Source organism: Parapedobacter tibetensis (genome assembly GCF_024704835.1).
GTDB classification, from domain to species: Bacteria; Bacteroidota; Bacteroidia; order Sphingobacteriales; family Sphingobacteriaceae; genus Parapedobacter; species Parapedobacter tibetensis.
Window position 1 is genome coordinate 403,700 of sequence record NZ_JAMXBE010000002.1, and the last position, 115,343, is coordinate 519,042.

General features: G+C 44.3%; 120 protein-coding genes (2 of these 120 running past the window's edge). 80 read left to right on the forward strand and 40 right to left on the reverse strand.

All coding sequences use genetic code 11. The annotated features are described in order from the left end of the window. The 5 genes from NF543_RS04215 to NF543_RS04235 all read left to right on the forward strand — a co-directional run. Window positions 1-898: the 3' portion of a solute:sodium symporter family transporter gene (locus NF543_RS04215; RefSeq protein ID WP_257666858.1), read on the forward strand. The gene continues 701 nt to the left of window position 1, outside the view; only the last 898 of its 1,599 coding nucleotides appear in the window; its start codon lies beyond the left edge, outside the window; the stop codon is at window positions 896-898. A gap of 12 nt (window positions 899-910) precedes the next feature. Further along, window positions 911-2,386 carry a CoA-acylating methylmalonate-semialdehyde dehydrogenase gene (locus NF543_RS04220; RefSeq protein ID WP_257666859.1) on the forward strand — a complete coding sequence of 492 codons (1,476 nt, stop codon included), beginning with the start codon at window positions 911-913 and terminating at the stop codon, window positions 2,384-2,386. Between the two features lie 3 nt (window positions 2,387-2,389). Beyond that, a complete protein-coding gene (locus NF543_RS04225) occupies window positions 2,390-3,295 on the forward strand; it encodes a TIM barrel protein (RefSeq protein ID WP_257666860.1) in 906 nt (301 codons plus the stop codon). 54 nt (window positions 3,296-3,349) lie between these two features. Then, a complete protein-coding gene (gene iolG / locus NF543_RS04230) occupies window positions 3,350-4,342 on the forward strand; it encodes an inositol 2-dehydrogenase (RefSeq protein ID WP_257666861.1) in 993 nt (330 codons plus the stop codon). A gap of 149 nt (window positions 4,343-4,491) precedes the next feature. Then, window positions 4,492-5,754 carry a glycoside hydrolase family 88 protein gene (locus NF543_RS04235; RefSeq protein WP_257666862.1) on the forward strand — a complete coding sequence of 421 codons (1,263 nt, stop codon included), beginning with the start codon at window positions 4,492-4,494 and terminating at the stop codon, window positions 5,752-5,754. Window positions 5,755-5,794: 40 nt separating this feature from the next. Here the strand turns inward: NF543_RS04235 and NF543_RS04240 are convergent, their stop codons facing one another. The 11 genes from NF543_RS04240 to NF543_RS04290 form a co-directional block, all read right to left on the reverse strand. Next, window positions 5,795-6,889, reverse strand: coding sequence for a transporter substrate-binding domain-containing protein (locus NF543_RS04240; protein ID WP_257666863.1), 1,095 nt, complete (start codon window positions 6,887-6,889; stop codon window positions 5,795-5,797). A 43-nt stretch (window positions 6,890-6,932) separates the two neighbouring features. Next, complete coding sequence (locus NF543_RS04245) at window positions 6,933-7,550, reverse strand: class I SAM-dependent methyltransferase (RefSeq protein WP_257666864.1); 618 nt, start codon at window positions 7,548-7,550, stop codon at window positions 6,933-6,935. A gap of 100 nt (window positions 7,551-7,650) precedes the next feature. Continuing rightward, on the reverse strand, window positions 7,651-8,808 hold the full coding sequence (locus NF543_RS04250; protein ID WP_257666865.1) for an ABC transporter permease: 1,158 nt from the start codon (window positions 8,806-8,808) through the stop codon (window positions 7,651-7,653). 2 nt (window positions 8,809-8,810) lie between these two features. Further along, a complete protein-coding gene (locus NF543_RS04255; protein ID WP_257666866.1) occupies window positions 8,811-9,983 on the reverse strand; it encodes an ABC transporter permease in 1,173 nt (390 codons plus the stop codon). Then, complete coding sequence (locus NF543_RS04260; protein WP_257666867.1) at window positions 9,980-10,975, reverse strand: HlyD family secretion protein; 996 nt, start codon at window positions 10,973-10,975, stop codon at window positions 9,980-9,982. Before NF543_RS04260 ends, NF543_RS04255 begins: the two co-directional genes overlap by 4 nt. A 42-nt stretch (window positions 10,976-11,017) precedes the next feature. After that, on the reverse strand, window positions 11,018-12,367 hold the full coding sequence (locus tag NF543_RS04265; RefSeq protein ID WP_505560194.1) for a TolC family protein: 1,350 nt from the start codon (window positions 12,365-12,367) through the stop codon (window positions 11,018-11,020). Window positions 12,368-12,461: 94 nt separating this feature from the next. Further along, window positions 12,462-13,655, reverse strand: a complete 1,194-nt coding sequence (locus tag NF543_RS04270; protein WP_257666869.1) for a porin — start codon at window positions 13,653-13,655, stop codon at window positions 12,462-12,464. A 56-nt stretch (window positions 13,656-13,711) separates the two neighbouring features. Next, the gene (locus NF543_RS04275; RefSeq protein WP_257666870.1) at window positions 13,712-14,761 is read right to left on the reverse strand and encodes a type II asparaginase; all 1,050 of its coding nucleotides are present in this window, start codon (window positions 14,759-14,761) and stop codon (window positions 13,712-13,714) included. A 38-nt stretch (window positions 14,762-14,799) separates the two neighbouring features. Further along, the gene (gene aspD / locus NF543_RS04280; RefSeq protein ID WP_257666871.1) at window positions 14,800-16,446 is read right to left on the reverse strand and encodes an aspartate 4-decarboxylase; all 1,647 of its coding nucleotides are present in this window, start codon (window positions 16,444-16,446) and stop codon (window positions 14,800-14,802) included. 39 nt (window positions 16,447-16,485) lie between these two features. Further along, entirely contained in the window at window positions 16,486-18,180 is a 1,695-nt protein-coding gene (aspT, locus tag NF543_RS04285; RefSeq protein ID WP_257666872.1) for an aspartate-alanine antiporter, read from the reverse strand. Window positions 18,181-18,417: 237 nt separating this feature from the next. Continuing rightward, complete coding sequence (locus NF543_RS04290) at window positions 18,418-18,936, reverse strand: hypothetical protein (RefSeq protein WP_257666873.1); 519 nt, start codon at window positions 18,934-18,936, stop codon at window positions 18,418-18,420. Between the two features lie 355 nt (window positions 18,937-19,291). On the opposite strand from NF543_RS04290, the gene NF543_RS04295 reads away from it, so the two are divergent. From NF543_RS04295 to NF543_RS04315, 5 genes are read left to right on the forward strand one after another with little or no spacing between them, the layout of a single operon-like run. Further along, complete coding sequence (locus tag NF543_RS04295; RefSeq protein ID WP_257957431.1) at window positions 19,292-19,969, forward strand: DUF5672 family protein; 678 nt, start codon at window positions 19,292-19,294, stop codon at window positions 19,967-19,969. A 26-nt stretch (window positions 19,970-19,995) separates the two neighbouring features. After that, on the forward strand, window positions 19,996-20,946 hold the full coding sequence (locus tag NF543_RS04300; protein ID WP_257666875.1) for a nucleotide-diphospho-sugar transferase: 951 nt from the start codon (window positions 19,996-19,998) through the stop codon (window positions 20,944-20,946). Window positions 20,947-20,983: 37 nt separating this feature from the next. Beyond that, window positions 20,984-22,000: a glycosyltransferase gene (locus tag NF543_RS04305; protein ID WP_257666876.1), complete on the forward strand. Its 1,017-nt coding sequence runs from the start codon at window positions 20,984-20,986 to the stop codon at window positions 21,998-22,000. Between the two features lie 10 nt (window positions 22,001-22,010). Next, window positions 22,011-23,015, forward strand: coding sequence for a glycosyltransferase (locus NF543_RS04310; RefSeq protein WP_257666877.1), 1,005 nt, complete (start codon window positions 22,011-22,013; stop codon window positions 23,013-23,015). Window positions 23,016-23,052: 37 nt separating this feature from the next. Further along, window positions 23,053-23,715, forward strand: coding sequence for a glycosyltransferase family protein (locus tag NF543_RS04315; protein WP_257666878.1), 663 nt, complete (start codon window positions 23,053-23,055; stop codon window positions 23,713-23,715). A gap of 56 nt (window positions 23,716-23,771) precedes the next feature. Here the strand turns inward: NF543_RS04315 and NF543_RS04320 are convergent, their stop codons facing one another. From NF543_RS04320 to NF543_RS04335, 4 genes are read right to left on the reverse strand one after another with little or no spacing between them, the layout of a single operon-like run. Then, the gene (locus NF543_RS04320; RefSeq protein ID WP_257666879.1) at window positions 23,772-24,500 is read right to left on the reverse strand and encodes a glycosyltransferase; all 729 of its coding nucleotides are present in this window, start codon (window positions 24,498-24,500) and stop codon (window positions 23,772-23,774) included. 14 nt (window positions 24,501-24,514) lie between these two features. Then, window positions 24,515-25,480 carry a glycosyltransferase gene (locus NF543_RS04325; RefSeq protein ID WP_257666880.1) on the reverse strand — a complete coding sequence of 322 codons (966 nt, stop codon included), beginning with the start codon at window positions 25,478-25,480 and terminating at the stop codon, window positions 24,515-24,517. Continuing rightward, window positions 25,481-26,521 (reverse strand): glycosyltransferase family A protein, encoded by a 1,041-nt coding sequence (locus tag NF543_RS04330; RefSeq protein ID WP_257666881.1) that lies wholly within the window; start codon window positions 26,519-26,521, stop codon window positions 25,481-25,483. A 31-nt stretch (window positions 26,522-26,552) separates the two neighbouring features. Beyond that, window positions 26,553-27,371, reverse strand: a complete 819-nt coding sequence (locus NF543_RS04335) for a glycosyltransferase family 2 protein (RefSeq protein WP_257666882.1) — start codon at window positions 27,369-27,371, stop codon at window positions 26,553-26,555. Window positions 27,372-27,614: 243 nt separating this feature from the next. On the opposite strand from NF543_RS04335, the gene NF543_RS04340 reads away from it, so the two are divergent. From NF543_RS04340 to NF543_RS04355, 4 genes are all read left to right on the forward strand, one after another. Next, window positions 27,615-28,214 carry a Crp/Fnr family transcriptional regulator gene (locus NF543_RS04340; protein WP_257666883.1) on the forward strand — a complete coding sequence of 200 codons (600 nt, stop codon included), beginning with the start codon at window positions 27,615-27,617 and terminating at the stop codon, window positions 28,212-28,214. Between the two features lie 85 nt (window positions 28,215-28,299). Beyond that, window positions 28,300-28,929 (forward strand): NAD(P)H-dependent oxidoreductase, encoded by a 630-nt coding sequence (locus NF543_RS04345; RefSeq protein WP_257666884.1) that lies wholly within the window; start codon window positions 28,300-28,302, stop codon window positions 28,927-28,929. 1 nt (window position 28,930) lies between these two features. Continuing rightward, window positions 28,931-29,380, forward strand: coding sequence for a DMT family transporter (locus tag NF543_RS04350; protein ID WP_257666885.1), 450 nt, complete (start codon window positions 28,931-28,933; stop codon window positions 29,378-29,380). Then, complete coding sequence (locus NF543_RS04355) at window positions 29,377-30,099, forward strand: GNAT family N-acetyltransferase (RefSeq protein WP_257666886.1); 723 nt, start codon at window positions 29,377-29,379, stop codon at window positions 30,097-30,099. Before NF543_RS04350 ends, NF543_RS04355 begins: the two co-directional genes overlap by 4 nt. A 66-nt stretch (window positions 30,100-30,165) precedes the next feature. Here NF543_RS04355 and NF543_RS04360 read toward each other — a convergent pair whose 3' ends face one another. Continuing rightward, window positions 30,166-32,910, reverse strand: coding sequence for an outer membrane beta-barrel protein (locus NF543_RS04360; protein WP_257666887.1), 2,745 nt, complete (start codon window positions 32,908-32,910; stop codon window positions 30,166-30,168). A gap of 508 nt (window positions 32,911-33,418) precedes the next feature. Between NF543_RS04360 and NF543_RS04365 the strand changes: the two genes are divergently transcribed. The 41 genes from NF543_RS04365 to NF543_RS04565 all read left to right on the forward strand — a co-directional run bounded on the left by NF543_RS04365 (window position 33,419) and on the right by NF543_RS04565 (window position 62,492). Next, window positions 33,419-33,649 (forward strand): hypothetical protein, encoded by a 231-nt coding sequence (locus tag NF543_RS04365; protein WP_257666888.1) that lies wholly within the window; start codon window positions 33,419-33,421, stop codon window positions 33,647-33,649. A 197-nt stretch (window positions 33,650-33,846) separates the two neighbouring features. Next, window positions 33,847-35,856 carry a glycoside hydrolase family 97 protein gene (locus tag NF543_RS04370; RefSeq protein WP_257666889.1) on the forward strand — a complete coding sequence of 670 codons (2,010 nt, stop codon included), beginning with the start codon at window positions 33,847-33,849 and terminating at the stop codon, window positions 35,854-35,856. 133 nt (window positions 35,857-35,989) lie between these two features. Continuing rightward, complete coding sequence (locus tag NF543_RS04375; RefSeq protein ID WP_257666890.1) at window positions 35,990-37,477, forward strand: NUMOD1 domain-containing DNA-binding protein; 1,488 nt, start codon at window positions 35,990-35,992, stop codon at window positions 37,475-37,477. A 100-nt stretch (window positions 37,478-37,577) separates the two neighbouring features. Next, window positions 37,578-38,093: a hypothetical protein gene (locus NF543_RS04380; protein WP_257957432.1), complete on the forward strand. Its 516-nt coding sequence runs from the start codon at window positions 37,578-37,580 to the stop codon at window positions 38,091-38,093. Window positions 38,094-38,980: 887 nt separating this feature from the next. Then, window positions 38,981-40,285 (forward strand): spondin domain-containing protein, encoded by a 1,305-nt coding sequence (locus tag NF543_RS04385; protein ID WP_257666891.1) that lies wholly within the window; start codon window positions 38,981-38,983, stop codon window positions 40,283-40,285. A 209-nt stretch (window positions 40,286-40,494) separates the two neighbouring features. Continuing rightward, window positions 40,495-41,355: a helix-turn-helix domain-containing protein gene (locus NF543_RS04390; protein WP_257666892.1), complete on the forward strand. Its 861-nt coding sequence runs from the start codon at window positions 40,495-40,497 to the stop codon at window positions 41,353-41,355. 242 nt (window positions 41,356-41,597) lie between these two features. Beyond that, window positions 41,598-42,215: a 50S ribosomal protein L3 gene (rplC, locus tag NF543_RS04395; protein ID WP_257666893.1), complete on the forward strand. Its 618-nt coding sequence runs from the start codon at window positions 41,598-41,600 to the stop codon at window positions 42,213-42,215. Between the two features lie 4 nt (window positions 42,216-42,219). After that, window positions 42,220-42,849, forward strand: coding sequence for a 50S ribosomal protein L4 (gene rplD, locus NF543_RS04400; protein ID WP_257666894.1), 630 nt, complete (start codon window positions 42,220-42,222; stop codon window positions 42,847-42,849). A gap of 1 nt (window position 42,850) precedes the next feature. After that, window positions 42,851-43,141, forward strand: a complete 291-nt coding sequence (gene rplW / locus NF543_RS04405) for a 50S ribosomal protein L23 (protein WP_257666895.1) — start codon at window positions 42,851-42,853, stop codon at window positions 43,139-43,141. A gap of 6 nt (window positions 43,142-43,147) precedes the next feature. Further along, window positions 43,148-43,972 (forward strand): 50S ribosomal protein L2, encoded by an 825-nt coding sequence (gene rplB, locus NF543_RS04410; protein ID WP_257666896.1) that lies wholly within the window; start codon window positions 43,148-43,150, stop codon window positions 43,970-43,972. Next, complete coding sequence (gene rpsS, locus NF543_RS04415) at window positions 43,972-44,238, forward strand: 30S ribosomal protein S19 (RefSeq protein ID WP_257666897.1); 267 nt, start codon at window positions 43,972-43,974, stop codon at window positions 44,236-44,238. The genes rplB and rpsS overlap by 1 nt, the downstream gene beginning before the upstream one ends. 6 nt (window positions 44,239-44,244) lie before the next feature. Next, window positions 44,245-44,679: a 50S ribosomal protein L22 gene (gene rplV, locus NF543_RS04420; protein WP_257666898.1), complete on the forward strand. Its 435-nt coding sequence runs from the start codon at window positions 44,245-44,247 to the stop codon at window positions 44,677-44,679. A 12-nt stretch (window positions 44,680-44,691) separates the two neighbouring features. Then, a complete protein-coding gene (gene rpsC / locus NF543_RS04425; protein WP_257666899.1) occupies window positions 44,692-45,504 on the forward strand; it encodes a 30S ribosomal protein S3 in 813 nt (270 codons plus the stop codon). A gap of 61 nt (window positions 45,505-45,565) precedes the next feature. Beyond that, window positions 45,566-45,982 carry a 50S ribosomal protein L16 gene (rplP, locus tag NF543_RS04430; protein WP_257666900.1) on the forward strand — a complete coding sequence of 139 codons (417 nt, stop codon included), beginning with the start codon at window positions 45,566-45,568 and terminating at the stop codon, window positions 45,980-45,982. Between the two features lie 180 nt (window positions 45,983-46,162). Then, window positions 46,163-46,396 carry a 50S ribosomal protein L29 gene (gene rpmC / locus NF543_RS04435; RefSeq protein WP_257666901.1) on the forward strand — a complete coding sequence of 78 codons (234 nt, stop codon included), beginning with the start codon at window positions 46,163-46,165 and terminating at the stop codon, window positions 46,394-46,396. Window positions 46,397-46,412: 16 nt separating this feature from the next. After that, a complete protein-coding gene (rpsQ, locus tag NF543_RS04440) occupies window positions 46,413-46,667 on the forward strand; it encodes a 30S ribosomal protein S17 (RefSeq protein ID WP_257666902.1) in 255 nt (84 codons plus the stop codon). Window position 46,668: 1 nt separating this feature from the next. Then, complete coding sequence (gene rplN, locus NF543_RS04445; protein ID WP_257666903.1) at window positions 46,669-47,037, forward strand: 50S ribosomal protein L14; 369 nt, start codon at window positions 46,669-46,671, stop codon at window positions 47,035-47,037. Window positions 47,038-47,039: 2 nt separating this feature from the next. Next, window positions 47,040-47,390 carry a 50S ribosomal protein L24 gene (gene rplX, locus NF543_RS04450; RefSeq protein ID WP_258171686.1) on the forward strand — a complete coding sequence of 117 codons (351 nt, stop codon included), beginning with the start codon at window positions 47,040-47,042 and terminating at the stop codon, window positions 47,388-47,390. Next, entirely contained in the window at window positions 47,390-47,959 is a 570-nt protein-coding gene (gene rplE / locus NF543_RS04455) for a 50S ribosomal protein L5 (RefSeq protein WP_257666904.1), read from the forward strand. The genes rplX and rplE overlap by 1 nt, the downstream gene beginning before the upstream one ends. Further along, window positions 47,952-48,221: a 30S ribosomal protein S14 gene (gene rpsN / locus NF543_RS04460; protein ID WP_257666905.1), complete on the forward strand. Its 270-nt coding sequence runs from the start codon at window positions 47,952-47,954 to the stop codon at window positions 48,219-48,221. Before rplE ends, rpsN begins: the two co-directional genes overlap by 8 nt. 109 nt (window positions 48,222-48,330) lie before the next feature. Beyond that, entirely contained in the window at window positions 48,331-48,729 is a 399-nt protein-coding gene (rpsH, locus tag NF543_RS04465; RefSeq protein WP_257666906.1) for a 30S ribosomal protein S8, read from the forward strand. Between the two features lie 18 nt (window positions 48,730-48,747). After that, complete coding sequence (gene rplF, locus NF543_RS04470) at window positions 48,748-49,305, forward strand: 50S ribosomal protein L6 (RefSeq protein WP_257666907.1); 558 nt, start codon at window positions 48,748-48,750, stop codon at window positions 49,303-49,305. 8 nt (window positions 49,306-49,313) lie between these two features. Next, complete coding sequence (rplR, locus tag NF543_RS04475; RefSeq protein WP_257666908.1) at window positions 49,314-49,667, forward strand: 50S ribosomal protein L18; 354 nt, start codon at window positions 49,314-49,316, stop codon at window positions 49,665-49,667. A gap of 11 nt (window positions 49,668-49,678) precedes the next feature. Further along, window positions 49,679-50,197, forward strand: coding sequence for a 30S ribosomal protein S5 (gene rpsE, locus NF543_RS04480; protein ID WP_257666909.1), 519 nt, complete (start codon window positions 49,679-49,681; stop codon window positions 50,195-50,197). Between the two features lie 11 nt (window positions 50,198-50,208). Next, window positions 50,209-50,388, forward strand: a complete 180-nt coding sequence (gene rpmD, locus NF543_RS04485; RefSeq protein ID WP_257666910.1) for a 50S ribosomal protein L30 — start codon at window positions 50,209-50,211, stop codon at window positions 50,386-50,388. A gap of 100 nt (window positions 50,389-50,488) precedes the next feature. Then, the gene (gene rplO, locus NF543_RS04490; protein WP_257666911.1) at window positions 50,489-50,935 is read left to right on the forward strand and encodes a 50S ribosomal protein L15; all 447 of its coding nucleotides are present in this window, start codon (window positions 50,489-50,491) and stop codon (window positions 50,933-50,935) included. A gap of 3 nt (window positions 50,936-50,938) precedes the next feature. After that, window positions 50,939-52,276 carry a preprotein translocase subunit SecY gene (gene secY / locus NF543_RS04495; RefSeq protein WP_257666912.1) on the forward strand — a complete coding sequence of 446 codons (1,338 nt, stop codon included), beginning with the start codon at window positions 50,939-50,941 and terminating at the stop codon, window positions 52,274-52,276. 8 nt (window positions 52,277-52,284) lie between these two features. Then, complete coding sequence (gene map / locus NF543_RS04500) at window positions 52,285-53,070, forward strand: type I methionyl aminopeptidase (protein ID WP_257666913.1); 786 nt, start codon at window positions 52,285-52,287, stop codon at window positions 53,068-53,070. Between the two features lie 72 nt (window positions 53,071-53,142). Further along, the gene (gene infA / locus NF543_RS04505) at window positions 53,143-53,361 is read left to right on the forward strand and encodes a translation initiation factor IF-1 (protein ID WP_257666914.1); all 219 of its coding nucleotides are present in this window, start codon (window positions 53,143-53,145) and stop codon (window positions 53,359-53,361) included. Window positions 53,362-53,418: 57 nt separating this feature from the next. Then, window positions 53,419-53,535 (forward strand): type B 50S ribosomal protein L36, encoded by a 117-nt coding sequence (gene ykgO / locus NF543_RS04510; protein ID WP_013665024.1) that lies wholly within the window; start codon window positions 53,419-53,421, stop codon window positions 53,533-53,535. A 95-nt stretch (window positions 53,536-53,630) separates the two neighbouring features. Further along, complete coding sequence (gene rpsM / locus NF543_RS04515; RefSeq protein ID WP_257666915.1) at window positions 53,631-54,008, forward strand: 30S ribosomal protein S13; 378 nt, start codon at window positions 53,631-53,633, stop codon at window positions 54,006-54,008. A gap of 16 nt (window positions 54,009-54,024) precedes the next feature. Further along, on the forward strand, window positions 54,025-54,414 hold the full coding sequence (gene rpsK / locus NF543_RS04520; protein WP_257666916.1) for a 30S ribosomal protein S11: 390 nt from the start codon (window positions 54,025-54,027) through the stop codon (window positions 54,412-54,414). 65 nt (window positions 54,415-54,479) lie between these two features. Continuing rightward, window positions 54,480-55,088, forward strand: a complete 609-nt coding sequence (rpsD, locus tag NF543_RS04525; RefSeq protein WP_257666917.1) for a 30S ribosomal protein S4 — start codon at window positions 54,480-54,482, stop codon at window positions 55,086-55,088. A gap of 86 nt (window positions 55,089-55,174) precedes the next feature. Next, window positions 55,175-56,167: a DNA-directed RNA polymerase subunit alpha gene (locus NF543_RS04530; RefSeq protein ID WP_257666918.1), complete on the forward strand. Its 993-nt coding sequence runs from the start codon at window positions 55,175-55,177 to the stop codon at window positions 56,165-56,167. Window positions 56,168-56,266: 99 nt separating this feature from the next. Next, window positions 56,267-56,893, forward strand: coding sequence for a 50S ribosomal protein L17 (gene rplQ / locus NF543_RS04535; protein WP_257666919.1), 627 nt, complete (start codon window positions 56,267-56,269; stop codon window positions 56,891-56,893). Window positions 56,894-57,020: 127 nt separating this feature from the next. Beyond that, entirely contained in the window at window positions 57,021-58,157 is a 1,137-nt protein-coding gene (locus NF543_RS04540; protein WP_257666920.1) for an aspartate aminotransferase family protein, read from the forward strand. A gap of 68 nt (window positions 58,158-58,225) precedes the next feature. Beyond that, the gene (locus NF543_RS04545; protein WP_257666921.1) at window positions 58,226-59,188 is read left to right on the forward strand and encodes a Rossmann-fold NAD(P)-binding domain-containing protein; all 963 of its coding nucleotides are present in this window, start codon (window positions 58,226-58,228) and stop codon (window positions 59,186-59,188) included. Between the two features lie 10 nt (window positions 59,189-59,198). Further along, the gene (locus NF543_RS04550; RefSeq protein ID WP_257666922.1) at window positions 59,199-59,798 is read left to right on the forward strand and encodes a GNAT family N-acetyltransferase; all 600 of its coding nucleotides are present in this window, start codon (window positions 59,199-59,201) and stop codon (window positions 59,796-59,798) included. A 1-nt stretch (window position 59,799) separates the two neighbouring features. Further along, a complete protein-coding gene (argB, locus tag NF543_RS04555) occupies window positions 59,800-60,594 on the forward strand; it encodes an acetylglutamate kinase (protein WP_257666923.1) in 795 nt (264 codons plus the stop codon). A gap of 37 nt (window positions 60,595-60,631) precedes the next feature. Then, window positions 60,632-61,435, forward strand: a complete 804-nt coding sequence (gene proC / locus NF543_RS04560; RefSeq protein ID WP_257666924.1) for a pyrroline-5-carboxylate reductase — start codon at window positions 60,632-60,634, stop codon at window positions 61,433-61,435. Next, on the forward strand, window positions 61,428-62,492 hold the full coding sequence (locus tag NF543_RS04565) for a M20 family metallo-hydrolase (RefSeq protein ID WP_257666925.1): 1,065 nt from the start codon (window positions 61,428-61,430) through the stop codon (window positions 62,490-62,492). The genes proC and NF543_RS04565 overlap by 8 nt, the downstream gene beginning before the upstream one ends. 73 nt (window positions 62,493-62,565) lie before the next feature. Here NF543_RS04565 and NF543_RS04570 read toward each other — a convergent pair whose 3' ends face one another. Next, window positions 62,566-63,423 carry a sugar phosphate isomerase/epimerase family protein gene (locus NF543_RS04570; protein ID WP_257666926.1) on the reverse strand — a complete coding sequence of 286 codons (858 nt, stop codon included), beginning with the start codon at window positions 63,421-63,423 and terminating at the stop codon, window positions 62,566-62,568. A 235-nt stretch (window positions 63,424-63,658) separates the two neighbouring features. Here NF543_RS04570 and hflK point away from each other — a divergent pair, with 235 nt between their 5' ends. Both hflK and hflC read left to right on the forward strand, forming a co-directional pair. Further along, window positions 63,659-64,654 carry an FtsH protease activity modulator HflK gene (gene hflK, locus NF543_RS04575; RefSeq protein WP_257666927.1) on the forward strand — a complete coding sequence of 332 codons (996 nt, stop codon included), beginning with the start codon at window positions 63,659-63,661 and terminating at the stop codon, window positions 64,652-64,654. Continuing rightward, window positions 64,651-65,589: a protease modulator HflC gene (gene hflC / locus NF543_RS04580; RefSeq protein ID WP_257666928.1), complete on the forward strand. Its 939-nt coding sequence runs from the start codon at window positions 64,651-64,653 to the stop codon at window positions 65,587-65,589. Before hflK ends, hflC begins: the two co-directional genes overlap by 4 nt. A gap of 113 nt (window positions 65,590-65,702) precedes the next feature. Here the strand turns inward: hflC and recA are convergent, their stop codons facing one another. From recA to NF543_RS04595, 3 genes are all read right to left on the reverse strand, one after another. Further along, window positions 65,703-66,710: a recombinase RecA gene (recA, locus tag NF543_RS04585; protein ID WP_257666929.1), complete on the reverse strand. Its 1,008-nt coding sequence runs from the start codon at window positions 66,708-66,710 to the stop codon at window positions 65,703-65,705. A 93-nt stretch (window positions 66,711-66,803) separates the two neighbouring features. Then, window positions 66,804-67,496: an endonuclease III gene (gene nth / locus NF543_RS04590; RefSeq protein ID WP_257666930.1), complete on the reverse strand. Its 693-nt coding sequence runs from the start codon at window positions 67,494-67,496 to the stop codon at window positions 66,804-66,806. Window positions 67,497-67,840: 344 nt separating this feature from the next. After that, complete coding sequence (locus tag NF543_RS04595; RefSeq protein ID WP_257666931.1) at window positions 67,841-69,472, reverse strand: S8 family peptidase; 1,632 nt, start codon at window positions 69,470-69,472, stop codon at window positions 67,841-67,843. Window positions 69,473-69,613: 141 nt separating this feature from the next. On the opposite strand from NF543_RS04595, the gene NF543_RS04600 reads away from it, so the two are divergent. After that, window positions 69,614-71,770: a S9 family peptidase gene (locus tag NF543_RS04600; protein ID WP_257666932.1), complete on the forward strand. Its 2,157-nt coding sequence runs from the start codon at window positions 69,614-69,616 to the stop codon at window positions 71,768-71,770. Window positions 71,771-71,793: 23 nt separating this feature from the next. Here the strand turns inward: NF543_RS04600 and NF543_RS04605 are convergent, their stop codons facing one another. Then, window positions 71,794-72,012 carry a hypothetical protein gene (locus NF543_RS04605; protein WP_257666933.1) on the reverse strand — a complete coding sequence of 73 codons (219 nt, stop codon included), beginning with the start codon at window positions 72,010-72,012 and terminating at the stop codon, window positions 71,794-71,796. A gap of 473 nt (window positions 72,013-72,485) precedes the next feature. Here NF543_RS04605 and NF543_RS04610 point away from each other — a divergent pair, with 473 nt between their 5' ends. From NF543_RS04610 to argC, 3 genes are all read left to right on the forward strand, one after another. After that, on the forward strand, window positions 72,486-73,193 hold the full coding sequence (locus NF543_RS04610) for a GNAT family N-acetyltransferase (RefSeq protein WP_257666934.1): 708 nt from the start codon (window positions 72,486-72,488) through the stop codon (window positions 73,191-73,193). A gap of 67 nt (window positions 73,194-73,260) precedes the next feature. After that, window positions 73,261-74,445 (forward strand): argininosuccinate synthase, encoded by a 1,185-nt coding sequence (gene argG, locus NF543_RS04615; protein WP_257666935.1) that lies wholly within the window; start codon window positions 73,261-73,263, stop codon window positions 74,443-74,445. Window positions 74,446-74,490: 45 nt separating this feature from the next. Then, entirely contained in the window at window positions 74,491-75,510 is a 1,020-nt protein-coding gene (gene argC, locus NF543_RS04620) for an N-acetyl-gamma-glutamyl-phosphate reductase (protein ID WP_257666936.1), read from the forward strand. A 16-nt stretch (window positions 75,511-75,526) separates the two neighbouring features. On the opposite strand, the gene hemL is transcribed toward argC, so the two are convergent. From hemL to hemA, 4 genes are all read right to left on the reverse strand, one after another. Beyond that, window positions 75,527-76,846, reverse strand: coding sequence for a glutamate-1-semialdehyde 2,1-aminomutase (hemL, locus tag NF543_RS04625; RefSeq protein ID WP_257666937.1), 1,320 nt, complete (start codon window positions 76,844-76,846; stop codon window positions 75,527-75,529). Window positions 76,847-76,879: 33 nt separating this feature from the next. Beyond that, on the reverse strand, window positions 76,880-77,851 hold the full coding sequence (gene hemB / locus NF543_RS04630) for a porphobilinogen synthase (RefSeq protein WP_257666938.1): 972 nt from the start codon (window positions 77,849-77,851) through the stop codon (window positions 76,880-76,882). Window positions 77,852-77,923: 72 nt separating this feature from the next. Further along, window positions 77,924-79,510 carry a hydroxymethylbilane synthase gene (hemC, locus tag NF543_RS04635; RefSeq protein WP_257666990.1) on the reverse strand — a complete coding sequence of 529 codons (1,587 nt, stop codon included), beginning with the start codon at window positions 79,508-79,510 and terminating at the stop codon, window positions 77,924-77,926. 194 nt (window positions 79,511-79,704) lie between these two features. Continuing rightward, window positions 79,705-80,946: a glutamyl-tRNA reductase gene (hemA, locus tag NF543_RS04640; protein WP_257666939.1), complete on the reverse strand. Its 1,242-nt coding sequence runs from the start codon at window positions 80,944-80,946 to the stop codon at window positions 79,705-79,707. 409 nt (window positions 80,947-81,355) lie between these two features. Here hemA and NF543_RS04645 point away from each other — a divergent pair, with 409 nt between their 5' ends. The 3 genes from NF543_RS04645 to NF543_RS04655 all read left to right on the forward strand — a co-directional run bounded on the left by NF543_RS04645 (window position 81,356) and on the right by NF543_RS04655 (window position 84,790). Next, complete coding sequence (locus tag NF543_RS04645) at window positions 81,356-83,818, forward strand: TonB-dependent receptor (protein ID WP_257666940.1); 2,463 nt, start codon at window positions 81,356-81,358, stop codon at window positions 83,816-83,818. Window positions 83,819-83,938: 120 nt separating this feature from the next. Beyond that, window positions 83,939-84,397: a D-aminoacyl-tRNA deacylase gene (dtd, locus tag NF543_RS04650; protein WP_257666941.1), complete on the forward strand. Its 459-nt coding sequence runs from the start codon at window positions 83,939-83,941 to the stop codon at window positions 84,395-84,397. A gap of 66 nt (window positions 84,398-84,463) precedes the next feature. Then, window positions 84,464-84,790 (forward strand): nucleotide pyrophosphohydrolase, encoded by a 327-nt coding sequence (locus NF543_RS04655; RefSeq protein WP_257666942.1) that lies wholly within the window; start codon window positions 84,464-84,466, stop codon window positions 84,788-84,790. A 15-nt stretch (window positions 84,791-84,805) separates the two neighbouring features. Here NF543_RS04655 and NF543_RS04660 read toward each other — a convergent pair whose 3' ends face one another. The 8 genes from NF543_RS04660 to miaB all read right to left on the reverse strand — a co-directional run bounded on the left by NF543_RS04660 (window position 84,806) and on the right by miaB (window position 94,316). Next, window positions 84,806-87,052, reverse strand: a complete 2,247-nt coding sequence (locus NF543_RS04660; protein WP_257666943.1) for an inorganic phosphate transporter — start codon at window positions 87,050-87,052, stop codon at window positions 84,806-84,808. 207 nt (window positions 87,053-87,259) lie between these two features. Then, window positions 87,260-88,897 (reverse strand): chaperonin GroEL, encoded by a 1,638-nt coding sequence (gene groL, locus NF543_RS04665; RefSeq protein ID WP_257666944.1) that lies wholly within the window; start codon window positions 88,895-88,897, stop codon window positions 87,260-87,262. Between the two features lie 113 nt (window positions 88,898-89,010). Next, window positions 89,011-89,286, reverse strand: coding sequence for a co-chaperone GroES (locus tag NF543_RS04670; RefSeq protein WP_257666945.1), 276 nt, complete (start codon window positions 89,284-89,286; stop codon window positions 89,011-89,013). 251 nt (window positions 89,287-89,537) lie between these two features. Next, window positions 89,538-89,882 (reverse strand): preprotein translocase subunit SecG, encoded by a 345-nt coding sequence (gene secG, locus NF543_RS04675; RefSeq protein WP_257666946.1) that lies wholly within the window; start codon window positions 89,880-89,882, stop codon window positions 89,538-89,540. A gap of 13 nt (window positions 89,883-89,895) precedes the next feature. Further along, the gene (locus NF543_RS04680) at window positions 89,896-91,053 is read right to left on the reverse strand and encodes a DUF8458 domain-containing protein (RefSeq protein ID WP_257666947.1); all 1,158 of its coding nucleotides are present in this window, start codon (window positions 91,051-91,053) and stop codon (window positions 89,896-89,898) included. Window positions 91,054-91,073: 20 nt separating this feature from the next. Next, window positions 91,074-91,595 carry an LptE family protein gene (locus tag NF543_RS04685; RefSeq protein WP_257666948.1) on the reverse strand — a complete coding sequence of 174 codons (522 nt, stop codon included), beginning with the start codon at window positions 91,593-91,595 and terminating at the stop codon, window positions 91,074-91,076. Between the two features lie 14 nt (window positions 91,596-91,609). Further along, a complete protein-coding gene (locus NF543_RS04690) occupies window positions 91,610-92,860 on the reverse strand; it encodes a sigma 54-interacting transcriptional regulator (RefSeq protein WP_257666949.1) in 1,251 nt (416 codons plus the stop codon). Window positions 92,861-92,885: 25 nt separating this feature from the next. Next, complete coding sequence (gene miaB / locus NF543_RS04695) at window positions 92,886-94,316, reverse strand: tRNA (N6-isopentenyl adenosine(37)-C2)-methylthiotransferase MiaB (RefSeq protein ID WP_257666950.1); 1,431 nt, start codon at window positions 94,314-94,316, stop codon at window positions 92,886-92,888. Between the two features lie 100 nt (window positions 94,317-94,416). Between miaB and mutY the strand changes: the two genes are divergently transcribed. The 10 genes from mutY (at window position 94,417) to hemW (ending at window position 102,965) form a co-directional block, all read left to right on the forward strand. Next, window positions 94,417-95,478 carry an A/G-specific adenine glycosylase gene (gene mutY, locus NF543_RS04700; protein ID WP_257666951.1) on the forward strand — a complete coding sequence of 354 codons (1,062 nt, stop codon included), beginning with the start codon at window positions 94,417-94,419 and terminating at the stop codon, window positions 95,476-95,478. 6 nt (window positions 95,479-95,484) lie between these two features. Further along, the gene (locus NF543_RS04705; RefSeq protein WP_257666952.1) at window positions 95,485-95,934 is read left to right on the forward strand and encodes a single-stranded DNA-binding protein; all 450 of its coding nucleotides are present in this window, start codon (window positions 95,485-95,487) and stop codon (window positions 95,932-95,934) included. A gap of 134 nt (window positions 95,935-96,068) precedes the next feature. Beyond that, a complete protein-coding gene (pheS, locus tag NF543_RS04710) occupies window positions 96,069-97,106 on the forward strand; it encodes a phenylalanine--tRNA ligase subunit alpha (protein WP_257666953.1) in 1,038 nt (345 codons plus the stop codon). 24 nt (window positions 97,107-97,130) lie between these two features. Then, window positions 97,131-97,520 carry a hypothetical protein gene (locus tag NF543_RS04715; RefSeq protein ID WP_257666954.1) on the forward strand — a complete coding sequence of 130 codons (390 nt, stop codon included), beginning with the start codon at window positions 97,131-97,133 and terminating at the stop codon, window positions 97,518-97,520. Next, window positions 97,520-98,095 (forward strand): TetR/AcrR family transcriptional regulator, encoded by a 576-nt coding sequence (locus tag NF543_RS04720; RefSeq protein WP_257666955.1) that lies wholly within the window; start codon window positions 97,520-97,522, stop codon window positions 98,093-98,095. Before NF543_RS04715 ends, NF543_RS04720 begins: the two co-directional genes overlap by 1 nt. An 89-nt stretch (window positions 98,096-98,184) precedes the next feature. Continuing rightward, complete coding sequence (gene rlmD, locus NF543_RS04725) at window positions 98,185-99,597, forward strand: 23S rRNA (uracil(1939)-C(5))-methyltransferase RlmD (protein WP_257666956.1); 1,413 nt, start codon at window positions 98,185-98,187, stop codon at window positions 99,595-99,597. A gap of 7 nt (window positions 99,598-99,604) precedes the next feature. Further along, window positions 99,605-100,000 carry a hypothetical protein gene (locus tag NF543_RS04730; RefSeq protein WP_257666957.1) on the forward strand — a complete coding sequence of 132 codons (396 nt, stop codon included), beginning with the start codon at window positions 99,605-99,607 and terminating at the stop codon, window positions 99,998-100,000. Window positions 100,001-100,158: 158 nt separating this feature from the next. Then, the gene (locus tag NF543_RS04735) at window positions 100,159-100,908 is read left to right on the forward strand and encodes a carboxypeptidase-like regulatory domain-containing protein (RefSeq protein ID WP_257666958.1); all 750 of its coding nucleotides are present in this window, start codon (window positions 100,159-100,161) and stop codon (window positions 100,906-100,908) included. A 69-nt stretch (window positions 100,909-100,977) separates the two neighbouring features. Then, entirely contained in the window at window positions 100,978-101,664 is a 687-nt protein-coding gene (locus tag NF543_RS04740; protein ID WP_257666959.1) for a YiaD family glycine zipper/OmpA-like lipoprotein, read from the forward strand. 122 nt (window positions 101,665-101,786) lie between these two features. Next, window positions 101,787-102,965 carry a radical SAM family heme chaperone HemW gene (gene hemW / locus NF543_RS04745; RefSeq protein ID WP_257666960.1) on the forward strand — a complete coding sequence of 393 codons (1,179 nt, stop codon included), beginning with the start codon at window positions 101,787-101,789 and terminating at the stop codon, window positions 102,963-102,965. Here the strand turns inward: hemW and NF543_RS04750 are convergent. Then, a complete protein-coding gene (locus NF543_RS04750) occupies window positions 102,922-104,184 on the reverse strand; it encodes a 3-deoxy-D-manno-octulosonic acid transferase (protein ID WP_257666961.1) in 1,263 nt (420 codons plus the stop codon). The genes hemW and NF543_RS04750 overlap by 44 nt on opposite strands. Before the next feature lie 158 nt (window positions 104,185-104,342). On the opposite strand from NF543_RS04750, the gene NF543_RS04755 reads away from it, so the two are divergent. From NF543_RS04755 to rfbB, 4 genes are read left to right on the forward strand one after another with little or no spacing between them, the layout of a single operon-like run. Next, on the forward strand, window positions 104,343-105,326 hold the full coding sequence (locus tag NF543_RS04755) for a UDP-glucuronic acid decarboxylase family protein (protein ID WP_257666962.1): 984 nt from the start codon (window positions 104,343-104,345) through the stop codon (window positions 105,324-105,326). Continuing rightward, a complete protein-coding gene (gene galE / locus NF543_RS04760; protein ID WP_257666963.1) occupies window positions 105,326-106,354 on the forward strand; it encodes a UDP-glucose 4-epimerase GalE in 1,029 nt (342 codons plus the stop codon). The genes NF543_RS04755 and galE overlap by 1 nt, the downstream gene beginning before the upstream one ends. A 9-nt stretch (window positions 106,355-106,363) precedes the next feature. Next, window positions 106,364-106,945 carry a hypothetical protein gene (locus tag NF543_RS04765; RefSeq protein ID WP_257666964.1) on the forward strand — a complete coding sequence of 194 codons (582 nt, stop codon included), beginning with the start codon at window positions 106,364-106,366 and terminating at the stop codon, window positions 106,943-106,945. A gap of 5 nt (window positions 106,946-106,950) precedes the next feature. Then, window positions 106,951-108,003: a dTDP-glucose 4,6-dehydratase gene (gene rfbB / locus NF543_RS04770; RefSeq protein WP_257666965.1), complete on the forward strand. Its 1,053-nt coding sequence runs from the start codon at window positions 106,951-106,953 to the stop codon at window positions 108,001-108,003. Between the two features lie 135 nt (window positions 108,004-108,138). Here rfbB and NF543_RS04775 read toward each other — a convergent pair whose 3' ends face one another. Continuing rightward, the gene (locus NF543_RS04775; RefSeq protein ID WP_257666966.1) at window positions 108,139-108,747 is read right to left on the reverse strand and encodes a hypothetical protein; all 609 of its coding nucleotides are present in this window, start codon (window positions 108,745-108,747) and stop codon (window positions 108,139-108,141) included. A 32-nt stretch (window positions 108,748-108,779) separates the two neighbouring features. Continuing rightward, on the reverse strand, window positions 108,780-109,874 hold the full coding sequence (locus NF543_RS04780) for a serine hydrolase domain-containing protein (RefSeq protein WP_257666967.1): 1,095 nt from the start codon (window positions 109,872-109,874) through the stop codon (window positions 108,780-108,782). 242 nt (window positions 109,875-110,116) lie between these two features. On the opposite strand from NF543_RS04780, the gene NF543_RS04785 reads away from it, so the two are divergent. Then, window positions 110,117-110,995 carry a hypothetical protein gene (locus tag NF543_RS04785; protein ID WP_257666968.1) on the forward strand — a complete coding sequence of 293 codons (879 nt, stop codon included), beginning with the start codon at window positions 110,117-110,119 and terminating at the stop codon, window positions 110,993-110,995. A gap of 58 nt (window positions 110,996-111,053) precedes the next feature. On the opposite strand, the gene NF543_RS04790 is transcribed toward NF543_RS04785, so the two are convergent. From NF543_RS04790 to NF543_RS04805, 4 genes are read right to left on the reverse strand one after another with little or no spacing between them, the layout of a single operon-like run. Continuing rightward, entirely contained in the window at window positions 111,054-112,208 is a 1,155-nt protein-coding gene (locus NF543_RS04790) for an aldose epimerase family protein (protein WP_257666969.1), read from the reverse strand. A 54-nt stretch (window positions 112,209-112,262) separates the two neighbouring features. Further along, window positions 112,263-112,937, reverse strand: a complete 675-nt coding sequence (locus NF543_RS04795; protein WP_257666970.1) for a response regulator transcription factor — start codon at window positions 112,935-112,937, stop codon at window positions 112,263-112,265. Further along, window positions 112,934-113,602: a sensor histidine kinase gene (locus NF543_RS04800; RefSeq protein WP_257666971.1), complete on the reverse strand. Its 669-nt coding sequence runs from the start codon at window positions 113,600-113,602 to the stop codon at window positions 112,934-112,936. Before NF543_RS04800 ends, NF543_RS04795 begins: the two co-directional genes overlap by 4 nt. Window position 113,603: 1 nt before the next feature. After that, the gene (locus tag NF543_RS04805; protein WP_257666972.1) at window positions 113,604-114,500 is read right to left on the reverse strand and encodes a hypothetical protein; all 897 of its coding nucleotides are present in this window, start codon (window positions 114,498-114,500) and stop codon (window positions 113,604-113,606) included. A gap of 121 nt (window positions 114,501-114,621) precedes the next feature. On the opposite strand from NF543_RS04805, the gene NF543_RS04810 reads away from it, so the two are divergent. After that, window positions 114,622-115,343, forward strand: partial view of a DUF4270 family protein gene (locus NF543_RS04810; protein ID WP_257666973.1) — the 5' portion only. The gene runs 661 nt beyond the window's last position; only the first 722 of its 1,383 coding nucleotides appear in the window; the start codon lies at window positions 114,622-114,624; its stop codon lies beyond the right edge, outside the window.

A 115,343-nucleotide genomic window follows, 5' to 3' on the forward strand; every position in this document is an offset into this window, starting at 1 on the left:
CGAGAAATTCAATGTCATCGGTGCTTCCGATTCGGTATTGCCATTTAGTACGCTGTTTACAGGCCTGGTCATCAATCAGCTCTATTTTTGGTGTATGAACCAAACCATCATCCAGCGGGCATTGGGTGCTCGCGATTTGAAAGCGGCACAGCAAGGATTACTATACACAGGCCTGCTGAAGTTATTGGTGCCTTTCATTATTGTATTGCCCGGGGTGATTTGTTTTTATTATTTCGGTACCGCCTATTACGATAACCAGGATCTGGTCTATCCCGAATTGGTGAAAAAAGTCCTTCCTGTATCCTTGTTGGGCTTTTTTGCGGCGGTCGTCATGGGGGCGGTTTTAAGTACGTTCAACAGTGTATTGAACAGTGCCTCCACGATATTCAGTATCGATATTTATAAACGGTTGATAGATAAATCAGCAGGGGATGCCAAATTGGTGCGTATGGGTAAGCTAACAGCTACGTTGCTGGCCATTACCTCCATCGTGGCGGCACCCATGGTGGCCAATGCGCCCGATGGGTTATACCAATTGTTGCAGGAGCTGAATGGAATTTTTTTCATCCCCATCGCATCCATCATGATCGCCGGTTTCTTTTTCAAGCAGGTATCTGCCACAGGGGCGAAGGTTGCCCTGATCACGGGCCTGTTATTCTACGTCCTTTGTACGTTTGTATTTAAGGTAGGCATCCATTTCGTGCACATTTGGGGTATCGAGTTTTTGTTGAACATGGCAGTGATGCTTACCGTATCGCGGTTTTATCCAGCTAAGGCCTACGTGGCGACGGAATCCGGGAATTTCGTACCCATGGAAGGGTGGCGGTATGCCAAACCTTTTGCCCTCGTACTGGTCATCGTCACCGTGGCCATATACATTTTATTAGGAAACATTTAACCATGATACCATATGGAATTATTAAAAAATTATATCAACGGAAAGTGGCAGCCAAGTAAAGAGGAAGGGATGCTTGACGTGGTGAATCCAGCCACGCAGGATTCGATAGGCAGGGTTCCTTATGGAAAGGACACTGCGCAAGATGTTGCAGACGCTGTCTCGGCTGCCTCTCAGGCGCATCGTGATTGGGCGACAACACCGGTGATGCAGCGTGTGCAACCCCTATATAAGCTCAAGCAATTGTTGGAAGATCATCTAGACGACCTTGCCCGTACGGTCACATCAGAATGCGGCAAGACTATGGCGGAGTCATTGGGTGAGTTGCAGCGGGCCATTGAAAACGTGGAGACGGCCTGTGCCACTCCATTGTTGATGCAAAGCGAATTTTCGGAAAACATTGCCCGGGGTGTCGATGAATTTGTCATCCGTCAACCATTGGGTGTATGTGCCTGCATTTCGCCCTTCAATTTTCCGGGCATGATTCCGTTTTGGTTTCTTCCGTATGCCATCGCTTGTGGCAATACGTTCATCATCAAACCATCGGAAAAGGTACCGCTGACGATGCAAAAAGTAATGGGGTTGATAGACCAGATTGGCTTGCTACCGGGTGTGGTCAATTTGGTCCACGGGGGTAAGGATTCCGTTGATGCGCTGTTGGATCATCCTGATGTAAAGGCCATCAGCTTTGTGGGATCTACCAACGTGGCGAAATATATTTATGCGAGGGGAGCCCAACAAGGCAAGCGGGTACAAGCCCAAGGGGGTGCAAAGAACCCTGTGGTGATCCTTCCTGATGCCGATTTGGAAACATCGTCGAAGATTATTACCGACAGTGTGTATGGCTGTGCAGGGCAGCGTTGCTTGGCCGCCTCGACTATTATTGCGGTGGATGACCGCCAAGGAAAAGTAAAAGAAGCACTGTATGAAGCGGCGAAAAGCAGGAAAACCGGTTACGGTCTCGCAGAAGGTGTGGAAATGGGACCGGTGATTTCCCGTGAAAGTAAAGCGCGGATAGCGCAGCTCATAGACCAAGGAGTACACGAAGGAGCAAAATTGCTGTTAGACGGCCGGGATGCTACCATTGATGGATTTGGAAATGGAAATTTCATCAAACCAACGATTTTGGAAGACGTGCCATTGGGCGGTGAAATCGTTCGGACAGAAATATTCGGACCCGTGATGAGCCTGATTAACCTACAAACCGTTGATGAGGCGCTTGACTTCATCAACCGCAATCGTTACGGCAATATGGCCTGCTTGTTTACCAGTAGCGGAGCCAGTGCGCGGAAATTTCGGAGCGAGGCCAATGCCGGTAATATCGGCATCAACATCGGTGTGGCGGCACCGATGGCGCAGTTTCCGTTCAGTGGCTGGAACGATAGTTTTTTCGGCGATCTGCATGGCCAAGGCAGGCATGCCATTGAATTTTTCACGCAGACAAAGGTGGTCATCGAACGTTGGCCGAAGGAATGGTCACGGAAATTCTAACTAATGAATAAGATTAAAATAGCCAATGCGCCATGCTCCTGGGGGGCTTTGGAATTTGATTTAGCGGCAGCTACACCGGGCCATCTACAGGTGTTGCAAGAAATTGCCGAAACAGGTTATGTAGGAACCGAATTAGGCGATTGGGGTTTTATGCCCACCGACCCCGATGAGTTAAGGCAAGTGATTGAGCGATTCCACTTGGAACTTATCGGAGCCTTCGTGCCCGTGGCATTAGCCGAGCGGCAATGGCATGAGCAAGGTGTGGATAATGCGTTGCGCGTAGCAAATCTGATGGCACAGGCCGGTTATCCCGATGCCTATATCGTCCTAGCGGATGATAACGGTACGGTACCGGAACGCACCATGCATGCTGGTCGGGTTACGCCGGAAATGGGTCTTGAAGAGCAACGTTGGAAAACATTTGCCAAAGGAGCCATGCAGGTGGCGCAGGCCGTGAAAGATGAGCATGGCATGCGTACCGTATTCCACCACCATTGTGGGGGGTATGTAGAAACCCCAGATGAACTTGCCATGTTAATGACACTGACAGATCCACAATTGCTCGGCCTGTGCTTTGATACGGGGCATTATGCCTTTGGTGGTGGCAACTCGCTAGCGGCAGTGAAAAAATATAGGGACCGTATCTGGCATGTGCATTTTAAGGATTATGACCCCCATATGGGGCAATTATCGAAAACAAACCAATGGGATTATTTCGAATCCGTGAAGCAAGGAGTTTTTTGTGAGTTGGGTAAGGGAAATGTAGCGTTCGACACTGTGTTACATGAGTTGACCGAATCGGGTTATCAAGGATGGGTGGTCGTGGAGCAGGATGTATTACCCGGGATGGGTACACCAAAAGAATGTGCCCGCAATAACCGGATATATTTGGAACAATTGGGATTATAAGGTCGGGTGCTGCTTAGCGACTCGGCGTCTTAGCCAGAAAAAATAAAACGACTTATGCAACTAAAAATCGGGCTTATTGGCCTTGGAAGGATAGGAAAGATTCATTACAACAACATTAGGCAGCAGATACCAGAAGCTGAGGTCGTAGCGGTTTCGGATGTCAGCAACGATTATTCTCAATGCGATGTGGCGGGCATAGATGCTGATGAACTGATTGCCCATTCTGGTATCGATGCCGTAGTCATCTGTTCGCCCACGGATACCCATGCATCCTACATAGAACAGTGTGCACGAGCAGGCAAGCATGTGTTTTGTGAGAAACCACTGGATTTATCCCTGGCGCGTATCAAAGAAACCCTTAAGGTAGTACAGGAATGCGGCATTAAGTTGATGCTGGGCTTCAACAGGCGATTTGATCCCAATTTCCTAAAAATTAAAGCACTAGTAACTGATGGGAAAATAGGGGAGCCACAGTTGGTGAAAATTACCAGTCGCGATCCCGCACCACCATCATTAGACTACCTGAAAAGCTCAGGAGGTCTATTTTTGGATATGACCATTCATGATTTCGATATGGCCCGGTATATCATGGGTAAGGAAGTGAAGCAAGTATATGCGGCTGCAGCGGTGTTGACCGGAGGGGCTGTTGCCGAAGCCGGTGACATCGATACAGCGATCATTACCCTCAAATTTGGAGACGGCTCGATGGCCGTAATTGACAATAGCCGCAAGGCCGTATACGGATATGATCAGCGATTGGAGGTGTTTGGGTCTGAGGGGATGGCTAATGTAGACAACAATAAACCGGACAACCATGTGTTTTATCACGCTGGAGGTGTGCAGTCATCGTTACCCCTGCATTTTTTCATGGAACGATATACGGCATCGTATCTCATGGAAATGCGCCTGTTTGTGCAGGCTATACTGGAGGGAAAGGAGATCCCAGTAGATGGGATGGATGGTTTGAAGGCGGTAATGATTGCAAATGCTGCTACGAAATCCTATAAAGAAAATCGACCGGTCTTCATTGAAGAAATTGAAGTTTAGACATAATTAAACCTTAGAAATGTTCTGATAGCGTAACTGCAGAAAACTTAAATGGCGTAAACGTTTGCGCAAACGACGGAAAAGTTGTATTTTTGGAAGGTTAACAATATTAGTCAATTACATACCTTATTATATAGCCTTTTCGAACTATGATGATCGTAAAATCACTTTTGAAGCCTTCTATATTTGCGCTAACCAGCATTGCGATGTTTAGCTTAGCTTGTCAAGATCAATCAAAAGAACAACGTGATGACCTTAAACTAAGCGCCAAGTTTATCGACAAACAACTTGATGATGCGGTATCCCAAATAAAAATATTGGCTAAAAATGTGCCTGAGGACAGTTTGCCTCGTACATTTCAAGGTGATGCGAGCATAAGTTCAAATACCGCATGGTGGACTTCCGGTTTTTATCCCGGATCCTTGCTATACTTGTATGAGCATTCGGGCGATGAAGGATTGCTAACCCTGGCGAAAAGTAAATTGACCATCCTCGAGAAGGAGAAACATAACAAAGGAACCCATGATCTGGGCTTTATGCTCTATTGCAGCTTCGGCAATACGCTTAGGATCACAGGAGACACCGCAACCTATAAAGACATACTGCTCACTGGTGCTGAATCGCTCATCAGCCGGTATAATCCCACTGTTAAAGCCATCCGTTCTTGGGAAGGCTGGACGTATCCGGTCATCATTGACAACATGATGAACCTCGAATTTCTTACCCAAGCCACCAAACTCGGTGGCGACCCGAAATATTACGACATTGCGGTAACCCATGCTAACACGACCATCAAAAACCACTACCGCCCGGATTACAGCAGTTACCATGTCGTTGACTATAATCCGGAGGATGGCAGCATTGTGGGCAAGAAAACAGCGCAAGGTGCTTTTGATGAATCTGCTTGGGCGCGTGGGCAAGCGTGGGGCTTATACGGCTATGTGATGATGTACCGCGAAACGGGAGATCAGACCTATTTGGATTTTGCGAAAAATATCGCCGCATTCATCCTCAACCACCCGAACATGCCTGAGGATTTGGTGCCTTATTGGGATTTCAATGCACCGGATTTGCCTGACGATAGCCCCTACGCAGCGGACTATAAGACGAATCGAGACGTATCCACGGCTTCCATATTGGCGTCGGCATTGGTTGAGCTAAGCACCCTCACCGATGGAGAGGAAAGCGCCAACTATTTAGCCAAGGCTGAGAAAATGCTGCAAAGCCTTTCAGCAGCACCTTATAAAGCGGACTTAGGCACCAATGGTGGATTTATTCTTCAACGCAGTGTAGGCTCCATTCCACACAACAGTGAAATCGATGTGCCGCTTACCTATGCCGACTATTATTATATCGAAGCGCTGATGCGGTATAAGCTGTTGTTAGCAGGAGAACCCCTACATCGTCAATAATCGCTGATACTGATCTTATATCTCGTTGTTGCGCTTTCCATTATCGGGCTTCACCAAAGTACTTCTTACGGAGTTCTGCTATTAAACCACGCTCATGAGCCCCTAATAGCGCAATGGTCAGTCGCCTAGTTAAGGGACTTCCTTGCATTAAGCCAAAACCATATTTATCCGGTTTGAAGAGCGGTCCTACCATCGTTACACGCCGCTTCGGATACGTATGTTCGTAATATTCAAGCACGGGGGCATCACCAATAATAGCTGCTATTTTCCCTCCCTGCAAAGCATCAACGGCATCGTCAATATTGTTATATGGATAGGTTTGCAGTCCTGTTTCCTGCGCATATTCTTCGGAAACACTACCGGTAAAAACACCAACAGTCTTTCCAGAAAGGTCGGCAACACCATTGATCTGATTGGTTAACGACGTGGTTGTCATAACACTGGTAATGGATGAGGTGACGTAAGCAAGCACAGCCACACCACAAACTAGCCACAAAGCCGAAAAAATCCGACCCATCCAACCAAATAGGTTCTTTCTACTTGCTTTTCCCGAGGTTGTAATCGACATTACTTGGTAAAAACTTTCCGCAATCCCTTCACGCCAATTCCGAGGAAAATCCTTGTCGAACTTACGATCAAAAATGGCGAGGAGCAGCGTAGCGACTAAAATGACGAAGACCAGCCAGGCATATGTATGTAAATGGCCCGCGCTATTTAATCCAGAAATAATATCTGAAAATCCGGCTTTTCGATTTTGATCAACCATCACTCTGAGGCCAGCATCATACCAAGGTTGTGTGAAGTCGATACGCGTGGCTCGATCTTGCGTAATCGTAAGGTTTGTAATTGCAACATCAAACAGCCCCTTTTCTGTACCCTGAACCAATTCGCGAAAAGTAGGCACTACCTCATAGCTGCATGAAAGCTGGAGATCATTCGCCAACGATTCCCAAAGCTCCATTGACATACCGGTTAACCCACTTTCATTTTCTATCACAAAGGGAGGGCTCACGTAAACACCCACTTTAATGTGCGATGCCGTATCTACATCCTGAGCATATAAATCTGCGGTATACTGAGTGAGTAATAAAGTTAATAAGCATATTAACCAATACTTAAGCGTTCTATATCTCATAAATTCATGATTTATTCAATGCCGTTTTTTCTTGTGTTTTTATTTATTGCCTCTTTGCAATCCAAAGGGTATCATATTGTCTAAAAAATTTAAAGTTGGTCGATTTTAGAATAAACTTCTTTATAACGTGAGTGGGACCGAGTTCATCTCGCTTTTCGTAAAAATCGTGAAAAGCAATAAACCCACCGGAAACAATTTTGGGAGAATAAAGATCGAAATCTGTTTTACATCCTTCTATAGAATGATCGCCATCAATAAATAGAAAATCTATTCTGTTGAAATCTTTATGGAATTGTGTAGAATAACCTTTTTTTACTACAATCTTTTTATGAACGCCAAATCGTTTCATGGTATTGTTAAAATTCACTAGCAAATCTTCCACCCCTTTATTGTCGGTATATTCTTTTTGGCTCCCAACGTCAAGTCCAGCATCTGCATTAAATGGATCAATGGCGTATATTTTGCCCGATTTAAGTCCTTTTGATATACAATAGGTGCTTTTACCTTTCCAGCTTCCGATTTCTACAACGACGGCATTTCGAGGAAGTTTGTGCGCTATATGATAAAGGCCTAGGGCCTCATTATCACTTAACCACCCTTCTATTTTGTGATATTCATGAATCTTTCTTAAAATCAATTTTTCTCTAAGCTTCTCAAACATAATTTACAACAGTAATAGGAATCATGAGCTAATCTGTTTGAATCAGGTCTCAGCTAATAGCGATGATTTTTCTATATTTTCTCTAATTTAAATATTATTTTTAATTTGATTGACCATGAAGCTTACGAACGCTCCAAAAACAAAGTAAGCTGTAAAAAGCAAACAGTACTATTAAATGGAGTAAAGGCGTAAGATTATCTTGAAGAGCACCACCACCTTGCACGATATTGACATATACTTTTAAAAAAGGAGTGGTAGGCAGCAGATTGGATATGCCCTGTACCAATAGTGGTAGTGATTCAAAGGGCCACACATAGCCGGTGATCAGAAAAATAGGATACGTGGAAAAAGCCATGACTTGCAGGCATATTAATTGTGACTTAAAACACAAACCTATTACCTGCGCAAGTGGTATTAATGTCAAAATAAAGATAAACATCAATAAAGCAAGCTCCCAGCCATTGCCCCTCATTGGTAAATTGAGTAAAGAAAAATTAATATTGAGAAAAAAGAAGCTGTAGGCCCCATACAATAAAAGGTAAAATAAACCTTTGCCCCATATCGCATTTGAAATTCCAAATTTAGTCCATGACGCTATTGTCGAATGTTGTCTTTCAGCCGCTGTACTTTCTGAAAGCCCTATCAACAAGGTTTGCTGCAGTATAAGCGCCAATAAACCGGGTAGCAGGAAAGCGCCATAGCTAGTGCGTTCGTTAAAAAGCGGGCGGTAATCTAAGTTTATAGGCATTACCTGCTGCATGGCAATTTCAGTCGTCAAGCCTTTTGATTTTTCAAAATATTGCAGCCTTACACCCGCGCCGACAGTCAGGCATATTTGTTGTACATTCAATAAGAGGTCGCTGGAAGGGAGAAACCTCGCTGCGTTCACCGCCATCACAACATTCGCTTGCTTAAGGGATAATAAGTTATTTTCCGTCTTAGCAGGAATATAAAGGTAACCTTGGCAATTACCTTGATATAGCTGTTCTTTCGCATCGCCTAGGTTAGCAAACTGAACAATGTCTACTACCGGCGAATTATTAATGTTCTGTGCTAACAATCTCGAAAGGGACGTATTATCATCATCCACAAGTCCTAACTTTACGTTTTCCTCTTCTTTGTTTATATAAATACTTCCATAAAAGAAAGCGTATAGTAATGGGGCGATCAGTAGCGTAAGTAGTAGACTATGATCTTTTGGAACCATTGCCACTTCTCTTAAAAATATACGCAGTATATGTGGTCTACTTTTTCCCATACTCATTCTCGTTCGCTAACCTGAGAAGCTGTTTTAAATTGTTTACTAAATAAAATGATGGCTGTCGGAAATAGCACGATGCAGAATAATACTAGTTTTCCTATTTCATTTTCACTATAATGTAGCGGCAAATTCATATAGTATGCTTTGAAAAAAGCATCCAAAAACGATGTATAAGGCATGATGGTAGCATAGTATTGATCGTACCAAGGCATTGCCCATCTGGGAAAAGTAAATCCACTAAAAACAAATGCAGGGCTGGTATAAAAAAGAGCGGTATCACCGGCGAGCATTACGTCTTTAAATAAGGAAGAAATAAACATTCCAACGCCGATGCAAGCCAATGTTAGTAAAGAATATAATATAAAGAACTTACCGGTCGCAGCGGCAACCCCGATACCAAAATAAGGAAAAATGACAAAGGCAATAAGTACGAAGTTAAACCATGCGACCACCAAGTGTGCAATTGTTTTTCCTAAAATGACGAGCGAAGCGGATCCGTTGGATAGCTGATACAATTCATCCATCGAATTGGTTTTCCATTCATAATTAAGCGCTAACATGCAGCTGATAATAATAATCATTTGTATCCCAACCGTTATAAGGCCAGGTACTAAATATTTTTGATAATTATAATCTGCGTTATACAGCTGATAGCTGATCAGGTTAACAGGATTGGCTATGGCCATCGCACTACTACTGGGTATACCTTCCTTTTGTAGCTTTTGTAAGGTTACCCCCGCACTACCCATGATAACAACTTCAGCAACGGCTTTGTAGATCAATTTTGCCGGAACCAGCGACGCAGCATTGGTATACAGAGTAACATTTGCGACACGTTTACTGTAAATATCATTTTGCATATTTACAGGAAAATGTATCGCTCCCATAATCTCCCCATTTTGAATCCACCTCTTTAAGTCAGCCTCATTATTTACATGCTCGGTAATCTTCAGGGTTTCACCTTGTTCTAACAAGTAGATAAGTTGTCGACTGATAGCACTATTATCCTCATCCCAAATCGCAAAAGGCAGTTCCTTTGCGTCCTGTTTTTGGTAAATAAGCGCATAAAAAAAGAACAGTATACTTGGAACAATGAGCAATACGATGTAAAATACCGGTAGCGCTACTATCCGTTTCCACTCACGTATGATGATGTCACCCAAGCGATTCATTCAGGCAAATCTAATGAGGCAGTCATTCCGGATCGCAATCCCTTTATTGCAGAGAGATTCGTTGGTTTAAACTCGACGGTAAATGTCCGAAGTTCAAATGAACCTTTATCTTTACTGGGAACCCAATTAGCAAAAGTCAATGTTGGAGCGATGGAAGATACGGCTACATCAAAAACCTCCGGTTGACAGCCCGGGACCTTTATTTTCGCCTTCGTTCCTACCTGCAATAAACCACCTAGGTCCTGACGGATGTTAAACCGAATGATGGACGAATTTTTCTTTTCCAGTGTCATCATCGGGTAGCCAATTGAAACCACTTCGCCCTCATGGATAACGAGCGATGAGATGATGCCATCAGCAGGGGCATAGATTTTTGTGTTGTTACCTAATGATTTCGTAAGGTCATATGCCTGTTCAGCCTGCCTGACGATGGCATCGGCAGTCTTTAGTAATTCTGGGCGCGCCCCATTTTGTAGCAGCTGTAAATTAAGCTTAGCTGTTTCCATTTCTTTTTTGGAAGCCTGATGTTTAAAATAGAACAAGTCCTTTTCCTGCCCGGATATCACATCTGCATTGTATAGGTTTTCCATGCGCTGGTACGTGGTGCTGAATAATTTATATTGATCCTGACTTATCTGATATAAGTTATTTGCAGCAGATAGCAGCTCGGGGCTTGCCCCGTTTTTGAGTAACTGCAGTTGCCCGGTTGCGGCATCAATGGCCGCTTGTGCCTGTGCTTGCAAGGCCCGAATTTCGTTTGAACTTATAATAGCCAATAATTGTCCTGCTTTTACTTCTTCACCTAATCCAACGAATAATGAATCCAATCTACCAGGAAAAGAAGAAGCGATATCCACGCTTGTAGCATCTACCATACCGATAACCTGATTTTTATCTTCTTCTCCATTGTTCCGGAGAAAAAAAATAAAAGCGATCACCACAACTAGTAAAGGTATCAATACAGCCCAGTATGTTTTTAATAGCGTCTTCATTGAAATATTGTTTTAATGAGCACTAATCATTGTTAAAGCCATTTATTGAATGTATTTAGCAATTTCCATAGGATTTCCCAAAATATTGTAATATTCGGCCAATGCTAAATAATATCCCATTAGCGCGGTAGCATAAGCTTTTTCAATTTCCACTTCCACGAGCAACGCATCATTAACATCCTTAGGGGATGAAAGCTGGTTTTCCATCCGTTTTTGAATAAGCTGAGTCGTTGTTATTGCCTCCATTTTGGCTGATTCTAATGATTTTAGATCATTTTGCAAAGCATCAGCTTTATTTTTAGCCACCATCAGCTGAACCTGTAGCGATTGACTGGCATTTTTCTGCGCCAGATCTGCTTCCAATATGAGTTCTTTGGCAGCCTGTGTCCGCTTGCGGGTCTGTCCGTTAAATAAAGTCCATTGCATTTCCAGTCCTACAAACCAATCGGGAATAGTGACCGGTAAATCCCGTTGATACAGGTTATAATTACCAACCGCAAAAATATTGGGAAGGCTGAACGACTTGCTGATTTTTTCGGATGTTTTGGCATAGGTGCTTTTGCTACGGGCTAACTGATAAATAGGGTTCCTTTCCCAGAACGCTCCCTCAGGAACGATCATATCAGCACCGCTATACTGTAAGGTGTCCAAGACGTTTATTTCCGCATCAAGCGCTTGTCCCATCAATTTATTAAGTTCCGGAATAGCATTCTTCTTTTCTAAAAGCAAACCGTTATAGTGCGCCTTAGCTTGTGTTAAAACAACATTGGTCCAACTCCGTTGATAAGGTGGTAATACATCGTTTTTAACCATTTCATCCGCATAGATTTTATTCTTATTGAGCGCTTCTACAATGGCTTCCTGTTTGGTTAACATCGAGTTGAGGTATAAAATCCGAATGTACTGGGAAGCAATTAAAAAGTTCACTTCCTTTTGGGCGACGTCCACATTAATCCGTTGAGTGGACACCGCGGCTGCTGCGATATTTTTGGCAGCATCCAATTTATTCCCTAACCAAAGGGGTTGCCTTACTCCTAGTCCGGCCATGAAATAGGCGCGCTGGCTTAACTGTGGGTTATAATCCGGATATAAGTCTCCAATAATAGTTGAAGAGGTTCTATAAATTCTATCCTGTACAGGCTGTGATAGGTCGTTCCCTGTTATTTCTTTAAAAACTTCATTGGCAGCATGGACACTTTGTCGGGACGAGCCCTCGACAATTCCATTTCTAGCTTCTTGTAAATTAATAGTCAAAGGGCTGCTTAAGTAGGTATAACTGGAAAGTAAATCCACTTTCGGGAGATAGCTGTTTTTCTCGGCCTGCAGGTTATACTCGCCAGCTCTAAGGGATGTTTGTGCTTGCTGAACCGTCAAGTTGTTTGCAGCCGCCATACGAAAGCAGTCTTCGAGTTTGATAACCTGGGCGGTGGAGGGCGTATAGCAAAAGATAAAAAATAAGAAGTATATATTTCTCATATTTTATGATCTACAAGATAACCAGCGGCGAGGCTATGCCAATCATAATTCTAGCAGAACTGCCATTTGATGCAGCAAGGGATTGTTTAGCATAATCGCTGTAACGGAAGTACCTTCCAACATAGGAGCTGAAAAATTTCAGGTTATAGTTCTTTATCGGGTAAAATTCAACAGAAGGAATGATCCCCCAGGCAGTTCTCATCTGATTTGACGTACTCATTTCATCCGGGATATCTTTCCAGGAGGCCGTATTCACCATGCCGATGGTTGAGACCTTCCATTGGTCGTTTATGGAATAAACGATCCTCAGCCAGTGTTCGAGGTAGGATACGTTTTGGGCGGCGTGTGGTAACATATCTTCTGGGATAAGCGTGCTGATGATACCGCTGCGGTCAAGGTCTTCGCGGCTCCATTTAAAATCGTATTGAAACAGCCAGTCATCGGACCTGAACTGGTTTCCCAATGCCGTATAATACATATTTACCGGATCCTCATTTTTACTGGCCTCCTGAAAAACACTGAAACTCCAGATGGTCTGTAGTTTACCCTCAGCAAAAGAACCGTTCCAGGTGCCCACGTAGGCGGCCGGGAATTTTGCTTCTCGAAGGTCTGGTACGTCTTTATATAATTCGGTAAAGGTTTTCGTGCGTGAATTAAGGATCTGTGCCGAAAGTGTGTGCTGGGTTGAAACCTTCCAGTTAAACTGTACACCCGTAAGAAAATTGTCGGCATCATCGACAATGTCATTATACTGATAAACATCGATCGGGTTCATGTCGAATTCATAGCCCCCCCAATTTGCAGACATCTTTCCGATGGCGATGCTGGTTCTGTCCGATATATTATACCCAATAAAAGCCATATCGGTTGATCGGGACATGTTGTCTACCGATTGGACTTCCGGATCACGGGTATACCTATCGCGGAACCGGAAAAAAACTTTATCGCCAAAGACCATTCCCTTTATTTCCAGGCGGAACTGGTTCACGGCAAACCTGCTATTGGTATAGCTGCCATCCGTAAAATTGTTGTTCAGACCGATCTGGCTATTGGCAATTATATCCACATTGTTCAATAAATCAGCTTTATCCGTTTTGATGAGCGGCACATTATGGTTAACCGTTGTATCAGTCTGCTTATGCTGCTGCGCAGATACGCCTACGGTTAAAAAAAGGATGGACAGCAATAGTAAAAACACACGCATATCTATAAATTTAAGTAAAATAAAAGGGCCGATCTGTTCGGCCCATAGGATAGATGTTAATATTCAAAAAAATACTGCTGCAGCTGCTTGCTGTCACTTGTTTTGGTAAGGCCCAGCATCAGCAGTATCCTTGCTTTTTGCGGGTTGAGATCATCCGACACAATTGTTCCTAGTTTTGCATCATCGGTTTCATCCAGTAACGTTACCCTGCCGGAGGGGACCCTCGATGATCTTACCACAACGATGCCTTTCTTAATGGCCTCTTCAACGGCTGCCGTGTTTGCTTTATTCAGGTTTCCATTACCCAGTCCACCGGTAACGACTCCTTTTACCCCGGAAGCTATATAGGCATTTATTGCCGTTGCTGGAGCGTCAGCGTACAATTCTGCGACAGCTACCTGGGGCAGGGAGGTCAGTCCCGTGATGTCAAAAGGGGTTTCTCTGTTCGACTTGCGTGTCTCCTGTTCATACATAAAGACTTTGCCATCGTACACCTGTCCGATGGGACCGTTATTGGGTGCCGAGAATCCGTTCAGATGGGTGGTATTTGTTTTTACCACATCCCTTCCTGTAAATATACTTTCGCTGAATACCAGTAGGGTGCCAGCGTGCGCAGCTTCTTTGGATGCTGCGACGATTACCGCATCATAAAGGTTTTTTGGCCCATCGGCACTCATGCCCGTAGCCGGTCTCATCGATCCGGTAATGACAACCGGTTTATCATAGCGTAACGTAAGGGATAAAAAGTAGGCCGTTTCCTCCTGTGTATCCGTACCATGGGTAATCACGATGCCATCCGCTTCATTGTTCTTGAATATTTCGTTGATCCTTTTATTTAATTTCATCCATATGTCAACCGTCATGTCCTGGCTTCCCACATTGGAGATCTGCTCCCCGGTAATGGTTGCTGCCTTGTCGAGGCCGGGTACTGCGGCAATCAGATCCTGGATGGGCAGGGCCCCCGCAGTGTAAGATGCACGGTCGGCCGAAGCGCCCTTACCTGCAATGGTTCCACCGGTGGCAAGAATTTTGATCCTTGCTAAATTTTGGCCATAGGAAGAAAGGGCCAACAGGAGATAAACTAATAAAGTGCATGTAGTTTTCATGTTCAATGATTTTAAGTATTAGTGGATAATTAAAAGGTCTATTTCAATGAATTTTCCCAGCTGGTTACATATTCCATTAAAATTTTACGGATATTTTTACCCAAGATGAGGTAATTCTCTGTAGGAAGGTTAGCCAACGATACCCTTATGCTCCATTCCGGGCCTGCAAATCCCCCGCCATTCAAGAGTACAATCGATGTTTCTTCAGCCAGGCGAAACAGGACGTCGATGGGTTCAAAGTTTTCTTTTAACCAGCTTACAAATTCATCACCATAAAAATGTTTAGCGGCAACTTCTACGTCGATTTCAGAGTAATAACCAGCCCGCGTTGGATCTTCAATCATCTCAACACCCATCCCTTCCCATAATAAACTTAAGCGCTTCTTAATGATTGATTGCGTTAGGGATTTATACACATGCTCGCTGTCCAGCAAGCAAAAAGCAGCAAATAGCATCATTTGGAACTGTTGCGGCAGCGATAATCCCGCTGTATGATTTAAAGCCACCTGCCTACTATCGGCAACCATCCGATCGATAAACTTAACGCTCTCCGGTTTAAGTGTTAACGTACCGTAGCGTTCGGCCAATTCCTTTTTATGCTGCGGGGGGAGATCAGCTATTTTTTTATCAAACACATTATTTTCATGTATGGCGATCGTACCCAATCGCCAGCCTGTACAGCCAAAATACTTGGAAAATGAATAGACATTAATGGTATTATAAGGAACAACCGCCATCAGCGATCGGAAATCATTGATAAACGTACCATAAACGTCATCCGTGATGATCATCAACCCAGGGTTATGATCTTTAACAATCGCGGCGATATAATCCAGTATTTCCCTGCCCATGGTAGAAGAAGGGGGATTACTTGGATTCACTACAAAGGCAATCTTCACTGCCGGATCTTTCAATTTATCCAGTTCTTCTTTTGGGTACTGCCAGGTATGAAATCCGTTCTTACCGGTGGCATTTGCTTGCACATACACCACATCAAAATTGTATCTTTCCAGATGCGGAATTTCAATATACGGCGTAAAGGTTGGTGTTAATAAAGCAATTTTATCGCCTTGCGCTACCAGGCGGTTTTGCATAAGCGAATCGAAAATATAGCACATGGCAGCCGTACCACCTTCCACAGCAAAAATGTCAAATTTCCCGTCCTTTACTTGCCCCCCGCACATTTCCTGAACTAGATAATCGTGTACAATCACTTCGAAATGAGCCAACATCCGATCTGGAACCGGGTAATTGAACCCGATTACCGCTTCCACCCACTCGCGTATCCAGGCATCCGCATCAAAACCATGCTTGTCTATTCCATACTGATACGTCTTGCTTAAAAGACTAGCCCCTGGCGTGTGTTGATTATCTTCTATAAAGGCCTCAAAGCGTTTAGCTATCCCGTTTTTATCTTGCACAATTCCAGCAAGAATGCCTCCTTCCTCATGATTTTTACGACATTCTGCCAAAGCAAATTGACCAAACAGAAAAAATGCCTCCCTTGGCGCAGTGGCTATCCAGTTTGGATTTCCTCGCCCCGCATTGAGCATGATGGCTGTAGATTTTAAGGCATGTTCTTCCGCCAAACGAATCAGCTCATTCTTTATTTCAAAAGGGCTTAGGCTCTCAAGGGTTTTTTCAACCTCTCGGCTTGTTTGAATTTTTGAAATGTTAACGGTCATAATTTTATTTATTAAGTTTCCAAAAGACTAGCGGTATAATCAACTCATTAAAATAATAATCAGCACACCCCAAATGATAAGCAGCGTATTACCTACCGCGTAGGTTACTGTGTAGCCAAGCGCGGGCGTTTTACTTTTTACCGCATCCTGAATGGCGCCAAGGGCTGCAGTGGTTGTGCGAGAGCCTGCCGCACAACCGAGCGTAATTATTGGGTGGAATTTAAAAACATATCGACCGAGGTAAAGCGCGAATATGAGTGGCAAAGCAGTGGCTGCCGCACCAGCAACAAATAATCCCCAGCCAGCCTCTTTGAAACCCTCAATAAAGCTTGGTCCCGCGGCTATGCCGACCACCGCAATGAACATGTTTAAACCAACATTACTCATTACCCAAAGTGCTGGCTCTGGTATACGTCCAAATGTGGGATGCTGCCCCCTAAGCCAGCCGAAAAATAATCCTGCTATTAAAACTCCACCACTTGTGCTAAGACCTATCGGGATACCGCTTACTTTTATAGACAGGGCGCCTATTAGTCCACCCAAAACAATACCTAGCCCTACGAAGATCATATCGGTAGTATTGGTTGGCCTATCAGCATATCCTATATGTAAAATCGCCTTTTCCACATCTCTCTTCGTGCCAATAAGCTCAATCATATCGCCTTTGTTGAGTTGCGTGTTAGGTAAAATAGGAAATTCAATTCCCGACCTTTTTAAAGTCCGGATCACCACGCCATGCATGAAGTCCATCATACGTAGCTCAACCAATGTTTTGTTAACGATTTCTTTTTTAACAATCATCACACGCAACACCTCAACGGGAAAATTCAATAATTCAGCGTCTAATACCTCTGTTTCATTTACGGCATTATAACTCATCATATACTCCCTTCTGCCTCCAAGCGCGATGACGTCGTTTTCATGAATAATGGTATCCGGAGTGGCATCTATAATTTCGCTTCCTTTACGGATTCGCTGTACAAACAAGCGTCTTTCATTTCGTTGCAGCTCAGCTTCGATGGCCGCTACCGTTTTATTGCAGGCGTATGAATGTGCAGCTATTTTGTAAGCATTGTAAATTACCCGATCATAGGCCGATGCGATTCCAGGATCATTACCAATAGCATCCCCTCCCAACTTAATTTCCAGTTCTTTGGCTTTTTCCACCAAGTTGCCTCCCAATATCTTGGGGCCGATAGATGACAGGATCCAAGCGGACCCAGCTGTACCAAAAATGTAAGTGACCGCATAAGCAACCGGGATTTTATTGATCATAGAAGTTTTTTGTTCTGCAGAAAGGTCTAGTTGGTTTATGGTATCAGAAGCTACTCCAATTACCGCAGAAATTGTTTGGGAGCCGGCCAGCATGCCCGCGGTCAAGCCCATATCATATCCCATCAATGTACCGATCAGATAAGGAAAAAGGAGACTACATACGCATACGATTGCTGCATACAACATTTGTGGCAAACCGTCTTTTTTTAGACCTGCAAAAAATTGGGGCCCTACGCTGTATCCAACAGCAAATAAGAACATGAGAAAGAATACAGATTTAACATTTGGTGAAATCTGTATGCCTAGCTGGCCGATTAAAACACCAACCAATAATACACTGGTTACCGTTCCTAGAGAGAAATTTTTTATTTTTAATCTGCCAATAAAATAACCGATAGATAGGGTTAGAAAAATGGCTAGCTCCGGATATTGGCGGAGAATCGTAACGATCCAATTCATAAAAGTACAGTTATGTTTCGCAGATAGATGTTAAGAGTCCTTATAAGTAGATAGACAGATAAGTAGACAGATAGATAAGTAGATAGATATATGTGGCGTAGCGTTAGCTACGATATTTTTCTATCACAAACTTAGTAATATAATTTCATTATTTGTCATGATTTTGTCATTTAGGCAAATAAGTAAAGATAATTATGGCCTTGTTAACTTATTGAAACACGCCCAATATGGTGTGATTTACTTGTTAAAATAGGTCGTATCACCTTCCATGGTAATAAAATATACTGGAATCTGATGATCTGAAACGTTATACGTACCATCTGCAAATACATTACCTCCAAAACCGCAATCGTACGCGTTGTCTAAGGTCTTGATTGTTATAGCATCTCCAAGAAAATCAATCTGCCATTTACAGCCATTATCACTTCCATCTTCTTTTTTATAATAAATGGCCTGATTGTTCTTTATGGTTAAGGTGTCAAATAACTGCCCTGAATTATAAGAAGGAGGGCCAACATTTAAGTCAATATTGAACAATACCGTGGTATCATCTTTGGGGTAAATCATCATATTGCCTGTTGGTTCTTTTTCAGGATCTTCACCATAAGAATAGGTGCCTGCTAACTCCGTTGTTTTACTCAAAGTAGCGCTTTGTTCTATATGTTGAACACTGTCCTGACTATTGTTCTCACTTTTTTGTGGACTTGTACAGCTCGCCAAATAAATGACGATAAGAAAAGGGAAAATATTTTTCATAGTGTTGGTAATTAGTATTATACTTGGATGAAGCTTTATTGGCTATCTGAACATAACCTTACAGCAAGGTAAGCTATTCTATTTGTTATTTCAAAATTAATTCTAAATTTAAGACCGTATTATGTTTAAGTTAACATTGCATTCAGGATTAAGATTAATGAAATATGTGTATTGCACGCAATCTAAATTGTAACTTATCATCTTTTACTTCTAGATTATGAAAGACAAACTCTGCGTTATTATACCAATTCATAAAAGCACGTTGTCTCCTACTGAAAAAATCTCATTGGAAGCCTGTAGCAATCTGTTAAATCGTCTCAATTGTTATTTGGTATACCCTGAACACATAACGCCGATGGAACACTTAACGATGTTTCCTGGGTTAATTCCTATGCCTCTTTCTTCTTTATATTTTAAAAGCGTTCAAGATTACAATCGACTAAAAGTCGATATTAACTTTTATAAAAAATTCGATGGATTTCAATATTTACTTACGTACGAATTGGATGCCTACATATTCAGTAATGAGTTTGAAAGCATCAATGTTTTTGACTACGATTACACTGGGGCACCATTTTTTGAAGGTTACGCAGATGCCACAACAGAATCGTTGTTTATTCAAGGTGGGAATTCCGGCTTTTCTATGAGAAACATTCAGGCGTGTATTCAGGGGCTAACAGTTCTTTCAAAATATAGGAAGAAATGGAAGCTTCAATTCTTTTTTATTCGCAAACTGCCATTCTTTAAAAGCATATTAAAAAAGGTTAACTGGAGATATTATGAGCTTTTTATAAATGATCATTTTATTGGATATATGAGAGGTGGGTATTTTAATGAAGATGTATTACTTTCGCGATTATTACCAATAATATATCCCAGTTTCAAGGTAGCTAATCCCCTGCAAGCAATGAGGTTCAGTTTCGAAGTTAACCCCGAAAAGCTGCTTGAGATGAACAATAACGACTTACCTTTAGGTTGTCATGCATGGCCGCGATATACAAAGTTTTGGAGTAAGTATATTAACAGCATGTAGATAGATTATTCTATAAAACATAGAAGATGGTCAACTATAAAGTAAAGTCTCCGATCCTGCTTTTAATCTTTAACAGGCCTATTTATACGGGAAAAGTATTTGAACAGATAAGCCGTGCAAAACCAAGGAAACTATATATTGCAGCGGACGGCCCGAGGGCTAAGGTGGAAGGAGAGATTGAAAAATGTCAAAAAGCTAGATCCATTATTGACAAAATTAATTGGGAATGTACGGTTAGCACGTTATTTCGAACTGAAAATTTAGGATGTAAAATAGGGGTTTCAACTGCGATAGATTGGTTCTTTGAAAATGAGGAGGAGGGGATAATCTTAGAAGATGATTGTTTGCCCAACCAATCGTTCTTTAGGTTTTGTGATGTAATGCTTGAGCATTATAGGTATGATCAAAGAGTCGGATCTATAACGGGTTCTAATCACCATAACAAGGAGAGCTGGGGAACCGCTAGTTATTATTTTTCCCAACGAAGCGATATTTGGGGCTGGGCAAGTTGGCGGAGGACCTGGGAGAAATACGATGTGAGTTTATCCAATTATAGCGTACAAGAGGCAGCTACCCTACTCAAAAAAATGTTTGCAGATGAGCTTCTGCTTAGCGAATGGTTAACGATTTTTGAGCAAGTAAAACGTGGAGCTATTGATACTTGGGATTATCAATTTCATTTTTTAAATTTTGTTGAATACGCATTATGTGTAGTGCCAAACCATAACTTAATTTCTAACATTGGTTTCGGTGAGGATGCAACGCATACATTTGACGTAGGCAGTACCTTTGCGAATGCAGTTACGACAGATCTGGAAACAATTACACATCCAACATCATTTATTCCGGAAAAGGAAGCCGACAGGCAGGTGTTTGAAAAGGAGTTTAAATTGAGCGAAAAAAGGATGAATATTAAGAAAGACGAGCTATTACGCAGACGAGTTAAAAGATGGTTTAAAAAATTGTTTAAAAAATAGAGGTGATTGTTTTATTGTACTATTCAAACCATTAAGTATGCCTGAAGTAGTTGCACCTATTGATTATACGATTGTAATCTGTGCTTATAATCCAGACAGTCGTTTATTGAGAAGATGCTTAGATGCGGTCGTTAACCTCAACCTACATAACCTTACTGCAGAAGTAATATTGGTGGATAACAATAGCAACATACCGCTAAAAACACTGGATTATGTAGCCTTGTACTGTAAATTAATAAACAATATGCGTGTTATTGAGGTTAAAGAACAAGGTGTAAAATATGCGCGAATTGCAGGTATAAAAATGTCTCGAGGTCAACATATTATTTATTTTGATTACGATAATGAACCAGCAGGGAACTACCTTCAGGTATTAAAAGATTTAAACCGAGATTACCCGCAGGTAGCTGCTTGGGGCCCGGGAGAAATTACTGTTGACTTTATCGATGGAATTAGCCCATCCTTGGAAGAATATGCCCGTGTAGCATTTCAAGAGAGGCACGAAAAAGAGATCGCTTACGATGCAGTCGACGAATGGCAATCATCTTACCCATACGGCACCGGTTTATGTACAGCTAGTTTTATACTTAAAGAATATGTGTCGCTTGCTGAAAAGGGAGTTTTCACCCTTCTTGGTAGGAAAGGTGAGGAAATCAGTAGTGGTGAAGATACACAGATGATTCTACTCTGTATCAGACAAGGTTATTCAGTAGGCGTTTCGCCATCTTTGGCCTTAAAACATATTATTCCCGAAAAAAGAGCTAATCGATCATACTTAATTCGATTGGCGTTTGGCACCAGCTTTTGTTATAAATTGTGCTTAACACAGGTGTTTCCATATAAGAAGGAATCCATTTTGCAGCAACGATTAGCCTTGCGAAAAATAATAATGCAAATTTTAAAAAGGATAAGGCAGGTTAAGAAACCAGGAAACGAAAATCAATTTTTCGCGCTAGCGCAGTTTATTGGACTACATGCGGGCGTATATTTAGTTTTGCAGAAAAGTATTCCGTGGCCTTTGAATAAAATCATCAAAATGTTAAAGTTAACGTAAGGGACCGATCATGAAGGATTATCAAAACGCCCAAAATAATGTTACTTATGGTATGTCTGTTGTCATTTGCTGTTACAATAGTGGCGAGCGATTACCTAACACGCTGGAGCATCTTTTACACCAGAAAGTTCCTTCTGATTATTTATGGGAAGTGGTTGTTGTTAACAATGCTTCTACAGATCATACGTTATCCGTAGCGAAAGGTTACCAAACCCAATTTAATGCAAAACAAGTATCGTTAAAAATAATCAACGAAGACAAAGCCGGGCAGTTTTTTGCGCGAATAAAGGGAGTCTCCGAATCTATTTATGAATATATAATTTTTTGTGATGACGATAATCGGCTGGAGGAACACTATGTTCACAATTCGATTCGGATGATTGAAAAATGTATACACTTTGGCGCCGGCGGCGGACAGAGTTTGCCCGTTACTAACGCCGTAGATTATCCCGATTGGTTTGAAGCGTATAAAGATAAATATGCGCTAGGGATACCCGCTAAAACTTCGATGGAAGTGACAAATAGAGGGTTTGTACTAGGCGCTGGATTGGTGACAAGGAAGTCGCTATATCTCAAGATGTTCTCGAATGAATATCCCTCACTTCTCAACGGTAGGAATGGCAATATATTAACTACGGGAGATGATTTTGAATATTGTAAACGATTGCTATTGACTGGCTATAAATTGTATTATGATGAACGATTAATTTTACATCATTTTATACCGAAAGAGCGTTTAACGATAGCTTACCGAGAACGGTTATTGGAGGGGATCGAACAGGCGGGGTTAGTGCTTGATAAATATGATGCAGCTTTGAGGGTAAAAGACAAGGTAAGGAATAAAAGTAGGATGCGATTATTTTTGCTTTCGCCTATTCGAATATCCATGATAAAGCTTGGCTTATCTACGCGAGAACTAGCATTGGAAAAGTTGATTGCTTTTTACGTTTCACCTTTTAAGGCTAAGGATCCGGTAACTGCTGTTATAAAAAAAATCTTTCTTGCCAACAGATGAGATAAACTTCAAAGCGCATCAATACAAACAATAACATATGATCGGGCAACTAAAAAAAAGCAAACAACATTCAGTATTTAAAATTTTTTCATTTTACAATCATTTAGTCAATGCGGAGGTACCTTTATATCAGCAGAAAGTTTTCAATAGCTTTGGTTACAGCATCAACCAGCTTTATAATAATAAATTCAATCATGGTGATTTTTTAAACCATGTTTGTAGGACGGTTACGGATACTGATTATCTAATTATTTTTGATATAGATTGTATACCTGTACATAGGGAGTGGCTCCACATGTTGCTGAAAGATCTTATAAAGCCGAGCACAATTGTTGGCGCTGCTCAAACGGCTAATCACCTTGATGAAGGAAAGAACCTGTATGTTTCACCGTTCTTTTTCGCAATTTCTACAACATACCTAAAGAAGCTCCATTATCCGGATATGCGAATGACCGACCTGATGGATGCAGGACAAAATTTGACGAACGAAATACGGAAGAATGATGGTAATATAAGGTATTGGTGGCCCACTGATATTGAGGAAGAAATGTGGGATTTGTATGATGAGCAACACCCAAAATTCGGATTAGGAACTACGTACAATAATGCGATATACCATGCTTTTTATTCTAGAGATGATCTTTCTTCTAGGTTTATAAGAAAATGTCAGTATATATTAAGACATCAAACTGCCGAATAAAATAAGAGCGGATCGTTATTTATAGTATATTCAGTTGAACGATATGGGATATAGTATTAAAAGGTGTCAGCATTTCCTTTCCAATAGGCTTTAAATTTCCGAAAACGATAACGGAGATAGATCTTCCAACCTAGATATTTCCTAATAAGCGATGATTTGTCTTTCTTTAATTTATAATCTGTTGTATAAGAAGAGTAGCCCTGCAATGCATAATAGGCAATATCAATGGGCACATATTCTTTTTTCAATGATGGGTCACCCCAACATTGCATGTTTAGCACATAATCAGCCAAAACCGGGTATATTGGTTGATATTGGTATTTTTTAAATACGATAGCGGGATATAAAATTGATTGATGGCAGATAATATCCTTAGTCAGGAAATATGGCGTATAAAAGCCTCCAAGTTTTTTATGATCGGTCACACAATTCCCATGGTAAATACTATCTTCCTTTTGCAAGTAAGGTATTAGCTGATTAAAAGAGGCCAATAGTTGATCATCTGCTCCCATAAAATATACCCAACGTCCCTCAATATAACGGAGCGCCTTGTTCATGGCATCATAAATCCCTAAATCTGGCTCCGAGATCAGGACGTCGATATCCCGTTGATATGTTTTAAGAATTTCTAATGTATTATCGGTGCTTTTTCCATCGATTATTATTAATTGCTTCGAGTCTAGGTTCAATGCTAAAATACTTTTAAGACACCTTTCAATGTATTTCGATGCATTATACGTTACGATGATAATACTAATAAGCGGTTTTACATAGGAGTTGGTCATAAAAGCAGTTTAATCTAGTTATATAAAAATCTGCACCTAGAATGATATATCTCGTGAATGATATGTAACTCCTGATCTTTGAAGGATAAAGGTAGAAGAAGACATTTAAGAATAATTAATTGTCTTCTTCTACCTTTTTTATTTAACGATAGCAGATATCTCAACGGTGAAATAATGAATAGCCTAAACCTATTTAATAAAGAAGATTGATAGACCTTTAAAAAAATGTAATACTTCTCAAGCACAGGAAATGAAACATCCCTATTATACATGAGTCGCTTTAAATAGTCATTATTTAATCTATTGGATGGTAAATAGTGATATAGTAAAAGTTGATCCGAATAATAGAGCGTGTATCCGATGAGTTGCAATCTTAAGCAATATTCAGTGTCTTCAGCTATAAGTTTAGCGTCCAAGTGACGATCTATTAATAAACTTGGGTAATGAGCATATAGGTCATTATAAAGTTTGGTTCTGGAACACAATCCCGCCCCCCACAAGTGTTTCGCTTGTACGATGCCGTTAAAAGGGTTTTGCTGCCCGATAGCGTAGTGCTCTTTTACTCGATCAAACCAAGAAGGAAGAGGGGATTGTCCTTCAATCGCTGGCAATGACAGCCCTCCTAATGCTCCGATCTGCTCATCGCTTTCCATTATTTCGAAAGCTATTGCGAGGTAATCGGGCTGAAGAAAATTATCGTCATCACAGATAACGAAGTAACAATATTTCGCGGCTTGTATACCTTTTTGAAGTGCGTAGTATTTGCCCTTGGTTTGCTCAATTAATATACACAAAGGGACTTCAGCTTTCCACTCTTCTTTTACGAGCTGACCAATGTTATCGGTGCTTGCGTTATCTACAAAAATCAATTCCCATTTTAAGTTCGAAGGAACCACTTGATTATTGAGAAAAGATAGTGTCTCTTTTAGGTAAGAACCGCCATTATGGCTGCAAATAATAACCGAAATACCTTTTTCCATTCAGTGACGTAATCTCGAAAGATGAGGACTAGAAGCCTTTCTTAATATCTTATCTATTAAAAAATCTTGCCTATTCCCACCTGTCTTTTTTAACCAATTAAGCAGCAGTCTCTGTCTATCAATGTTCTTTTTTTTCTTATAAACGCGTAATTTTAAGTAGCAACCCAATTTAATAAAGAAATAATGTGTTATTTTTAAATAATGATGTTTATTATTCCATCTTGTTATTTTAATTGCAAGCTGATACTGTGATAATATGTGCCGTGAGTCAATAAAATTCGCGTATAAGGATGTTTTGTATGCGATTGTTAGTTTTTCCTTCGGTATAAAATGAGACAATTTCATGCTTTCATCATAATACAGTCTGTAATTTGCTAAAGTTAATCGATAGCAAAATTCAGTATCTTCAGTTGTCATCACTTGGCTAAACGTTGATTTTAATAATAATGAAGGCCAATTGCTATATATTTCACGATATAACAAGGTTCTCGATGCAAGACCTGCTCCCCATAGATGCCCGTTTGGTGATACATATCCCGTTTGCTTGCATTGAGGCCCTACAGCATAGCCTTCGCAAACTTTAGAAAACCAATTTGGAAACCCTTCGGCAGCGTCTGTAACACCTGTTGCATAACCCCCAACTGCGCCGATAGATGGATTGTTTTTTAAAATATTAAAGGTAGATAAAAGATAGTCTTCATGTAGCCAGTTGTCATCGTCACATATTACAAAAAACTCATAATTAGCATGTGATATTCCTTGCTGCAGGGCATAGTATTTACCAGCTGATGTTTCTACAATTGTTGTAAGTTTAATATTTGGAGGTGCCTTTTTTGCCCAATATGTCTTTGCTATTTTTAAAGAATTATCTGTAGAACTATTATCAATTAATAGAATTTCCCACGAAAATAAACGGTCTGTTTTTTGTTTCATTAAGTGGTCTAAAGTACTTTTAAGTTTTAGGGCGCCATTAAAAGTGCATATAATAACAGATATACCCTCAGAAAGTTTAACCAGATGATTAGCAATTAAAGAGCTCATAAACTGATGGAAATGAATAGACTAGTCTCTGCTATTTAATATATTGCGCTTCTTTATAACCGTTTGTTGAATAGAACGTTTTTTCATTGAAGGTCTTGTCAAAAAGTATCGTGTTGTTTATAAAGTTAGTTCTTGAATAAATTTCATGATCAAGGTGGTAGCATATTGCTGCGCCCTTTATTTTTTTCTTCCTAATACCCGCATTTATTAAACGTTGTGAAAATTCACTGTCTTCCAGGCCCCAGCCGATGAAATCATTGTTATAGCCATTTATTTTAATATAATCTGCTTTCCAGTACGCCATGTTGCATCCACGGGATCTTGATAAAAATGTAGTGCTTGAAGAAAATAATTTAGCTGAAAAGAGGGATCTTAGCGTATTGATTCGGTTTTTGATGCCCGCGGTAAAGAAATTGATATTAATAGAAGCCCCTTTTAGGATTTCTGCTGTTTTATCGGCACCTATTAAAACTCTCCCCCCTTGAATAAATATGCCGGGATTACAGAACCTTAAATGGTCTTCAACGAAAAAACTATTTAAAATAATATCGCCATCTATTTCAATAATGTAATCAGCGGTAATCTTTTTAACGGCCTTGTTTAATATCAAGGATTTTCGGAATCCTAGATCTTCCTGTCGAACATGCATTATTGGAATGTCACGCTGTTTTCTGAAGGCGGTTATTAGCGCAAACGTTTCTGGATCTTTTCCATCTTCCGCTATTACAATCTCATTTGGTTTTACCGATTGCCGGAAAATGCTTCTAAACACCTGGTCTAAATAGTTGCTGTTATTATAAGTTGAAATTAACAGCGCAACGCTGATATCAGATTTTTTAATGTTTCTCATACTTTATTCAAAATAAAAATAGAGAAAAGTTAACTTTGCTTTATTTATGAAAGTCCATTTTTATGAAAAGCAATATGAGCTTCTTTTAATACGCCTTTTTCAAGATAGAATTTATGAAAGTAAATAAAATATGGCATAATGGCAAATAACTTTGTAAGTTACTTAGATTACGGGAGGCTTATATGTCGGGTATTCTTGCTTTAAAACCAATTCTTAACCCCTAATTCATATATTTATGTTATTATGACAGAGAAGACCGAAAATTACATTACAGCTTTTAAATCCTATCTTGATTCCTACGCTCCTATTTCTGAAACATCCTGGTTAAAGGTTGTTTCAATCAGTCAGTTTAAAACATTAAAAAAAGGGGAAGTCCTGCTTCAGGAAGGCACGACAGCTAAAAACATATACTATATCTGTAAAGGTGCATTACGCGCTTACTTTTCAGACATGGATGGGAATAGTTACAATAAGAATCTTTTTATGGAAGGCAATATAGCCGCATCAACAGCGTCCCTGCTGGAGCAAACTCCTTCAAAGTTTACCCTGGAGGCTTTGGAAGACTGTATTTTACTTTATGCCCCTTATAAAAAATACCGCGAGCTCATATTTGAAAACGAAGATCTGAAACGGTATTATATAGCCTATTTGGAAAAAATATGGGTGATAGAAAAAGAACAAAGGGAAATCTCACTAGTCATGGAAAATGCGACAGTGCGTTATCAAAAACTATTGCAAAAACACCCGGATATAGACCGAAGGATAACTAAACTTCATATAGCGTCACATTTGGGCATTACCCCCACACAATTGAGCCGAATAAGAAAAAATCTAAAAAAATAAGCAACATCAACATATGTACATGTTTTAGGAAATTACAGCCTGTAATTTAGCCCCTGTTAAAAATCAATTTTAAAACAGGGAAAATATGTATTTATTAGAAAATTTAAAATGGCGTTATGCCACAAAAAAGTTTGACCCCACACGTAAAGTGTCCGGGGAAGATTTGGGAAAAATTAAGGAAGCGATCCAGTTATCGGCTTCTTCTTATGGTTTTCAATTGTATAAAGTATTGATTATCGAAAACAAAAAAATAAGAGAAGCGCTAAAAAAAGCTTCTTGGAACCAGAGTCAAATTACGGATGCCTCACACCTTATGGTGTTCTGTAATTTTTCAACCGTAGCATATGAACACATTGAAAGTTTTTCATATTTAAAAGCAAAAACCCATGGATTTTCTCCAGAAAAGGTAAAAAATTACGCTACCGGATTGATGGAAGCACTCAACGGAAAATCGGAAATCGAGTTAGCACAATGGACGGCAAAACAAACCTATTTGGCTTTGGGAAATTTATTGGCCGCCTGTGCTGAACTGAAAATAGACGCTTGCCCCATGGAAGGTTTTCAGCCGGAAGCGTATAACGAGATCTTAGGGCTTACTTCATTAGGATTAAACGCCGCTGTGATCGCCCCGATTGGTTACCGATCGGCTGAAGACGCAACGCAATGGTTGCCAAAAGTGAGAAAGCCAATGGAAACACTTTTTGAGGAAATCTGATATGAGCCAACTAAGTTTATCCGTATTAGCTTTTGTCGGGGGAATATTCCTGGCAGCACAAGGAACGTATAATGCACAGCTGGGTGTCCAGCTGAAAAATCCGCTTTTGGCATCGGCTTTGGCATTTTTTTTCAGTACGGTTTTCGCGCTGGTTATTGTCTTATTTACGATGAAAGACCTCCCCAGCCGTGAAACGATCAGGCAGATTCCCATTTATTTATGGTTTACCGGAGGCTTGTTTTGTGTGCTGGGTATCAGCTTGTATTACTACACCATTCCAAAGCTTGGAGTTTCCACAATGATTTCAATCGGGTTATGCGGCCAACTTGTTTTTGCTGTAATCGCAGGGCATTTTGGATGGTTTAACTTTCCGTCAGATCCCATTAACCTAAAAAGGGTCATAGGACTTATATCAATGATCACCGGAGTTTTATTAATCAATTTAAAATGAACAATCAAGATAATATAGACAATCTAGTTTCTTTTTGGAGAGCCGCAGCCACTCCGTTTCAAGCCTATTTCAAAACGCCGGATTTTCATTATTGCCGACTGGATCATTCCGATTGGCCAAACAGGTTGTGGTTTGATCAGGAACCCAAGCAGGATTCCATTGAAGCGGCGTTTCACTTTATTTCCAAAAGCGAAATCCCACTTACCATACCCTATTGGGATGTTTATCAAAGCGATTCTTATCATGAATTAGAAAAGAAAGGTTTTAAAATAGCATCTGAACAAGTGGGCATGGCGCTTAAATTAAACCAATTGTTTCCCTTGAAAAACAACATAACGATCAAATCTGTGTCCACTCCCGTAGAAGAAAAAATATGGGCAGGTATTTATCCTGAATCTTTTGGTTATCGCATTAGTAGAGACATCCTTGCCAACACCCGTAAAGAAATAACATATTATTTAATTTACGGTGAAACCGAACCGATAGGGACGGCCATGGCATACAGTAACAATACAGTCTATGGAATCCATGGAGTTGGCGTTATTCCAAGAATGAGAAGAAAAGGCTTTGCCGAAGAAATCATGAAAATGCTCTTAAATCAGTCATTTAATTTGGGATACGATTATGCGTGTCTGCAAGCGTCAGCCATGGGTAAAGGATTGTATGAAAAACTAGGCTTTGAAGAGCAGTTCGCCATGAAGAATTATATTTTGCCGTAAACTGATAGCAATTTCACCGATTATTTGGACATGGTCGCCATGCATGATCGTGTGTCGGCGACTAGACTAATTATTATGCAGCGTATCATAATCATCCATTGTGGTGCCGCTGCTAAAATGACGGATATTGTATGTAAACGATAGCATGAGGTACCGTTGTAGTACATTGGATTGGGAATCTTCGATATAAGCTTCATTAATGTTGCGCCGGATATTATTGTTCTGCCCCAATAGGTCATAAACATTCAGGCTGATTTCAGCCCATTCGCTTTTTAGCAATTTTTTCCCGATGGACATGTTTACGAGCAAGATACTATTGTCATAGCCTTCGGAAAGCCCGGTGTTAAGCTGATGGTTGATATCCAGCCGATATACGAGGCCTTGCCAAAGGATCCAGTTATAATTGATGCGCGTACTTTGGTTGAAATAATTGTTGCTCAATGCCGGACGGAGCGAATTTCTAACGGTATTATAGGCTGAGCGAGTCCAGATATTGAAGTCAATACGGTCACTTATGTTGCTGCTTAGCGATAAGCCACCGCTATAATGCATCGAGTTTACCGCGTTTACTTCTTCATTAATCATCCCCGGGCTATGGCTATAACGGATACCACCATGGATATTGAAATTAGAAGGGATAAAGCGAACGGGTATGCCGTAATTGAAATACGACCGCAGGTCCCAATATCCATCGAGGTTTACCGGCCGGGTTAGCTGTGAACCACGTTCTAGAACAATGCCTTCGGCAACTTCCGTGGGCTCCTCGGCGATCGTGGTACTGCTGACTACATTGTTCGCAGTGAATGACGATTGGATATGGGCAAAGAAACTCTGCGCTGATTGCGGACTGTAACTTCGGTACCGCAGCCGCAACCTATTGCTGTATGATTGGTCGAGGTTCGGATTTCCTGTGCGGAGATGCAAGGGGTTGGAGTTATCAATGACTCCCTGTAAATCGCCAATAGACGGCGTATTGGTTCGGGCATCGTAATCGAATTCTAAATTCTTGGAGTCCGTGAATTCATAGTCTACCCGGACTGATGGCAATAGGCTTTTGAATGTTCGCTCCAAGATAAACGGGCTAGGAAATTCCTGATCGTTTTTCAACTGGGTATGCTGAAATTCCGCCTCCACTTGTACACGGAGTTTCTCCAGTCGGTATTGGTAGCCCATTTCAGCTTCCTGCGACAGGTACGTGCTGTTGAACGTATTGCTCAATGCGGTATCGAGATGCCTTGAAGTGCCCTCACCGCCTAAATCATCGATGTTATAGGTTAGCTTGTCTGAATCATTGTTATTGTTGCCGATTTCATATTCAAGCTCGATGATTCCGTTTCTACCGATTGGTTCGGTATAGGAGAGGTCCGTTTCCCAAGAAAAGCCCTTGCGGGCCCGCGTCGTATGCTGGTTGATTATTTCTTCACGTTCCTCGGGATCGTAAAACACATTATTCGCTTGCCTATCGGCATCGTCATCATTTCTGTAGTTGCCTGTATGGAGCCCTACCGTAAGGCTTCGACCTTTTTTCCCCAATCGCCGGCTGTAAAACAACCGGTTGTCAAAATCAATATCAGTATTATGGGCTACTAAACCATTTTCTGTTTGATTGACAGGGCCATTTGCTGACACTGTATTCCCACTAAAATACGTGTTTTCCCTGTCTGCTTGTGTCGAAAAATTTGGCCGTATTAAGATTCGGTTGTTACTGTCAATATTGTATTCGAAACGCATATTGAATTGATGCTCCACATTCCTACGTGTATTATTACTCGATTCAGTATAGACCTGTCCATCGTCATCAGGCAGCACATACTCCCTGATCAACGAAGCTTCGCCTACGTTTTTCCGGTGGTTGAAGAGGTAGCTGGCATTGACTTCAATCTTCTCCCCCCAATCATCACTGAAATTCATCCCGATGCGGTTGGTATTGATGATGCCGTTTTGTGGGTGCGTTTCGCCTTGGCTGTTGGGATCGGCAGAATAGTCCATCGCGTTGATGTTGTTAGTCAAGCCGGTTATCGTGATCCGTTGATCTTCATTGAAAGCGTTAACACCAGCCCCTACCGAATACCGATCGGCACTGCCATACCCGGCTGACGACTTTCCGAATACACCTTTCCTGCTATTGGGCTTGGTAATGATGTTGATGGTCTTTTCCCGTTCACCATCGTCAAATCCGCTCAGTTCAGCTTTATCACTCATCTTGTCAAACACCTGGATGCTTTCAATAATCTCAGCAGGTAAATTTTGCAGTGCAGCTTTGACATCTGTTCCGAAAAACGGTTTACCATCAACGAGGATTTGTACGATATTCTCGCCCTGCGCTTGGATGCTGCCATCCTCCGTTCTGATGCCTGGCATTTTTTCAATCAAACTTTGAGCACTGGCATCTTTCATGGTTTTAAACGCAGCGGCGTTAAACTGCGTGGTGTCGCCCTTCTGTTCACCTACGGCGATGCGGGCGTTGATGGTGATTTCCTGAAGCATTCTTGCGCCCGCTTTAAGATACAGTGCACCAACATCAATATGGCGATTGACCTCAACCGGCTTTTCTATTGTTTCATACCCCAAGTATTGCACGTTCAAGATATAGCCACCTGCACGGATGTCTTCAAAATCAAAAGAGCCATCGGAATGTGTCACCATCTCTTGAACCAGCAATGAATCCGTAGCGCTCAAGAGACGGACTGTCACATTCGGAAACGGACTGTTATCGCCTGCATCACGAACGACCCCATTGATAGTATGTTGTTGTGAAAAAGCAAGATTAGAACAACAAAAGCAGAGCATGGTATAAATGAAAAGTCGCATGAAACGGCAGTATTTATTTTAGTATCCATACAAAGTAAATAAATGTTTACGGACTGCGGGCAAAAAGCTGGGGGAAACACCTACTTCGTATCAACTTTGTTAGATCCAGCTTTGAAACCGAGTCATTGAAAGGAAAGCAAGGGCTTCAAAAGGATGGCAGCTGTCAATGATATGCTACAAAACTGAAAATTAGCAGAAAAATTTGGTTTTTAAGAAAGATTGCTTAACTTAAAAATAAGTTGTTGATAGTTATGTAGTTACAATAAAACTATTGATGTCAATTCGGCTGGCAAGTATGTAAATCCCGACCTATGTAGATGATATCCTACAAGGGAAATATGCCCAAATACCCACTTTTGACGTAGGATAATTAACACTAAATGACGATGAAAAGTTAATTTTAGTCATTTTCATCGTGCCCATGCTCAGTATGGTACAAAAAGAAGGCACGCAATTCGCACTCAATTCGTAAGGCATCTTCTTGCTTTCCGCTTAATAATATGATCAGATGAACAGACACTCAAAAATAACTAATGAATTGATTTTTGTACTCTTTGAGGGTTACGAAGGTGGGTATACGGCAATTGAGGGCAATGTGGGGTTAGTGGCAATGGGAGATGACGACACAACACTAGAGGAAGCAGTGCGATACGAGGTTGAAAAGTATTATGGAGGCACTTATCATGGTGTTATACGCATTCGTAAATTAATGGATAAGGTCATTACTATTGCCCAATAGTACATGGCGGAAAAGGCCGAGTGCAATAAGAGCAACCGGGTGCAAGGCGCAAAGTCCCCAAACTTGCTTTTTTGCGTCTTAGCGACTTTGCGTGAAAAATTTGCAAGCCACTAAGGCTCACGTCGCGAGCAATCGAGCAATGATGAATTTCTGTTGTGCACCTAGAGCAACCTAGCTAATAAATAATATATTTGTTTATGAATATATTAACCCTTATTTCTATTATTTCGTGTCTTTCTTTATCAAATGTGGTAAGTGTTGCGCAGCAACCTGTTAGGTTGAAATCACCTAATGGGAATATTGATTTTACATTTCATGTTTCAGGACGTACATTAGCCTATTCTGTTTCTTTTATGGGTGAGCCGTTGGTTGAATCTTCAGAATTGGCGCTCGATTTCCAAAAAGGGGGAGAATTCGGTTCAGATGTGACGCTTTTGACACCCATCTACCGCGAAGATACCGAAATATACAAATTGATAGTGGGCAAAGCTAGCCAGGTTGAGCACCCATATCAGGAAGTACTGATACCCTTGCAAGAGCGTAAAGGAGCAAAGCGACTGGTGAATATTAGGGTGCGGATATTCGATGATGGGCTTGCTTTCCGATATGAGTTTCCCCAACAACCAAATTGGTCGGCCTATACGTTGGTCGATGAACATAGCATGTTTAACGTGGCAGGCGATCCATTGGTCACGGCATTGTTTTCGGGGCATTACAATACTAGTCATGAAGGCCGTTACCATAAGATGCCATTAAAGGAAGTAGCCATCGATACATTGATCGATATACCTGCATTATTTGAGTTTTCTGAAAACAGGTATATGGCCATTACCGAAGCAGGTTTGAGGGACTATGCAGGGATGTACCTGGTGCGGAAAGCAGGGGCAACGCTGGTGAGCCAATTGTCACCATTGCAAGGACAGCAAATGGTGAAGGTAAATGCAACCCTGCCGCACCATACGCCTTGGAGGGTATTGATGATTGGTGATGAGATAGGCAAGCTGTTGGAGTCCCATATCTTGACCAGTTTGAACGAACCTCCCGCAGACATGGATTGGTCGTGGGTCAAACCCGGAAAAACATCCTTCCATTGGTGGAATGGCGATCAAGTACCCGATACCACGTTCGCTCCAGGAGTCAATTTCGAAACAAATAAGTACTACATAGATTTTTGCGCAAGAAACGGGATTGAATATCATTCCGTTATCGGCTATGGTGGGGTATCATGGTATTACAATGACGGATTTAGCTATGCGGATAGTGGGCCGAATGCAGACGTGACCAAGCCCCTGCCATCACTTGAGATAGAGAAAATATGCAATTATGCCGCCCAAAAGGGAGTTGGGATCCACGTGTGGGTACACTGGGAGGCACTGTACCAAAACATAGACGCTGCGCTTTCCCAGTTTGAACGTTGGGGTATTCGCGGCATGATGGTAGATTTTCTGAACCGTGATGATCAGCAAATGGTGAATATACAGGAAGAAATATTGCGGAAATCTGCTAAGCATAAACTATACGTGCAGTTTCATGGCTCATTTAAACCCACTGGCCTGCATCGCACTTATCCCAATGAGTTCACCCGCGAAGGCACGTTCAATTACGAACACAATAAGTGGGGGAAAGATCCCATTAGCCCCGACCACGACTTGGATATTGTCTTTACACGATTGTTGGCAGGGGCTTCGGACTATCATTTGGGTGGTTTCAAGGCGGTAACGGAAGCCGAGTATCGGCCGTTATACACCAAGCCAATGATGATTGGTACACGGTGCCATATGCTGGCGATGTATGTGGTGTTAGAAAGTTATTTGCAGATGGTTGCTGATGCTCCTTCACACTACGAAGGACAGCCCGGGTTTGAATTCCTGCAACAGGTGCCAACGGTATGGGATGAAACCCGTGTGCCAGCCGCGCAGATGGGCCAATATGCGGTTGTCGCCCGTCGCAAAGGAGATGTCTGGTATATCGGTGCGATTAATGGTAGTCAGCAACGAATTATCGGTGTGCCGCTTAGTTTTTTATCCAGTGGTCAGTACCGTGCGGTTCGATATAAGGATGCACCTGATTCGGTTCAGCACCCCAATCAGTTGGTCAAAGAAGAAAGTATAGTAGAAAGCGATGACATCATCCAGATGAACCTGATTGGTGGAGGAGGGGAGGTTTTACAGCTGGAACCCATTGTGTCTGTTGAACTTAACGATTAGCTTGTTCTGTTCCGAACCACGCTCAATTGTCACATCACTGATACGGCAATCTGATAAATGAACCTAATTTTTTGTGTTAATACAATATTTTGTATTTTTACACCATCGTACTGAACCATTCGAAAGCCACTTTATGGAAATAAAGAGATACCCATTCCAAGACCTTTCTACGCCGCTACTACACGGGGAAGAGTGGAAAGACATCCCGAACGCCGGAGGACACTATCAGATTTCAAACAAAGGTAGGGCACGAAGGTTGGCCCACAACAAGAAGACCAAGCAAGGGATAAGCGTGTCATTACCCGCTTTGATTTTGTGCCAACAGGTACAGCCGAGTTACAATTCGTACACGAAAGATTACAGGTTTTACCTGCGCTTTTCCGTCACGATTAACGATAAGCGAATTAAAATCAATACCGCACGATTCGTTTATTATTGCTTCGTCGCGCCTTTCGACCTTAAAAACCTCAACCATATTATCTTATACCGGGATAATGATTCCCTCAATGTGTCCCCAGAAAACCTGTATTTGGGTGATCCCAAGGAAAAGGTTAAACGGATGATTGATAACAACCGCAGCAAAGATATGCGGTCCAAACTAAGTCCTGAAGAGCGCGAAGCCCGACAGCAAGCGCAGAAGAAGCGTAGCCAGGAAAAATCGAACGACAATTTGATTAGCCAATATGACTTGGAGGGCAATCTTATCCGTAGCTATGTCGATGCCGGAGCAGCATCCAAAGCAGTCAAGCTCAGCGCCTCACATATCGGCTCAGCGGCCAAAAACCGGGGCAGGTATACGGCAGGGGGATACCTTTGGCGGCGGGGCAAAGCGCCAATAATCGATATTTCCGAAATTAAAGAAAAACTGGTAGGCATCCAGTCGAAACCGCAAGCCAAAGCCCAATGTATAGGGCAATATGACTTGCAGGGCAAATTGATCCGGACATTCCCCAATGCCCGAGCGGCCAGTTCCCACCTGGGCATGTTGAGCGATTCCAGCATCCGGGCGGCCACCAACGGCAAACAACACACCAGCCAAGGCTTCATTTGGCGCAGGGGCGACGCCCCAAAAATTACGATAAAGAAAAGCACTTCCAATAAGTCTTCCCGTTTTTCTCCGTTGTCCGCTGAGGAGTTGAAAATCACACAGTACGATTTTGACGGCATCCGTATCCGAACATATGCGGGCGTTAATGCAGCCAGTAGAGAAACAGGCATTTCCCGGTCGAGCATTCAACGTGCATTGAAAAAGGAATACGTTACTGGGAGTGGCTACCTGTGGCAGCACGGAGAGGCGCTGCGGATAGACCTCCGCCCGTTTAAGCAACACCCCGGATTTAATAGTTCTGCACTGGGGCGCCATTTGGAGGCTAAGCGGCAAAAAAATCTCGAGAAGATGGCTGGACGGATGGGCGGCGAAATCCGCAGTACGCCGTCACGCTCGGTGATCAGCTTATTGGAGGAAGCAGAGGCCAGAGGCTTCGAAAAAGGGAAAATCATGGTTTTGGATAACCTTATCCATCAGTTTGGTTTCAGTAATGAGGAGGCGGCTCGGGCCGCTGGCGTCCCTGTGGAGCTGGTACAAGGGGTTCGCGAGGCCGTACTTCAGCACCAGAAGTAGGGCAGGCTGGGGGCACTGGAACCGTTCGCATTCCAGCTGGGTTCAGGTACATTTCACCCAGGCCCGGTAATACTTCGACTGGTTTGCTTCCAACATGGCCATGGAACCGTTCGCATTCCAGTTGGGTTCGGGTACATTTCACCCAGGCCCGGTAATACTTCGACTGGTTTACTTCCGACATGGCCATGGAACCGTTCGCATTCCAGTTGGGTTCGGGTACATGTCACCCCAATACCGTCCGTACTCCGCACGGCTTGTTTCCTACATGGCCATGGAATCGTTCGCGTTCCAGATGGGTTCAGGTACATTTCACCCAGGCCCGGTAATACTTCGACTGGTTTACTTCCGACATGGCCTTGGAACCGTTCGCATTCCAGTTGGGTTCGGGTACATGTCACCCAGGCCCGGTAATACTTCTACTGGTTTACTTCCGACATGGCCATGGAACCGTTCGCATTCCAGTTGGGTTCGGGTACATTTCACCCCAATACCGTCCGTACTCCGCACGGCTTGTTTCCAACATGGCCATGGAATCGTTCGCGTTCCAGATGGGTTCAGGTACATTTCACCCAGGCCCGGTAATACTCCGGATGGTTTACTTCCGGCATTCCCATAAAACCGGTTGGGCGTTGCATGGATCCGTTCCGGCGTGGAACGGGTTTATGTCTAGCGCTGTGATGGCACCAAAGCAAATCCAGCTGAAGATTACGCCTAAGCAAAACGCGGGGTGTTACCCAGCGATTTTCTATAGCGACATCGGTTCAACGGTCTTCTATGTCTTCTATTTGATTAAACTGTTGACGTGATCAATGCCGGTGCACTACAAATAGGCTGGGTACCTCTTGAAAATTGGCCAGTGCCTATTGCCTGCGCCGAGGGCTATAAAACAATTGCTTTCTCAAAAAATCCTTCATTTCCTTCTTCAGCTAACCTTCTTGAGCAAGGAGGAATGACCCTTGAAACAGCTACACCCTTTTTGTCGATGCCGCCATAGGCACCGGTGCAGCTCCAAAAACACCGGTTTGCCCTTCATGGGGAAATCGGGTATTCTTTTGCATAAGTATCTCTCAAACACTTTGCCTTGGTGGGAGTGTGGCTGTATACACGTTATGGAGGTAAGCCCACCGGAGATTTTATAGATTCCCCGCACTTACAGCGGCCGAAATGCTGGCCATTCTCGAGGATATCGGCGGCGATGCGCGATTTGAGTTGCAGGAAAATCGGATAATCGTGCGCAAGGCCAATTGAAAGGGGCTATCGCAGCATCAACCTCAAATTAAATCCGAAATTGGCATACGAGAAGGCAATCGGTATTTTTTGCTTTCCACAGACCTGATGGTGCCGCTGGTGTAACGAGCTGTTTTCTTCGTGGCGAATAGGGATTTCCTTTTGGAACAAGACGTGGGGTTTAGCCAACATGTCGGGAAATATTGGTATCTTTCAGGGTGCTTTATCAGCTAACTTTGTCATGTACCCACATATGTTAATAGAAAGGAAAACAACATGACACGAGAAAGAAAAAGAAGCCTAAAATGGCTTTGTTTTGCTGCAATGTCGCTGGTTATCGCAGCCTGTAAACGAGATGATAAAAAGCCAGCTGATCATATGACCACCATCACGGTGGAAAACGTGTTGGACGCGAAGCCCTTGGTTCAGTCAGGCACGTTCATGGGTGAGGGAACACCTCCTGTCGTTTTCCCGGGCCAATCCATAAGCATCCGGTTTTCTGCGGCGATGGGTCAATCGCTGACCTTCACAACGATGTACGGATGGTCAAAAGACCTCTTTTTTGCGCCTGAGAATCCGGGGATTATGCTGTATGATGAGGATGGGACACCCATAGAGGGTGATGTATCATCACAAATAAAGCTTTGGGATAATGGCTCAAAGATAAACCAAGCACCGGGTTCCGATATTGGGGATAAGCCAACAATCGACGAAAGCAAAGCGATTTCGGAAATCACCGGGATGGACGAACAGGGGAATAACTATTTGCCGGCCTCACAGCTTGTTCAGGCCGACCTTAGCTATGATGGTGATTCTTATTTTACACTCACTTTAAAAAATACATCGGGGGGTACAGTTAATGAAACACCACTAAGCCCTGGCGTATGGGCCATTTCGTATGTGGCAGGAGGTGAGTTGCTTACCCCCACCCCCCTATACCATGCTGGCGAAATGACCACCGAAGAGCTTACCCTCCTCGCGGAGACCGGCGACAATACCATGCTTGGTGAACACATTACCGGCATGACCGGTATATTCACACCGCTATCTCCCATCTTGGTGGTCGTGTATAGCGGAGATGAAAATCCGATTTTTATGGAGGGGGAAAAAGATCGCGGCGAAGGATTGAAGGAGCTGGCGCAAATGGGTAGCACGGACATGCTGGTGGCTGCCTTGGAAGCCAAAGTGGCAGTCAAATCCGTATATGTATTGCCCGCCGAAAACACCGGTGTATTGTTGCCCGTTATCAATGGGCAGCCCGGAAGTAGCGTTTCTATGGAATTCACCATAAACAAAGGAGATCGTTTGGCCATTGCCACCATGTATGGGCTTTCCAATGATTGGTTCTTTGCGACACCAGATGAAGGCATAGATGGCATGCGGAAAGGCGATATATCCAATCAAATCATGCTATATGATAATGGAACCGCGGTCAACGAATTCCCCGGTGCGGGGATGTCTCAGGCAGCCATGGGCGGCACACCAATTGCCGAAGATGAGAACATTATGGCTGTACCAAACCCGAATGCCTTTACAACGCTCCCTCAAGTCAAGGATATGGTGCGCGTGAAATTGAACTAGCTTATTTGCCCTAATGCAACGCTATGCAACCCACTTGGGTTGCATAGCGTTGCGTTTGGTTTGTTATCATTGCATACTGCTTTAGCCCACATTGTTTTATACTTTTGGAAGGGGTAAATGCGTTTTTACCATGAAACCTGCAATGACAGTTTCGCAAAAGGCGATGTAATGGAGGTTCCACGAAACCATTAGAAGGCAATTATTTACGAATGAAATGGAACTTTGAAGACCGTAATACAGGCGGGATGTTTGCCCTGATAAAGCAGGATTCCTCCCTAATGGGCGAAGGGATACTGAAAGATACCACGATCAATAGCATTGTATACAATAAGTATAAAACGCAATCCGTGGTAATCGACAACGTAGCCTACGCATTTCCGGTTAATACCGTACTGCCCCTGATGCTTAACCAGCATTTTGTTTTTGAGCACCCCGAGGAGTTGGTGGCATGGCAATTCAACCGGGATTTCTATTGTATTGTCGACCATGATGCCGAGGTCGGTTGTGTGGGATTTCTTTTTTATGGAATCCAGCATCCGTTGTTTGTGCCGCTTTCTGAAGAGGAGATGCGGCATATCACGCTGATTGAAGAGTTATCGACGGAAGATATGCAAACCAAAGATCGGATGCAGGGCGAGATGTTACGTACATTGCTGAAGCGATTGATTATTTACATCACGCGCATAGCAAAGCGGCAAATGGCACATTACGATATGCATGCCGAAGGTAAAATGGACCTGGTGCGGATGTTCAATGTGCTGGTGGAGTGTAATTTCAGGGAGGCACATGACGTGCAGTTTTTTGCGGATGCCTTGAATAGATCACCTAAGACGCTTTCCAATCTCTTTGCATTGCTTAACTGCCCCCCGCCGTCAAGGCTGATTCAAAATAGAATTATCTTGGAAGCCAAGCGCCTCCTTCAATTTACTGATAAATCGGCCAAGGAAATTGCTTATGAACTTGGTTTTGACAACCCAGCACATTTCAGTCGGTTTTTTAAACAACATAATGGGAATACCATTTCCGATTTCCGCATCGCCAACCGATTATCCATACCTAGCGGCTCTTGAGCATATGAAGATGAATCATCGATTCCATCTACGTTGGGCACATGGTCGAAACAGCCCCCACAACCCAAAAAACCACAATGAGCATGGGAAAAACAGCGAACCAAAACCCAAAGTAAAAAAATAATTAACTAACTATTTGATACTTAATCTAAGTTTCCTATCTTTGCCGTCCCTTTTAAGGGGATGGTATGTCTTGAACGAAGCCCTACTGCTTCGATGGACGTTAATAGATTAATAAAAACATGTCAGGAATTATTGGAAAAAAAGTAGGAATGACCAGCATTTTCGACGCAGCGGGGAAAAATATCCCGTGTACTGTGATTGAAGCTGGCCCGTGCGTGGTAACGCATATACGCACGGATGACAAAGATGGCTATTCCGCTGTTCAGCTCGCATTTGATGATGCGAAGGAAAAGAACACCTCAGGCCCTTTGAAGGGGCACTTCGCCAAAGCGAAGACAACGCCCAAGCGTAAAATGGTAGAATTTAAAACCTTCCCCGACGAAAAGCAACTCGGTGACTTGGTGACTGTTTCCATTTTTGAAGAAGGCGACTACATCGATGTGGTGGGCACTTCAAAAGGAAAAGGCTTCCAAGGTGTAATGAAACGCCATGGTTTTGGCGGTGTCGGTGGGGCTACCCACGGACAGCACAACCGCTTACGTGCACCCGGTTCATTGGGTGCTTCGTCATGGCCTTCACGTGTATTTAAAGGCACGCGCATGGCAGGCCGTACAGGGGGTGATCGCGTGAAGATTCAGAACTTACAAGTGCTGAAAATTTACGAAGAGCAAAACCTGCTTGTGGTCAGCGGTTCCATCCCAGGGGCCAAAGGTTCTTACGTAATCGTAGATAAATAAGGAGATGGAAGTTAATATTTTAGATATATCAGGTAAAGAAACAGGTGCCAAGGTGCAACTTCCTGAATCGGTATTCGCGGTGGAACCTAATGACCATGCAATTTACTTGGATGTGAAACAATACCTTGCTAACCAACGCCAGGGAACACATAAATCCAAGCAACGTAATGAGATTGCTGGCTCTACCCGTAAGCTGCACAAGCAAAAGGGGACAGGTGGTGCCCGTGCTGGTAGCATCAAATCTCCTTTGTTCAATGGCGGTGGCCGTATTTTCGGTCCGCAACCCCGTGATTACAGCTTTAAATTGAACAAGAAACTTAAAGCATTGGCGCGGAAATCCGCATTGAGCTATAAGGCTAAGGAAAACAACATCGTTGTGCTGAGTGAAGTGAATTTCGATTCCTTCAAAACCAAAAACTACGTGAGTTTGATCAACAGCCTGAACGTAGCCAATGAAAAAACCCTATTGGTTTTACCTGCGCAAAATAATAACGTGTATTTATCAAGCAGAAATCTGAAGAAAGCAAAAGTAACTACCGCAGCCGAATTGAATACGTATGACGTATTGAACGCGAGCAAGCTCTTGTTGACCGCAGATTCTGTCAAAATATTGGAGGAGGCATTTGCCAAGTAATATGGAAATCATTAAGAAACCCGTATTGACCGAGAAAGCATCGGCGCTTACCGAAAAGCGGAACCGCTATGCGTTCAAGGTAGATCACAGGGCAAACAAGATACAAATTAAGCAAGCCGTGGAACAGATGTTTGGCGTGACCGTACTGGCCGTGAACACCATGGTAGTGGGCGGCAAGGCGAAAAGCCGCTATACCAAGGCAGGGTTTGTATCGGGAAAGACCCCGAAGTATAAGAAAGCCATCATTACAATCAAAGATGGCGAAACGATTGACTTTTATAGTACTATATAATAAGAGATGGCAGTTAAAAGATTTAAACCGGTTACCCCTGGTACTCGATTCCGAGTAGGGGGAGACTATTCTGATGTCACAACCAACGTTCCTGAGAAGTCGTTGGTAGTGAAAATCAAGAAATCAGGCGGTAGGAACCATTCCGGTAAAATGACTATGCGTTACCTCGGTGGGGGGCATAAAAAAGCATACCGATTGATAGATTTTAAACGCGATAAAAAAGATATCCCCGCAAAAGTTGCTACGATAGAGTATGATCCTAACCGTACAGCACGTATTGCCTTGTTGCATTACGTAGACGGCGAAAAGCGCTACATCATCGCGCCGGAAGGACTCAAAGTAGGGCAGACGATCGTGTCAAGTGATAACGCGGCCCCAGAGGTAGGAAATACATTACCGTTGCAAAACATTCCTTTGGGTTCTATTGTTCATAACATTGAATTGAACCCGGGTCAGGGTGGTTCCATCGCACGCAGTGCTGGCACGTATGCTCAGCTTTCCGCTCGGGATGGCAAGTATGCCATCATCAAGTTGCCATCTGGCGAGAGCCGTATGATTTTGGCAACCTGTTTGGCCACTATCGGCTCCGTATCCAATGCCGAAAAAGCCAACCAAGTGTTGGGTAAGGCAGGGAGGAAGCGTTGGTTGGGTCGCCGGCCACGTGTACGTGGTGTAGCGATGAACCCTGTGGATCACCCGATGGGTGGTGGCGAGGGCCGTTCATCCGGTGGTCATCCACGCTCGCGCACAGGGCTGTTGGCTAAAGGTTACAAAACCCGTAGTAAGAAAAAAATATCGAATCGTTACATCATTGAGAGAAGGAAGAAATAATGGCTCGTTCAATTAAAAAAGGTCCTTATATCGACCACAACTTAGAAAGAAAGGTTCTTTCTATGAATGAAACAAACAAGAAATCAGTAGTTAAGACTTGGTCTCGTAGATCCATGATTTCACCTGATTTTGTTGGCCATACCTTCGCAGTGCACAACGGAAATAAATTTATTCCCGTATATGTAACGGAAAATATGGTTGGTCACAAGCTTGGTGAATTTGCGCCTACGCGCACATTCAGGGGTCACGCAGAAAGAAGAAAATAATAGGCAATGGAAGCAACAAGAAAACTAAAAAAGTCTGTTATCATAAAACAGCGCAAAGAGCAGGAAAAAGCTCAGGTAGGAGGAGCTTCTACTGCCAAGTTATTGAACTGCCCGACCTCGCCGCGTAAGATGCGCTTGGTGGTAGACCTCATCCGTGGCGAGAAGGTGGAGCATGCTTTGTTTATCCTTAAACATACCAACAAGGAAGCAGCGATCCGTGTGGAGAAGCTTTTGCTCTCGGCTATCAAAAACTGGGAAACAAAGAACGAAGATAAATCCGTGGAAGAAAGTGAATTATTCGTCAAGGATATTTTCGTCGGTGGAGGTCGCCAATTGAAAAGGTTACGTCCGGCACCACAAGGCCGTGGATACCGTATCCGTAAGCGTTCGAACCACGTCACACTGGTCGTAGACAGCAAAAACAACGTAGCACAAAACTAATTTTATCAAGTAATGGGACAAAAAGCAAATCCAATAGGAAACAGATTAGGAATCATAAAAGGTTGGGATTCCAATTGGTTCGGAGGCAAGGACTATTCCGATAAATTAGTTGAAGACGAGAAAATCAGGAAATACCTCTCGGCTCGTATCGCCAAAGGAGGCGTGGCCAAAGTGGTCATCGAGCGCACATTGAAGCGTATTACGGTAACCATCCATACGGCACGTCCGGGCATTGTGATCGGCAAAGGTGGACAGGAAGTGGACAAGATTAAGGAAGAGTTGAAGAAGCTCACTAAGAAGGATGTCCAAATCAACATTTTCGAAATCAAGCGCCCCGAGTTGGAAGCTCAGTTGGTAGCCGAAGGTATTGCCAAGCAGCTTGAAGCACGTATCTCATTCCGTCGGGCTATGAAAACCTCGATTGCCGCTACCATGCGTATGGGTGCCGAGGGTATCAAGGTCATGTGCTCCGGCCGTTTAGGCGGCGCCGAAATGGCCCGTACCGAGCAATATAAGGATGGACGTATCCCATTGCACACGTTTCGTGCGGATATCGACTACGCGTTGGTAGAAGCATTGACCACCTACGGTAAAATCGGTGTGAAAGTATGGATATGCAAGGGCGAGGTATACGGTAAGCGCGATTTGTCGCCCAACGTAGGCCAAACTTCAGGTGTGAAATCACGTGGCGAAGGTGGCGAACAGCGCCGTGGCGACCGCAGGGGCGGGGGAGATCAACGCCGTGGCGGAGGCGACCAACGTAGAGGCGGTGGTGGTGGCGACCAACGTCGTGGTGGAAACCGCGGTGGTGGTAGCAGAGGATAAATTAAGATTGATAAGCATTAATAATAATCCCGAGTTATCGGGAAGCTAATAAGATACGAACATGTTACAGCCAAAAAGAACAAAGTTCAGGAAGATGCAGAAAGGCCGCATGAAAGGCAACGCTACCCGTGGGGCGGAGTTGGCTTTCGGTTCATTCGGCATCAAGTCAATGGAGCCGGCATGGATTACCAGCCGTCAAATCGAAGCAGCCCGTATCGCGGTGACCCGCTTTATGAAACGTGAAGGACAGGTTTGGATCCGTGTATTCCCTGATAAGCCCGTAACCAAAAAACCCGCAGAAGTGCGGATGGGTAAGGGTAAGGGAGCTCCCGAATACTGGGTAGCTGTGGTACGCCCAGGCCGTATGTTGTTTGAAGCAGAAGGCGTGCCTTTGGAAGTGGCCAAAGAAGCACTGCGCCTTGCCGCCCAAAAGCTGCCGGTACAAACCAAATTTGTGATACGTAGGGACTACGTATAAGCATGAATACGCTGGCGCTGTCTAACGTTTCTGCCCTGCCGCCGTTACCGGCAAGTGGCATCTAAAGCGGATGATACCCAGCAACACAATTGAAATGAAGCATTTTCATGTCGAGCTTAACGATAAGTTGTTCATGAATGTTCCATTTGGCCATTGAAAGGCAAAAAATTTTCAAATGAAATGAAGAATTCAGAAATTTTAGAATTATCACAAGAGGACTTAGTGGCCAAAATCGCTGAAGAGAAGGCTGCCCTCACAAAAATGAAGTTTGCACATGCTGTTTCAGCCATTGAAAATCCAAACCGGATCAAATATGCGCGCAAGACGATTGCACGTTTGATGACCGAGTTGACCAAACGTAAGAAAGCCGCTCAAGCGGCCAACGTAACGTCTGAAACAGCCGCTGAGGCATAAATAATTAAAAGTCGAAATGGAAAGAAATTTAAGAAAAACAAGAATCGGCTTGGTAGTGAGCGACAAAATGGACAAGTCCATCGTGGTGGCTGTGGAACGAAAGGTAAAGCACCCCATTTATGGTAAGTTCGTGAAGAAAACTACCAAATTCAAGGCTCATGACGAAACAAACACCTGCGGTATCGGCGATATGGTGTTGATTATGGAAACGCGTCCGCTGAGTAAGACCAAGAATTGGAGATTAGTTGAAATTTTAGAAAGGGCTAAGTAACATGGTACAACAGGAATCAAGACTCAATGTAGCCGACAATAGCGGAGCTAAAGAAGTTTTAGTTATCCGGGTATTGGGAGGCACCGGCAAACGCTATGCATCGATAGGTGATAAAGTCGTTGTTACCGTAAAAAGTGCTTTACCCTCTGGAAACATAAAAAAAGGAACGGTTTCCAGGGCAGTGGTCGTAAGGACAAAGAAAGAAATCCGCCGCAAAGACGGATCTTATATCCGTTTTGACGACAACGCTGCCGTATTATTGAACAATCAGGACGAACCGCGGGGAACACGTATCTTTGGACCGGTAGCCCGGGAATTGCGTGAAAAGCAGTTCATGAAAATCGTATCATTAGCACCGGAGGTATTATAATCATGAGACAGACAAAAACATCGACACATAAAATCAAGATCCGTACAGGAGATTTGGTGAAAGTCATCGCTGGCAACTCCAAAGGAGCCCAAGGCAAAGTGTTGGAAGTGGTGGTAGCTAAGAACCGGGCAATCGTGGAAGGCGTAAATCTTGTGAAAAAGCATACCAAACCGAATGCTGCCAACCCTAATGGAGGAATCATTGAAAAAGAAGCCGCCATCCATATTTCAAACTTGGCTTATGTCGACCCTAAATCGGGTAAGCCTACCCGTATCGGGCGTAAAGTGAAAGAAGTAGATGGCGGGCAAAAAATTGTACGTATAGCAAAAAAATCAGGGGAGGAGATCGACTAATGGCTTACACACCAAGATTGAAGGCGAAGTATAAGGATGAAATCCGTACGGCGCTAAAAGATAAATTCCAATATAAAAGTGTCATGCAGGTTCCAAAGCTTGAGAAAATTTCTGTGAGCCAAGGAATAGGTGCTGCCACTGCCGATAAGAAATTGATTGATAGCGCCATCAATGAAATGACATTGGTTACTGGCCAAAAGGCTGTGGCAACCAAGTCCAAGAAAGATATATCCAATTTCAAATTGCGTAAAGGAATGCCGATCGGCGTGAGGGTAACACTTCGCGACAGCAAAATGTATGAATTCCTCGATAGGCTGGTGGCCGTGGCTTTGCCCCGTATCCGCGATTTCCGCGGCATCAACGACAAAGGTTTTGACGGAAGAGGCAACTATACATTAGGTGTTACCGAGCAGATTATTTTTCCTGAAATTGACATTGATAAAATCAACCAGATTCAGGGGATGGACATTACCTTTGTGACCAGCGCAAATACAGATGTCGAAGCATTGGAATTGTTGAAGCAATTCGGATTACCATTTAAAAATCAAACTATAACAACTAATGGCTAAAGAAGGAATCAAAGCACGCGAAATAAAACGCGCCAAATTGGTTGCGAAGTATGCGGAAAAACGCGCTGCCCTGAAAGCTGCAGGTGATTACGCTGCCTTGGATAAACTGCCGAAAAACGCTTCACCGGTTCGCCTGCACAACCGTTGCAAACTAACCGGACGCCCAAAGGGCTATATGCGCCAATTCGGCATTTCGCGGGTTACTTTCCGTGAAATGGCTTTGGCTGGTAAAATCCCGGGGGTGAAGAAAGCTTCCTGGTAAGCGATAAGTTGGGGTTTCTCGACTGCCTGCAAAGAATAGAATTATTAACAGATAATAGGTCCGAAGCCATGGTGGCATGCGGATACCGTTATCACAATGGATATAATTAATGAATACAGATCCAATAGCGGATTACCTTACCCGAGTAAGGAATGCCATTAAGGCCAACCACAGGGTTGTTGAAATTCCTGCATCAAACCTTAAAAAGGAGATTACCAAAGTCCTCTTTGACAAAGGTTATATTGCCAATTACAAATTCGAGGAAGACAACGTACAAGGCACCATCAAAATAGCCTTGAAGTATCATCCAGTAAGTAAAATTCCGGCCATCCGTACGTTGAAACGCGTGAGTAAACCCGGTCTGAGGAAATATACAGGAGTAGATAATATGCCCCGGGTGTTGAATGGTTTGGGGATAGCCATCATGTCCACTTCGAAAGGAGTGATGACTGACAAGGAAGCCAGTGTGCAGAATGTCGGTGGCGAGGTTTTATGTTATGTGTATTAATCAGGAGGAACACGCAAGATGTCAAGAATAGGAAAAGCGCCTATCGCCATACCCGCTGGGGTAACAATTACCGTATCAGATAAGAATTTGGTAACGGTAAAAGGGCCGAAAGGGGAATTAACGCAACAAGTGGATTCAGCCATTTCAGTTGTCCAAGAAGATGGACAGCTCGTGGTAAAACGTCCCACCGAACAGAAGAAACATAAAGCACTGCATGGCTTGTACCGTTCACTCTTGAACAACATGGTCATCGGCGTTACTGATGGGTATAAAACCGTTCAGGAATTGGTGGGTGTAGGTTATCGTGCCACTGCTCAAGGCAGCACGCTAGACCTGACACTGGGATTCTCGCACCAAGTAGTGCTTATTCTTCCAAAGGAAGTGAAGGTGTCTACAACATCTGAAAAAGGGAAGAACCCTACCATTACACTGGAATCCATCGACAAACAATTAATAGGACAAGTAGCCGCAAAGATTCGTTCATTGCGTACACCGGAACCTTATAAAGGAAAAGGTATTAAATTTGCTGGTGAGCAGTTGCGCAGGAAAGCAGGCAAATCAGCAGCTAAAAAATAGTAACCATCATGGCAGGAAATAAAACATCGCGTAGGGAGCGAATTAAAAGAGGGATCAGGAAGCATCTTTCCGGATCTGCGGAGCGTCCACGCTTATCTGTATACAGGAGTAATAAGGGCATTTATGCTCAAGTGATTGATGACCGAGCAGGTATAACCCTGGTTTCGGCATCATCCCTCGCCAAGGAATTTTCGACATCAGGAACCAAGGTTGAGCAATCTAAAGCCGTTGGTAAAATGATTGCGGAGAAAGCGCTGGCAGCAGGAATTAGTAAAGTAGTTTTTGACCGTAATGGGTATTTGTACCATGGCCGTGTGAAATCACTGGCCGAGGGCGCCCGCGAAGCAGGTTTGGATTTTTAATCAATCGAGAAATGTCATTAAGCAACATAAAAAGAGTAAAATCGAGTGAAATCGAGCTAAAAGACCGCCTGGTAAGCATACAACGTGTGGCAAAGGTGACCAAAGGTGGCCGTACATTCAGCTTCTCAGCCATTGTGATCGTAGGCGATGAAAATGGTGTGGTAGGCTATGGCCTCGGCAAGGCAAAAGAGGTAACCGAAGCCATCACCAAAGGGATTGATGACGCGAAGAAAAACCTGATTAAGGTGCCTATCATCAAAGGTACAGTGCCGCACGAGCAATATGGCAAGTACTCAGGGGGCAATGTATTGATTAAGCCCGCAGTACATGGTACTGGCGTGTTGGCTGGTGGTGCTATGCGTGCCGTGTTGGAAAGTGCTGGGGTAACTGACGTATTGGCCAAATCGTTAGGGTCATCCAACCCGCACAATGTGGTGAAAGCTACCATCGATGCATTGTTGAAAATGCGCGATGCCTATACGGTAGCCCAACAGCGAGGTGTCGATTTAAATAAGGTATTTAACGGATAACGATAACTATCATGGCAAAGATCAGAATCACGCAAATAAAGAGCATAATCGATAGGAGCGAGCGCCAAAAGCGGACGATAAAAGCTTTGGGGTTACGCAAAATCAACCATACGGTGGAAGTGGACGTTACGCCATCCATCATGGGTATGGTACGGAAGGTGAACCACCTTATAGCGATTGAACAAGTATAAAAAAGCATGCCGGAAAGGTTCTGCCTTTCGGGTATGCCATACATTAATCGCTGTACCTGTATAGTGAAAGCGAAGGTACAGCACAATATCAGATTCAAAGATGAACTTAGGTAATCTAAAACCCGCAAAAGGATCAATAAAAAACAGGAAACGTATTGGACGCGGTACTGGCTCGGGCCGAGGCGGCACTTCCACACGTGGACATAAAGGAGCGCAGTCGCGTTCAGGCTATAGCAGAAAGATTGGTTTCGAAGGCGGACAGATGCCGCTACAGCGGCGTGTACCCAAATCCGGTTTCAAGAATCCCAATCGTGTGGAATATGTGGGCATCAACTTGGATGTGTTGCAAGGTCTAGTAGAAAAATTCAGCTTGTCTTCTGTTGACTTCGACGCGTTTAAATTACACGGATTGGTTTCCAAGAACGATTTGGTGAAGATTTTGGGCAGGGGAGAATTGACCTCCAAAATTGAAGTAAAAGCGCATGCATTTTCTGCGACAGCGCAGAAGGCGATTGAAGCAGCCGGGGGCTCGGTTGTAAAACTTTAATACATGAAGAAGCTAATCACAACCTTAACCAATATCTGGAAGATCGATGATTTAAGAACGCGTATCTTGAATACGCTCTTGTTTCTTCTGATATATCGTGTGGGATGCCACATCGTACTACCCGGTGTCAACCCTGCTGCGCTCCAAACTGAAGCCAAAGAGGGATTGCTCGGATTGTTGGATATGTTTGCCGGAGGATCGTTTTCCCGTTCGGCAATATTTGCATTAGGGGTAATGCCCTATATATCGGCATCGATCGTCGTACAATTGCTTGGAATAGCTGTGCCTTATTTCCAAAAGATGCAGAAGGAAGGCGAAAGTGGACGCAAGAAGATGACGCAGATTACCCGCTACCTTACACTGGCCATTACACTGGTACAGTCTATTGCATACGTACGTACGCAAATAGATGGAGGGGCAAAAATGATTGCAGATCCCATGTTTACCATACTGTCTACCTTTGTACTTACGGCTGGAACGCTGTTTGTCATGTGGTTGGGTGAAAAAATTACCGATAAAGGTATCGGAAACGGTATCTCGTTGATTATTATGGTAGGTATCATTGCACAACTGCCCAGTGGTATCACGGCCGAATGGTTTTCAAGGATGAGTACTGGAGGAGGTGGCCCAATTCCACTCTTATTGGAGTTTGTTGCCTTATTTTTCGTGGTTATCTTCACCATTCTCATTGTGCAAGGTGTGCGTAAGATACCGGTACAATATGCCAAGAAGATCGTAGGTAATAAACAATATGGTGGCGTGCGGCAGTATATTCCATTGAAAGTGAATGCCGCTGGGGTTATGCCCATCATCTTTGCGCAGGCCATCATGTTTGTGCCGATGAGCCTTGGTCAGTTTTTTCCTGACATGCAATCGCCATTTTTGACATCCTTGAGTAATTATACTTCGGTGGCATATAATGTGACATTTGCTGTCCTGATCATTGCATTTACATTCTTCTATACGGCCATTATGGTTAATCCGCAGCAAATGTCTGAAGATATGAAGAAAAACGGAGGGTTCATCCCCGGTGTGAAACCCGGACAGGCCACCAATTTTTACATAGACGGTGTGATATCGAAAATCACGTTGCCAGGGGCGATCTTTTTAGCTGTAATTGCCATCTTGCCAGCTATTGCAAGTCTTTTTGGAGTAAACAACCAGTTTGCCCATTTCTATGGAGGCACTTCATTGCTTATTCTGGTAGGCGTGGTATTGGATACCTTGCAACAGATAGAAAGCCATCTATTGATGCGCCATTATGATGGATTGATGAAGACCGGCCGAATCAAGGGACGTACCCCTGTGGCTTCGGGTGGTCCTGCCCAATCAGTCATATAGCCTTTAGCATGTCTAAAGTATATTACAAGTCGGCCGAAGATATTGAACAACTGCGAAAGTCCGCCACGGTACTTTCGCAGTTGCTTGGCGAAATAGCAAAGGAAATCGGACCCGGCGTCACTACCGGATCCTTGGATAAACTGGCACATGATTATATCCATGACCATGGAGGACGGCCGGCTTTCCTCAATTATCATGGTTTCCCCAATTCCCTGTGCATCTCGGTGAATGATCAAGTAGTGCACGGCTTGCCAAGCGGTTATGAACTTCGTGATGGCGACATTGTATCGGTGGATGGTGGGGTAGAATTGAATAATTACATCAGTGACTCCGCCTATACGTTTGCGGTAGGTGACGTAACCGATGAGGTAAAGCAACTCATGCAGGTAACATTGGAGTCGCTCAACTTGGCCACCGAGCAGGCCGTTGCGGGTAAGCGGGTTGGCGACATCGCCTATGCTGTACAAGAGCATGTGGGGCGATATGGTTATGGTATCGTCCGTGAGTTGGTGGGGCATGGCGTGGGATATAAGCTCCACGAAAAACCGGAAGTGCCCAATTATGGAAAACGGGGCACAGGTGCCAAGTTGGAAGAGGGGTTGGTCATCTGCATTGAACCCATGATCAACATGGGGAAAGCAGGGGTGAAGTTTTGGGACGACGGATGGACGGTAAGCACAGTAGATGGTAAACCCTCAGCACATTATGAGCACATGGTGGCAGTACGGAAGGGCAAACCGGATATATTAACTACGTTTGCGTATATTGAGGAAGTTTTGCGCAAAAAGAATTGACATTCTATTTTTTTTGCTTATCTTTGCATCCCTGTTTATATGGGGGTATAATTAGATAATAATCAAGACTATATGGCTAAACAAGCCTCAATTGAGTTAGACGGAGTTATCAAAGAAGCGCTTTCCAATGCGATGTTTCGCGTAGAGTTAGAAAATGGGCATGAAATAATCGCCCATATTTCGGGAAAAATGCGGATGCATTACATTAAAATCTTACCGGGTGACCGGGTAAAATTGGAAATGTCGCCCTATGACTTAACAAAGGGAAGAATAACATATCGATATAAATAAAGCGGCGGCCTGCTTGATATCAAAAGAGGCTAATGCGATAAGGAATAGTATAAGATCATGAAAGTCAGAGCATCCATCAAAAAGCGCAGCGCGGATTGTAAGATTATCCGTCGCAAAGGCAAAGTATTTGTAATCAACAAGAAAAACCCAAAGTTCAAACAACGTCAAGGGTAAGGAATTGTAGATTTTAGATTTACGGTTGCTACGCGTTATAAGCAATTCACCAATCTAAAATCTAAAATCTAAAATCGTAAATCATTAAATAATATATGGCAAGGATCGCAGGTATAGATTTACCTAAAAACAAGAGGGGGGAGATTGGCCTCACATACATTTACGGGATTGGTCGTTCTACCGCCCAACGCATTTTGAACAAAGCCGGTATCGATTACGATGTGAAGGTACAGGACTGGGATGATGACCAGTTGTCAGCCATTCGTAATGTGATCACGGAAGAGATTAAAGTGGAAGGGTCACTTCGTTCGGAAGTCCAGTTGAATATCAAGCGCCTGATGGATATTGGCTGTTATCGTGGCCTTCGTCATCGTAAGCACCTTCCTGTTCGCGGTCAACGCACCAAAAACAATTCACGTACGCGTAAAGGAAAGCGTAAGACGGTTGCAAACAAGAAGAAAGCTACTAAATAATAATTGAGAAGAGACAATGGCTAAGAGTAAAAAAATAAGCAAAAAGCGTGTTGTAGCTATTGAAGCTGTAGGCGAAGCACATATCAACGCTACCTTCAATAATATCATCATTACACTTACCAACAACCAAGGGCAGACCATCTCATGGTCAAGCGCTGGTAAAATGGGTTTTAGGGGTTCAAAGAAAAACACCCCTTATGCTGCTTCTCAGGCGGCTGCCGATTGTGGTAAAGTAGCACACGATTTGGGATTGCGCAAAGTGGAGGTTTATGTAAAAGGACCAGGTGCCGGGCGTGAGTCGGCCATTAGGACACTACAAAACTCAGGGATTGAAGTGACTGCCATCCGGGACATCACCCCACTTCCCCACAATGGATGCCGCCCCCCAAAACGCAGAAGAGTATAACACAATTTTTTAAAGCTAAGATTCTTCAGCTATAGGCTGAAAGATACTTTAAATCCAATAACTATATGGCAAGATATACAGGACCAAAGTCCAAAATCGCTCGGAAATTTAGAGAACCTATTTTCGGGCCTGACAAAGCATTAGAACGTAAGAATTATCCTCCGGGACAACACGGAGTTTCAAAACGGAGAGGAAAGCAGTCTGAATATGCCGTACAATTGCTTGAAAAGCAAAAGGCTAAGTATACCTATGGTGTACTTGAACGTCAGTTTGCTAATTTGTTTGCCAAAGCTTCATCCAAGCATGGCATCACCGGTGAGATTTTCCTTAAGCTTTTGGAAGCGCGTCTAGACAATACGGTTTACCGTTTGGGGATTGCCCCTACGCGCTCTGCTGCTCGCCAATTGGTAGGCCACAAGCACATTACCGTCAATGGCGAATTGGTGAACATTCCTTCATATAGCCTCCGTCCGGGTGATGTCATTGCTGTTCGTGAACGGTCGAAGTCACTCGAAGCGATTTCCGACTCTGTAGCTGGCCGCAAAATCAACAAATTCAGTTGGTTGGAATGGGATGCAAATGGGTTGACCGGTAAATTCCTCAATTACCCTGAGCGCTCGGAAATTCCGGAAAACATCAAAGAAAACTTAATTGTCGAGTTGTACTCCAAATAAGTAACACACAGGAAAAGCATAGCCTATGGGTATATGTTATTTCTGGTGTATAGCAATTATTGTAAACAAACATTAAGAATAAATACATGGCAATCTTAGCATTTCAAAGACCTGATAAAGTTATCATGCAGAAATCCACGGATTTTGATGGCACATTTGAATTTCGGCCGTTGGAACCTGGTTTTGGTGTGACCATTGGTAATGCTTTACGCCGTATTCTATTGTCCTCACTGGAAGGATATGCAATTACGTCGGTTCGTTTCTCAGGTGTATCGCACGAATTCTCTACCATCAAGGGGGTTGTAGAGGATGTTACTGAAATTATCCTGAACTTGAAGCAAGTACGTTTCAAGAAGACGGGAGATTTGGGCGACTCGGACAAGGTTTTCATGGTCATCAATGGACAAGACCAACTGACCGCAGGTGATATCACCAAGTTCTCGAGCAACTTCACCGTATTGAATCCCGACTTGGTTATCTGTAACATGGAAAGTTCAGTGACCTTGGAGCTAGAACTCAATGTGTCCAAAGGAAGAGGATATATCAACGCCGAGGAAAACAAGGTGACTGACGGACCAGTAGGTGTGATTGCAGTAGACTCGATTTTTACACCCATTAAGAATGTAAAATATACCATCGAGAACTATCGTGTGGAACAAAAGACTGACTATGAGAAATTGTTGTTGGACATTTCTACTGATGGTTCCATTCACCCAGAGGAGGCCCTGAAAGAGGCAGCCAAAATTCTTATTCAGCATTTCATGCTGTTCTCGGATGAGAACATGCTACTTGAGTCACAAGCCAAGGAAGAGACCAAGGTGGTGGACGAGGAAATCCTGCATATGCGTAAGATCCTTAAAACCGAGTTGGTAGATTTGGATTTGTCTGTACGTGCCCTTAACTGCCTGAAAGCAGCAGATATCCGTACGCTTGCCGAATTGGTGACGTATGACGTAGCAGATATGCTCAAATTCAGAAATTTCGGGAAAAAGTCATTGAGCGAAATCCAAGAATTGGTTAAATCGAAGGGCTTGTCGTTTGGCATGAACTTGGCCAAATACAAATTAGACGAAGAGTAATTATAATTCAATGCCTGCTTTTTTGCGGGTAGTTAGCGACCTGTTGCATAATTCCTTCCCGAGAAATCAGGAGCGGTATGCACAAATTTCAAAATTAAAATGAGACACGGAAAAAAATTCAATCACTTAGGCCGCACAGCAAGTCATCGTAAAGCGATGTTGTCGAATATGGCCACATCGCTTATCAAGCACAAGCGAATCACTACTACATTGGCTAAAGCCAAGGCTTTGCGTAAGTATGTGGAACCATTGATTACCAAATCGAAAAGTGATACGACACATTCACGTCGTACGGTATTCAGTTACCTTCAAGATAAGGAAGCAGTGACCATTCTTTTTCGCGAAATATCCGAAAAAGTAGCTACCCGCCCAGGAGGGTATACCCGTATCATTAAAATGGAAAACCGTTTTGGCGATAATGCCGAAATGGCCTTCATTGAACTGGTAGATTACAACGAGGTGTACAAGAAGGATGGCGCTGGTACTGAACACAAGTCTACACGACGACGTGGTAGGAAAAAGGCCGGAGCAGGTAAAGAAGCTGCTGCTACTGAAGTAGTGGCAGATAGCAACACTGCTGAAGAGGAAGTGGTTGCCGCCGCTGCGGAGACAGTGGAAACTGAATCTCCCGAGACTCCGGAAGAACCTGTTGCCGACGTAAGTGAGGCGGCAGAAGATGCTACAGAAACGGAAGAGACTCCAAAGGAGGACAAGAAAGAGGACTAAGAATTAGTTCATTGAAATGAGTTCAACCCGTTTTTTGATTTCAAAAAGCGGGTTTTTTTTATTTCCTTTCTTTTTCGGGACACCTATCATTAATGTAAATTTGCTGACTATTTTATTTTGATTGAATATGAACCTATTTGACGTTTATCCCATCAATCCCATTGAAATCGTAAGGGCTCAAGGTAGTACCGTGTGGGATGCGCAAGGAAACGAATACTTAGACCTATATGGTGGCCATGCAGTCATCGCCATCGGCCATACACATCCCCACTATGTGAAGCGCATTACAGAACAATTGAATCGGATTGGTTTTTATTCGAATTCTATTGAAATACCCCCACAAGTACAACTGGCCAATTTACTTGGGAAGATTTCCAACAAAGATGATTACCAGTTGTTTCTATGTAACTCAGGAGCCGAAGCCAACGAAAATGCACTTAAACTCGCTTCCTTTCACAATGGCCGGAAGAAAGTAATCGCTTTCAAAGGAGCCTTTCACGGACGTACCTCTTTGGCTGTGGCCGCTACAGACAATCCCAAAATCGTGGCACCAGTAAACCAAACAGATAATGTCATCTTCCTTCCTTTCAATGATGAGGATGCATTGGAGCATGCTTTCGCATCACATGGCGAACAAATCTCATCGGTCATCATCGAAGGTATCCAAGGAGTAGGCGGAATCCAAGTCGCTACCATAAATTTCCTCCAGAAGATACGCGCACTCACAACGCAATACGGAGCCGTGTTTGTCGCTGATTCGGTGCAATGTGGGTATGGCCGAACCGGCAAGTTCTACGCGCACGACCACGCCGGCGTGGAAGCCGATATCTACAGTATGGCCAAAGGAATGGGCAACGGATTTCCAATAGGCGGTATAGCCATATCACCCAAAATAAAGCCATGGTTTGGCATGCTCGGCACTACTTTTGGTGGCAACCACCTTGCTTGCGCAGCAGCCTTGGCTGTATTGGAAGTGGTGGAACAGGACGGCTTGATTCGTAATGCAGCCGAAGTAGGCAACTACCTCATTGGTGAATTGGGCAAGCTTGACCGCATCCGTGAAGTGCGTGGACGCGGCCTCATGATCGGCATCGACCTGCCAGAGGAACTGTCGTCTATCAAGAAGGATTTATTAATCAAAAACCGTATCTTCACCGGCGAAGCCAAACCGAACGTAATTCGGTTGCTTCCGGCGCTGAATATGACAAAAACCCACGCTGATCGCTTCTTGGAAGCGTTGGATGAACGGCTAAGGGATTATTAACTATATTTTATTTTTTTAAGGCACCAAAGAATCCGATATGTCGGGTTTCTAGATTGACGATTATACCCATGAAGCAATTTTTTTCGGTCGCGGATGTCGATAACCTATCGGGTATCGTAGATGAAGCATTGGGGTTGAAAAAGAACCCCTTTGCCTATGAACAACTAGGGAAACGGAGAACCTTGGGCTTGGTTTTCCTCAACCCGAGTTTACGTACACGCCTGAGTACACAGAAAGCCGCAACCAATTTGGGGATGGAGGTGATGATAATGAATATGGACAAGGATGGTTGGGCGCTCGAAACCAAGGATGGTGTGGTGATGGATGGCAATACGGTAGAGCATATCCGCGAGGCTGCCGCCGTGATGGGTCAATATTGTGATGTATTGGGTATGCGGTCATTTCCGAAGCTTCAAAATCGTGAAGAGGACTACAGCGAGGATTTGTTCAAAAAATTCATCAGATTTTGCGGTGTGCCCGTGGTGAGCTTGGAAAGTGCCACTCGCCATCCTTTGCAGAGCCTTACTGACCTCATCACGATTCGCGAACACTGGCAAAAGGAAGGAAAGCCCAAGGTGGTGTTGGCATGGGCGCCCCACGTGAAGGCATTACCACAAGCCGTACCCAATTCATTTGCCGAATGGATGTGCCGCGCACAAGCAGAAGGCTTGGTGGACTTCAGCATTGCACATCCAGATGGGTATGCGCTTTCCGAAGAATTTACCGAAGGTGCAACCATTACGAATGTATTAGACGAAGCATTGATGGCTGCAGACTTCGTCTATGTGAAGAATTGGTCTTCCTACACAGATTATGGTAAAATTTATTCCGTGGATGAACGTTGGCTGCTTGATAATGCCAAATTGGAATTGACAAACATGGCCAAGGTAATGCATTGTTTACCTGTACGGCGTGATTTGGAATTGGCAAGTGAAGTGTTGGATGGGCCACATTCACTGGTCGTCCAAGAAGCTGGGAATCGTGTATGGGCGGCACAGGTCGTGTTGAAACGTATGCTCGAACAGTTATAACGAACAACACTTGATACAATTTGACTTTACATCGGATTATGTGCTTGAGGACGAGGTGACGTTGCTCCGTCCACTCACTATGGATGACCACCATAACCTACTGCCATTTGCCATTCACGAACCTGAGTTATGGCAGTATTCCATGGTTCCGGTAGTCGGGGATGATGGATTGACAAATTACTTGGATAGGGCTGTTGGGGGAAGATCGGACGGGAAGCAGTATCCTTTTATTGTGTTTGACAAACGGGTAGACCAGTATGCTGGATGTACACGATATTACGACATTCAGTTGGTTGAGCAGACGCTACAATTGGGGTACACTTGGTATGGGAAACAATTCCAACGTACAGGACTCAATAGGCATTGCAAGTACCTGTTATTGCAGTTTGCATTTGAACAAATGGGTATGGAGCGGGTAGAATTCAGAGCAGACCATAACAATCAACGCAGTATTGAGGCGATGAAGGCCATTGGTTGCCAGGAAGAAGGAATACTGCGAAAGAATGGTAGGTGTTCGGATGGAACACGGCGTGATAGTATTGTGCTGAGCATTTTGCGAGAAGAATGGTTTAGCAAGGTAAGAACAGGATTGCAAAATAAAATATATTAATATGCCAACATTACGGCTATGGGTCATTAAGATTGGTGGAAATATAATCGACCATCCCGAAGGATTAAGTCGCTTTTTGGAGCGGTTTTCAACCTTGAGGGGGAACAAGATTTTGGTGCATGGAGGAGGTAAGATTGCCACGCGTACGGCAGCTGAGCTTGGCGTAGAAGCAAAGCTGGTGGAAGGACGCCGAATCACTGATGAGGCGATGCTGCGTGTGGTGACCATGGTGTATGCCGGACTGACCAACAAGCAAATTGTGACGGGTTTGCAGAAACATGGTTGCAATGCCATCGGGCTTAGCGGAGCGGATGGTAATAGCATTAGAACAGTAAAGCGGCCGGTGAAGGAAATAGACTTCGGATTTGTGGGTGATATCCTACCCGGGTCGGTGGACACGCAAACGATCTCCACGTTGGTGGAAGGTGGTTTGACTCCGGTATTTTCAGCCATTACGCATGATGGGCATGGGCAATTGCTGAATACCAATGCCGATACCATCGCTTCGGCACTGGCCGTGGCATTGTCGTCCCTGTACGATACATCGTTGGTGTATTGTTTTGAAAAAAAAGGGGTGCTTCGTGATGTCCATGATGAAAACTCAACTATACCGGAAATACGAGCCGGAGAGTTTGAACAATTAAAGGCTTCGGGTATCATTGCAGACGGCATGGTGCCTAAGCTATACAATGCCTTTGATGCCATCGGCAAGGGAGTGTATGAAGTCTGCATTGGGCATGCCGATGACTTGCACTTGCTGCGTGAACAGCGATTTGGCACGCGAATGATTAAATAATATAATTTACGATTTACGATTTTAACTTTCATCACAAATGAACAAGATAACCATTATCGGAAGCGGGAACATCGGTCTTTCCCTGGCAAAAGGATTAGTAAATAAAGCATACTGCCAAGCCGAAGATATTACCTTAACCCGCAGGAGCCTTAAATCGCTGAGCGAAGAAGCTACCGAGGGATTCAAGGTGAGTGATAACAACAAAGTGGCCATTTATGATGCCTGTGTTATTGTACTGGCGGTATTGCCTCAGCAATTGAAAGGCGTATTGGAAGAGATTGCTCCCGCCGTTTCTCCGGAAAAGCAGATTGTGGTTTCGGTAGTATCTGGGGTTACTTGCAGCGATGTCCGCGACAAATTGGGTAACAATGTACAAGTAATTCGTGCTATGCCCAATACGGCCATTGCCATTGGCCAATCTATGACGTGTATTGCCTCAGACAATGCCTCGGATGAACAAATGGAGCGGGTGACCAAGATGTTTGAGACCGTAGGCGCGGTTGTCACCATCAACGAAGATTTAATGACTTCGGCAACAGCATTATGCGCATGTGGCATCGCCTTTTTCCTCCGCAGTATCCGCGCAGCTTCGCAAGGAGGGGTAGAGATTGGGTTCCATGCCCATGATGCATTGAAAATGGCGGTGCAGACGGCTAAAGGCGCTGCCGATTTGCTATTGCAAACCCAAAGCCATCCAGAAGGGGAGATCGATAAAGTGACTTCTCCCAAGGGCTGTACTATTGCCGGATTAAATGAGATGGAGCACAATGGTTTCAGTTCGGCCTTCATTAAGGGAATCAAATTGTCGGCACTCAAGGCTGGGGGATTATATAATGGTTGAAAAGTTAATACAAGATAGTACCAATTTATTGCGTGATCTCATCCGTGTTCCCTCATTCAGTAAGGAGGAAAATCAAACGGGTGATACCATCGAGCGGTTTTTGCAGCAAAGAGGAGTAAAGACCTACCGCAAGCTGAATAACGTATGGGCATACAATAAATTTTTCGATGCAGGGAAACCCACCATACTGCTCAATTCGCATCATGATACCGTAAAACCCAATACAGGCTATACGCGCAACCCGTTCTCGCCCGATTTCGAGGATGGCAAGTTATATGGATTAGGAAGTAATGACGCAGGGGGATGTTTGGTATCGCTGATTGCTGCTTTTCTGCATTTCTATCCAGAAGAAGACCTCCAATACAATTTTTGCATTGCTGCTACGGCAGAGGAAGAAATATCCGGCACCAATGGCTTGGAGTTGGTTATCCCCGATTTAGGCCCGTTGGATTTTGCCATTGTGGGCGAACCAACGTTGATGCAATTGGCCGTAGCTGAACGCGGGCTGATGGTGCTGGACTGCGTTGCACATGGCAAAGCTGGCCATGCTGCCCGTGAGGAAGGTGATAATGCCATCTACAAAGCGCTTAAAGACATTGAATGGTTCATCAGTTACCGCTTCCCCAGGGAATCCGAGGAGTTTGGTCCCATCAAGATGAGCGTTACCGTCATCCACGCTGGGTCACAGCATAATGTGGTACCGGCCACCTGCGAGTTCGTGGTAGATATCCGGGTTACCGATGCTTACCGCAATGATGAGGTGCTCGATCTCATACGTCGGCATGTGAGCTGCGAAGTGAAACCCAGATCAGTAAGGCTTAAACCTTCATCCATTCTGAAGGAACACCCCGTGGTGCAGGCAGGTCTTGCCCTTGGACGCACCACGTATGGCTCACCAACTACGAGTGACCAAGCCTTGCTCGATATCCCGTCACTCAAGCTCGGCCCCGGTGATTCAGCCCGCTCTCACATGGCTGATGAGTTTATCTATGTGAATGAGATTGGAGAGGGAATCGGGCTGTATATTGCCGTTTTGGAACGGGTTGTGAAAGCGTAGAAAATATTTCAGCCAGTTTTTTTATTTTTCTGAGGATTTAACCGTGCAAGATTTTCTCCAAGGTATCAGCATGTTAATATATTATATTAAGTTGCCGAATTAGTGTTCGATGAGCGTGGGTGGCCTGGTCAGAAAAGTCATCCCACCGTGCCTCTACGGCTATCCCTCCGCTGTAGCCGATTTGCTTCAGGGCACGCAGGTAAGCTCCGAAGTCTGTATCCTGGACTCCGGGCGGTGTACGTTTTTCACGCTCAGCGATGTCGCAAATAAGGATGTAGTCCCTAGCTTTTAATATGTTTTTTGCCGGTTCATCTTCCTTCAACATGTGATAAATATCCACATTTACACCGAAATTTGGCATATTCACCTGTTCGCAGATTTCAACGGCTGCTTCAACCGTATTGATTAGATTGGTTTCTTCCCTGTTCAGGTTTTCCAAGGCGATTTTCACATCGTACTGTTGAGCCAATTTCGAAAGTTCTATACACAATTGGGTAAATTGTTTTACTGCCAGATTTTTGCTAAACCCATCCGGAATGGCTCTCGCACCCCCACTGCCAAATACGATGATAGGTACCCCAACTTGCTTGGCCCGCTTGAATACGATTTTGGCATAAGCCAAAACCGAATCCATGTTTGAAGTTGGTCCCACACACTTCATTTTTGATGGAAAAAAAATGTTACACGCAAAAACCGGTGGAAGGTTCTCATTGGCTACAATATCCGAGAATTGATCATCCGTTAGGTGGGGCTTGAGGTAGGAGCTGACACTGGGGACAATAAATTCAAACCCCGCATCTTTTGCTTGGGTAATGTGATCGTCTGACACGCAAACGCCAATAGCTGGCCTTGCTGGCTTATCCTGGTCTTGAGCAGCAGCAAAAAGCGGCAAAGCCATCAGCCAATAAAAAAAGTAATAGTGTTTGAGCATTGTCTATCGCTGTTAAGTATATTTTTTGAGGCTTTATTACCATCGGTAATACCAAACATAAGGATTTTTTTGGAAATGCAGCCTACGGTTGCTATAGAAGGGAGCTCTTCATTTACAATTCACAGGTTATGTTTATTCCTCCATATCAAAAGCATATTTATCGTAAGTCGGTCGTCTATTGCTTTATTTTTTAGTAGATTTGAACCAATGGTTTTACCTAAACAAATAATAATTTATGTTAGATAAAAATTATGAGGTCAATTTCAATCCGGAATGGATCAAGAAATACCTTAGCAAAATTATCATTGGGATAGTTGTACTAATCGCTATATTCACTTCTTTTCGTACGGTAGGTCCAGAAGAAGAAGGAGTCGTTGTCCAGTTAGGCGAATATAGTCGTACGGATTCACCAGGATTGAATTTTATACTGCCTTTTGGTATTGAGAAAATGTATAAAATACCTGTTCAGAGACAACTAAAGCAGGAGTTTGGATTTCGGACCACTTCCGCTGGACAACAATCTCAGTACAGCAAGGAAGGGTATGTTGATGAATCCATCATGTTGACGGGAGACTTGAACCTGACTGATGTGGAATGGGTGGTCCAATACAGGATTAGCGATTCATATAAGTATCTTTTTAAGGTAAGGAATGCAGACAAGACCCTTAGGGACATGTCTGAGTCGGCCATGAGGAAAATCGTTGGTGACCGGACGGTCAATGAAGTACTGACAGTGGGCAGGCAAGCGGTAGCGACCAGCGTGGAGCAGTTGCTACAAGAACTTTGTGATGAATATGAAAACGGTATCCGGATTGATCAAGTGGTCCTTCAGGATGTAAACCCCCCTGATCCGGTAAAACCGTCTTTCAATGCGGTGAACGAGGCTCAACAAGAAAGAGAGACCCTCATCAATCAAGCCGAGGCCGATTACAATCGGGTAATACCGAGGGCTAGTGGCGAAGCACAGGAAACCATCGAACTGGCGGAGGCCTATGCACTCAATCGGGTAAACAGGGCTACGGGGGAGGCCGATCGCTTCAACTCCCTTTTTAACGAATATGTGAAAGCTCCGGAAGTAACCAAGCAGCGGATCTATTTGGAAACGATGGAAAAGGTGCTTCCCAAACTGGGGAATAAGGTCATCGTGGATGAAAAGGGGAGCAATGTATTGCCACTCTTAAATATTGATAAGAAAGTAACTGTTGACAAGAAAGGAAGTGTTGAAAAATGAAGAAACTTTATATCGTTTATATCGTCATCGGGGTTATATTGCTGATCTTAGCCAACAGCAGCATATATATCCTGGATGAAACCAAGCAAGCTATTGTCACCCAATTCGGGAAACCTGTAGGCAAACCCCGAACATCGCCTGGCATGAATTTTAAGGTGCCCTTTTTACATAAAGTGCAATTCTTTGACAAACGGTATCTGGAATGGGATGGGGATAAAAACCAAGTGCCAACGAAGGATAAAAAATTCATTTTCGTAGATACTTATGCTCGGTGGGAAATCACTGACCCGTTGCAGTTTTTTATCCGGTTGCGGGATGAACGATCTGCTCAATCTCGGTTGGATGATATTTTGGATGGGGAAACCAGGAATGCAATAGCAAGCAATGAGTTGTTGGATATTGTCCGCTCCACCAATAGGGATCCGGAAGTGACAGAGGATTTTATGGAAGAAATAGAGATTTTGGAAAATATTTCTGTGGGAAGGGAAAAGATAGAGGAAATCATCCTAAAAAAGGCCAATGAAAGGACAGCGGACCTTGGTGTCAGGGTATTAGATTTTAGGTTTAAGCGCATGAATTATGTAGATGAGGTGCGAGATCGGGTACATGACCGGATGATAAGCGAACGGAATCGTATTGCAGACCAATTCCGCTCCGAAGGACAAGGTGAAGCCCGGAAGATCCAAGGTGACAAGGAGCGGGACTTGGCAAAGATTCAATCGGAAGCTTTCCGTGAAGCAGAAGAGATCAAGGGACGGGCCGATGCAGAAGCTGCGGCAATCTATGCATCTGCCTATAATAAGAATAGACAAGCGGTTGATCTGTACAAGTTTATACGGACCATGGAGAGTTTTGAGAAATCGTTGGATGAAAACACCAGCATCATTCTATCCACGGAAAGTGAGTTTTTTCGGTACCTGAATAAGTTGAATTAATGGAGTATAAGCGATAAGATTTTACTCGCAATCAATTTGGGAAATTTCGGTAAATGTAGGTTGGGTTCTACTTATACCATGCGTTTGGAGACAGGGCTAAACTAGAAGAACCATTATAGCTCCTCTAGCTTTTCTGCCGTTACTTCCGCTTTGATTTTTGCTTCCAGCTCGTCCATCAAATCCGGGTTGTCGAGTAGCAGTGCTTTTACAGCATCTCTCCCTTGCCCGAGTTTGGTATCGCCATAACTAAACCAGGAACCTGCTTTTTTGATGATGTTGAAATCAACACCCAAATCAATGATTTCACCAGACTTAGAGATGCCCTCACCAAACATGATATCGAATTCCGCAATACGGAACGGGGGAGCCACTTTGTTTTTAACAATTTTGACTTTCACACGGTTGCCAGCCACCTCGTCTGCATCCTTGATTTGTGCCATTCGGCGAATGTCAAGACGTACGGAAGCATAGAATTTAAGGGCATTACCGCCAGTGGTAGTTTCAGGGTTGCCAAACATCACACCGATTTTTTCGCGTAATTGATTGATGAAAATGCAGCAACAATTGGTTTTGGAAATGGTACCCGTCAGTTTACGTAGCGCCTGTGACATGAGCCGAGCCTGCAGACCCATTTTGGAGTCGCCCATCTCGCCTTCGATTTCACTCTTGGGTACCAGAGCGGCAACGGAGTCAATCACAATTACATCAATGGCACCCGACCGGATAAGGTTGTCTGCAATCTCAAGAGCTTGCTCGCCGTTGTCAGGCTGAGAAATCAAGAGATTTTCGATATCCACGCCAAGCTTCCTAGCATAGTATTTGTCAAAGGCATGTTCGGCGTCGATGATGGCCGCAATGCCCCCTTTTTTCTGGGCTTCGGCAACAATATGTGTGGCCAGCGTGGTCTTGCCCGAAGATTCGGGGCCGTAGATTTCGATGACCCGACCTTTTGGTACACCACCGATACCTAAGGCAATATCCAGTCCGATGGAACCTGTGGAAATGGATTCTATGGTTTCTACAGCAGAATCGCCCAATTTCATGACGGTGCCTTTGCCGTAGGACTTTTCCAATTTATCTAATGTGAGTTGTAGTGCTTTCAGTTTGTCTTGATTGCTCATGGTTTTAGTAATTATTTAGCCAAAGGTAAAGTTAATAATTTTATTTTGCTAATATTTTTCGTTTTTTTTCGGCTGTCAGCTATCAGCCAGTCGTTAGCTGTTAGCTAAATCTTGCTTTCCGTCTTCCTGTCCCTCGGACTTCCCAACTTCCCTACTCTCCTCATAATACCGGCACATCCATGTGATGGGGCATTCTTCGCATTTAGGCTTACGGGCCAGGCAGATATATCGGCCATGTAAAATTAGCCAATGATGCGCAATTGCCAAAGTTTCTTCAGGTAAATATTTTACCAATTGCCTTTCCGCAGCAAGAGGAGTCTTAGCGTTGTTGGTGAGACCAATACGGTTGGCGACACGGAATACATGGGTATCTACAGCCATGGCAGGGGCCTTATACACAACGGAAGCAATGACATTGGCAGTCTTTCGACCTACGCCAGGTAACTTTTGCAGGTCATCAATCTTCTCAGGCACGACCCCATCGAAGTCCGACAGCAGTTTTTGTGCCATACCCACTAAGTGCTTGGATTTGTTGTTGGGATAGCTCACGCTACGGATGTAGGTGAATACTTCTTCAGGCGTACTGGCAGCAAGGCTTTCGACATCGGGAAAGCGACTGAACAACGCCGGAGTCACCTGGTTGATCCGTTTGTCGGTACATTGCGCCGACAAGATTACAGCCACCAAAAGTTCATAAGGAGTACTGTAGTTTAGCTCAGTTTGGGCATTTGGATTATGTGCAGAAAAATAGGCTACAAATGCCCGGTATCGTTCTTTTTTGAGCATAGCCAAACATAATCAAAATTACGTTGATTATAAAGTAATCCTAACAGGTTTTTCCACTATCCCCTTTTACAAAGGTGTTCTCAAAGCTTTCGAATAAGATGTGATTTTGCTTATGCTCTCCGCTTGTGGTTGACGGATCAGAATATCCATCCTGTTTTTGAGGAAATCATAAAAAAGCTCATCATCAAAGTCTAGTTGAGGGTTTTCTCGGCTTAATTTCTTGACAATCCCGGGGACTGATTTTTTAGTAGTATAAGTTTCTGTCATAAGCATTTATTTGTCGCGTATATAACGTAATAACGCCTCAAATAAGGTATTAGTATGAACAGAAGCGTTTTTTGGTTTTATTTTTTCTTTGCCGGCTCCAATGCCTGTTGCTCCGCTAGCAGAAGTGCCTTATATGCATTGACAATTCCTCCTGTCACACAGATGTCGTTCATGGATACTCTCCTATTCTGTCCATCAGGCCCCGTCACCTTTACCCGTTGATCCACACGTGTCACAGATTGCATAATGATTCGTTTTACCTCCATGGCGGGTAATTCCGGGTAATAGGAGCGGATTAACGAGGCGAGGCCAGCCACTACTGGGGCGGCCATACTGGTGCCTTGCTGATCTTTGTATTTTGATCCGGGCATGGTAGCGTATATCTTTACCCCCGGGGCGAATACATCTACAGATCGGCGCCCATAGTTGGAAAATGAAGCCACCAAATCATTATCATTCTTCCATTGGCTGGCACCTACCTCTATCCAAGCGCCTGCCTCCCCTTTATTGATACCTAAGCTATCCACATAATTACGATTGGGAAAATTGGGTGTAGCGTCATTGTCTTGGCCATCGTTTCCGGCGGCATGGATAATCAAGACATCATTTTCCAGTGCAAACTTCACGGCATCATCCACTACCTGCTTGTCTTTGACGAAAGCTTTCCCAAAACTCATGTTGATGACTTTTGCGCCGTTCTCTACGGCATAACGGATGGAATTAGCTACATCCTTATCGCGTTCGTCACCATCGGGAACGGTACGTATCGCCATGATACGAACATTGTCTGCTACCCCTTTTATACCAATGCCGTTATCGCGTATGGCGCCGATGATGCCAGCCACGTGAGTGCCATGGTCTGCATCGGGTCCGGTTACATCAGGATTGCCATAATAACGTTCTTGGCTATTCTCATAGTCGTCGCCGACGGTGGGTCGCGAGTCATATTCCTTGTTGAGATGATAATTTACTTGGTTGTTGAAATGTGTTACCCCTTCCTCAAGTTCTTCATAAAATTTGCCGAAATCCGGTTCATCTTTCAATTCTTTTTTGACAATTCGCAAAGCCATCTTTTCCAGGTCACCACTAGCGTTATATTTATCGAAATCGGCCAATGTAGGTTTCTCTTTGCCAATCCGAACAACCATGGTGTCTACAGCTCTTTTCAGTCCAGTATAGCTAATCTGCCCAAAGCGGGCCTCTTGCATTTTATTGGCATAGTAGGTCACCATCTTTTGGTATTCAGCAAACTCTCTTCGTTCTTCTCCACTCATCGGGGTAGAAGGTAATACGGATACATATTTCGGTTCAAGTTTATGTACCAGACGAGTCACTTCAAGATTGTCGTACTGCACGTTTTCGCCATTGGCATTACCCAGGAAATTCCAACCATACTTGTCATTGATATAACCATTTCCATCTTCATCATTGCCCGTAGCTGCGCTGTCCTTTTCGTTGATCCAAATGATATCCTTAAGGTCTTCATGGCGCACATCCACACCCCCATCTATCACAGCTACCACCACAGGCGTGCTTTTTTTATCTTTTAACAATAAATCATACGCCTTTTCCGTGCTGATACCCATTACACCGTCCCGCTCGAAGTCAAGGTTGAACCAGTTGGAAGGTGGAGCATCTTTTGCCTGTCCTAGGGAAAATAACGGGAGAAAAACAATAACGAGTGCATGGAGCAATTTCCGAAACGCCATATGAGGTGCCATTTTAGTAATGTGGGCAAATATAATGTTAATACCATGAAGATAACTGTTAAATTTTGATAAATCTGGTTCCAAATGGTTTAATCGTATGATTATATTTCGTTCATTTGTATTTGTATAATCTTAAGCCCCATGAACTATAAATCCATAAATTATATATTGCCAATGAGCATGATTGTTGCCTCCTGTTCCTCCCCTGAATTTTCCCAGACACCATACGAATGGCCTGACGAAAAGCCTCCCATTGCATCCATTAAACCATACACTCGTGCGCTACATGGCGACACCGTAGTGGATAACTATTATTGGCTCAATGACTACTTCAAAAAAGGACCGGATACGGCCTCCGTCATCGAATACCTCAACGCTGAGAATGCGTATACCGATGCGATGATGAAAAATACGGAAACATTGCAAGCCAAATTGTTTGATGAGATGAAGGGTCGTATCAAGGAACAAGATGAATCGGTACCCTATTTAAAGAATGGATACTATTATTATACGCGTACAGAGGAAGGTAAGCAGTATTACAAATTTTGTCGCAAAAAGGGTAGCCTTGATGCTGCTGAAGAGGTGCTCCTCGATGTAGATGCCATGGCTGAGGGCCATGCCTATTATGCAGTAGGGGGCTTTAATGTAAGCCCCGACAATAAATTTTTGGCATATGGAGTAGATACCGTATCGCGACGGGAATATACGATCCATGTGAAGAACCTGGAAACAGGAGCATTGCTTACCGATGCCATATCCCGCACCACCGGAGGTTCGGTTTGGGCCAACGACAACAAAACCTTGTTTTACACCAGCAAAAACCCAGTGACCTTGCTGACCGAGAAAATCATGCGGCACATATTGGGTTCAGACAGCAAAACAGATATCGTGGTGTACCATGAGGTGGACAACACCAATTACATTGGCGTGAATAAAGCCAAATCAGGCAAATTTATTTATATCTATTCCGGAGGCACACTTTCTTCGGAGACACGGTATTTGGATGCAAATAACCCGTTGGGTACATTTAAGGTGTTCCAGCCTCGTATTAACGATGTATTATATAATGTAACGGCGCTGGAGGATCGATTCCTTATCGTGACCAATCAAGATGCCAAAAACTTCAAGTTGATGGAATGCCCCTTTGATAATACAGGGCTGGAACATTGGAAAGAGGTGATTCCTCACCGCGAAGATGTGCTGTTGGAAGGTGTAGATGAGTTTAAGGACTTCTTGGTCATTTCTGAACGGAAAAATGGCCTTGCGCAGTTGGCTATTCGCCACCTGAGAGACGGGAAGGAACATTATTTGGATTTCGGTGAGGAAGCCTACGCAGCTTATACTTCTACCAACGCTGAATACGAGACATCCATATTGCGCTATGGATATACTTCACTGACCACACCGTCCTCTACGTATGACTATGATATGAATAGCCGTGAGAAAACGTTGATGAAACAGCAGGAAGTAGTAGGGGGGTATAACATTACAGACTATGTAACTAAACGTTTGTATGCCACGGCCAAAGATGGAACGAAGGTGCCCATTTCATTAGTGTACAAAAAAGGCTTCAAGCAGAATGGTAGTGCACCCTTACTTTTGTATGGTTACGGATCATACGGCAACTCGATTGATACATGGTTCAGTTCCTCCCGATTAAGTCTACTCGACCGTGGTTTTGTGTTTGCTATTGCCCATATACGCGGAGGGCAAGAAATGGGCAGACAATGGTATGAAGATGGGAAGATGATGAACAAAGTCAATACGTTTACAGATTTCATTGCCTGTGGGGAGTACTTGGTTGATGAGAAATATACCGCTCAACAACATCTGTACGCCCAAGGTGGAAGTGCTGGAGGACTATTGATGGGTGCAGTTGTTAATATGGCGCCCAACTTATGGAACGGTATCATCGCTCAGGTACCCTTTGTTGATGTGGTAAATACGATGCTGGATGAAACTATTCCATTGACTACCAATGAATATGACGAATGGGGTAATCCCAATGACAAGGCAGCTTATGAGTATTTGAAAGGGTATTCACCTTATGAAAATATTGAAGCGAAGGCATATCCTAATATGTTGGTAACTACTGGACTTCATGATAGCCAGGTCCAGTATTTCGAGCCGGCCAAATGGGTGGCCAGGCTACGTGCCACCAAGACTGATGATAAGGTGTTGCTTCTGAAGACGGAAATGGACTACGGGCATGGAGGTGCGTCGGGGCGATTTGACTACCTCAAGGAGATAGCACTGGAATATGCATTTTTATTTGCGCTGGAAGGGATAACGGATTAAAAAAGAGATGGCCATCTCTTTTTTTAATGACTTTTCTCCTGAGCTTCTTTTTTTCGTAGTTCGAAATTAGCTGCGGCATTACCGCTCGCCCGTATAGCTACATATGATGCTCCAATTGCCAGTAACAAGACAATTATAATACCCCATATCCCTTTGCGCTTATCTTGCTTCATTAACCAAATAAGAAAAGCAATCAATGGGATTGCAAAAATTAAAATGAAAAACCAGCTTGCTCCAACCATCTTTCTACGTGAATAAATTACACCTTCCTCGCTAGAAGGTAGCAGGCAAAGGTCGGAAGAAAACCTGCGGTATCCAAATATGGTTTTCCGAAAAGAAGAGGCAATTGATTGCGAAAAGCCTAGAAATTCTTGTGGAAAAGAAAAATTATTTCATACATTTGTCCCTTACATTACGGCTTTGCCGTAGTAGATTAGCAATGAACACAAAAAAATATATAACGGCATCTCCCTTATTATGCTTTCAGCATGACTTGAAGGGCTTTTTTTGTGAATTTTATATGACCGAAAGACCGGTTATCCGGCTCCGACGACCCATATTGCCCCGGGCTTAAAAATGGGGCGTCCCTCTCCAAAACTGTACAACATGGAGTCCGATAGTTGTACATTATCAGTAGTTTTTTAACGTTTTATAGTATCACTAAAACACAACTTATTAGGTTGATTGTTTTCAATTTTTGGGGTCGTATATTCCAATGGAACTTTCAGATTTCGTAATTATTCCAGCAGGTGCACACCATATAGGTTACGCACAGCAAATTTGTGACGAGATGGCCGAATCGGCCAAAGCCCGAGGGACCGGCATTGCCCGCCGTAGCCCGGAGTACGTGGCAAATAAAATGAAAGAGGGTAAAGCCGTGATTGCCTTGCACCGCGATGGCACATGGGCTGGTTTTTGCTACATCGAAACATGGAGCCATGGGGACTTTGTAGCCAACTCGGGATTAGTCGTCAGCCCCAAATTTCGTAAAGCGGGGTTGGCCAAGGCCATAAAAAAGCGTATCTTCGACCTTTCCCGGGAAAAGTACCCGAAGGCTAAGATTTTTGGCCTCACTACAGGACTGGCTGTGATGAAAATCAATTCGGATTTGGGATACGAACCAGTAACCTATTCGGAGCTTACCCAAGATGAGGAATTCTGGAAAGGTTGCCAAAGTTGCGTAAACTATGATATCCTTACCATGAAAGAACGCAAAAACTGTATGTGTACAGCGATGTTGTGGGATCCCGTGGAAAAGGAAAAGGAGTTGCGTGAGCGGATAGAGATGAAAGCCAAAGCGAAGGAGCGGTTGAAGCAAATCACCAAGAAATCATCGCTTTTGAAACGTATCGAAGCCAAACTATGGAAATCTACCAAAAAGATGGTTACGACCATTATCACAAGATATCCAAAGCCTATTTGAGTAGTTTAACTGATCTTACAGAGGCCATAAGGCAAACTATGTAGGATCATATTATATATAGTTATCAATGAAAAAAGTCGTATTAGCATTTAGCGGAGGATTGGACACCTCATTTTGTTGCATTTATCTATCAAAGGATTTGGGATTGGAAGTCCATTCGGTTATCGTCAATACCGGAGGATTTTCGGATGAAGAACTTGCGGAAATCGAAAAACGGGCCTATGCATTGGGTGTCAAATCGCATGCTGTTGTAGATGAAACCCAAAACTATTACCATAGTAGTATCAAATACCTCATCTTCGGCAATGTATTGAAGAATGCAACCTATCCGCTATCGGTGAGTGCCGAACGGGTGAGCCAAGCCACGGCGATTGCCGATTATGCGAAGAAAATCGATGCAACTTATGTGGCTCACGGGAGCACGGGAGCTGGCAATGATCAGGTGCGGTTTGATATGATATTCAATACGCTTATCCCCGGAGTAGAAATTATTACCCCCATCCGCGATCTTAAGTTGAGCCGCGAAGCCGAAATCGAATACTTGCACAAGCACGGCGTTGAATTCAATGCCGAAAAAGCCAAATATTCTATCAACAAAGGAATCTGGGGGACATCCGTAGGGGGAAAAGAAACATTGACCTCGCATGAAACACTCCCTGAGGAAGCATGGCCTACGCCTGCTACCTCCACAATCCCCCGCCGTATCACCATCGATTTCGAAAAGGGAGAGCCCGCAGCATTGGATGGCAATAGGATCGGCCCGGTGCAAGTGATACAGGAACTACAAGCCATTGCTCAGCCGTATGGCATTGGCCGTGATATCCATGTGGGCGATACCATCATCGGTATCAAGGGCCGAGTGGGTTTTGAAGCGGCCGCACCCCTTATCATCATCAAGGCACATCATACGTTGGAAAAACATACACTCACCAAATGGCAGTTGAGCTGGAAGGATCAATTAGCTGCATTTTATGGCAATTGGATGCATGAGGGGCAGATGCATGATCCGGTGATGCGCGATATCGAAGCGTTTTTGCAAAGCGCGCAACAAACCGTAACGGGCAAAGTCTTCGTGGAATTGAATCCATACCGATTCCACATCATTGGTATCGAATCTGAGCACGATCTGATGTCCAATGCATTTGGCAGCTATGGCGAAATGAACAATGCCTGGACAGGAGATGATGTGAAGGGCTTCTCCAAAATATTTGGTAACCAAACGATGATTTGGCATAAGGTAAACGGAAAATAGATACCGGATGGAAAGCGTCATCCATGTTCTAATAAATAACAAAGCATGACAAAAATAAAGGCAGGCATTATCGGTTCAGCGGGTTATACGGGGGGCGAATTATTACGGATACTTATTCATCATCCGCAAGTTGAAATCGTGTTTGCCAATAGTGGCAGTAATGCCGGCAATAAGCTATCAGACGTACATACCGATTTATTGGGTGATACGGACCTAACGTTTACAGCTAGCATGTCTGATCATATTGATGTACTTTTTCTTTGTGTTGGCCATGGCGATGCGCGGAAGTTTTTGGACGCCAATGGTATAGCGCCCCATGTGAAAATTATCGATTTATCGCAGGACTATAGGCTAAAAGCAAATACCACTTACCAAAACAAGTCATTTGTATACGGCCTACCCGAATTGCAACGAGAAGCCATCCAGTCAGCACATTACATCGCTAACCCCGGCTGTTTCGCCACAGGAATCCAATTGGCACTATTGCCTTTGGCCGCCAAGGGGCTCCTTCCCAATGAAATCCACATCAATGCCACCACGGGCTCCACAGGAGCCGGACAGAAGCCATCGGCCACCTCGCACTTCAGTTGGCGCAGTAACAACTTGTCGGTTTATAAGGCGTTTGAACACCAGCATTTGCAGGAAATCAGTGAATCGCTAGATCAATTGCAACCGGGTTTCTTACCCGATAATGAAGGAACCCTACTGCAACGGGCCATGGAGCGCATCAACATCATTCCCCAACGGGGAAGTTTCCCGAGGGGTATTCTATCTACCATTTATATGGATAGTGACTTGAGTGAAGGTGAGGCATATGCACAGTACGAGGCATATTATGCATCACATCCTTTTACCCACATCAGCAAAGCGAATATCGATTTGAAGCAAGTGGTTAATACGAATAAATGCATTATCCATTTGGAAAAACATGGTAATAAACTGTTTATCAACAGCATCATCGACAACCTGCTCAAAGGGGCGAGCGGTCAAGCCGTTCAGAATATGAACCTGTTGTTTGGGGTGAAAGAAACTGCTGGGTTGAAGTTGAAAAGCGTAGGTTTTTAGTCAGACTCCCAGTTTTTTAACCAAACACTACTTCCAAGCTCTCAAAGATAGCCTGCTGGGCTTTTTCCAATTCGACTTTATTATGGGCGGCTGATATAAATCCGACCTCATAACCCGATGGGCCGAGGTAAACTCCACGGTTGAGTAGTTCGCGATGGAATACTTTGTAATAGTCCATGCTACTATGGTCGATATCACGCGCTGCCCTAATGTTTTCTTGGTTGGTAAACGCAAACCAAAAGATGGATCCAATGTGGAAGACCTTGAATGTGTAGTTTTTAGCCGCAACAAATTCTTGGATGGCCACTACAAATTCTTCTGCCTTTGTGTTGAGGTTTTTATAGAAGTTGTTGCTCCTGAGCTCAGTCAGCTGTGCTATCCCTGCTGCCATGGCCACCGGGTTGCCCGATAAGGTTCCAGCTTGATACACACCTCCATCCGGAGAGATATGGCCCATCAGTTCAGCGGACGCACCATAAGCCCCCACGGGCATGCCACCGCCGATGATTTTGCCATAGGTTATGATATCGGGCTGCACCCCATAATGAGCTGCGGCACCCTCAAACCCCATTCGAAAACCGGTAATTACTTCATCAAAGATCAGCAGCGCCTTATTTTGTTTTGTGATATCCCTCAAGAAATGGATATACGCTTCCTCTTGGATAAGCAATCCATTATTGGCAGGTACCCCTTCAATAATCACGGCGGCAATTTGCCGGTTGAATTGGGTAAAGGCTGTTTCTACGGCTTTCCGGTCATTGAGTGGAATAACAATAGTTTCATCGGCAAACGATTTGGGTACGCCGGCTGATGAGGTTTCACCAAAGGTGACCAGCCCCGACCCAGCTTTGACCAACAACGAATCTGAATGCCCGTGATAACAACCCTCGAATTTGATGATTTTATCGCGACCGGTATATCCCCTTGCCAGCCGGATGGCTGACATCACGGCTTCAGTGCCCGAGCTAACGAACCGGATTTTTTCGAGATACTTGTTATGTTCAAGGATGAGTTCGGCAAGTTCGTTTTCTAAAGCGGTGGGCGCGCCGAAACTTAATCCTCTTTCCAAGGTTTGGGTTACTTTTTCACGAATCTTAGCATGGTTGTGCCCCAATATCAGCGGTCCCCATGAACAACAGAAATCGATGAATTGGTTTCCATCGGCATCCCAGATAAAACAACCGTCGCCGCGCTCGATAAATAATGGGGTGCCATATACGGATTTGAATGCCCGCACAGGGGAGTTTACGCCTCCCGGGAAATACTGCTTCGCTTTTTTATATAACTCGGCTGATTTCTCACGGGAAATATCGCTTTTTTTGGATGTATTCAACATGTGTAATATAAATATGTCGGTATTCCGATTCAGTTAGAGCCACTTCTTGGCCAACACTTCCTTGGCATGGTAGGTGAGGATGACCGAGGCCCCTGCCCGTCGGATGCCCATGAGTACTTCCATCGTGGCGCGTTGCTCATCCAGCCAGCCGTTGCGTGCCGATGCTTTAATCATGGCATATTCACCACTTACATTATATGCCGCGATGGGCAGGTCAAAATTGTCCTTCAGTAGTTTAACCACATCCAAATACGGCAAAGCGGGTTTTACCATCAGGAAATCTGCCCCTTCCTGCGTATCCAATTCGGCCTCTATCAGCGCTTCCCGTTGATTTGTCGGGTTCATTTGGTAGGTCTTTTTATCCCCATGCTTCGGTGCCGAATTGAGCGCATCGCGGAATGGCCCATAGAATGCACTGGCATACTTGGCCGTGTATGACATCAGTGATATGTTCGTAAACCCGTTTTCATCCAATTTATTGCGGATATAACCGATTCGTCCGTCCATCATGTCTGAAGGTGCGATGATATCTGCACCTGCCTGCGCATGTGCCAAAGCCATCATGGCCAAGATCTCCAAAGTTTCATCATTAAGGATTTCGCCATTTTCCACGATACCATCGTGGCCGTCACTGCTATAGGGATCCATGGCTACGTCGGTTACCACACAGGCCTCTGGAAAACGGCTTTTTACTTCGCTAATGGTTCTCAAGTAAAGGCTGCCCTCCTTGGTGCTTTCTGAGGCATGTTTATCCTTTAGCGACTCTTCAATGTTGGGGAATAAATCAAACGCACGGAGCCCGAGATTCATGCAACTTTCCACTTCCCGTAACAGGTTGTCTATTGAATAGCGGTAGATCCCGGGCATGGAAGATACCGCTGTTTTAATGTTGCTACCTTCAACAATAAATATGGGGAAAATCAGGTTGGCGGCATTCAGATGGGTTTCCTGCACCATATCACGTATTACCGCGGATTTGCGGTTCCTTCTTGGTCTTTTCAACATACCTTCAATCATATTTTACGACACCGCAAATCCATATTCATTTGCTCAATCCATGTCATCCGTGTTCTATAATTAATAATCCAACCCAAAGACGGCTTCAGCCAATCCAATTTCATCCGGTGAATAAGGGAGAGTATAAGTAAGACCTAATTCCTCAATCTTCTGGCCCGTGGAGTGCCCAATGCAGATGATTTTTTGGCCAGGATCAACCAAGTTGTCCACAAAGTAAGCCTCTACATTAGTAGGGCTAGTGAAGATAAGCACATCTGCGTTGGATTTGGAGACATTGGTGTCAATACGGGTTTGGTAAACAGGCAGATTGATTATTTTTGTATCTCCAGTAAGTGATTTCTGGATGGTTTCCAGTGAATCTTTCGCTCTGGGAATCAAAACCGTTGTCCCAGATGCTATCTTTGCAAATTCAGCAGCGATTTTTTCCATATTGATGCCTAGCCTTTCGCCGGAGAAATCTGGGGCATGGTCATGTTGTCTTAGCATTTCTTCGGATCCCCTGCCGATTACGGCAAATTTTGTCCGTTTGCTGAGACGAGGTTCAAGTTTAAAGAAATTTTCAATACCATTCTTGCTGCCGAAAAATATCCAATCAACATATTTTAGAATATATGGGTCTAATTTATTGATTATCGAGTATATTCGAATTAGTGAGCGCCCTTCCACGGCGATACCATGTTTCGCCATAGCCCTGTGAAAGTAGCTGCTTTCCGATACATCACGTGTGATGAAGACGTGTGTAGGCAGTTTCCTGTCCTTATCATATTTGCTTACAATTTTCTCAACCAAACCATCTGTATGGTCGGCTGAAACGTATAAACGGTCAGGGAACTGCTCATCGGTATCCGCCTTGGATGTCCACACTTCATACTTGCCGTCTTGCTTGCGGCAATAACAACCCAACGGAGCGTGACATCCACCATCGAAAAGCTGGAGGACTTTGCGTTCGATGGCGAGGGTATCGGCCACATCGGCATCGTTTATTGTTTGGAGAACGGTATACAGCTCTTGGTCATTATCTCTGATTTGAACAGCCAGCACCCCTTGGGCAGGAGCCGGAATAATTTCCACTGGGGGCAATTCCTCCACATGGAAATCGCTTAAATCTGCGCCTATCCGTGTGATCCCCGCTTTGGCCAACATGATGGCATCATAGTTTTCGTCACGGAGCTTTTCAATACGAGTCATCACATTGCCTCGTAGGTCGTCAAACTCAAGATCGGGGCGTATAGCTAGCAATTGGGCTTTTCGGCGGTTAGACGAAGTTCCTACAACAGCGTTGTGCTTAAGTGAAAGCCTTTTTTTTAAATCCACACAGTCTTTGTGAATAATCAGTAGCTCAGAAGCATCTTCACGAGTAGTCACCGCTGCGATGGTCAGGCCTGGCGGATTAGCTGTAGGAAGGTCTTTGTGGGAATGGACAGCCAGGTCAACCGTCCCATTCAACAGCTCCTCTTCCAATTCCTTGGTGAAAAACCCTTTCCCTTCCAGTTTGTCCAACCTCAGGTGTTGCACGATGTCACCTTGGGTCTTGATAATTTTAAGTTCAGCTTCAATGCCGATACCGGCCAATTTGCTTTTGATGTAATTGGCCTGCCATAGGGCCAATTCACTGCCACGCGTACCGATAACAAGCGTTCGGTCCACTTTATGTGTGCTTTTTGCGACAGTTTTAGTCAAAGGTTCCTCTATTAGCATGAGCAAATTTAACGAATAAAAGTATTACCCGAACGGATATGTTAAAGAATTGTACGGTATAGAAGGATATTTATATGATTTTCCGATTGGAAAACCGCTATTAATTAGTGCCCGCCTATATACTCAACGACGCTGAAAAGACACTAATTAATGTCGGATTGGTTAGTTCTGACTAGTATATCCTTTGCCATGACCATCGGCACCTTAATGTATTTTTTCTCCATATAGTCAATCACCTTTTCAAGTACTTCCCTCGAATTAGCATCCAATGCACCTACCTCGGTAGCAAAAACCTCATTGAGTGCAAACGACCGTATTTCCTTCACTTTTTCTGGTACCTCACGCATAGCCAATTCCACGCGGCGCTGTTTGAGTAAGGGCAGGAATTCACCGATATTGTCCGAGATGATTTGTTCGGCATGGGCCAGCTCGTCATAGCGCTCCTGGAGGTTTTTGGATGCTATCGCTTGTAAGCTGTATACTTCAATATAGTGTATGGGATAATTTTTGGGAACATCCGGATGGATGTCGTTTGGTATAGCCAAATCCACAAGGATCTTTTTGTCGGTTTCCCCATTGAGGAGCGATTGATAGCACTCACTGTCAACAATGGGTTCAGACGCCCCCGTGCAGGAAATCAAGATGTCAAACCCTCCCTTATATTGGTTTAGTTCACTAAGTGAATAAGCCTTGGCATTCAACTCAGCTCCTAATACCTGCGCTTTTTCCAATGTGCGATTGAATACTACAAAATTGGAAAAACGATGTTTTTGTAGATATTTGGCTATATTCTTGTTAGTTTCCCCCGCCCCGATGATAAGGATGCGCGGATTATCGTGCAACTTGATTTCTCGCAATTTTCTATAAGCCAATGAAACCACGGAAACCGGATTTCGGGATATACGTGTGTGTGTATACACCTCTTTGGCCGTTTTGACGAGGCGGTCCATCACTAATCGCAGAAAATCACCGGTAAATCCGCTTTTACGGCAGCGCTCATAGGCCTTGCGTACTTGGGCTAGGATTTCCTTTTCACCTACTACTAGGCTTTCCAACGAGCAAGACATGCGCAACAGGTGGTTGAGCGCATCCATGCCTTCGTAAGTGGTTACCTGCCCAAGAAAACATTCCAAGCGTTCACTAGGAACACAGAAGTTGAGCTTATGCATGAATTCCTTGATGAAACCCGGTGTCAGTTCATGAGCACCGTAAAAAACAAATTCTACGCGGTTGCAGGTGCCGATATAAAAAATTTCGGGAATGTCAAAACTGTGTTTGAGGTTGATTAGTCGGCTTTCCACCTCTTCGTTGCAAATCACAAGATTGCCCAAATCTTTCAAATCCACATGCTTGTGTGTGAATGCTATGACTTTGAGATTTTTCAAGATTTTTCTATGCTCACTTAATTTCTGGTAACAAAAGTACGACATATCGCCCCAGTGCTGTGTCAGAAACGTGTCAAACGAAAATATTTAGAATGGTTATAAATTATGTTAATTTTAGGTGAATATCATGTGTAGTCAATACTTGTGGGGAAACCCATAACCGCCCTCATCGCTGGCTCATTTCATTATACTTCATGATTTGGCTGGATGTAAAAAAACCGTTATCTTTGTGTTATCATTTAGGGGTGCCTTGTTTGGATAACAAACACAAATAAAGGCTGAGATTATACCCATTGGCACCTTGGTGCCAAGCACCTGATCCGGGTAATGCCGGCGTAGGGAGTAAGGTTGTTAACTAGTAGGTCATTGCCAACCCCTTGCAATGACGGTTTAACTCAAAACAATAACAATGATCAAAAGGCTATTGACAGTAACTATACTGTCGTTCTTCGTAGGTATGGCAATGGCTCAACATTCCCTGACTATTCATGTGACGGACGCAGATAGAAATGAGCCGCTTTTGGGAGCTTCCGTACGATTATCAGGTACGCTTTATCGTGGACAGACCAACGCGTCGGGTGTGGTGGTCCTACGCAATGTCAGGGCGGGGACCTATGATATACAAGTAAGTTATATCGGCTATGAGCCGCAGACGCAGCAAGCCGCTGTGACGGAGAATCAAGATGTACGTTTCGCATTATCACGTGCTACCGTACTCGCAGACGAGGTGGTGGTGAGAGCCACCCGGGCCGGCGAAAATATGGCGACCACTTACAAAAACATGAGTGAGGAAGACATCGCCAAGAACAACCTTGGTCAGGACCTCCCTTACTTGCTTGACCAAACGCCGGGCGTGGTCATTTCTTCGGACGCCGGAGCAGGCATCGGATACACCAGTATGCGCATCCGGGGGAGTGATGGACAGCGTACGAATGTCACCATCAACGGCATACCGCTCAATGATGCGGAAAGTCTAGGTTCTTTTTTCGTCAACCTACCTGATTTCGCTTCTTCTGTTGACAATATACAGATACAGCGAGGAGTAGGGACTTCCACCAATGGTGCTGGCGCCTTTGGTGCCAGCCTCAATATCCAAACCAATACGCTCAATAAAGATGCTTATGCTGAATTGGACAATTCCTACGGCTCCTATAACTCTTGGAAAAACACCGTGCGTCTGGGAACTGGGTTGATTGACGGCAAATTCAGCTTTGACGGGCGCTTATCGCGTATCAAAAGCGATGGCTATATAGACCGGGCTATGTCTGACATGCAATCCTTTTTCTTGTCTGGAGCTTGGCATGGCAAGAATAGCTTACTCCGTGCCAATGTGTTCGGCGGCAAGGAAAAAACCTACCAGGCTTGGTATGGTACGCCCGAATCACGGCTTATTGGCGATGTAGATGGCATGCATGCATATGCAGATGAGGAGTTGACCAACTACGAGCGTGAAAACCTGCTGCGTTCAGACCGGAGGTATAATAAATACCTGTATGATAATGAAACAGATAATTATCAGCAAACGCATTACCAACTGTTGTTTTCCTCGGCCTTGACTGACCAATTGACATTGAATACGGCATTGCATTATACGCGTGGAAAGGGTTATTATGAGCAATTCCGCGATGATGACGCCTATGTGGATTATGGGCTATTGCCGGTCGTGATAAATGGTAGTACCATAAACCAATTGGATTTGGTGCGTCAGCGATGGCTGGATAATCATTTTTATGGTGGAACATATTCCTTGGCATATAAGGATAGTAAAGGATTGGAAATTACATGGGGAGGAGCCTATAACCAATATGAAGGTGGGCATTACGGTGACATCGTATGGTCTCAATATCCTTTGTTTACGGATGACGCCCTCCCTGTTGATGGAGACGGGTCTTTCAAAACTTCATATCGGTATTATAACGGAGATGCTACTAAAAAGGACTTCAATACGTATTTGAAGGCTTCTTACCAACTGAACAAATTGTTCCTATTTGCAGATGTGCAATACCGGCATATCAATTATGCGATCGCCGGAATAGATAACGACCTGCGTGATCTTACGCAAGATGCTTCGTTTGATTTTTTCAATCCGAAAGTAGGGCTTACTTATCAGCTGTCGGCGGCAAGTAATGTATACGCCTCGTATGCGCTGGCCAATAAGGAACCCGTGCGCAGTGATTTCACCGATTGGCCTATTGGTCAAACGCCCAAGGCCGAACAATTGCATGACATCGAGGTGGGTTACCGTATCAGGTCGCAACAGTTCAATATAGGTGTAAACGGTTATGCCATGCTGTACAAAAACCAGCTGGTGCCTACCGGTCAACTTAATGATGTGGGTAGCACCTTGAGGAGAAATGTGGACGATAGCTACCGCATCGGACTGGAGTTTGATGGTCGATGGGCTCCCACACGTTGGTTTTCATGGGGTGCCACGCTGGCTTATAGCCAAAATAAGATTAAGAACTTCACCGAGGTCGTAGGCGATGTGGAGAATTTCTACGAGACGACAGTTATCTCATTTTCACCAAATTGGGTCGCTTCAAGCGAGTTGGCTTTCAAGCCCTGGAAACCGGTTGAATTGGCTTTGCTTAGTAAATATGTATCCAGGCAGTATCTAGACAACACGGGTAATAAAGATCGTAGTATCGATGGCTTTTTTGTAAATAATATCCGAGTGGCTTATAATACTTCCTTATGGAAATTGAAAAATCTAGGACTGACATTATTAGTCAACAACATATTCAATGAAAAATACGCATCAAGTGGATACACTTGGGGTTATTATTTGTCAGAAGCGGACAGAGTTGATTATAATTTCTATTATCCCCAAGCCACTGCCAACTTCCTACTGGGATTGAATTTAAAATTCTAATTGGATAAATTAAACTTCATCGGTTGCGCCCCAGTGCCATTGAATGCAAACAAAGACCATGGGAAACCTATGAGGTTTCCCATATAGTCATTATCTTGGCCTCGATTCGTATAAAGTAATATGAGAGCAGTCATACAGCGTGTATCCGAAGCATCCTGTACCGTAGCTGGGGTGGTCACAGGACAAATCACCAACGGTTTCGTTGTGTTACTTGGTATTGAGGAGACTGATGGTAACAAAGACCTGCAATGGCTAGCCCAGAAAATCATCAATTTACGTGTATTTGGTGATGAAAATGGACTGATGAACAAGTCTATCAACGATGTCCATGGTCATATCTTATTGATTTCCCAGTTCACGCTGTTTGCGCAAACAAAAAAGGGCAATCGTCCATCCTTTATCCGTGCCGCCAAACCAGCTCAAGCGATTCCGTTATATGAAACAATGGCCGCTGAACTTTCAGCCCTTTTGGGCAAGGAAGTTGCCACTGGAATATTCGGTGCAGACATGAAGATCTCACTGGTGAATGATGGCCCGGTTACGATCATGATGGATACCAAGGATAAGGAAAACCATTGATTTGCTAGATGCAGGTTGGGTAAAAAGAATGATAAAACGCTTGAATTGAAAATTAAAACTTAAAACATGACGATCAAAGAAGCCCAAGAACTAGTAGACACGTGGATAAACACCACGGGCATACGTTATTTCAATGAGCTGACCAACACAGCTATCCTGATGGAGGAAGTGGGAGAAGTGGCCCGTATTATGGCTCGTAAATATGGCGAACAATCCTTTAAGAAGTCAGATGAAGCGGTAAACCTTGCGGATGAAATGGCCGATGTTTTGTTTGTACTGATATGCTTGGCCAACCAGACGGGAATCAATCTGACGGAAGCCATGGAAAACAACCTGACGAAGAAAAGCATACGGGATGCAGACCGTCATAAAAATAACGATAAGCTGATATAATGATATCCAGCCAACTCAGTTTTCAAACCGCCCATATATCTTGCATAATCGGAATAGCACCGCTTGTATGTCTCTACTTTGCAGAAACATACTAGTTTGCAAGAGTGCTTGCTTGCTGCCAGTATTTTTGTTGCGGATGATATCTAATTGTGTTCCGAAATGCATGTTGATAAATGTGCGCACCTCATTTCTTCTCTCACGCAACTTTGCAATATCGGGTCCTTGGTTGTCTTTAAGCTCTTCAATCACAAGGTCAAATAAATCGCCCATTTTTCCATTAAGTTCCTCCAGTACGGCAATAAAAGCATCGTCCAATGGCTCGTGTAGATTTTCCAGGTATTGGAGGCTTTCTTCGCTGAGGAACTTGGCCGATTGGATTAGGTCTTGCAACAAATCTGCTCCATGCACGATTACTTCTGCAGATTTTTTATCATGGCCATATAACTCACGGATGGCACGCAGGCTTTTCCGCTTGAGTTTATAGCTGTACTGAACGAGCTCTTCCAGTTCCTTATCCACCGTCTTGAGCATAGCTGACCGATTGGTACGGATACCATTGAGTATGGTGTTATAATGTTGTGCTAAATCAATGATTAGCGATACCAACAGGTTTTTGTTTCTCACATACACATCGATGTCAGCCCCTTCAAGCATGCTAAACCGACTTTTTTCCTTTTGCGCATATTTTTCCCTTTTGGTAAATTTGACATGAGACAATACAATGTAAGAAAGGATAATTCCTATTAATACACAAGTGCCTATTACCCCTCCTTTATAAATAATCAAAGCAAATATGGCGGCCACGGAAAAAGCGATGAGGGCTGTGATAAACCATCCGCCAATGACACTCAATACCCCGGTGACTCGATAAACTGCTGATTCCCTTCCCCATGCTTTATCGGCCAATGATGTGCCCATGGCTACCATAAATGTCACATAAGTGGTAGAGAGGGGCAATTTCTTGGATGTGGCCCAAGCAATGAGGATACTAGCCACAACCAAATTGGTGGCGGCGCGCAGCAAATCAAAGGCTGGCGACATGCCATCCACTTGCGTGGCTTGGCGTAGTTTTTCCTTTTCGAAGCTTAGGTTATAATTGCGCATTACATTTTTGGGAATGAAAGCCGTTATTACATTTCCCAACAGGAATGCTGATTTAACCACACTTCGGGAAACTGCATTTGGCCTAAATTGCTCATCGCTGCCTTCACCATCGTCCTGCCTGCCTAGGTTGATCTCCGTTTCGGTGACCTTGCGGGCCTTGGCGCTGAGCCAGAGGGTGCCCGCCATTACTATGCCGGCTATCAACAACATATAATTGGGTACAACCACATCGTTGCTTGCGAGAAAAACTTGATAATGCTCATTTGCGGCCACTCCGCTGGCCGCCCAATTTTGATAAGCCAGCAATCCGGAGATGGGTACCCCGATGAAATTGACCAAATCATTGCCGGCAAAGGCCATGGCTAGCGAAAACGTGCCTGCAAGTACCACTATTTTCAAGGGATTGATTTTGAAATAACGCTGCAAAAATAGGCACAAAAGTGTGAAACCGATGAAAATCCCGCCCAACAAGGGCAGGGTATTATCCAACAACCGCTCTACCCAAGGCCCTTGCAACAGTGTAGTGCCTTTCAATCCCTTAATGAGTAGGAAATAGATGATTGCTGTAATGCCTATTCCCGAGAATATGGAGCCAAGTTTGGCAAGTCTACGTTCGTACTGGAAACTAAATGCCAAGCGGCAGAGATATTGTATCAACGCTCCTGCCGTGAACGCGATTAATATGGAAAGGAAGATGCCAGAAATAATGGATACGGTACTGCTGAAATTGATGTAACTCATCGCCTCTCCTATTGATGCTTGCTTTTCTGCTGAAAAAAGCAAACCAGTCATCAAGGCAGCACCCAACAATTCAAATATAATGGATACGGTAGTGGATGTGGGCAGCCCCATGGTATTGAAAACGTCAAGCAGAACGATATCGGTAAGCATGACAGCCAGAAAAATCCATATCACTTTATCAAATGTAAAATATTCAGGATGGAATATTCCCCGACGAGCTATTTCCATGATGCCGCTGGAAAAAAATGCGCCAACTAGGATGCCCGCTGACGCAATAATGATAATCGTCTTGTATGAAGCTACCCTGCTTCCTATGGCAGAATTAAGGAAATTAACTGCATCGTTGCTTACCCCTACGATAAGATCTACGATAGCCAATACCAACAATACCACCAACAAGATAAATAAGAAATCCATAACCTATTTAATTTTGGCGTCAAGGTGCAATATTCCCATGTTTTATGTGTTATTGTAATATTAAATTTATGTAAAGTACAAATTAAGTTTAAAAGGTGGATAAAGTTTAGGCAAATCACATCTTTGTTAGGAAGAGATGAAAAAAAGAGCCCGCTGTCTGTTGGCGGGCTCTAATAGTTATTGAAAAGAATGTTTTAGGAGGGGGTATTACATCATACCGCCCATGCCTCCACCCATAGGGGGAGCGCCTGCACCAGCTTTCTCTTCTTCCGGTTCGTCTGCTAGCACCACCTCGGTGGTCAGTAGCATAGCAGCGATAGAAGCGGCATTTTCCAATGCAATACGTGTGACCTTCGTGGGATCAATTACCCCAGCGCCAATCAAGTTTTCGTATACATCGGTGCGGGCATTATATCCGTAGTCGGCTTTGCCTTCCTTCACTTTCTGTACCACTACAGCACCTTCGATGCCGGAGTTATTGCAGATTTGGCGCAAAGGCTCTTCGATGGCTCGTTTTATGATTTCAATGCCAATGTTTTCGTCCTCGTTGGCACCTTTTAGGTCCTTCAAAACTTCTCCAGCACGTATGAAGGCTACACCGCCTCCGGCTACGATACCTTCTTCTACTGCAGCGCGGGTAGCATGCAAAGCATCGTCTACACGATCCTTTTTCTCTTTCATTTCCACTTCAGTGGCAGCACCTACATATAATACGGCTACACCACCAGCTAACTTAGCTAAACGCTCTTGCAATTTCTCGCGGTCGTAGTCTGAAGTAGTGGTTTCGATTTGTGCTTTGATTTGGTTAACACGGCCTTTGATGTCATCCACATTACCTGAACCATTGATGATGGTGGTATTATCTTTATCGATAACAACCTTCTCAGCTTGACCGAGGTATGAAAGCTCAGCGTTTTCGAGTTTGTAACCCCTTTCTTCAGAGATAACGGTACCACCAGTGAGGATTGCGATATCTTCTAACATCGCTTTACGGCGGTCGCCGAATCCAGGAGCTTTCACAGCAGCCACTTTCAGTGAGCCGCGGATCTTGTTTACGACCAGTGTAGCCAATGCTTCACCGTCAAGGTCCTCAGCGATGATAAGCAACGGTTTGCCGGTTTGTACTTGTTTTTCGAGGATGGGAAGCAATTCCTTCATGTTGCTGATTTTCTTGTCGTAAATCAGAATGTAAGGGTTTTCCAAATCTGCTTCCATCTTGTCCGTATTGGTTACGAAGTAAGGCGACAGGTAACCGCGGTCGAATTGCATCCCTTCTACGGTCTTCACCTCAGTTTCGGTACCCTTGGCTTCCTCTACGGTGATTACGCCATCCTTGCCTACTTTTTCCATGGCTTCAGCGATCAGCGCACCGATCAAGTCATCATTATTGGCAGAGATGCTGGCCACTTGCTTGATTTTGCTGTTGTCTTCACCAACGGTTTGCGATTGCGTCTTCAAGCTGCCTACCACGGCGGCAACAGCTTTATCGATGCCACGCTTCAAATCCATTGGGTTGGCTCCAGCAGCCACGCTTTTCAAACCTGGAGCGATAATGGCTTGAGCCAATACCGTAGCCGTAGTAGTGCCATCACCAGCTTGGTCAGCTGTTTTGGAAGCCACTTCTTTAACCATTTGTGCACCCATGTTTTCCAAGGCGTCTTTCAATTCAATTTCCTTAGCTACCGTGACACCGTCTTTGGTGATGGAAGGAGAACCAAATTTCTTCTCAATGATTACATTACGGCCACGTGGGCCCAACGTTACCTTTACTGCATTTGCCAACGTATCTACACCCTTCTTGAGTGCATCACGTGCTTCTACATTATACTTAACTTGTTTTGCCATTTTTTGAATAAGATTTGAGACGTGAGATATATGATTTGAGATGTGAAAATTAAAATTTACAGCAGCTCCATATGGTCATATGCTCACATCGTTTTTACGTTAAAATTATTGGTCTACAGTATTGCGTAGATGTCGGATTCTTTCATAATCAAGTACTCTTTCCCTTCATAAGTGATTTCAGTGCCGGAATACTTGCCATATAACACTTCGTCTCCTACTTTTACTGTTAATGGCTCATCAGTTTTTCCTGCGCCAACAGCTACTACGGTTCCACGTTGTGGTTTTTCCTTGGCAGTATCCGGAATATAGATGCCGGATGCGGTCTTTTCCTCTGCAGGGGCGGCTTCTACCACCACTCTGTCTCCGATAGGTTTAATACTTAATGCCATAATTTGATACTATTAATTATTTGTTATTACTAATATGTTTATGTTCCAGTTTTATATCCTTCATCAACTATGCCAAGCCATCGATTTACCCCTTATCCTTGCCATTTTTTCACGTTAACATGGCGGCGAAAGGGATTGGTTCAGTCGGCAGCGTGTCAGGATGTCAGTTTGAGCCTGTCGAACCAACGACAAAAAAGCTTCATCTGCCATTAAGCGGATGAAGCCTTATCATGGGTGTCATGATTTCGTTGTTACTGTGTAGTATCGGTATCTGTTTCCAAGATAGCTTCAGGAACCTCCGTAGCCGGAAGCGGTGTTGAGGTGGGTGCCGATGGGTTAATCTGATCCATCAACTCATTACCTCCTGAACCTGAAGAAGGTCCTGAAACATTCATGATTAAAGAAAATACGATAATCGAGATTATCAGCCCCCAAGTACCTTTCTCCAAGATGTCTCCTGTACGCTTCACGCCCATCAAATTAGTACCTCCGGCAAATCCGGAAGCCAACCCTCCTCCTTTCGGATTTTGGATTAAGATGAGGAAAGATAACAGAATACTGGCCAAAATAATCAATATGATCAATAACGTTTGCATCTTTTATATTTTGTTAAGTTAATTTGTTCTCTAATTCAGCAATTTGAGCGGCAAAGTAAGCACTTTTTTCGGGATATTTCAAACTTAATTTTTTATAGATGGCTATTGCTTTTGGATATAACCCTTGTTCAACATATATTTTTGCCAATGTCTCAGAGACGAGTGTTGATTGGTCCTCAGCGCTTTTCCGTGCCTTGTTTTCCAAATCTATTTTGTCCGCTGGAGGAGGTTTGATTTGGGGATCCTCGCGGATAAAACGTTCAATTACGGGGTCTATCTTTTTAGGCACCTTGAAAGATATGGTTTTTAGCTGGTGGTCGGCGCTCAGTTTTTCCTCTGGAGCCTGCAAATGGAATATGGTTTCCCTGATCTGCTGATCCAATACCCGCTCTTCACCAAGTTTGAGATTCCGACTGGGGGCGTATGATGCGTTATTATTAAGTGGCGCATACGGTTGGTAGGTATGTGCGTGGTCCATCCGGGTTTTATTGAGCCACCAAAGGAAACTATATGGCATATGGTTGTCATTGTAAAGGCTCACCTTCTCATGTGGAGTGGCTTGCGACAAAGGCACCATTTCTTGGCGTGTATCATCCTGTTCCGTCTCCGAATCTGTTTCTTTCAGTTCTTCATATGCCAGGTAATCCATAGCGATAGGATGTTCAGGTATCCATCCATCATCCAATCCATCAGCTTGTTCGTTTCCTTCATTGTCATCGACCACATCCCCTTGATGTATTTCGAATTCATCCAAATCAGGCACCACGGTTTCTATTTCAGGAGCGGTGGAGGTTTCATCGGTCTGGTATGCTGTTTCCTGCGCTTCCATTGTCATCAAGATCTCATCCGCCGCCTGCGCCTCTGCATCATCAATGTCGAAAGAAAAATCAGGGACAGAAGAAGGAGGAGGGGCAATGCGATCTGCGGAATCGTCGGCTTCATCGTCGGCAGCTATATACCCATAAAGCCAGTCGGGAAAACCGGTATACAGCAATGCGATTCCGGCATCATTTTCTTCACTATTTGTCTGAAACTGCTTCCGCGCTTGCAGGTACCGCAATGGTTGTGAATAGGGATACCGATCGATCAATAGCGCAATGGTTGCCTCTTCACTTTCCGAAGGATTGGATAATATAGAGTTATAAGTTTCTTTATCGTCTGTATGTTTCACGTCGATCCATTTTATCGGGGTTACCAATTCGCGAAGGCCCTGTTGTAAATGTCTTCGGTCAGCATCTCGTTTATATCCCTGATGAGCGATTCTTCCTGCGCCTGTATGGAGGAGCTGGCAGAGGAGAAATCTTTGAACCGTGTAAATGGCTCCTCAAAACTGTCTTCGGGTTTGATGCTGTTCGTGTATTTGACACTGATAGTAATCGAAAGCCTATTGAGCGCGGCACGGTCTGTGCCTGCCTCCACCGCTGCGGGCGCGATACTGTATCCCGTAATTCGCCCTTCGAATATGGCATCGCCATTGTTACTTACTTGGCTGAGGCTCGACTGGTTACGTATCCGGTCTTTGAGTGCCTCCGTGAAGCTCTGGCTCAGTGTAGGGTAGACAATCGGAGCCGTGTTTTCGAAAAACTCCACGGTCACGGTTTTCATATCCTCGGGAATGGAGCCCCCAGTGAAGCCATATTTTACACCACAACCTTGGATAAGCGAGGTTGCCAATAGAATCCACACACAATGAAACGCTTGCTTAATTATCATAGCCTATAACCTTATCAATTGAGGTTCAAATCTTTTATCTTTCTATACAATGTCCTTTCGGATATGCCCAATTCGTGCGCTGCAGATTTACGTTTGCCCTTGTGTTTTTTTAAGGCTTTTTTAATCAAATCCGATTCCTTTTCCACCAATGAAAGCGATTCTTCCTCCACTTCTTCAGCCTCTTGTGTGTGGAGGTGGAAATCTTCTTTTCGATTGGCCTGTGGTTGGTGAATGGTCAAGGTGGACGATGCGCCCAGCTGTTCTTGGTTGGGAGGATTATCTACTTCCCGATATAATTTATTGATATACGGCGAGTTTTCCTCAAAAGTCGATGAATTAGCTCCGTTTTGGATAATCTCGACTACCAATTTTTTTAACTCGACCATATCTTTTTTCATATCGAATAGCACCTTGTACAGCAAATCCCGCTCGGAAAAATCTTCCTTGCTGCCGGAAGCGACATGCACAGGCAAGTTGCTTCTATTGTCAAGCGGCAAATAATTTTGGAGTATCTTCGCATCAATCACTCGTTCTTTTTCCAACACGGCAATTTGTTCGGCAATGTTCTTCAGTTGCCTCACATTACCAGGCCAAGCATAGTTGGCGAGCAGTTGCTGCGCATCTTCGGTTAGTTGCACATTGGGGCTACGGTATTTATCGGTAAAATCGGCCACGAATTTGCGAAAAAGCAGGTGGATGTCTTCCTTGCGGTTGCGTAAGGATGGGATACGCAAGGGTACAGTATTGAGTCGGTAATAGAGGTCTTCCCTGAACCTGCCTTTTTGCACGGCTTCATAAATATCAACATTAGTGGCCGCCACTACCCGTACATTGGTTTTTTGCACTTTCGAGGAGCCCACACGGATATATTCGCCAGACTCCAATATGCGCAATAAACGAGCTTGCGTGCTCAAGGGCAATTCACCCACCTCATCCAAGAAGATGGTGCCTCCATCAACCACCTCAAAATATCCCTTTCGTGCTTCATGTGCACCGGTGAAGGAGCCTTTTTCATGTCCGAAAAGCTCGGAATCTATCGTTCCTTCCGGAATGGCCCCACAGTTTACCGCAATGAAGGGGCCATGTTTGCGTGTGCTGAGCTGATGGATAATGTGTGAATACACTTCCTTACCGCTTCCACTTTCACCAGTAATCAGCACAGAAATATCGGTGGGCGCCACTTGTTGCGCGATATCGATAGCCCGATTGAGCAATGGCGAGTTACCAATGATGCCAAATCTATTTTTTATATCTTGAATGTCCATTTTTTTTCAACGCTATACGCAATTATTAATCTACAATCCGTCCAATCAACGTTGCCGATGTGCACCGATCTGCATAAACCTTTACGTAATCGCCCACATGATAGCGCTCATCCACGGGGAAAACCACCATGGCGTTTTGGTCATTCCGGCCGCAGTAATCTTTATCCGAACGCTTAGATAACCCCTCGATGAGCACGCTATGCGTTTTACCTACATAGGTCTGCAAGCGTTCAAGGCTATGTTCGCGTTGCTTATTCACCACTTCCGTCAGGCGTCTTTTTTTCACTTCTTCTGGCACATCATCGGCATAGCGTTTTGCTGCCAACGTGCCCGGTCTTTCGGAATAGGCAAACATATATGCATAATCATACTTCACATAATCCATCATCGAAAGCGTGTCTTGATGTTCCTCCTCAGTTTCGCTACAGAAACCGGTGATGACATCGGTAGAAATCCCACAATTGGGGATAATCCTGCGGATGGCATCCACGCGTTCCTTATACCACTCGCGGTCATACGTTCGGTTCATGAGGTTCAGCACCCTGGAATTGCCAGACTGTATAGGCAGGTGGATGTATTTGCAAATGTTTTCGTACTTCCCCATCGTGTGCAACACCTCATCGGTGATATCTTTTGGATGCGATGTGGAAAAGCGAACACGTAGCAGTGGATTCACTTGAGCCACCAATTCCAGCAGGTTGGCAAAGTTGACTGCCGGTTCCTCACCATCAGCAGTGGGAGCGGCATATTTATAGGAGTCTACGTTTTGCCCCAAGAGCGTCACTTCTCGATATCCCGCATGGAAGAGGTCCTGGGCTTCCTTCACGATGGATTGTGGGTCGCGGCTACGTTCTCGGCCCCGGGTGAATGGCACCACACAAAACGAACACATGTTGTCGCAACCCCGCATAATGGAGATGAATGCCGTCACCCCATTCGAGTTGAGGCGTACAGGGCTAATATCTGCATAAGTCTCTTCGCGCGAAAGCAATACATTCACCGCACGCGAGCCTTCGTCTACCTTTTCGATGAGGTTGGGTAGGTCACGGTAGGCATCAGGCCCCACCACCACGTCAACCAACTTTTCCTCCTCAAGGAATTTAGATTTCAGCCGTTCAGCCATGCAACCTAGCACACCCACCACCATACCTGGGTTTTTGGCTTTCGCCGATTCAAATTCCTTCAACCGATTGCGTACACGCTGCTCGGCATTTTCTCGGATGGAACAGGTGTTGATGAAGATGACATCAGCCTCCTTATAATCTCGCGTGGTCTCAAAACCACTGTCGAGCAGGATGGATGCGACGATCTCACTGTCAGAAAAATTCATCTGGCAGCCATAACTTTCGATATACAGCTTGCGCCCATTGTGTTTTTTTGGGTCTTTTTCCAAAAGCAATGCCTCGCCTTGCCGCGATTCGTCGTGTTGTTTTGCGCTTGTCGGTATCTCAAACATCGTTGTTGATTAAAGCTTACAAAGCTAACAATAATATTTTGAATGGATGACAGTTTGGCAGATTATGAGCAGTGTGAAAAAAAATTATGATGTTTGCCCTATGGCATTTTCCAAAGACATCAAAGTATGGTACCTCCAGCATAAGCGCGACCTCCCTTGGCGGCATACCCAAGACCCCTATGTCATTTGGCTTTCCGAGGTTATCCTGCAGCAAACACGCGTGGAGCAAGGGATGCCTTATTTCCATCGGTTTTTATCGCATTATCCTGATGTGGCTGCTTTTGCGCAAGCTTCGGAAGACGAAATACTGCTGCATTGGCAAGGGTTGGGCTATTATTCCAGGGCCCGCAATATGCATAAGGCAGCCAAAGCAGTAATGACCGAGTACGGTGGTAGTTTCCCCACGCGATATGACGATCTTATCAAACTCCAAGGGATAGGCGATTACACCGCCGCCGCCATTGCTTCCTTTTCTACCGATGAAGCAAAAGCCGTAGTAGACGGCAATGTGTTCCGGGTATTGGCTCGTTATTTTGGAATTGACGAACCTATCAATTCGTCCAAAGGAAAAAAACTTTTCCTTGGATTGGCCTATGACCTACTCGATGAAACGCATCCCGGTATTTACAACCAAGCGATCATGGAATTTGGAGCCATACAATGCAAACCCAAAAATCCCGATTGCGCTAACTGTGTGCTCCGGTTGGACTGCCGTGCCTTGCAAGAAGGGCGTGTAAACCAGTTACCCATCAAAGTAAAGGGCAAAGCAAGCCGCAACCGTTATTTTAACTATTTTGTGGTCTTAGAAGGCGATCGGTTGTTGATGAGCAAGCGGGATAAAGGTGATATTTGGGAAAACTTGTATGAACTACCACTGATCGAAACCCCTTATCAGATGGAAGTGTTTGAATTAGCCGACCAAAAAGAAGTCATCACCTGCTTTGGGGCAAACGCCGATTTGCAGTTGATGGCAGGGCCAATAAAGCATGTGTTGAGCCATCAAAACCTTTTTGCACAGTTCATTTCTGTGAATACTGGGCAAGCCTCCATCAGAAAAAAAATAAACTGGGATTATGTTTTTATAAAAGATTTGAATACATTAGCTAAACCTAAGCTAATTTATTCTTTTTTAAAGAATTTTATGGTTGAATATTATACCTAAATTATTATGTCAGGCATCAACAAAGTTATTTTAGTAGGGCACTTGGGTAAGGATCCAGAGATTCGCCATTTGGAAGGGAATGTTACGGTTGCGAGTTTTCCGTTGGCCACATCAGAAATGTACAACAAGGATGGTCGCAAGGTGGAGCAGACCGAATGGCATAATATCGTGATGTGGCGGGGATTGGCTGAAGTGGCGGCAAAGTATCTTTTCAAAGGCAAGTTGGTGTATATTGAAGGCAAACTGAGAACACGTACATACGAGGATAAAGAAGGGATTAGGCGCTATACCACGGAGGTGGTAGCTGAAAACTTCACTTTACTAGGGCGTAGAAGTGATTTTGAACCTACAAGTGGCCCGAATGCCACGAGTGAGCAATCAGCGAAAAAAGCGGAAGAGGGCAGTGTCGACGTAGATTTTAAAGAAAATGAAGGGGAAGAAGATTCGTTGTTTTAAGATTAAAAGTTGGTAAGTCAATAAGACTGGAAGTCGGTAAGTGTGAAGCAAGAGCCAAAAATGCAGCAATCTGTCGTGCACCCTGAGCCGACTGCCGGTAGCTAGTTTTATTTTTTTGCTGTATCTTTGGCGTCATGTTGCAAGAGAAGATACAACAATACACCGAAGAGATAGCGCGGTTCACCCCCCAATCCAGTGAGGATGTAGAGGCTTTCCGGTTGAAATTTCTGGTGACCAAAGGTGTGGTACGGACTTTATTCGATGAATTCAAATCGGTATCGCCTGATTTAAAGCGGGAACTTGGGAAAACGTTAAACGAATTCAAACAAGCCGCGGAGAATAAATATAAAACGTCACAGGAGCAATTTGCTTCGGCATCGCAAGCTTCCAAACGCGAAGCAGAAGACCTCACCTTACCTGGAGAAGGGTTTGTATTCGGATCGCGTCACCCACTATCGTTGGTAAGGAAGGAAATTGTTGAAATATTCAAGAAATTGGGTTTTACAGTTGCCGAAGGGCCAGAAATCGAAGACGATTGGCATAATTTCACGGCACTTAATTTCCCTCCTGAACACCCTGCCCGGGACATGCAGGACACCTTTTTTATCAAGAAGCAGGATGGCAATGACATTGCATTACGTACACATACATCATCCGTGCAGGTACGGATGATGGAAAATGGCACCCCTCCTTTTCGAGCCATTATGCCGGGGAGGGTGTATCGCAATGAGGCGATATCCGCACGTGCTCATTGCTTTTTCCACCAAGTGGAAGGGCTATATGTAGATGAAGGAGTTTCCTTTGCAGACCTGAAGCAGACGTTATACCACTTTGTGCAAGAGTTGTTTGGCGAAGACACGAACGTACGTTTCCGTCCTTCATATTTCCCATTCACTGAACCATCGGCTGAGATGGATATCAGTTGTACAATATGCAAAGGTAACGGATGCGCGATGTGTAAAGGCTCTGGTTGGGTAGAGATATTGGGCTGCGGTATGGTAGACCCCAATGTGCTCGAAAACTGTGGTATCGACAGTGGTAAGTACAGTGGCTTCGCATTCGGGATGGGAATAGAACGTATCACGAACCTTAAATATGAAATCAAAGACCTGCGCCTATTTTCCGAAAACGATGTACGCTTTCTTGGCCAGTTTGAAACGGAACTTATTTAGATGACTAAAATTAGTTGGTATATAATGTTCCCAGCAATTTTATTGCTGCATGGGGCTTGTAAAAAAGGAGGGTGTAATGTGGTGCAGGATGTGCCGGTAATGGAACAGGTATCCATGGTTCAGTACTCTCAACTTTATACGCCAGGAGGGTATGCTGTAACCGAAAGGGGAGGAGTGGCCGGTTTGATCGTTGTCAATACGGGGCAAGGATACATTGCTTATGACCGATGCAGCACTGTGGTCCCTGAAAAGCGGTGCGCGGTTGAAGTGGAAGATGGCGGCATCGTAGCCAAAGATCCCTGTTCAGGCGCTCGATATTTACTGGTAAATGGATCTCCAGCCGAAATAGCCGAATGCCCACTTAAACCCTATCGGGCACATCGGAATGGCGAAACCATAATCGTATCAAATTAATGGAAGCCGACAAAATAAAAGAAACCATCAAAAAGGCTGCCCGGGAGCTTTTTAGACGCTATGGCTACAAAAAAACCAGTGTCAATGAGATTGCCCGCAAAGCCAAGATTGCCAAAGCCACGATTTATAAATATTTCGACAGCAAGGAATTGGTGTTGCATGCCATCCTAATGGATTATATTCGTGAAAGCGTGGAGGATTTATTGGAGAAATACAACAACCAGGCAGACCTTGAAACTTATCTGAGTAATACCATCCTACGGGTAAGCCGACTTACCTACACCATCTGCAATGAATTTTTAGGTTGGGATTTTATCCGCGAATCCGCCAACACACAAGAATATCTGCGAACCTTATCGGACGATTTAGAATTCTTGCTCATCAGCTCTTTTATCAACAATACCGAAATAGGGAAATCCGTGGCACCCGAAAAGCTGACATTCCTCATCAAAGCCAGTAAAAATATTGTATTCTCCTTCGCATTTACTTCCGTGAGCGAAGCTGACGTACGAAAAAACTTTGTTTCCTTCCAAAAGGAAATACTGCCTTATTTGGTGAAGGCCACTGTTGATTAAGGCAATGGAGTTTATCTCCCTCCCCGCGTAAATCTGCAGTATCCGCGTTTAATGGACATAACCTAGAAAAACTGTACCTTTGCAACCATATGAGCAGACGAAGGATTCCTCCTGAAAAAAGATTGATGTACGATGTTTCGATTACCGATATCGCCGAAGAAGGCAAAGGTGTGGGTAAAGCGGACGACCTTGTCCTTTTCGTAGATAAGGCTATTCCGGGGGATGTGGTGGACGTGGAGTTAATACGGAAGAAAAAGAATTTTGCCGAGGCAAAAGTATCGTTGCTCAAAAAAGCCTCAACATATCGGGTAGATCCCTTTTGCCATCATTTCGGGACATGTGGTGGATGTAAATGGCAGCACATGGATTATACCGCGCAATTGACCTACAAGCAAAAAAGCGTTGACAATGCACTCGCTCGCTTGGGCAAAATAGATACATCGCCCATGGAGGCGATACTTCCGGCACCCCAAACACAATACTATCGCAATAAACTTGAATACACATTTTCCAACAAGCGATGGCTTACCTATATTGAGGACGGACAGGCTGCTCCCGAGCTGAACGCCTTGGGTTTCCATGTGCCTTCCCGATTTGATAAGATATTGGATATCCAACATTGCCACTTACAGCAATCACCATCAAATGATATTCGCAACAAGCTACGTGACTTTGCACTTGAGCAGCGGATTTCCTTTTATGACCTACGACAGCATGAAGGGGAACTGCGTAACCTCATCATCCGTACAGCATCTACCGGCGAATTGATGGTCATCGTGGTGTTTGCTTATGCCGATGAAGCGACCGTGGAAAGAACAATGGCATTTCTCCAGAATACGTTCCCACAGATTACTTCATTGTTGTACATCCTTAACCAAAAGAAAAACGACACGATATTTGACCAGGATATTCATGTTTTTGCGGGTCGTGATTATATCTTTGAAGAAATGGAGGGGCTGCGGTTTAAGGTGGGAGCCAAGTCATTCTACCAGACCAATTCAGTGCAAGCATACGAACTCTATAAAATAACCCGTGACTTTGCTGCATTTGAAGGCCATGAGCGGGTGTATGATTTATATACCGGCGCAGGAACTATTGCCAATTTCATCGCTCGGCACGTACAGGAGGTCATCGGAGTGGAATATGTTCCCTCTGCCATAGAAGATGCCAAGATTAATTCAGCGCTAAACGGAGTTGGCAATACCAAATTCTATGCAGGGGATATGAAAGATATATTAACAGCTCATTTTGTTGAGGAGCATGGCAAACCCGATGTGATCATTACTGATCCTCCGCGGGCTGGTATGCATGCTGATGTGGTGACGCGGTTATTGGAGATAGAAGCACCCAAAATTGTGTATGTAAGCTGCAATGCTGCTACACAAGCGAGAGACCTGGCATTGCTCAATGAAAAATACGAGGTTCGGCGCATTCGACCCATAGACATGTTCCCACACACCCAGCATGTCGAGAATGTGGTCTTATTGGTCTTAAAAAGATAATAAGTATATGGAATTACAAGATTTGCTTTCTGCCCAAGCTGACGACGACGGACAACCCAATAAAAAGAGTCCACTAAAAAGTCTCAAGGTTGATTTGGATTTTTACAGTGAATCTATTAGGGAGATTGCTGTAGAAATCATGGCCGAAGGCCTCTCGGCCTATCCAATTTTCATTGCTCATCAACATAAAGTAGAGGTGGGCGAATTGATTTTGGATAAGGAAGAATTGGGTACGGCTTGGTCTGTCCATGCATCCACCTTGGAAGAATTTGTGGAGCGGGGTATTATCAAAGAAGACCGGAAGGCACGTTTCATCAAGCACTATAAAAAGCCGGAGGATTTTATGTGTGTGTTTGTCGTTGTGCCCGAAGGGGCCAACTTTGTGTTTTATCCCTATCATTGATGCCGTTGGGCTTGGCGTCAACCGGCATGCAAGATCATAGAACCACGAAGATACAGTGTTAAAAAAAGTTAAACAAGAAACATCCAATTAACGTTTTAAAAGAATAGCGGTCTAAAAAAGGTAGATTGCGGCACAACAAATTTCGAAGCCTTTTGAGAATGAATTATATTGTCAGCATACTTTTCGTTTTAGTATCATGCTTGCCTATAGGGCTATTTGCGCAGGAATCTGGAACTATCCGTGGCATTATCGTAGAAGCTGGTACGAGCAAACGACTGAGCAATGTAACCATCATCAATAAAAATACAGGCCGCACAACAGTGTCCAATAACGTAGGTACGTTCGAGCTCCATGCTACAGTGGGCGATAGCATTACGGTCAATACCATGGGTTATGAGCAAGCGGTGACTGAGATAAAAACATTGAGCGACATACTCATTGATATGAAACCGGAAAGTATTGTATTGGAAACGGTCAACGTAGACCGGATGAGTAAAGAAGCTGAACTCAACGATGTTATGCGCGGTTACCGCAAGCAAGGTGTTTATTACGATGGCAAACCGCCAGCATTGGCCTATATCTTCAATCCCATTACATCGCTTTATGAGCTTTTAGGGCGTACTCCACGCAACGCCCGACGGTTCCAGCAATATATGGGAAGGGAGTTAGAGGCCACCGCCGTAGATCGCAAATTCAATCAGCGCCTGATTCATGAACTAACAGGACTTGAGGGCGATGACCTGAAAAATTTCATGAGCTGGTATCGGCCATCTTACGAGAAAATCCAATATTGGGCAGAATATGACCTCACGGCGTATATTCTTCAATCTTATAAGCAATTTGACCGGGACGGCCGCCCCGCTGCACCTAAACTCCCCGCATTGGAGAGTCCGCCACAAGAGAAATGACCGAGATGTATCCACCGCTCAGCAAGTTTTGGCATTGGGTTTGTACAGTTAAAATAAAAACAAAAAGTCATGATAATCAACAGAAAAATAGCCTTACTCGGGCTTTCAGTAGCTACATCAGCCATGCTGCTGGGCAGTTGCAGTACAATCCAATCCATGAGTAACACACAAAAGGGCGCTGCAACTGGTGCCGTGGCGGGTGGAGCTTTGGGTGCTATCATTGGCAAAAAGGCCGGCAATACGGCTGTGGGGGCCTTGGCTGGTGCAGCCTTAGGTGGAGTAGCCGGTGGGTTGATCGGTAAGAAAATGGACAAACAGGCTGCGGAAATTGAACGGACAGTCGCAGGGGCAGAAGTTATCAAAGCCGATGAGGGTATCATCGTTAAATTTGACTCAGGCATCCTCTTCGATTTTGACAAAACAGACGTGAAGGTGGCTGCACAGGATAACATCAGCAACTTGGTTGCCTCCCTCAATAGCAATCCAGATACCGATATCCTGGTCATTGGGCATACAGACAATAAAGGGGCCGACAAGTACAATCAAGGATTATCAGAGCGGAGGGCCAAAGCGGTAAGAGACTATGCGGTATCTCAGGGGTTATCATCACGTCGCATAAAAACGGAAGGAAAGAGTTTCCATGAACCTATTGGCGACAACGATACAGAGAGCGGCCGAGCCCAAAACCGTCGTGTTGAAATCGTGATCGTGGCAAACGACAAAATGAAAGAAGAAGCAATGAACAAAGCCGGATAATCTTAATATATTCCGTAAAGATGTTATGGGAGGCTGTCTGAAAAGAAAGACAGCTTCTTTTTTATTTCCCCCAAGCCGGTAGGCATGTCATTAGCCCGCAGAATATACTGTACCTTTGCACCATGGCTGGTATCTATTTCCATATTCCCTTTTGCAAGCAAGCATGTCATTATTGCGATTTCCACTTCAGCACGTCGCTGAAATACAAGAGCGAGATGTTACATGCCATGCACCAGGAAATCGGCATACAAGCCCATTACCTGGTTGGGCAATCCGTCGAAACCCTCTATTTCGGTGGGGGTACGCCATCCTTGCTTGCAGCAGATGATATCCAGTACCTTATCGATCTGGTGGCCGAACACTTCCATGTCCACCCGAACGCTGAAATTACCATTGAAGCTAATCCCGATGATCTCGATATAACGAAGGTAAATGCACTGAAAAATACCTCCATCAATCGATTCAGCATCGGCATCCAATCGTTTTTCGAGGAGGACCTACGCTGGATGAACCGCGCACATAATGCAGAGGAAGCACAGCATGCCATCCAACGGGTGCAGGATGCGGGATATGGCAACATCACGTCCGACCTAATTTATGGCTACCCTTTGCTTTCCGCCGACAAATGGCAATATAATATCGATAAGCTGCTGGAGCTCGAGATTCCACATATTTCTGCCTATAGCATGACCGTGGAGCCGCATACTGCACTAGCCGCTTTCATTCACATGGGGAAACAACCACCCATGGATGAGGCAGCGAGTGTCACCCAATTCGAATACCTGATGGATATGCTTGCTACAGCCGGATATACCCATTACGAAATATCCAATTTTGCAAAACCGGGGAATTACGCACGACATAACAGTAATTATTGGAAGGGGGTGCCTTATCTCGGTATAGGCCCTTCTGCCCATTCCTTCGATGGCAGCACACGGCAGTGGAATGTCAACAACAATGCGAAATATATCAAGGGGCTGCATATTGGCAAACTATCCTACGAGAAAGAAACCTTAAGTGAGCAAGACAAACTCAACGAATATATCATGACCACATTGAGAACGATATGGGGGTTGGATTTGGACTATGTGAAAGAAAATTTCGGCGAAAAAAATAGCAAGATGCTCTATGCCAGCTTGCAGTCATTTGCAACAAGCGGAGAGGTGTTCTTTGAAAATCAAAAAGTGATGCTCACCAGGAAGGGAAAATTGATGGCCGACCATATTGCTGCGGCATTGTTTGTTGAAAATGAAGCTGTCAATTGTTCATCGTATCACTGGCAACCAAGTGATTTAAGATAAGTCGGGTCGCTCCGGCATTTTCCTGTACATATCGCTCCGCTACCTTTCCGGTAGCTTCCCGTGTTGTGGAAGTTTGTAGACTTTCAAAAACCACCAGCAATTCGCCCTCGTCTCGTACGCTGAAACCGCCCCCATTTGCGATTAGGTCGTTTGCCTCTTGGAATTTATGATAATTAGGCCCGAAAATCACTGGAATACCGTACGTAGCCGCTTCCAAAGTATTGTGGATACCCGTGCCGAAACCACCACCAATGTAAGCAACATGGCCATAAGTGTATAGCAAGGAAAGCATGCCAATGTTGTCAATTATTAGAATTTTAGATTTTAGACGTACGATTTTAGATTTCCTTACCTCTTGCTCCAAGCTCAACACCGAAAATCGAAGGGACTCTGGGAAGAGTTTTTCAATGGATCGGAGGTGGTCCTCATGGATTTCATGTGGGGCGATGATGATTTTCCAGGTTGGATACTTTCGGTGCAGTTGTGCGAGCAGTTCTTCGTCGGCAGGCCAAGTGCTACCGGCTACCAATACGCGGTTTTCCTGTACAAAATCCTCCACTTCGGGGATAAGTTTACATGTTTTGGGCAGCGCTACCACACGGTCGAAACGGGTGTCTCCTGCTAGGCTCGCATTGGTATGGCCAAGGTGGGTCAATAGCGTGAGACTTTCCTCATTTTGGGTGAAAAAATGGGTCACATATCCGAGCGTTTGCCTGAAGAAGCTACCGTACCACTTGAAGAACACTTGATTTGGCCTGAAAATGGCCGAAATGAGGTATAGCGGAATATTATTGGATGCCAATGCCCTAAAGAAAAACGGCCAATATTCGTATTTGGTGAATACAACCAGTTCGGGATTAATTAACCGGACGAACATGGCGGCATTGCCGGGAGTATCTTCAGGCAGGTAGTAGACATGGTCTGCTAATGGCATGTCTTTCCGTATTTCATACCCAGAGGGCGAATAAAACGTAATCACAAAAGTTTTGTTGGGCCGAAGCGCCCTTAGTCCTTCCAACACAGGTCTTCCTTGCTCAAACTCACCCAAGGAGGCAAAATGAAACCATACGCTGCCTTCGCGGCTGTCCACCTCATGGGCGATGCGTTTGAACAACCCTCGCCGGCCGTGCGTCCATTTTTTGGCCTTATCGTAAAAAGGCGACAAAACCCAAATAATCAGCCCATAAATTTTTACTCCAATGAGATAGATTATCCACATCTTGGCTATAATCCCTATATTCGCGTCAAACTTAGATAAATTTACGTTATAAATAGTAAAATAGTAATTTTATCGGTTTCTCCTCCGCCTTAACGAGTTTATTTTTATGGAGGAAATATATCAAAACCGTTTTCTTATTCGGTTATGCTGTGCAAATTATGTCAAGAAAACGCATACTTATCACCGGCGCTGCCGGTTTCTTAGGATCACACCTCTGCGATCGTTTTATTAAGGAGGATTACCATGTTATTGGTATGGATAACCTCATTACGGGCGACTTACGTAATATCGAACACTTATTCAAGCTGGAGAACTTCGAATTTTACAAACACGACGTTTCTACATTTGTGCATGTGCCCGGCACATTGGATTACATCCTACATTTCGCGTCGCCTGCCAGCCCGATAGACTACCTGAAAATCCCCATTCAAACATTGAAGGTAGGATCTTTGGGTACCCACCATTTACTCGGCCTTGCACGGGCAAAGGGAGCCCGTATCCTGGTAGCCTCCACTTCCGAAGTATATGGCGATCCAACCGTCAGTCCACAGCCCGAAGAATATTGGGGTAATGTAAATCCAGTTGGGCCGCGCGGTGTTTACGATGAGGCAAAGCGTTTCCAGGAAGCCATTACCATGGCCTACCATACCTTCCACGGGTTGCAAACTCGGATTGTACGTATCTTTAACACATATGGCCCACGCATGCGTCTCAACGATGGGCGGGTATTGCCAGCATTCATCGGACAGGCCCTCCGCAGCGAAGACCTCACCGTCTTTGGCGATGGGTCACAAACCCGTTCGTTCTGCTATGTAGATGATCAGGTGGAAGGCATATACCGATTGCTCCATAGCGACTATCCTTATCCCGTGAACATCGGCAATCCTGATGAAATTACGATCAAACAATTCGGCGATGAAATCATCAAACTTACCGGAACGAAGCAAAAGCTCGTATACAAGGAGCTGCCCGTAGATGACCCTAAGCAGCGCCGACCGGATATTACCAAAGCGAAAGAAATATTGGGGTGGGAACCTAAGGTGGGTAGGAAAGAAGGATTGAAAATCACGTATGCATATTTTCAATCTTTGCCAGACCAGGAAATAAAACACAAGGATTTCACGTATTATAATAAAAAATAATGAGCAAAATCTTAGTAACAGGGGGTACAGGATATATCGGATCGCATACCGTCGTCGAATTGCAAAATGCCGGCTATACGCCTATAGTGATAGATAACCTCGTTAATTCCAACGTAGGGGTATTGGATCAAGTGGAAAAAATAACAGGTGTGAGGCCTGCCTTCCACCAATTCGACCTGTGTGATGAGGAAAAAGTACATCAATTTGTGGCAGACCACCCCGATGTCAGGGGCATCATCCACTTCGCCGCGTATAAAGCCGTGGGCGAATCAGTGCAGCAGCCGCTGAAATATTACCACAATAATTTTTTCTCGTTAGTTAACCTGCTCAATGCGTACGCTGGAAAGCCAGTGAATTTTGTGTTTTCATCAAGCTGTACGGTGTATGGCCAGCCAGATGAATTGCCTGTCACGGAAGCAGCCCCGGTGAAAAAGGCAGAATCGCCTTATGGCAACACCAAACAGGTATCAGAGGAAATACTATCGGAAACTGCTGCAGCTTTCAGCAATTACAACATCATCTCGCTCCGGTACTTCAATCCGGTGGGTGCTCATGAAAGCGCTTTGATTGGGGAGCTGCCGCTAGGTGTACCCCAAAACCTTGTGCCCTTCATTACGCAGAGCGCTGTTGGCAAACGTGGGCCGATTACGGTATTCGGTAATAACTATAACACGCCGGATGGCTCGGCCATCCGCGATTACATCCATGTAGTGGATTTGGCCAAGGCACATGTGGCTGCCATCAGGTTACTGGAAAAGGGTAATCCCAACGGCAACTATGATGTCTTTAATGTAGGTACTGGCCAAGGGAATTCCGTATTGGAAGTCATCAACGCTTTTGAAGACTCTACGGGGGTGAAGCTTAACTATCAAATCGGGCCCCGTCGTGCAGGCGATGTGGAACAGGTTTGGGGTGATGTGTCTAAGTCGACCAATGAACTTGGGTGGAAAGCTGAATTGGACATCAGCGAAATGATGCGCTCGGCATGGAAATGGGAACAATATTTGAAAGAACACCCGTTGAGGTAGGTTCAGGTGATGTCACTTAACCAACATCCGGAACTCAAAAAAGCGATACTCAACCTTCCCCAACAGGAAAAAGACAAGTTGTTAATCCGCTTGGCAAGTAAAGACCAGATGCTGATTAAACAACTTCATTTCCAGTTGCTGGAAGATGAAACGGATTTGGCCGAACGGATTGAAGCTGTACTGAAGCAATTGCAGCACCTTTTTAATCGGATCAGTGGCTACATTGCGAACACCAACCAATACCACAATTCGCACCATCTGATGAGCGAATTAAAATATGGAAGTGGAATCATCAATGAGCATTTCACCGTTACGAAAGACAAAATGAGCGAGATGCAGTTCCGCTTGTTTTTAGTATCGCAGAGTTTTACACATTTCGATAAACTGTTTGGCTCCCATCCTTATGGGCATAATGATAGATTATTGAATTACCAAGTAGGGAGAATAAAATACATCCTTGGAAAGTATGAGAAGCTGCATGAAGATTTGCAGTTTGAGTTCCGGGATGAACTTAATGAAGCATTGGCCTTCGCACATCGATCGGGTATGAAACCCTACATGGATACGTTGAAGTTGCCAAAGGAAGTATAAAGACCATGAAGAAGATTATCATTACCGGTGGTGCCGGATTCATCGGATCGCACGTGGTGCGTAGGTTTGTCAACATCTATCCAGGTTACCACATCGTCAATCTGGATAAACTTACCTATGCAGGTAATTTAGCCAACCTCAAAGATATTGAAGATAAGCCAAATTATCATTTTATCAAGGGCGATATCACTGATGCTGATTTCATAGACAGGTTGTTTGCCACTGAACAACCAGATGCCATCATCCATTTGGCTGCGGAATCGCATGTAGACCGCTCCATCAGCGATCCCATTGAGTTTGTGCTCACCAATGTGGTAGGTACCGTCAATCTGTTGAATGCGGCCCGTAAATATTGGGACGGCGCATACGATCAGCGTCGGTTTTATCATGTATCTACGGACGAAGTGTATGGTGCTTTGGGCGAAAGCGGGATGTTCACCGAGCAGACCAAGTACGACCCACATTCTCCGTATTCAGCTTCCAAGGCTTCGTCCGACCATTTCGTGCGGGCTTACCACGATACTTACGGGCTGGATGTGGTGATTTCCAATTGCTCCAACAACTACGGCTCGCATCATTTTCCCGAAAAACTCATCCCGTTGGCAATCAATAATATCAAAAACAACAAAGCGGTACCTGTATATGGAAAGGGCGAAAACGTGCGCGACTGGCTATGGGTAGAGGACCATGCCCGTGCCATTGATGTGATATTCCATGAGGCGGCCCCTGGGGAGACTTATAACATCGGTGGACATAACGAGTGGAAAAACATAGACCTCATCCGGCTGCTATGCAGCATCATGGATCGCAAGCTGGGCCGCGCTGACGGTGAATCGGCTAAGCTCATCACCTTTGTGAAAGACCGCGCTGGACACGATCTCCGCTATGCTATCGACGCCACCAAGCTGAAGCGTGACCTTGGCTGGGAACCCAGCCTACAGTTCGAGGAAGGGCTGGAAAAAACGGTAGATTGGTACCTTAGCAATGAGGAATGGTTAGCGGATGTCACCTCAGGGCATTACCAGCAGTATTACAAAGCGCAATATACAAGCCGTTAAAAGCTCAATTAAAGCACGTCGGAAGTTCGTCTAAAGCGCAGGGTAAGTACGGGCTAGGGTACTTTACCCGTACTCTACCACTACTTATCCCGTACTTTATGCCTACCTGTTTCCTATGCACATCCTATACTATCCCTACTTCACCAAAAAATCAGCCTTCACCTCCTTATCAATGCTGATATAGCCCGGATATTCGATTTGTTTGTTGCCCAACGCAATCGTAGGCTTGATTTTGAATGTGAGGTTAATTTTTTCTTCTGTTGTCCCGTTCCGTGCACTTTGCATAAAATCGAGCAGTTTATTAAGTGTCTGCCGGTCAGAAAGGAATTTATATACATTGGCCCGCAATTTTACCGGCACGGTAACGGTTTCTCCGGGAGGCACCTCAATAGGCAGGTCAGAGATACCATCCAGCACTTCATTTCCCTCCACCTCTATTTTGTAAACGAATTGCCTGATACCCGCCAAATTGCCTGTAGGGTTGGTGATCCGAACATTTAGCAAGCCGGAAAGCGGGATGTCTCGGTTCAGGAAACCGATAGCCACACCAGGTAAGCGGCTAAGATCTACCCGGCCGCTGGCAATAAGTTTATTGACATCCGTACCCGCCAGAAACACACTATCGGCATTTACAAATTCATACCGGCACTTCTCAAGCGCCCTCAATTCCTTGGCCTGCTTATCCAAGCTACAAGCGGCAAGTGTAACGGCCATCAAGGTAAATAGGGTGATTCTGTTTAACATGGAATACTTATAGCAACATTGGAGCCAAAATTTTAGCAGTCCAAAATCAAAGCAATTATTGCCGCGGCGATTTGCTCCGCAAGGGTAAGCATATCTTCTTCGTCGGGTTCATTGCGGTTAGTCAATAGTATAATACTGAATTGCCGAGAAGGAATCCTGTAAAAAATATTCCGGAAACTGGTACTGCTGCCTGTGTGGTAGACCACCTGCTCACCCTTATCGTTTTGTTTGAGATGCCAACCGTAGCCATATTTCACGGCTTCACCATTAACCAATTGGTTGTAGGCAAAAGCTTCTTCAATCAAATGAGTTGGCAAAAAGCGATCGGTATACAATGCTTGGTCCCATTTGAATAAATCCATCACGTTGCTATAAATACCCCCATCGCCAAGTACCGCACTGGTGGAGCTTTGGTCTTTACGTTCCCAATGGTCGTCGTTTTGGGAATACCCGTATGCCCTCTTCGCCACGGTTGTTTTGCCTTCCTCATGGGCAAGCGTATTCACCATGGCCAACGGGTTGAATATGTGCTCTTGAAGATAAGATGCAAAAGGTTGGCCCCCATACTTTTCTACCATGAGGGCAAGTAAGGCATAAGCCGAGTTGCTATACCGAAATTGTGTGCCGGGCGTAAAATACCCTCGATCTTGTTCCATCAGTATATCCAGCACACCTTTATCTTTTAATTGAGGATTAAGCGCTGTATCCGCTACATGGTCTTCATAATCCGGTATGCCGGACGTATGGGTGAGTAGGTGCCTTACCGTGACGGAATTTCCATAGGTAGGAAATCCAGGGAAGACCTGTGGCAACGTAGTATTCAATGCTAGCTTCCCTTCATCGATGAGTTGTAGGATGCAGGTCGCAGTAAACTGCTTGCTTAGGGATGCCAATCTGAAGTTGGTGGTTGCTGTCACCCGTTCTCCATGTTCGCAGTTGGCGTATCCATAACTCCGTTGCAACAGTATAGTGCCCTCTTTGATAATGAGCAAGGAAGCTCCCGGATGGTCTCCTTGGTATGCTGAGAGGATATCATCTATTGCCAGTGTATGCTGCGCCATGGGTGCATGCAGTAAGGTAAACTGTAAAATGATAATTGCAAAAGTGATTTTATGCATAACCATCATAACCTTATAGATTGGTAAAAATAGGGATTATTATCAAGACATAGCTCAATGAAAAGACATCCATTGACAGTGGGGAGGTAAAGTGCTCCGAACGTTCTATAAAACCCCTGTTTTCAGGGATTTATCAGTATGCTGGCTTAGTGTATTTTTGGCAACCAGAATGCTAAGTCATAAATACTACTGCGGGGTATTTGGCTTGATGCTTTTTTTTTTTGAGTAAACAACTTTAATTTACATAACGTATGAACTTTTACTATCAACCCTCAGGCCGCATTTCCCCATTGTGCTTTTTATTTTTGCTCGTTTCGGGTTTGCTGTTGATGCCACTGCTGGCATTGGCCTACACGTATACCATTTGGTATATTCCCATCATCTATTTCAATGTATTGCTCACCGGCTTATTTGGTGTGGGCATAGGCTGGATTGCCAACCGTTTCGTCATTGGAAAAGGCAAAGTCAGAAATATGATGCTTGGCATCCTGTTTACCTTCTTACTGGCACTCGTGGCCCAGTATTTTCATTGGGCGATTTGGGCGAGTCTGGTGATGAATGCTGGGGAAGTGTATGGAAATGAGCGGATGGGGGTGGTAGCCAGCAATATGGTTATTGACCAGGTTATTTTCCTCCTTGTCCATCCTGTCATATTGTTTGATCTGGTGAAGGAGATGAATGGATATGGAACATGGGGGATTAAGGGCAATACCATAAGTGGCGTGTTTCTCACCTGTATTTGGATTACTGAGGCATTGATTATTACGGTTATTCCACTATTTATGGCCTGGGCAAGGGTACGGAAACCTTTCAGTGAACAGGGCGAAGTATGGTTTATGGAAAAGGAACTGAATCCACATGAATTCATTGAAAATGGAGAACATGTAAAGATCTCTTTGGAAAAAGGAGATTACAGTGTTATCGAGAATCTTGAAATCTACAAGAACGAAAAGGATGAACATGCGGTATTGACGTTGTTCTATTCCGACCATGAGGAGTATTTCCTCACCATCAACAATAAACTACCCAAGTATGATAAGAATGGCAAAATAACGTTCAAGGACAACCTTCTTATCGAATACATTACCCTCAATAAGGAAACAGGGAGATTGCTGAACAAGATGGCGTAAGTTTCATCTTGTTATTTATACGAGATTTGTTGGCCCGCTGGATTTTTATGCAGCGGGTTTACTCTTCATCTACCATAAACCGGTAAATGCAAGTACTTCGATAGGTTTCTCCGGGATTCAGCACGGTGGAAGGCCATTCCGGTTTATTCGGTGCATCCGGATAATGTTGGGTTTCCAGGCATACGGCCGTTTGCTTTTGGAATGGGTATCCGCCTTTACCGCGTTGCGACCCATCCAGCATATTGCCTGTGTACACTTGGATGCCGGGTTCATTCGTGTATACTTCCAAGACGATGCCGCTTGCTGGGGAGTGCAGGTAAGCGGCCAGTATCTCGGGATTGCCATTCGTATTCAGCACCCAGTTATGGTCATAACCGTTAGCAATGGCCAGTTGGGTATGGGCGGTATCACGGGCCATGCCTGCGCGGATGCTCATGGGCACGTTGAAATCAAATGGCGTGCCCGCCACTGGCACGATTTCACCCGTTGGGATTAGTATGGTGTCCAAGGGAGTATAATGATTGGCATTGACATGGAGGATGTCATCCAGTATGGTGTTTTCCGGGTTGCCCGATAGGTTGAAAAAACTGTGATTCGTCATGTTGATGACGGTCTTTTTATCGGTCTGCGCAGCATAATCAATGGCTAGCTCGTTATCTGCCGTTAAGGTATACTTCACTTCCACCGTCACATTGCCAGGGAAACCCCCTTCTCCGTCGGGGGAGTAGTAAGAAAGCACTAATGTGCTATCATTGGGCTGCTCAGCATCAAACACTTGCTGCCGCCAGCCATCACGACCTCCATGGATGGTATGTACACCGCTATTGACGTCCAATTGAAGGGTATCGCCATCCAATACAAACCGCCCGTAGGCAATACGATTGGTCACCCGCCCCATGGTAGCTCCGAAAGAAGAAGGCTGGTCAAGGTAGTCGGTAATGTTGTCAAATCCCAATACCACGTCTAAAAGTTGCTTGGATTTGTCGGGCACCATGAGTGATACCAGTCGCCCGCCATAGTTAGTGATGCAGGCCTCCATTCCACGGGTATTACGGATGACAAACAAATCAATAGCGTCTCCACCTACCTCCGTTTGGAAGTCGGCCCGTTGCAGGCCAGATAGGGTAGTTTCATTCTCTTTTTGCGGGCCGCAGGCGGCGATGACCCCCAACATTAGCATGGGAAGTATCGTTTGCTGTCCTTTACTCATCATTTGCATAGCTATGCGTTGTTTGCGGATATCTCCCAAACATACATAAAAAATTCATTAGGAAATGATCATTTTATACCCTACGCCCCGTACATTCATAATCTTGATACCGGGGTCGTCTTTGAGGTATTTGCGTAGTCTGCTGATGAACACATCCAGGCTGCGTCCGGTAAAAAAGCGGTCGTTGTTCCAAAATTCGAAAAGGATTTCCTGTCTGGGGATGACGTTGTTGCGGTGTTCATATAACCGTTTCAGTAATTCGCCTTCGCGGTACGACAACTGGATGGTTTTGCTGTCTATGCTCAGCGTGTGCTTTACATTGTCGAGTATGTATTTGCCAATGGCCAATTGCTCATTGGGATTGTATTTATTGCTCATTCTTAACAGTGATTCCATTCGAGCAATGAGTTCGTCTATGTTGAAAGGCTTTTTCAAATAGTCGTTTCCACCCAATTGAAATCCTTTCAAGATGTCTTTAGTGGCCGTTCGGGCAGTAAGAAATATCATGGGCACCGTGCTATCGCATTCCCGGATTTTGGAGGCCAATGTAAAACCATCCATCTCCGGCATCATCACATCCAATATAATAATGTCCGGTTTGGATAAGAGGAAGGAGTTCCATGCGGCTGTACCATTGGCACAATGCCTAATCCTAAACGGGTGGGTTTCTAGGCTTTTGGTGACGATTGTGGCTAATTTGGCTTCATCTTCAACAAAAAGTACATCAATCATAGGGTTGCGGTTTTTGGAATGGAAAGGGTAAAGCTACTGCCTTCATTGGGGACACTTTTTAACTGGATGTGGCCACCGTGTTGGAGAACAACCTGCTTGACATAGGATAGACCAAGGCCAAAGCCTTTCACATTATGGAGATTACCCTGCGGCACCCTGAAAAAAGGTTCGAACACCTGGTGTTGATAAGCATATGGTATACCCATACCATTATCGGTTATCCGTAGCACAACAAATTGGTTTTTTCTATCAACTCCGGTGAAGATGGATATTTGTGTAGCTCCGTATTTCACGGCATTTTCCAGCAGATTGGTAATAACATTTTTGATATGCTCCGGGTCGCCATACACCATTTCTACGGTATTGGTAGGATTGAAGACGAAATCCAGCTGTTTGTCACTATCCTGGATTTGGACACTTGAAATGCACTTCTTGATGAGGGTTATGATATCGTAGTATTGATATTGGAGTTTATATGTGGTATGGTGCTCGTCCTCCGCTACGTGTAGCACATTGTCAATCATGACCGATAAGTGGTCCAGTTCTTCTTTTGAAATAGAGAGATAAAGGTCACGATGTTCCTTATCTCCCATCTCCACATAATTTTGCAAGGCTTGCACAGCGGCAGAAACTGTGGCGACCGGCGTTCGGAGTTCGTGCGTCATGTTATTTACAAAAGCCTTTCTTAAGTATAGCCAATTTGTTTTGCTTGAATATGGTGTGGAATAAGTAGACAAAGCAACCGATAATGATGGCTATCAAGGCAACTGAAATCATCAATTGCCAACTCAAGTTGTAAAGCAAGTATTGCCAAGGGCGGTTGAACCTTACGGTGATAAACTTACCCTTTTCGGGATCAATGAGGATAGGCCGGATGGAAAGGCCATTTTCGGCAATGCTATCCAAAAGTAATGGCCTGATATGCATCGTGGTCAAACTGGTGTCGGAAGGTAACATGTCACTTCGATCAGCATCTATCACCTTCAGGGTAAAGTCCGTACGGACGCCATTGTCCTCCAATCCATGCTTAAATGTTTTTTCGATGTCGAGCAACGCACTACTGTCTAATGGTGTCTGCCCGAAGAGAAAATTGGGCAGCAATTGCTGGAGTTTGGCATCGGGTTCGAGCGTCATGGCTACCCTAAATCGAGGTTCTGCAGAAGAAGATCTTGCCGCGATGATACCCCTCCGGCGTTCCATGAAAATATGCCGCTCTTGTAGCAGTAAACTATCCAATACCATGGCCAATGAATCCGAGTTGATGTCTGGGTAAACCTCCATGATTTTGGCTGCCAGCTTTTTGGAGTGGGAGGGGAGCCCCTTTGCACCGGTAAATAATTTTCGAGACTTCTCCCGTGGGGCTGGTTGCGGAAATAGTGTGCCTGCGCCCTCTTTCTTTTGGATGGTCTCCTGTATGGCATCGAATAGCGTACGCTCCACTGTGGCCAAAAACAACTCCATCCGCTGGTTGTAACTGCCATATAACCAAGAACCAAGTATGACCATGATGCCAATACCGGCGACAACGATGAGAATCAGTATGAGTTTGAGGTTATGCTGCATATTCAAGCCAAATGTAAACCAGAAGAAACATGATAAGACATGGATTAACCATATTTAACAAATTGTAACATTCATTAACACTCTATATCGGCAGTTTTGTGACGGTTTTAATTCATAGATGATGGACAGCTACAACGCCGTTAGGTTTAATGTCATTAGGTTTTTTATACTACCTATAGGGTTCATGTCGATGCTCATGGCCTGCAAGCAAGGTGAAGGCATCAGTCTGGGCAATGATGATAGCGGAATGGGTGTGGAAATCATGGATACACTATCCGTTGATGCAAGCACGTTTTTACTGGATCCGTTACCCACTGCAGGCACAGGCACCATGTTGGTGGGTAATCTAGCTGACAGCGAGTTGGGCGCACTTTCCGTATCCTCCTATTTCAGACTGGGTATAAGTGCGCTCACCTTATCGTCCTTGCCTGATGATGCGGTCTACGATTCGTTGTCACTCAGGCTGCACTATAGCGGCTATTATTATGGCGATACCACCACCCAACAAAAGCTAGGGCTTTATCGCTTGGCTGAAGATTTGGAGCTTACAGAGATTCCGATAGCACTGGAGGATGATGAAATGCCGATATTTGTGCAAGGGGCGACCTTATGGAGCGACCGGCAGTTTGCACATGATCGCACCCCGCTGGGCGAAGTGTCTTTCAGACCAAGGCCTACCTCCACCGATGATACGGTGAAAATCAGGGTGGACGATGCATTGGGAAATGCGTTGTTCACCATGGCCAAGAACAACGATGTCCGTCTTACGAATGCCGAGGATTTTGTTAATTTTCTAAAAGGCTTTATGCTGGTATCTCAGGGTAGTGGGGGATGCATCACAGG

What these genes read in the sequence shown, in the direction of transcription:
- NF543_RS04220 (WP_257666859.1), top strand. Translation starts at nt 911, where the DNA reads ATGGAATTATTAAAAAATTATATCAACGGAAAGTGGCAGCCAAGTAAA.
- NF543_RS04225 (WP_257666860.1), top strand. Translation starts at nt 2,390, where the DNA reads ATGAATAAGATTAAAATAGCCAATGCGCCATGCTCCTGGGGGGCTTTG.
- iolG (WP_257666861.1), top strand. Translation starts at nt 3,350, where the DNA reads ATGCAACTAAAAATCGGGCTTATTGGCCTTGGAAGGATAGGAAAGATT.
- NF543_RS04235 (WP_257666862.1), top strand. Translation starts at nt 4,492, where the DNA reads ATGATGATCGTAAAATCACTTTTGAAGCCTTCTATATTTGCGCTAACC.
- NF543_RS04240 (WP_257666863.1), bottom strand. Translation starts at nt 6,889, where the DNA reads ATGAGATATAGAACGCTTAAGTATTGGTTAATATGCTTATTAACTTTA.
- NF543_RS04245 (WP_257666864.1), bottom strand. Translation starts at nt 7,550, where the DNA reads ATGTTTGAGAAGCTTAGAGAAAAATTGATTTTAAGAAAGATTCATGAA.
- NF543_RS04250 (WP_257666865.1), bottom strand. Translation starts at nt 8,808, where the DNA reads ATGGGAAAAAGTAGACCACATATACTGCGTATATTTTTAAGAGAAGTG.
- NF543_RS04255 (WP_257666866.1), bottom strand. Translation starts at nt 9,983, where the DNA reads ATGAATCGCTTGGGTGACATCATCATACGTGAGTGGAAACGGATAGTA.
- NF543_RS04260 (WP_257666867.1), bottom strand. Translation starts at nt 10,975, where the DNA reads ATGAAGACGCTATTAAAAACATACTGGGCTGTATTGATACCTTTACTA.
- NF543_RS04265 (WP_505560194.1), bottom strand. Translation starts at nt 12,367, where the DNA reads ATGGCGGCTGCAAACAACTTGACGGTTCAGCAAGCACAAACATCCCTT.
- NF543_RS04270 (WP_257666869.1), bottom strand. Translation starts at nt 13,655, where the DNA reads ATGCGTGTGTTTTTACTATTGCTGTCCATCCTTTTTTTAACCGTAGGC.
- NF543_RS04275 (WP_257666870.1), bottom strand. Translation starts at nt 14,761, where the DNA reads ATGAAAACTACATGCACTTTATTAGTTTATCTCCTGTTGGCCCTTTCT.
- aspD (WP_257666871.1), bottom strand. Translation starts at nt 16,446, where the DNA reads ATGACCGTTAACATTTCAAAAATTCAAACAAGCCGAGAGGTTGAAAAA.
- aspT (WP_257666872.1), bottom strand. Translation starts at nt 18,180, where the DNA reads ATGAATTGGATCGTTACGATTCTCCGCCAATATCCGGAGCTAGCCATT.
- NF543_RS04290 (WP_257666873.1), bottom strand. Translation starts at nt 18,936, where the DNA reads ATGAAAAATATTTTCCCTTTTCTTATCGTCATTTATTTGGCGAGCTGT.
- NF543_RS04295 (WP_257957431.1), top strand. Translation starts at nt 19,292, where the DNA reads ATGGAACACTTAACGATGTTTCCTGGGTTAATTCCTATGCCTCTTTCT.
- NF543_RS04300 (WP_257666875.1), top strand. Translation starts at nt 19,996, where the DNA reads ATGGTCAACTATAAAGTAAAGTCTCCGATCCTGCTTTTAATCTTTAAC.
- NF543_RS04305 (WP_257666876.1), top strand. Translation starts at nt 20,984, where the DNA reads ATGCCTGAAGTAGTTGCACCTATTGATTATACGATTGTAATCTGTGCT.
- NF543_RS04310 (WP_257666877.1), top strand. Translation starts at nt 22,011, where the DNA reads ATGAAGGATTATCAAAACGCCCAAAATAATGTTACTTATGGTATGTCT.
- NF543_RS04315 (WP_257666878.1), top strand. Translation starts at nt 23,053, where the DNA reads ATGATCGGGCAACTAAAAAAAAGCAAACAACATTCAGTATTTAAAATT.
- NF543_RS04320 (WP_257666879.1), bottom strand. Translation starts at nt 24,500, where the DNA reads ATGACCAACTCCTATGTAAAACCGCTTATTAGTATTATCATCGTAACG.
- NF543_RS04325 (WP_257666880.1), bottom strand. Translation starts at nt 25,480, where the DNA reads ATGGAAAAAGGTATTTCGGTTATTATTTGCAGCCATAATGGCGGTTCT.
- NF543_RS04330 (WP_257666881.1), bottom strand. Translation starts at nt 26,521, where the DNA reads ATGAGCTCTTTAATTGCTAATCATCTGGTTAAACTTTCTGAGGGTATA.
- NF543_RS04335 (WP_257666882.1), bottom strand. Translation starts at nt 27,371, where the DNA reads ATGAGAAACATTAAAAAATCTGATATCAGCGTTGCGCTGTTAATTTCA.
- NF543_RS04340 (WP_257666883.1), top strand. Translation starts at nt 27,615, where the DNA reads ATGACAGAGAAGACCGAAAATTACATTACAGCTTTTAAATCCTATCTT.
- NF543_RS04345 (WP_257666884.1), top strand. Translation starts at nt 28,300, where the DNA reads ATGTATTTATTAGAAAATTTAAAATGGCGTTATGCCACAAAAAAGTTT.
- NF543_RS04350 (WP_257666885.1), top strand. Translation starts at nt 28,931, where the DNA reads ATGAGCCAACTAAGTTTATCCGTATTAGCTTTTGTCGGGGGAATATTC.
- NF543_RS04355 (WP_257666886.1), top strand. Translation starts at nt 29,377, where the DNA reads ATGAACAATCAAGATAATATAGACAATCTAGTTTCTTTTTGGAGAGCC.
- NF543_RS04360 (WP_257666887.1), bottom strand. Translation starts at nt 32,910, where the DNA reads ATGCGACTTTTCATTTATACCATGCTCTGCTTTTGTTGTTCTAATCTT.
- NF543_RS04365 (WP_257666888.1), top strand. Translation starts at nt 33,419, where the DNA reads ATGAACAGACACTCAAAAATAACTAATGAATTGATTTTTGTACTCTTT.
- NF543_RS04370 (WP_257666889.1), top strand. Translation starts at nt 33,847, where the DNA reads ATGAATATATTAACCCTTATTTCTATTATTTCGTGTCTTTCTTTATCA.
- NF543_RS04375 (WP_257666890.1), top strand. Translation starts at nt 35,990, where the DNA reads ATGGAAATAAAGAGATACCCATTCCAAGACCTTTCTACGCCGCTACTA.
- NF543_RS04380 (WP_257957432.1), top strand. Translation starts at nt 37,578, where the DNA reads ATGGAACCGTTCGCATTCCAGTTGGGTTCGGGTACATTTCACCCAGGC.
- NF543_RS04385 (WP_257666891.1), top strand. Translation starts at nt 38,981, where the DNA reads ATGACACGAGAAAGAAAAAGAAGCCTAAAATGGCTTTGTTTTGCTGCA.
- NF543_RS04390 (WP_257666892.1), top strand. Translation starts at nt 40,495, where the DNA reads ATGAAATGGAACTTTGAAGACCGTAATACAGGCGGGATGTTTGCCCTG.
- rplC (WP_257666893.1), top strand. Translation starts at nt 41,598, where the DNA reads ATGTCAGGAATTATTGGAAAAAAAGTAGGAATGACCAGCATTTTCGAC.
- rplD (WP_257666894.1), top strand. Translation starts at nt 42,220, where the DNA reads ATGGAAGTTAATATTTTAGATATATCAGGTAAAGAAACAGGTGCCAAG.
- rplW (WP_257666895.1), top strand. Translation starts at nt 42,851, where the DNA reads ATGGAAATCATTAAGAAACCCGTATTGACCGAGAAAGCATCGGCGCTT.
- rplB (WP_257666896.1), top strand. Translation starts at nt 43,148, where the DNA reads ATGGCAGTTAAAAGATTTAAACCGGTTACCCCTGGTACTCGATTCCGA.
- rpsS (WP_257666897.1), top strand. Translation starts at nt 43,972, where the DNA reads ATGGCTCGTTCAATTAAAAAAGGTCCTTATATCGACCACAACTTAGAA.
- rplV (WP_257666898.1), top strand. Translation starts at nt 44,245, where the DNA reads ATGGAAGCAACAAGAAAACTAAAAAAGTCTGTTATCATAAAACAGCGC.
- rpsC (WP_257666899.1), top strand. Translation starts at nt 44,692, where the DNA reads ATGGGACAAAAAGCAAATCCAATAGGAAACAGATTAGGAATCATAAAA.
- rplP (WP_257666900.1), top strand. Translation starts at nt 45,566, where the DNA reads ATGTTACAGCCAAAAAGAACAAAGTTCAGGAAGATGCAGAAAGGCCGC.
- rpmC (WP_257666901.1), top strand. Translation starts at nt 46,163, where the DNA reads ATGAAGAATTCAGAAATTTTAGAATTATCACAAGAGGACTTAGTGGCC.
- rpsQ (WP_257666902.1), top strand. Translation starts at nt 46,413, where the DNA reads ATGGAAAGAAATTTAAGAAAAACAAGAATCGGCTTGGTAGTGAGCGAC.
- rplN (WP_257666903.1), top strand. Translation starts at nt 46,669, where the DNA reads ATGGTACAACAGGAATCAAGACTCAATGTAGCCGACAATAGCGGAGCT.
- rplX (WP_258171686.1), top strand. Translation starts at nt 47,040, where the DNA reads ATGAGACAGACAAAAACATCGACACATAAAATCAAGATCCGTACAGGA.
- rplE (WP_257666904.1), top strand. Translation starts at nt 47,390, where the DNA reads ATGGCTTACACACCAAGATTGAAGGCGAAGTATAAGGATGAAATCCGT.
- rpsN (WP_257666905.1), top strand. Translation starts at nt 47,952, where the DNA reads ATGGCTAAAGAAGGAATCAAAGCACGCGAAATAAAACGCGCCAAATTG.
- rpsH (WP_257666906.1), top strand. Translation starts at nt 48,331, where the DNA reads ATGAATACAGATCCAATAGCGGATTACCTTACCCGAGTAAGGAATGCC.
- rplF (WP_257666907.1), top strand. Translation starts at nt 48,748, where the DNA reads ATGTCAAGAATAGGAAAAGCGCCTATCGCCATACCCGCTGGGGTAACA.
- rplR (WP_257666908.1), top strand. Translation starts at nt 49,314, where the DNA reads ATGGCAGGAAATAAAACATCGCGTAGGGAGCGAATTAAAAGAGGGATC.
- rpsE (WP_257666909.1), top strand. Translation starts at nt 49,679, where the DNA reads ATGTCATTAAGCAACATAAAAAGAGTAAAATCGAGTGAAATCGAGCTA.
- rpmD (WP_257666910.1), top strand. Translation starts at nt 50,209, where the DNA reads ATGGCAAAGATCAGAATCACGCAAATAAAGAGCATAATCGATAGGAGC.
- rplO (WP_257666911.1), top strand. Translation starts at nt 50,489, where the DNA reads ATGAACTTAGGTAATCTAAAACCCGCAAAAGGATCAATAAAAAACAGG.
- secY (WP_257666912.1), top strand. Translation starts at nt 50,939, where the DNA reads ATGAAGAAGCTAATCACAACCTTAACCAATATCTGGAAGATCGATGAT.
- map (WP_257666913.1), top strand. Translation starts at nt 52,285, where the DNA reads ATGTCTAAAGTATATTACAAGTCGGCCGAAGATATTGAACAACTGCGA.
- infA (WP_257666914.1), top strand. Translation starts at nt 53,143, where the DNA reads ATGGCTAAACAAGCCTCAATTGAGTTAGACGGAGTTATCAAAGAAGCG.
- ykgO (WP_013665024.1), top strand. Translation starts at nt 53,419, where the DNA reads ATGAAAGTCAGAGCATCCATCAAAAAGCGCAGCGCGGATTGTAAGATT.
- rpsM (WP_257666915.1), top strand. Translation starts at nt 53,631, where the DNA reads ATGGCAAGGATCGCAGGTATAGATTTACCTAAAAACAAGAGGGGGGAG.
- rpsK (WP_257666916.1), top strand. Translation starts at nt 54,025, where the DNA reads ATGGCTAAGAGTAAAAAAATAAGCAAAAAGCGTGTTGTAGCTATTGAA.
- rpsD (WP_257666917.1), top strand. Translation starts at nt 54,480, where the DNA reads ATGGCAAGATATACAGGACCAAAGTCCAAAATCGCTCGGAAATTTAGA.
- NF543_RS04530 (WP_257666918.1), top strand. Translation starts at nt 55,175, where the DNA reads ATGGCAATCTTAGCATTTCAAAGACCTGATAAAGTTATCATGCAGAAA.
- rplQ (WP_257666919.1), top strand. Translation starts at nt 56,267, where the DNA reads ATGAGACACGGAAAAAAATTCAATCACTTAGGCCGCACAGCAAGTCAT.
- NF543_RS04540 (WP_257666920.1), top strand. Translation starts at nt 57,021, where the DNA reads ATGAACCTATTTGACGTTTATCCCATCAATCCCATTGAAATCGTAAGG.
- NF543_RS04545 (WP_257666921.1), top strand. Translation starts at nt 58,226, where the DNA reads ATGAAGCAATTTTTTTCGGTCGCGGATGTCGATAACCTATCGGGTATC.
- argB (WP_257666923.1), top strand. Translation starts at nt 59,800, where the DNA reads ATGCCAACATTACGGCTATGGGTCATTAAGATTGGTGGAAATATAATC.
- proC (WP_257666924.1), top strand. Translation starts at nt 60,632, where the DNA reads ATGAACAAGATAACCATTATCGGAAGCGGGAACATCGGTCTTTCCCTG.
- NF543_RS04565 (WP_257666925.1), top strand. Translation starts at nt 61,428, where the DNA reads ATGGTTGAAAAGTTAATACAAGATAGTACCAATTTATTGCGTGATCTC.
- NF543_RS04570 (WP_257666926.1), bottom strand. Translation starts at nt 63,423, where the DNA reads ATGCTCAAACACTATTACTTTTTTTATTGGCTGATGGCTTTGCCGCTT.
- hflK (WP_257666927.1), top strand. Translation starts at nt 63,659, where the DNA reads ATGTTAGATAAAAATTATGAGGTCAATTTCAATCCGGAATGGATCAAG.
- hflC (WP_257666928.1), top strand. Translation starts at nt 64,651, where the DNA reads ATGAAGAAACTTTATATCGTTTATATCGTCATCGGGGTTATATTGCTG.
- recA (WP_257666929.1), bottom strand. Translation starts at nt 66,710, where the DNA reads ATGAGCAATCAAGACAAACTGAAAGCACTACAACTCACATTAGATAAA.
- nth (WP_257666930.1), bottom strand. Translation starts at nt 67,496, where the DNA reads ATGCTCAAAAAAGAACGATACCGGGCATTTGTAGCCTATTTTTCTGCA.
- NF543_RS04595 (WP_257666931.1), bottom strand. Translation starts at nt 69,472, where the DNA reads ATGGCGTTTCGGAAATTGCTCCATGCACTCGTTATTGTTTTTCTCCCG.
- NF543_RS04600 (WP_257666932.1), top strand. Translation starts at nt 69,614, where the DNA reads ATGAACTATAAATCCATAAATTATATATTGCCAATGAGCATGATTGTT.
- NF543_RS04605 (WP_257666933.1), bottom strand. Translation starts at nt 72,012, where the DNA reads ATGGTTGGAGCAAGCTGGTTTTTCATTTTAATTTTTGCAATCCCATTG.
- NF543_RS04610 (WP_257666934.1), top strand. Translation starts at nt 72,486, where the DNA reads ATGGAACTTTCAGATTTCGTAATTATTCCAGCAGGTGCACACCATATA.
- argG (WP_257666935.1), top strand. Translation starts at nt 73,261, where the DNA reads ATGAAAAAAGTCGTATTAGCATTTAGCGGAGGATTGGACACCTCATTT.
- argC (WP_257666936.1), top strand. Translation starts at nt 74,491, where the DNA reads ATGACAAAAATAAAGGCAGGCATTATCGGTTCAGCGGGTTATACGGGG.
- hemL (WP_257666937.1), bottom strand. Translation starts at nt 76,846, where the DNA reads ATGTTGAATACATCCAAAAAAAGCGATATTTCCCGTGAGAAATCAGCC.
- hemB (WP_257666938.1), bottom strand. Translation starts at nt 77,851, where the DNA reads ATGTTGAAAAGACCAAGAAGGAACCGCAAATCCGCGGTAATACGTGAT.
- NF543_RS04645 (WP_257666940.1), top strand. Translation starts at nt 81,356, where the DNA reads ATGATCAAAAGGCTATTGACAGTAACTATACTGTCGTTCTTCGTAGGT.
- dtd (WP_257666941.1), top strand. Translation starts at nt 83,939, where the DNA reads ATGAGAGCAGTCATACAGCGTGTATCCGAAGCATCCTGTACCGTAGCT.
- NF543_RS04655 (WP_257666942.1), top strand. Translation starts at nt 84,464, where the DNA reads ATGACGATCAAAGAAGCCCAAGAACTAGTAGACACGTGGATAAACACC.
- NF543_RS04660 (WP_257666943.1), bottom strand. Translation starts at nt 87,052, where the DNA reads ATGGATTTCTTATTTATCTTGTTGGTGGTATTGTTGGTATTGGCTATC.
- groL (WP_257666944.1), bottom strand. Translation starts at nt 88,897, where the DNA reads ATGGCAAAACAAGTTAAGTATAATGTAGAAGCACGTGATGCACTCAAG.
- NF543_RS04670 (WP_257666945.1), bottom strand. Translation starts at nt 89,286, where the DNA reads ATGGCATTAAGTATTAAACCTATCGGAGACAGAGTGGTGGTAGAAGCC.
- secG (WP_257666946.1), bottom strand. Translation starts at nt 89,882, where the DNA reads ATGCAAACGTTATTGATCATATTGATTATTTTGGCCAGTATTCTGTTA.
- NF543_RS04685 (WP_257666948.1), bottom strand. Translation starts at nt 91,595, where the DNA reads ATGATAATTAAGCAAGCGTTTCATTGTGTGTGGATTCTATTGGCAACC.
- NF543_RS04690 (WP_257666949.1), bottom strand. Translation starts at nt 92,860, where the DNA reads ATGGACATTCAAGATATAAAAAATAGATTTGGCATCATTGGTAACTCG.
- miaB (WP_257666950.1), bottom strand. Translation starts at nt 94,316, where the DNA reads ATGTTTGAGATACCGACAAGCGCAAAACAACACGACGAATCGCGGCAA.
- mutY (WP_257666951.1), top strand. Translation starts at nt 94,417, where the DNA reads ATGGCATTTTCCAAAGACATCAAAGTATGGTACCTCCAGCATAAGCGC.
- NF543_RS04705 (WP_257666952.1), top strand. Translation starts at nt 95,485, where the DNA reads ATGTCAGGCATCAACAAAGTTATTTTAGTAGGGCACTTGGGTAAGGAT.
- pheS (WP_257666953.1), top strand. Translation starts at nt 96,069, where the DNA reads ATGTTGCAAGAGAAGATACAACAATACACCGAAGAGATAGCGCGGTTC.
- NF543_RS04715 (WP_257666954.1), top strand. Translation starts at nt 97,131, where the DNA reads ATGTTCCCAGCAATTTTATTGCTGCATGGGGCTTGTAAAAAAGGAGGG.
- NF543_RS04720 (WP_257666955.1), top strand. Translation starts at nt 97,520, where the DNA reads ATGGAAGCCGACAAAATAAAAGAAACCATCAAAAAGGCTGCCCGGGAG.
- rlmD (WP_257666956.1), top strand. Translation starts at nt 98,185, where the DNA reads ATGAGCAGACGAAGGATTCCTCCTGAAAAAAGATTGATGTACGATGTT.
- NF543_RS04730 (WP_257666957.1), top strand. Translation starts at nt 99,605, where the DNA reads ATGGAATTACAAGATTTGCTTTCTGCCCAAGCTGACGACGACGGACAA.
- NF543_RS04735 (WP_257666958.1), top strand. Translation starts at nt 100,159, where the DNA reads ATGAATTATATTGTCAGCATACTTTTCGTTTTAGTATCATGCTTGCCT.
- NF543_RS04740 (WP_257666959.1), top strand. Translation starts at nt 100,978, where the DNA reads ATGATAATCAACAGAAAAATAGCCTTACTCGGGCTTTCAGTAGCTACA.
- hemW (WP_257666960.1), top strand. Translation starts at nt 101,787, where the DNA reads ATGGCTGGTATCTATTTCCATATTCCCTTTTGCAAGCAAGCATGTCAT.
- NF543_RS04750 (WP_257666961.1), bottom strand. Translation starts at nt 104,184, where the DNA reads ATGTGGATAATCTATCTCATTGGAGTAAAAATTTATGGGCTGATTATT.
- NF543_RS04755 (WP_257666962.1), top strand. Translation starts at nt 104,343, where the DNA reads ATGTCAAGAAAACGCATACTTATCACCGGCGCTGCCGGTTTCTTAGGA.
- galE (WP_257666963.1), top strand. Translation starts at nt 105,326, where the DNA reads ATGAGCAAAATCTTAGTAACAGGGGGTACAGGATATATCGGATCGCAT.
- NF543_RS04765 (WP_257666964.1), top strand. Translation starts at nt 106,364, where the DNA reads ATGTCACTTAACCAACATCCGGAACTCAAAAAAGCGATACTCAACCTT.
- rfbB (WP_257666965.1), top strand. Translation starts at nt 106,951, where the DNA reads ATGAAGAAGATTATCATTACCGGTGGTGCCGGATTCATCGGATCGCAC.
- NF543_RS04775 (WP_257666966.1), bottom strand. Translation starts at nt 108,747, where the DNA reads ATGTTAAACAGAATCACCCTATTTACCTTGATGGCCGTTACACTTGCC.
- NF543_RS04780 (WP_257666967.1), bottom strand. Translation starts at nt 109,874, where the DNA reads ATGATGGTTATGCATAAAATCACTTTTGCAATTATCATTTTACAGTTT.
- NF543_RS04785 (WP_257666968.1), top strand. Translation starts at nt 110,117, where the DNA reads ATGAACTTTTACTATCAACCCTCAGGCCGCATTTCCCCATTGTGCTTT.
- NF543_RS04790 (WP_257666969.1), bottom strand. Translation starts at nt 112,208, where the DNA reads ATGATGAGTAAAGGACAGCAAACGATACTTCCCATGCTAATGTTGGGG.
- NF543_RS04795 (WP_257666970.1), bottom strand. Translation starts at nt 112,937, where the DNA reads ATGATTGATGTACTTTTTGTTGAAGATGAAGCCAAATTAGCCACAATC.
- NF543_RS04800 (WP_257666971.1), bottom strand. Translation starts at nt 113,602, where the DNA reads ATGACGCACGAACTCCGAACGCCGGTCGCCACAGTTTCTGCCGCTGTG.
- NF543_RS04805 (WP_257666972.1), bottom strand. Translation starts at nt 114,500, where the DNA reads ATGCAGCATAACCTCAAACTCATACTGATTCTCATCGTTGTCGCCGGT.